101 protein-coding genes, 1 tRNA gene and 1 riboswitch (2 of these 103 running past the window's edge) are annotated in these 114,141 nt (G+C 67.8%); of the genes, 55 read left to right on the top strand and 47 right to left on the bottom strand.

The features are described from left to right. Positions 1–115, bottom strand: partial view of a S1/P1 nuclease gene (locus tag FG323_RS07820; protein WP_141453965.1) — the start only. Its footprint begins 698 nt before the window's first position; 115 of the gene's 813 nt are visible here — the first part of the coding sequence; it begins with the start codon at positions 113–115; its stop codon lies beyond the left edge, outside the window. 43 nt (positions 116–158) lie between these two features. Next, positions 159–782 (bottom strand): OmpW family outer membrane protein, encoded by a 624-nt coding sequence (locus FG323_RS07815; RefSeq protein ID WP_141453964.1) that lies wholly within the window; start codon positions 780–782, stop codon positions 159–161. A gap of 245 nt (positions 783–1,027) precedes the next feature. Between FG323_RS07815 and gap the strand changes: the two genes are divergently transcribed. The 13 genes from gap to FG323_RS07755 all read left to right on the top strand — a co-directional run bounded on the left by gap (position 1,028) and on the right by FG323_RS07755 (position 15,685). After that, on the top strand, positions 1,028–2,032 hold the full coding sequence (gene gap / locus FG323_RS07810; RefSeq protein ID WP_141453963.1) for a type I glyceraldehyde-3-phosphate dehydrogenase: 1,005 nt from the start codon (positions 1,028–1,030) through the stop codon (positions 2,030–2,032). A gap of 220 nt (positions 2,033–2,252) precedes the next feature. After that, a complete protein-coding gene (locus FG323_RS07805; RefSeq protein ID WP_141453962.1) occupies positions 2,253–4,982 on the top strand; it encodes a DUF2339 domain-containing protein in 2,730 nt (909 codons plus the stop codon). Then, a complete protein-coding gene (locus tag FG323_RS07800; RefSeq protein ID WP_141453961.1) occupies positions 4,979–6,358 on the top strand; it encodes a DUF3999 domain-containing protein in 1,380 nt (459 codons plus the stop codon). Before FG323_RS07805 ends, FG323_RS07800 begins: the two co-directional genes overlap by 4 nt. A 70-nt stretch (positions 6,359–6,428) precedes the next feature. Beyond that, positions 6,429–7,604, top strand: coding sequence for a phosphoglycerate kinase (locus tag FG323_RS07795; RefSeq protein WP_141453960.1), 1,176 nt, complete (start codon positions 6,429–6,431; stop codon positions 7,602–7,604). Continuing rightward, positions 7,601–8,242 (top strand): HAD family hydrolase, encoded by a 642-nt coding sequence (locus FG323_RS07790; RefSeq protein ID WP_141453959.1) that lies wholly within the window; start codon positions 7,601–7,603, stop codon positions 8,240–8,242. The genes FG323_RS07795 and FG323_RS07790 overlap by 4 nt, the downstream gene beginning before the upstream one ends. A gap of 255 nt (positions 8,243–8,497) precedes the next feature. Continuing rightward, entirely contained in the window at positions 8,498–9,964 is a 1,467-nt protein-coding gene (gene pyk, locus FG323_RS07785) for a pyruvate kinase (RefSeq protein WP_141453958.1), read from the top strand. A 57-nt stretch (positions 9,965–10,021) separates the two neighbouring features. Then, a complete protein-coding gene (locus tag FG323_RS19635; protein WP_181444124.1) occupies positions 10,022–10,177 on the top strand; it encodes a hypothetical protein in 156 nt (51 codons plus the stop codon). Further along, positions 10,177–10,554, top strand: coding sequence for a hypothetical protein (locus tag FG323_RS07780; protein WP_141453957.1), 378 nt, complete (start codon positions 10,177–10,179; stop codon positions 10,552–10,554). The genes FG323_RS19635 and FG323_RS07780 overlap by 1 nt, the downstream gene beginning before the upstream one ends. Before the next feature lie 116 nt (positions 10,555–10,670). Beyond that, the gene (locus FG323_RS07775; protein ID WP_141453956.1) at positions 10,671–11,675 is read left to right on the top strand and encodes a class I fructose-bisphosphate aldolase; all 1,005 of its coding nucleotides are present in this window, start codon (positions 10,671–10,673) and stop codon (positions 11,673–11,675) included. Positions 11,676–11,863: 188 nt separating this feature from the next. After that, positions 11,864–12,337: a MarR family transcriptional regulator gene (locus FG323_RS07770; RefSeq protein WP_141453955.1), complete on the top strand. Its 474-nt coding sequence runs from the start codon at positions 11,864–11,866 to the stop codon at positions 12,335–12,337. A 10-nt stretch (positions 12,338–12,347) separates the two neighbouring features. Continuing rightward, entirely contained in the window at positions 12,348–13,448 is a 1,101-nt protein-coding gene (locus tag FG323_RS07765) for an HlyD family secretion protein (protein ID WP_181444123.1), read from the top strand. 155 nt (positions 13,449–13,603) lie between these two features. Continuing rightward, positions 13,604–15,148: an MDR family MFS transporter gene (locus FG323_RS07760; protein ID WP_141453953.1), complete on the top strand. Its 1,545-nt coding sequence runs from the start codon at positions 13,604–13,606 to the stop codon at positions 15,146–15,148. Positions 15,149–15,298: 150 nt separating this feature from the next. Further along, the gene (locus FG323_RS07755) at positions 15,299–15,685 is read left to right on the top strand and encodes a VOC family protein (protein WP_181444122.1); all 387 of its coding nucleotides are present in this window, start codon (positions 15,299–15,301) and stop codon (positions 15,683–15,685) included. Between the two features lie 96 nt (positions 15,686–15,781). Here FG323_RS07755 and FG323_RS07750 read toward each other — a convergent pair whose 3' ends face one another. The 3 genes from FG323_RS07750 to cysG all read right to left on the bottom strand — a co-directional run bounded on the left by FG323_RS07750 (position 15,782) and on the right by cysG (position 19,484). Beyond that, on the bottom strand, positions 15,782–16,816 hold the full coding sequence (locus tag FG323_RS07750) for a proline iminopeptidase-family hydrolase (protein ID WP_141453952.1): 1,035 nt from the start codon (positions 16,814–16,816) through the stop codon (positions 15,782–15,784). A 237-nt stretch (positions 16,817–17,053) separates the two neighbouring features. After that, positions 17,054–18,013, bottom strand: coding sequence for a cysteine synthase A (cysK, locus tag FG323_RS07745; RefSeq protein WP_141453951.1), 960 nt, complete (start codon positions 18,011–18,013; stop codon positions 17,054–17,056). 25 nt (positions 18,014–18,038) lie between these two features. Continuing rightward, entirely contained in the window at positions 18,039–19,484 is a 1,446-nt protein-coding gene (gene cysG, locus FG323_RS07740) for a siroheme synthase CysG (protein ID WP_141453950.1), read from the bottom strand. 181 nt (positions 19,485–19,665) lie between these two features. On the opposite strand from cysG, the gene FG323_RS07735 reads away from it, so the two are divergent. From FG323_RS07735 to FG323_RS07725, 3 genes are all read left to right on the top strand, one after another. Further along, on the top strand, positions 19,666–20,649 hold the full coding sequence (locus FG323_RS07735) for a LysR family transcriptional regulator (RefSeq protein ID WP_141453949.1): 984 nt from the start codon (positions 19,666–19,668) through the stop codon (positions 20,647–20,649). A gap of 69 nt (positions 20,650–20,718) precedes the next feature. After that, the gene (locus tag FG323_RS07730; protein WP_141453948.1) at positions 20,719–21,252 is read left to right on the top strand and encodes a nuclear transport factor 2 family protein; all 534 of its coding nucleotides are present in this window, start codon (positions 20,719–20,721) and stop codon (positions 21,250–21,252) included. Positions 21,253–21,262: 10 nt separating this feature from the next. Further along, positions 21,263–21,601, top strand: a complete 339-nt coding sequence (locus tag FG323_RS07725; RefSeq protein WP_141453947.1) for a hypothetical protein — start codon at positions 21,263–21,265, stop codon at positions 21,599–21,601. Positions 21,602–21,614: 13 nt separating this feature from the next. Here FG323_RS07725 and FG323_RS07720 read toward each other — a convergent pair whose 3' ends face one another. The 6 genes from FG323_RS07720 to FG323_RS07695 all read right to left on the bottom strand — a co-directional run bounded on the left by FG323_RS07720 (position 21,615) and on the right by FG323_RS07695 (position 28,634). Beyond that, positions 21,615–21,971, bottom strand: coding sequence for a hypothetical protein (locus FG323_RS07720; RefSeq protein ID WP_141453946.1), 357 nt, complete (start codon positions 21,969–21,971; stop codon positions 21,615–21,617). Between the two features lie 32 nt (positions 21,972–22,003). Beyond that, positions 22,004–22,768, bottom strand: coding sequence for a LytTR family DNA-binding domain-containing protein (locus tag FG323_RS07715; protein ID WP_141453945.1), 765 nt, complete (start codon positions 22,766–22,768; stop codon positions 22,004–22,006). Next, entirely contained in the window at positions 22,761–24,029 is a 1,269-nt protein-coding gene (locus FG323_RS07710) for a histidine kinase (protein WP_141453944.1), read from the bottom strand. The genes FG323_RS07715 and FG323_RS07710 overlap by 8 nt, the downstream gene beginning before the upstream one ends. Before the next feature lie 224 nt (positions 24,030–24,253). Then, positions 24,254–24,976 (bottom strand): phosphoadenylyl-sulfate reductase, encoded by a 723-nt coding sequence (locus FG323_RS07705; protein ID WP_141453943.1) that lies wholly within the window; start codon positions 24,974–24,976, stop codon positions 24,254–24,256. Next, the gene (cysI, locus tag FG323_RS07700) at positions 24,973–26,673 is read right to left on the bottom strand and encodes an assimilatory sulfite reductase (NADPH) hemoprotein subunit (protein WP_141453942.1); all 1,701 of its coding nucleotides are present in this window, start codon (positions 26,671–26,673) and stop codon (positions 24,973–24,975) included. The genes FG323_RS07705 and cysI overlap by 4 nt, the downstream gene beginning before the upstream one ends. Positions 26,674–26,792: 119 nt before the next feature. Beyond that, entirely contained in the window at positions 26,793–28,634 is a 1,842-nt protein-coding gene (locus FG323_RS07695) for an assimilatory sulfite reductase (NADPH) flavoprotein subunit (protein WP_141453941.1), read from the bottom strand. 210 nt (positions 28,635–28,844) lie between these two features. On the opposite strand from FG323_RS07695, the gene cysD reads away from it, so the two are divergent. The 7 genes from cysD (at position 28,845) to FG323_RS07660 (ending at position 39,164) form a co-directional block, all read left to right on the top strand. Further along, a complete protein-coding gene (cysD, locus tag FG323_RS07690) occupies positions 28,845–29,756 on the top strand; it encodes a sulfate adenylyltransferase subunit CysD (protein ID WP_141453940.1) in 912 nt (303 codons plus the stop codon). A gap of 17 nt (positions 29,757–29,773) precedes the next feature. Continuing rightward, on the top strand, positions 29,774–31,756 hold the full coding sequence (cysN, locus tag FG323_RS07685; protein WP_141453939.1) for a sulfate adenylyltransferase subunit CysN: 1,983 nt from the start codon (positions 29,774–29,776) through the stop codon (positions 31,754–31,756). Positions 31,757–31,917: 161 nt separating this feature from the next. After that, complete coding sequence (locus FG323_RS07680; protein WP_255470142.1) at positions 31,918–32,964, top strand: efflux RND transporter periplasmic adaptor subunit; 1,047 nt, start codon at positions 31,918–31,920, stop codon at positions 32,962–32,964. Between the two features lie 3 nt (positions 32,965–32,967). Continuing rightward, on the top strand, positions 32,968–36,102 hold the full coding sequence (locus FG323_RS07675) for an efflux RND transporter permease subunit (protein ID WP_141453937.1): 3,135 nt from the start codon (positions 32,968–32,970) through the stop codon (positions 36,100–36,102). Between the two features lie 10 nt (positions 36,103–36,112). Continuing rightward, entirely contained in the window at positions 36,113–36,649 is a 537-nt protein-coding gene (locus FG323_RS07670; RefSeq protein ID WP_141454582.1) for a GNAT family N-acetyltransferase, read from the top strand. Positions 36,650–36,775: 126 nt separating this feature from the next. After that, a complete protein-coding gene (locus FG323_RS07665) occupies positions 36,776–38,275 on the top strand; it encodes an alanine/glycine:cation symporter family protein (RefSeq protein WP_141453936.1) in 1,500 nt (499 codons plus the stop codon). 1 nt (position 38,276) lies between these two features. Continuing rightward, a complete protein-coding gene (locus FG323_RS07660) occupies positions 38,277–39,164 on the top strand; it encodes a TrmH family RNA methyltransferase (RefSeq protein WP_141453935.1) in 888 nt (295 codons plus the stop codon). Positions 39,165–39,266: 102 nt separating this feature from the next. Here the strand turns inward: FG323_RS07660 and FG323_RS07655 are convergent, their stop codons facing one another. From FG323_RS07655 to FG323_RS07640, 4 genes are all read right to left on the bottom strand, one after another. Further along, a complete protein-coding gene (locus tag FG323_RS07655; protein ID WP_141453934.1) occupies positions 39,267–40,682 on the bottom strand; it encodes a M20/M25/M40 family metallo-hydrolase in 1,416 nt (471 codons plus the stop codon). Positions 40,683–40,780: 98 nt separating this feature from the next. Further along, on the bottom strand, positions 40,781–41,185 hold the full coding sequence (gene mscL, locus FG323_RS07650; protein ID WP_141454581.1) for a large-conductance mechanosensitive channel protein MscL: 405 nt from the start codon (positions 41,183–41,185) through the stop codon (positions 40,781–40,783). Between the two features lie 276 nt (positions 41,186–41,461). Then, the gene (locus tag FG323_RS07645) at positions 41,462–42,169 is read right to left on the bottom strand and encodes a fumarylacetoacetate hydrolase family protein (protein ID WP_141453933.1); all 708 of its coding nucleotides are present in this window, start codon (positions 42,167–42,169) and stop codon (positions 41,462–41,464) included. Between the two features lie 57 nt (positions 42,170–42,226). Beyond that, positions 42,227–42,508: a hypothetical protein gene (locus FG323_RS07640; protein WP_141453932.1), complete on the bottom strand. Its 282-nt coding sequence runs from the start codon at positions 42,506–42,508 to the stop codon at positions 42,227–42,229. 94 nt (positions 42,509–42,602) lie between these two features. Here FG323_RS07640 and FG323_RS07635 point away from each other — a divergent pair, with 94 nt between their 5' ends. After that, entirely contained in the window at positions 42,603–42,926 is a 324-nt protein-coding gene (locus tag FG323_RS07635) for a Rieske 2Fe-2S domain-containing protein (protein ID WP_141453931.1), read from the top strand. A gap of 81 nt (positions 42,927–43,007) precedes the next feature. On the opposite strand, the gene FG323_RS07630 is transcribed toward FG323_RS07635, so the two are convergent. The 3 genes from FG323_RS07630 to FG323_RS07620 all read right to left on the bottom strand — a co-directional run bounded on the left by FG323_RS07630 (position 43,008) and on the right by FG323_RS07620 (position 46,555). Beyond that, complete coding sequence (locus FG323_RS07630) at positions 43,008–44,867, bottom strand: SLC13 family permease (protein ID WP_141453930.1); 1,860 nt, start codon at positions 44,865–44,867, stop codon at positions 43,008–43,010. Between the two features lie 154 nt (positions 44,868–45,021). Beyond that, positions 45,022–45,756 carry a tRNA (guanosine(46)-N7)-methyltransferase TrmB gene (gene trmB, locus FG323_RS07625; RefSeq protein WP_141453929.1) on the bottom strand — a complete coding sequence of 245 codons (735 nt, stop codon included), beginning with the start codon at positions 45,754–45,756 and terminating at the stop codon, positions 45,022–45,024. Positions 45,757–45,760: 4 nt separating this feature from the next. Beyond that, complete coding sequence (locus FG323_RS07620; protein WP_141453928.1) at positions 45,761–46,555, bottom strand: thiazole synthase; 795 nt, start codon at positions 46,553–46,555, stop codon at positions 45,761–45,763. Between the two features lie 200 nt (positions 46,556–46,755). Here FG323_RS07620 and FG323_RS07615 point away from each other — a divergent pair, with 200 nt between their 5' ends. Together FG323_RS07615 and FG323_RS07610 are read left to right on the top strand one after the other, a co-directional pair. Further along, positions 46,756–49,281: a TonB-dependent receptor gene (locus FG323_RS07615; protein ID WP_141453927.1), complete on the top strand. Its 2,526-nt coding sequence runs from the start codon at positions 46,756–46,758 to the stop codon at positions 49,279–49,281. Positions 49,282–49,394: 113 nt separating this feature from the next. Next, on the top strand, positions 49,395–50,876 hold the full coding sequence (locus FG323_RS07610; RefSeq protein ID WP_181444121.1) for a CehA/McbA family metallohydrolase: 1,482 nt from the start codon (positions 49,395–49,397) through the stop codon (positions 50,874–50,876). Between the two features lie 18 nt (positions 50,877–50,894). On the opposite strand, the gene thiS is transcribed toward FG323_RS07610, so the two are convergent. Continuing rightward, entirely contained in the window at positions 50,895–51,095 is a 201-nt protein-coding gene (gene thiS, locus FG323_RS07605; protein ID WP_141453926.1) for a sulfur carrier protein ThiS, read from the bottom strand. 173 nt (positions 51,096–51,268) lie between these two features. Here thiS and FG323_RS07600 point away from each other — a divergent pair, with 173 nt between their 5' ends. The 5 genes from FG323_RS07600 (at position 51,269) to FG323_RS07580 (ending at position 56,551) form a co-directional block, all read left to right on the top strand. Then, on the top strand, positions 51,269–53,086 hold the full coding sequence (locus tag FG323_RS07600) for an autotransporter domain-containing protein (RefSeq protein WP_141453925.1): 1,818 nt from the start codon (positions 51,269–51,271) through the stop codon (positions 53,084–53,086). Between the two features lie 91 nt (positions 53,087–53,177). Then, positions 53,178–53,251, top strand: a tRNA-Gly gene (locus FG323_RS07595). A 91-nt stretch (positions 53,252–53,342) separates the two neighbouring features. Next, positions 53,343–54,227: a 30S ribosomal protein S6--L-glutamate ligase gene (gene rimK / locus FG323_RS07590; protein WP_141453924.1), complete on the top strand. Its 885-nt coding sequence runs from the start codon at positions 53,343–53,345 to the stop codon at positions 54,225–54,227. 328 nt (positions 54,228–54,555) lie between these two features. Then, positions 54,556–55,239 (top strand): response regulator transcription factor, encoded by a 684-nt coding sequence (locus FG323_RS07585; RefSeq protein WP_141453923.1) that lies wholly within the window; start codon positions 54,556–54,558, stop codon positions 55,237–55,239. Beyond that, positions 55,226–56,551, top strand: a complete 1,326-nt coding sequence (locus FG323_RS07580; RefSeq protein WP_141453922.1) for a HAMP domain-containing sensor histidine kinase — start codon at positions 55,226–55,228, stop codon at positions 56,549–56,551. The genes FG323_RS07585 and FG323_RS07580 overlap by 14 nt, the downstream gene beginning before the upstream one ends. 23 nt (positions 56,552–56,574) lie before the next feature. Here the strand turns inward: FG323_RS07580 and FG323_RS07575 are convergent, their stop codons facing one another. Both FG323_RS07575 and metF read right to left on the bottom strand, forming a co-directional pair. Beyond that, the gene (locus tag FG323_RS07575) at positions 56,575–57,159 is read right to left on the bottom strand and encodes a hypothetical protein (RefSeq protein ID WP_141453921.1); all 585 of its coding nucleotides are present in this window, start codon (positions 57,157–57,159) and stop codon (positions 56,575–56,577) included. An 87-nt stretch (positions 57,160–57,246) separates the two neighbouring features. After that, positions 57,247–58,074, bottom strand: coding sequence for a methylenetetrahydrofolate reductase [NAD(P)H] (gene metF, locus FG323_RS07570; RefSeq protein ID WP_141453920.1), 828 nt, complete (start codon positions 58,072–58,074; stop codon positions 57,247–57,249). 123 nt (positions 58,075–58,197) lie between these two features. Here metF and FG323_RS07565 point away from each other — a divergent pair, with 123 nt between their 5' ends. Further along, positions 58,198–58,755 (top strand): DUF3228 family protein, encoded by a 558-nt coding sequence (locus tag FG323_RS07565; protein WP_141453919.1) that lies wholly within the window; start codon positions 58,198–58,200, stop codon positions 58,753–58,755. A gap of 36 nt (positions 58,756–58,791) precedes the next feature. On the opposite strand, the gene ybaK is transcribed toward FG323_RS07565, so the two are convergent. Beyond that, positions 58,792–59,265 (bottom strand): Cys-tRNA(Pro) deacylase, encoded by a 474-nt coding sequence (gene ybaK / locus FG323_RS07560; RefSeq protein ID WP_141453918.1) that lies wholly within the window; start codon positions 59,263–59,265, stop codon positions 58,792–58,794. Between the two features lie 152 nt (positions 59,266–59,417). Further along, on the bottom strand, positions 59,418–60,851 hold the full coding sequence (ahcY, locus tag FG323_RS07555; protein WP_141453917.1) for an adenosylhomocysteinase: 1,434 nt from the start codon (positions 60,849–60,851) through the stop codon (positions 59,418–59,420). Between the two features lie 38 nt (positions 60,852–60,889). Further along, a riboswitch (S-adenosyl-L-homocysteine riboswitch) is annotated at positions 60,890–60,981 on the bottom strand. Between the two features lie 132 nt (positions 60,982–61,113). Between ahcY and FG323_RS07550 the strand changes: the two genes are divergently transcribed. Both FG323_RS07550 and ppc read left to right on the top strand, forming a co-directional pair. Further along, positions 61,114–63,588, top strand: coding sequence for a prolyl oligopeptidase family serine peptidase (locus tag FG323_RS07550; protein WP_255470093.1), 2,475 nt, complete (start codon positions 61,114–61,116; stop codon positions 63,586–63,588). Positions 63,589–63,735: 147 nt separating this feature from the next. Next, complete coding sequence (ppc, locus tag FG323_RS07545) at positions 63,736–66,459, top strand: phosphoenolpyruvate carboxylase (RefSeq protein WP_141453915.1); 2,724 nt, start codon at positions 63,736–63,738, stop codon at positions 66,457–66,459. 44 nt (positions 66,460–66,503) lie between these two features. On the opposite strand, the gene FG323_RS07540 is transcribed toward ppc, so the two are convergent. From FG323_RS07540 to metK, 6 genes are all read right to left on the bottom strand, one after another. Continuing rightward, on the bottom strand, positions 66,504–67,364 hold the full coding sequence (locus FG323_RS07540; protein WP_141453914.1) for an alpha/beta hydrolase: 861 nt from the start codon (positions 67,362–67,364) through the stop codon (positions 66,504–66,506). A gap of 66 nt (positions 67,365–67,430) precedes the next feature. After that, positions 67,431–69,305 (bottom strand): ATP-binding cassette domain-containing protein, encoded by a 1,875-nt coding sequence (locus FG323_RS07535; RefSeq protein ID WP_141453913.1) that lies wholly within the window; start codon positions 69,303–69,305, stop codon positions 67,431–67,433. A gap of 48 nt (positions 69,306–69,353) precedes the next feature. Beyond that, the gene (locus FG323_RS07530; protein ID WP_255470141.1) at positions 69,354–70,253 is read right to left on the bottom strand and encodes a phosphatidate cytidylyltransferase; all 900 of its coding nucleotides are present in this window, start codon (positions 70,251–70,253) and stop codon (positions 69,354–69,356) included. An 80-nt stretch (positions 70,254–70,333) separates the two neighbouring features. Then, positions 70,334–70,927 (bottom strand): lysophospholipid acyltransferase family protein, encoded by a 594-nt coding sequence (locus FG323_RS07525; RefSeq protein WP_141453911.1) that lies wholly within the window; start codon positions 70,925–70,927, stop codon positions 70,334–70,336. 1 nt (position 70,928) lies between these two features. Further along, positions 70,929–71,555, bottom strand: coding sequence for a CDP-alcohol phosphatidyltransferase family protein (locus FG323_RS07520; RefSeq protein ID WP_141453910.1), 627 nt, complete (start codon positions 71,553–71,555; stop codon positions 70,929–70,931). A 131-nt stretch (positions 71,556–71,686) separates the two neighbouring features. Next, positions 71,687–72,898, bottom strand: coding sequence for a methionine adenosyltransferase (gene metK, locus FG323_RS07515; protein WP_141453909.1), 1,212 nt, complete (start codon positions 72,896–72,898; stop codon positions 71,687–71,689). A gap of 215 nt (positions 72,899–73,113) precedes the next feature. Here metK and FG323_RS07510 point away from each other — a divergent pair, with 215 nt between their 5' ends. From FG323_RS07510 to FG323_RS07500, 3 genes are all read left to right on the top strand, one after another. Beyond that, positions 73,114–74,829, top strand: a complete 1,716-nt coding sequence (locus tag FG323_RS07510; protein ID WP_141453908.1) for a GNAT family N-acyltransferase — start codon at positions 73,114–73,116, stop codon at positions 74,827–74,829. Beyond that, positions 74,826–75,650 (top strand): UDP-2,3-diacylglucosamine diphosphatase, encoded by an 825-nt coding sequence (locus FG323_RS07505; protein ID WP_141453907.1) that lies wholly within the window; start codon positions 74,826–74,828, stop codon positions 75,648–75,650. The genes FG323_RS07510 and FG323_RS07505 overlap by 4 nt, the downstream gene beginning before the upstream one ends. 193 nt (positions 75,651–75,843) lie before the next feature. Further along, positions 75,844–76,935 (top strand): metal-dependent hydrolase, encoded by a 1,092-nt coding sequence (locus FG323_RS07500; RefSeq protein WP_141453906.1) that lies wholly within the window; start codon positions 75,844–75,846, stop codon positions 76,933–76,935. Positions 76,936–76,962: 27 nt separating this feature from the next. Here FG323_RS07500 and FG323_RS07495 read toward each other — a convergent pair whose 3' ends face one another. The 5 genes from FG323_RS07495 to FG323_RS07475 form a co-directional block, all read right to left on the bottom strand. Then, positions 76,963–77,787, bottom strand: coding sequence for a class I SAM-dependent methyltransferase (locus tag FG323_RS07495; RefSeq protein ID WP_141453905.1), 825 nt, complete (start codon positions 77,785–77,787; stop codon positions 76,963–76,965). A gap of 13 nt (positions 77,788–77,800) precedes the next feature. Further along, positions 77,801–78,799 carry a tRNA dihydrouridine synthase DusB gene (gene dusB / locus FG323_RS07490; RefSeq protein WP_141453904.1) on the bottom strand — a complete coding sequence of 333 codons (999 nt, stop codon included), beginning with the start codon at positions 78,797–78,799 and terminating at the stop codon, positions 77,801–77,803. Between the two features lie 69 nt (positions 78,800–78,868). Further along, positions 78,869–79,204: a YegP family protein gene (locus FG323_RS07485; RefSeq protein ID WP_141453903.1), complete on the bottom strand. Its 336-nt coding sequence runs from the start codon at positions 79,202–79,204 to the stop codon at positions 78,869–78,871. Between the two features lie 48 nt (positions 79,205–79,252). Continuing rightward, positions 79,253–80,368 (bottom strand): PepSY-associated TM helix domain-containing protein, encoded by a 1,116-nt coding sequence (locus FG323_RS07480; protein WP_141453902.1) that lies wholly within the window; start codon positions 80,366–80,368, stop codon positions 79,253–79,255. 24 nt (positions 80,369–80,392) lie between these two features. Next, complete coding sequence (locus FG323_RS07475; RefSeq protein ID WP_181444120.1) at positions 80,393–82,558, bottom strand: TonB-dependent receptor; 2,166 nt, start codon at positions 82,556–82,558, stop codon at positions 80,393–80,395. A 200-nt stretch (positions 82,559–82,758) separates the two neighbouring features. Between FG323_RS07475 and FG323_RS07470 the strand changes: the two genes are divergently transcribed. Together FG323_RS07470 and FG323_RS07465 are read left to right on the top strand one after the other, a co-directional pair. Further along, positions 82,759–83,583 (top strand): hypothetical protein, encoded by an 825-nt coding sequence (locus FG323_RS07470; RefSeq protein WP_141453900.1) that lies wholly within the window; start codon positions 82,759–82,761, stop codon positions 83,581–83,583. Beyond that, the gene (locus tag FG323_RS07465) at positions 83,580–84,248 is read left to right on the top strand and encodes a hypothetical protein (protein ID WP_141453899.1); all 669 of its coding nucleotides are present in this window, start codon (positions 83,580–83,582) and stop codon (positions 84,246–84,248) included. Before FG323_RS07470 ends, FG323_RS07465 begins: the two co-directional genes overlap by 4 nt. A 30-nt stretch (positions 84,249–84,278) precedes the next feature. Here the strand turns inward: FG323_RS07465 and FG323_RS07460 are convergent, their stop codons facing one another. The 3 genes from FG323_RS07460 to FG323_RS07450 all read right to left on the bottom strand — a co-directional run bounded on the left by FG323_RS07460 (position 84,279) and on the right by FG323_RS07450 (position 87,295). Next, positions 84,279–85,244: a ribokinase gene (locus FG323_RS07460; protein ID WP_141453898.1), complete on the bottom strand. Its 966-nt coding sequence runs from the start codon at positions 85,242–85,244 to the stop codon at positions 84,279–84,281. An 84-nt stretch (positions 85,245–85,328) separates the two neighbouring features. Next, entirely contained in the window at positions 85,329–86,627 is a 1,299-nt protein-coding gene (locus FG323_RS07455; protein WP_141453897.1) for a nucleoside transporter C-terminal domain-containing protein, read from the bottom strand. A gap of 92 nt (positions 86,628–86,719) precedes the next feature. Continuing rightward, positions 86,720–87,295, bottom strand: a complete 576-nt coding sequence (locus FG323_RS07450; protein ID WP_141453896.1) for a TMEM165/GDT1 family protein — start codon at positions 87,293–87,295, stop codon at positions 86,720–86,722. A 267-nt stretch (positions 87,296–87,562) separates the two neighbouring features. On the opposite strand from FG323_RS07450, the gene FG323_RS07445 reads away from it, so the two are divergent. The 8 genes from FG323_RS07445 to FG323_RS07410 all read left to right on the top strand — a co-directional run bounded on the left by FG323_RS07445 (position 87,563) and on the right by FG323_RS07410 (position 95,985). Next, positions 87,563–88,534, top strand: coding sequence for an aldo/keto reductase (locus tag FG323_RS07445; protein WP_141453895.1), 972 nt, complete (start codon positions 87,563–87,565; stop codon positions 88,532–88,534). 208 nt (positions 88,535–88,742) lie between these two features. Next, positions 88,743–89,660, top strand: a complete 918-nt coding sequence (locus FG323_RS07440) for an ATP-binding cassette domain-containing protein (protein WP_141453894.1) — start codon at positions 88,743–88,745, stop codon at positions 89,658–89,660. After that, a complete protein-coding gene (locus FG323_RS07435) occupies positions 89,657–90,427 on the top strand; it encodes an ABC transporter permease (RefSeq protein WP_141453893.1) in 771 nt (256 codons plus the stop codon). Before FG323_RS07440 ends, FG323_RS07435 begins: the two co-directional genes overlap by 4 nt. 111 nt (positions 90,428–90,538) lie before the next feature. Beyond that, complete coding sequence (locus FG323_RS07430) at positions 90,539–90,742, top strand: hemin uptake protein HemP (RefSeq protein ID WP_141453892.1); 204 nt, start codon at positions 90,539–90,541, stop codon at positions 90,740–90,742. A 240-nt stretch (positions 90,743–90,982) separates the two neighbouring features. Then, positions 90,983–93,166, top strand: coding sequence for a TonB-dependent hemoglobin/transferrin/lactoferrin family receptor (locus FG323_RS07425; RefSeq protein ID WP_255470140.1), 2,184 nt, complete (start codon positions 90,983–90,985; stop codon positions 93,164–93,166). Positions 93,167–93,201: 35 nt separating this feature from the next. Then, a complete protein-coding gene (locus tag FG323_RS07420) occupies positions 93,202–93,816 on the top strand; it encodes a Hemin transport protein (RefSeq protein ID WP_255470091.1) in 615 nt (204 codons plus the stop codon). A 26-nt stretch (positions 93,817–93,842) separates the two neighbouring features. Next, on the top strand, positions 93,843–94,763 hold the full coding sequence (locus tag FG323_RS07415) for a DUF6607 family protein (protein ID WP_141454579.1): 921 nt from the start codon (positions 93,843–93,845) through the stop codon (positions 94,761–94,763). Positions 94,764–94,770: 7 nt separating this feature from the next. Beyond that, positions 94,771–95,985, top strand: a complete 1,215-nt coding sequence (locus tag FG323_RS07410; RefSeq protein WP_220094133.1) for an MFS transporter — start codon at positions 94,771–94,773, stop codon at positions 95,983–95,985. A 77-nt stretch (positions 95,986–96,062) separates the two neighbouring features. Here FG323_RS07410 and FG323_RS07405 read toward each other — a convergent pair whose 3' ends face one another. The 3 genes from FG323_RS07405 to FG323_RS07395 are packed head-to-tail and all read right to left on the bottom strand — an operon-like array spanning position 96,063 to position 98,875. Continuing rightward, entirely contained in the window at positions 96,063–97,430 is a 1,368-nt protein-coding gene (locus FG323_RS07405; protein WP_181444119.1) for a PDZ domain-containing protein, read from the bottom strand. A 28-nt stretch (positions 97,431–97,458) separates the two neighbouring features. Further along, the gene (locus tag FG323_RS07400) at positions 97,459–98,316 is read right to left on the bottom strand and encodes a hypothetical protein (protein WP_141453888.1); all 858 of its coding nucleotides are present in this window, start codon (positions 98,314–98,316) and stop codon (positions 97,459–97,461) included. After that, a complete protein-coding gene (locus tag FG323_RS07395; protein WP_141453887.1) occupies positions 98,309–98,875 on the bottom strand; it encodes a sigma-70 family RNA polymerase sigma factor in 567 nt (188 codons plus the stop codon). The genes FG323_RS07400 and FG323_RS07395 overlap by 8 nt, the downstream gene beginning before the upstream one ends. Before the next feature lie 124 nt (positions 98,876–98,999). Here FG323_RS07395 and FG323_RS07390 point away from each other — a divergent pair, with 124 nt between their 5' ends. The 4 genes from FG323_RS07390 to gcvH all read left to right on the top strand — a co-directional run bounded on the left by FG323_RS07390 (position 99,000) and on the right by gcvH (position 102,224). Next, complete coding sequence (locus tag FG323_RS07390; protein ID WP_141454578.1) at positions 99,000–99,965, top strand: SPFH domain-containing protein; 966 nt, start codon at positions 99,000–99,002, stop codon at positions 99,963–99,965. Position 99,966: 1 nt separating this feature from the next. Next, the gene (locus FG323_RS07385; RefSeq protein WP_141453886.1) at positions 99,967–100,398 is read left to right on the top strand and encodes an NfeD family protein; all 432 of its coding nucleotides are present in this window, start codon (positions 99,967–99,969) and stop codon (positions 100,396–100,398) included. Positions 100,399–100,613: 215 nt separating this feature from the next. Continuing rightward, positions 100,614–101,723: a glycine cleavage system aminomethyltransferase GcvT gene (gene gcvT / locus FG323_RS07380; protein WP_141453885.1), complete on the top strand. Its 1,110-nt coding sequence runs from the start codon at positions 100,614–100,616 to the stop codon at positions 101,721–101,723. Positions 101,724–101,828: 105 nt separating this feature from the next. Then, entirely contained in the window at positions 101,829–102,224 is a 396-nt protein-coding gene (gene gcvH / locus FG323_RS07375; RefSeq protein ID WP_141453884.1) for a glycine cleavage system protein GcvH, read from the top strand. 11 nt (positions 102,225–102,235) lie between these two features. On the opposite strand, the gene FG323_RS07370 is transcribed toward gcvH, so the two are convergent. After that, positions 102,236–102,481 carry a hypothetical protein gene (locus tag FG323_RS07370; protein WP_141453883.1) on the bottom strand — a complete coding sequence of 82 codons (246 nt, stop codon included), beginning with the start codon at positions 102,479–102,481 and terminating at the stop codon, positions 102,236–102,238. 769 nt (positions 102,482–103,250) lie between these two features. On the opposite strand from FG323_RS07370, the gene FG323_RS19840 reads away from it, so the two are divergent. Continuing rightward, positions 103,251–103,700, top strand: coding sequence for a histone (locus FG323_RS19840; RefSeq protein WP_141453882.1), 450 nt, complete (start codon positions 103,251–103,253; stop codon positions 103,698–103,700). A 109-nt stretch (positions 103,701–103,809) separates the two neighbouring features. Continuing rightward, on the top strand, positions 103,810–104,349 hold the full coding sequence (locus tag FG323_RS07360) for an SRPBCC family protein (RefSeq protein ID WP_141453881.1): 540 nt from the start codon (positions 103,810–103,812) through the stop codon (positions 104,347–104,349). A 73-nt stretch (positions 104,350–104,422) separates the two neighbouring features. Here FG323_RS07360 and FG323_RS07355 read toward each other — a convergent pair whose 3' ends face one another. Together FG323_RS07355 and FG323_RS07350 are read right to left on the bottom strand one after the other, a co-directional pair. Beyond that, positions 104,423–105,805: a serine hydrolase domain-containing protein gene (locus tag FG323_RS07355; protein ID WP_141453880.1), complete on the bottom strand. Its 1,383-nt coding sequence runs from the start codon at positions 105,803–105,805 to the stop codon at positions 104,423–104,425. Between the two features lie 177 nt (positions 105,806–105,982). Continuing rightward, positions 105,983–107,584, bottom strand: a complete 1,602-nt coding sequence (locus FG323_RS07350) for a choline dehydrogenase (RefSeq protein ID WP_141453879.1) — start codon at positions 107,582–107,584, stop codon at positions 105,983–105,985. A 225-nt stretch (positions 107,585–107,809) separates the two neighbouring features. Here FG323_RS07350 and FG323_RS07345 point away from each other — a divergent pair, with 225 nt between their 5' ends. Both FG323_RS07345 and FG323_RS07340 read left to right on the top strand, forming a co-directional pair. Beyond that, entirely contained in the window at positions 107,810–109,177 is a 1,368-nt protein-coding gene (locus FG323_RS07345) for an MFS transporter (RefSeq protein ID WP_141453878.1), read from the top strand. 180 nt (positions 109,178–109,357) lie between these two features. Beyond that, complete coding sequence (locus FG323_RS07340) at positions 109,358–109,705, top strand: DUF1304 domain-containing protein (RefSeq protein WP_141453877.1); 348 nt, start codon at positions 109,358–109,360, stop codon at positions 109,703–109,705. A gap of 83 nt (positions 109,706–109,788) precedes the next feature. Here FG323_RS07340 and FG323_RS07335 read toward each other — a convergent pair whose 3' ends face one another. The 4 genes in view from FG323_RS07335 to FG323_RS07320 are tightly spaced (at most 54 nt apart) and all read right to left on the bottom strand, a layout consistent with a single transcriptional unit that may run on beyond the window. Beyond that, positions 109,789–110,181 (bottom strand): hypothetical protein, encoded by a 393-nt coding sequence (locus tag FG323_RS07335; RefSeq protein ID WP_141453876.1) that lies wholly within the window; start codon positions 110,179–110,181, stop codon positions 109,789–109,791. 4 nt (positions 110,182–110,185) lie between these two features. After that, positions 110,186–110,668 carry a hotdog fold domain-containing protein gene (locus FG323_RS07330; RefSeq protein WP_141453875.1) on the bottom strand — a complete coding sequence of 161 codons (483 nt, stop codon included), beginning with the start codon at positions 110,666–110,668 and terminating at the stop codon, positions 110,186–110,188. A gap of 54 nt (positions 110,669–110,722) precedes the next feature. Further along, on the bottom strand, positions 110,723–113,200 hold the full coding sequence (locus FG323_RS07325; RefSeq protein WP_141453874.1) for an acyl-CoA dehydrogenase: 2,478 nt from the start codon (positions 113,198–113,200) through the stop codon (positions 110,723–110,725). Then, positions 113,197–114,141, bottom strand: the 3' portion of a protein-coding gene (locus FG323_RS07320; RefSeq protein ID WP_141453873.1) for an alpha/beta fold hydrolase. Its footprint extends 27 nt past the window's final position; the window shows 945 of its 972 coding nt (coding positions 28–972); its start codon lies off the right edge, out of view; it ends in the stop codon at positions 113,197–113,199. Before FG323_RS07320 ends, FG323_RS07325 begins: the two co-directional genes overlap by 4 nt.

Below are 114,141 nucleotides of genomic sequence, written 5' to 3'. Positions count from 1 at the left end.
CATCGGCCAGTCGCGCGACCAGCCGATGTCCCAGCGGCCCCCACGCATGCGCGGGAGGCGACAGCGGCAGGGCCAGGACGAAAGCGAGGAGTGCGAACAGAAAGGGGCGGGTCATGCCGGCACTTTAACCGACATGACCCGCCCCGGAGGTTACGACCTTAGAACTTCAGCACATATGCCGCGCCATAGACCAGCGGATCGATCTTGGCCTGGCCCAGCTTCACGCCACCGACCTTGACGTCGCTGTCGATGTCCATCCAGCGCACGTCCACGCGCACCGCACCGCGTTCACTGACCTTGAAATCCAGGCCGGCATGCGCGGCCAGGCCCCAGGAATCCTTCAGTTTCAACTTGCTGCCGGCAAGCGCGCCACGGGTATCTTCACTGAAGAAGGTGGTGTAGTTGACGCCGGCGCCCAGGAACGGCGACACCTTGCCCTGGCCATTGAAGTGGTACTGCAGGGTGAAGGTCGGCGGCAGGTGCTTGGTGCTGCCCACCCGGCCCAGGCCCTTGATCTCGATGTCGTGCTTGAACGGCAGCGCGGCCAGCACTTCCAGGCCCAGGTTGTCGCGCAGGAAGTATTCGAAGGTCACGGTCGGCTTGACGTCGCTGTCGATGTCCAGCGCCAGCGCGCCATTGGCCAGCTTGCCGTTGTCGGATTTCGGGTTGACCTGGTGGACGCCGAAACCGAGCGTCCAGTCGCCCTTGGACTGCGCGAAGGCGGGCAGCGCGGCGCCGGCGAGGGCGACGGCGAGAACGGCGGATACGAGGGGCTTGTTCATGGGACTTCTTCTTCTCGAGGGGACGTGTGGGTGAATCGATGTAGCCAGTGTCCGCGCCCGCGCGGCGCGTCGCCTTGATCCGGATCAATGGCGCGTGAAGAGGCGCGAAATCGCGTGCGGAGCGGGCATGGACCCGGCATCGGCGCCTGGCCGACCGGCCCGCATGGCCGGATGCGCCGGCCCTGATAGAATGGGTATCCCCGTCAACCCCGCCGCGCCGGGCGCGGCCGCAGGAGTCCCGAGCAATGTCGATCAAGGTTGGTATCAACGGCTTCGGCCGTATCGGTCGCAACGTGTTGCGTTCCGCCGTGCAGAACTTCGCCGACGACATCGAAATCGTCGCCATCAACGATCTGCTGGAACCGGACTACCTGGCTTACATGCTGCAGTACGACTCCGTGCACGGCCGCTTCAAGGGCGAGGTGAAGGTCGAAGGCAACACCCTGATCGTCAACGGCAGGAAGATCCGCCTGACCCAGGAACGCGATCCGGCCAACCTCAAGTGGGATGAAGTCGGCGCCGACGTGGTGATCGAATCGACCGGCCTGTTCCTCGACAAGACCACCGCGCAGAAGCACCTGGATGCCGGCGCGAAGAAGGTCATCCTGTCGGCACCGTCCAAGGACGACACGCCGATGTTCGTCTACGGCGTCAACGACAAGACCTACAAGGGCGAGGCGATCATCTCCAACGCGTCGTGCACCACCAACTGCCTGGCGCCGCTGGCCAAGGTGCTGCACGACAAGTGGGGCATCAAGCGTGGCCTGATGACCACCGTGCATGCCGCCACCGCCACCCAGAAGACCGTCGACGGCCCGTCCAACAAGGACTGGCGCGGTGGCCGCGGCATCCTGGAAAACATCATTCCCTCCAGCACCGGCGCGGCCAAGGCGGTCGGCGTGGTGATTCCGGAACTCAACAAGAAACTGACCGGCATGAGCTTCCGCGTGCCGACCAGCGACGTGTCGGTGGTGGACCTGACCTGCGAACTCGAGAAGCCGGCCACCTATGCCGAGATCTGCGCCGAGATGAAGTCGCAGAGCGAAGGCGCGCTGAAGGGCATCCTGGGCTACACCGAGGACAAGGTGGTCGCCACCGATTTCCGCGGCGACACCCGCACCTCGATCTTCGACGCCGACGCCGGCATCGCCCTGGACGGCACTTTCGTCAAGCTGGTGAGCTGGTACGACAACGAGTGGGGCTATTCCAACAAGTGCCTGGAAATGGTCCGCGTGGTCGCCGGCAAATAACCGAGCTGACCGGAACTTTCCGGAAGCAACACGCGAAGGCGCCTGCGGGCGCCTTCCGCGTTCATGGGTATCGTCGTGTTATACCGGCTGGCCAGCGGGAGGCGACCCGAGGCCAGCTTCTTGCAATACCCCGGGCTTTGCCGGAGGCTGCGGACGCGAATCCGGCCGCGGCGCGACTTTCGGCGCGCCGGATCCCTGACGAGGACAGGAAATGGATGACTTGGCGGGAGTGTTGGTCCTGATCGGCGTGGCGGTGCTGGCGGTGCCGGTGCTGCTGATTCTGGCGCTGGTGTCGGTGGCCGGATTGAAACGGCGGGTCGCCGTGCTGGAACAGCAGCTGGACGCGCTGCGGAGAAGCGCGGCAGCGGGAGCCGCCACGGGCGTGCCCGCGACGGAACCAGCGCCGCGCGCCACCGCACCGGTTCCCGAGCGGGTCCGGCCGGAGCTGCAAAGCGACGTGTCGGCGCCCACGCTCGCCGAGCTGACGCGTCCAACCACGCCTGCGCACGGCCCGGAGCCGCCCGCGCCACGCGCGACCGCACCGGTGCCGCCGCCGCTGCCTCCGGCCGAGGTGGCCGTGCCCGCCGCCGCGTCCGCGCGTGCGCCACAGGCGCCTTCCGCGCCCGCCGAACCGCCGCGCCCGGATTTCATCAGCCTGGGGCTGCGGGCGGTCAAGCGCTGGTTCACCGTCGGCAACGTGCCGGTGAAGATCGGCGTGCTGGTGCTGTTCGCCGGCGTGGCGGCGTTGCTGAAGTACGCCAGCGATCAGGGCTGGCTGCGCCTGCCGATCGAACTGCGCCTGGCCGGCATCGCCGCCGCATCGCTGGCGGCGCTGGTGTTCGCCTGGCGCAAGCGCGAAAGCAATCGCAGCTTCGCGCTTTCGTTGCAGGGCGGCGCCATCGGCATCCTGTTGCTGACGGTGTTCGCCGCGTTCAAGCGCTATGAGTTGCTGGAAGCCACGCCCGCTTTTGCCTTGAGCGTCATCCTGATCGCGGGCGCCGGCGCGCTGGCGGTATTGCAGAACGCCAAGGCGCTCGCCGTGTTCGCGATCCTCGCCGGGTTCCTGGCGCCGATCTGGCTGTCCACCGGCAGCGGCAACCATGTCGCGCTGTTCTCGTACTACGCGGTACTGAACGCCGCGATTCTCGGCGTCGCCTGGTGGAAACCCTGGCGCATCCTCAACCTGCTGGGCTTCGTCTTCACTTTCGGCATCGGTACAGCCTGGGGCGTGCTCGACTACCAGCCGGCCAAGTTCGCAACCACCGAACCGTTCCTGCTGCTGTTCTTCGCGTTCTACCTGATCATCCCGCTGCTGTACGCGCGCCGGCAGCCGGAAGGGCGGCGCGGGCTGGTCGAGGGTTGTCTGGTGTTCGGTACGCCGCTGGTCGCGTTCTCGCTGCAGGCGGGATTGCTGCAGGGCGAACGATTGCCGCTGGCGTTCAACGCGCTGGGACTGGCGGCGCTGTACGCACTGCTGGCAGCGGCGCTGCGCCGACGCGGCGGTTTCGAACGGATGGCGCCGTCGTATGCGGTGCTGGCGGTCGGTTTCGCCACTCTTGCCGTGCCGCTGGCGCTGTCGGCGCATGCCACCGCCAGCGTGTTCGCGCTGGAAGGCGCGGCGCTGGTGTGGCTCGGCCTGCACCAGCAACGCCGTTTGCCGCTGATCACCGGTACCGGGCTGCAACTGCTGGCGGCGTTCGCGTTCCTGCTTGGCCTGAGCCCGGTGCTCCCCGATACCGCCGTCGCCAATCCGGCCTTCATGGGCGCGCTGCTGATCGCGCTGGCCGGACTGGCGAGCGCGTGGGTGCTGCGGGCGCACGACAGGCCGATGCCGGCGCTGGCGTTCTATCTGTGGGGCATGGCGTGGTGGCTGGGCACGGCGATCAACGAGATTGGCCGGTTCGTGGCCTGGGACGTGCGCGCCGATGCGCTGCTCGTGCTGGTCGCGTTCACTGGCTGGATCGCGGCCGAGGTGCATCGCCGTCGTCCCGCGACCGCACTCGCGATGACCACCCTGCTGGCACTCGCGGCGGCGCTGCCGCTGGCGCTGGCGCAGACCCAGGCCCACGGACAACCGTTTGCCGGTTACGGCGCGCTGGCCTGGCTGGCGTACGCGGCCATGGGCGTGCGCAGCCTGCTGTGCCTGCGTTCCAGCGAGCACGCGCTGGCCGGCTGGGCGCAATTCGCGTGGCTGCTGGTATGGCCCTCGGTGCTGTCGATGCTGCTGGAATGGGTTGGCGGACGCTTCGAACTGGCGGAGGGCTGGCGCGCGCTGGGCATCGGACTGCCGTGGCTGGTGGCCGCGGCGCTCGGCCTGTTCCGCTGGCCGTGGCTGGCCGCGCCGCTTGGCGCGCGCTTCGACGGTTATCGCGGCACGTTGCTGGTGGTGCTGTTCGCAATGCTGGGCATCGGTGGACTCGGATCGCTGTGGCTGGCCGGCGCGGCATCGCCGCTGCCGTGGGTGCCGCTGCTCAATCCGCTGGAACTGGCACAGCTGGCGGTCTTCGTCCTGTTCGCATGCTGGGCCTGGTCGCCGCAGGCGCCGGAGCTGCTGCGGCAGTGGCGGCCGATGGCGCTCGCGCTGCTCGGTTTCGCGCTGATCACCTCGGTCGTGCTGCATGCCGTGCACCATTGGGGTGGCGTGGCCTGGAACGATCGGTTGATTTCCACGGGCCTGGCCCAGACCAGCCTGACCGTGGTGTGGAGCGTGCTGGGCGTGATCGGCTGGATCGCCGGCTCGCGTCGCGGCCAGCGCGGCCTGTGGCTGGCCGGCGCCGTGTTGATGGGTGTGGTGCTGGTGAAACTGATCCTGGTGGATCGCGGCAATCTGGGCGATGTGCTCGGCATCGCTTCCTTCATCGCCTATGGCCTGCTGTGCACGGTGGTCGGCTATCTCGCGCCCGCGCCGCCGCGCGTGGCCGGCCCGGAGAATGACGGAGAACACGCATGACCCCGATCACATCGCGCGCGGCAAAGGCCGCGCTCGCCCTGCTGGCCTTGCTGGTGGCCGCGCAGGCGCTGGCCGGATCCCGCGATGACTATGCACGCGAGTGGCCGTTGAACGCCGCGCAATCCGACGCGGGCGCCTACCGGGTGACGCTGGATGCGGCCGTCTACCGGCAGGTGCAGTCGCCGGATCTGAAGGATCTGGAAGTGTTCGATGCGCGCGGCCAGGCGGTGCCGACGGCGCTGCTCGAAACCGAGCGTCCGCAGGCCGCCACCGCCCACTGGCAAGCGCTGCCCTGGTTTCCCCTGCCGGTGATGAGTGGCGCTGCGTCGCGCGACATCGCCGCGATCAGCGAGATCGCCACCGATGGCAGCCTGCGCCGGGTCGAGCTGCGCGGCACCGATGCGCAGGACGGCGGCGTCCTGATCGATGCCAGTCGCCTGGAGGCCGTGCCGGTCGCGCTGCGGGTACATTGGGGCGCGGGACAGGCGCCGTTCGATCGCGCCTACCGGGTGATGGCATCCGACAACCTGCGTGACTGGCAGACCGTGCAGGAAGAAGGGCATCTGGTCGAACTGGAGAACCAGGGCCAGCGGGTCATGCGCGATCGCATCGAGCTGGCGCCGGCGAAAGCGCGTTACCTGCGGCTGGCACCATTGGTGGCAGGCTCGCCGCTGCGCCTGGAGCGGATCGAGGTCGAACTGGCGACGGCGGCCCGCGAGCCCGACTGGGCCTGGCAGGAACTGGCGGGAACGCGCACGGAGGATCCCGATGGTGCCGTGCGCTACGAATTCGTCCTGCCCGGACGCTTTCCGGTGGAGCGCGCCGACGTGCTGCTGCCCGGCAACAGCACCCGCGCGTGGACCCTGGAATCGCGCGACGATCCCGCGTCGCCCTGGCGTCCCGCGGCGTCGCCGTGGGTGGCGTACCGGCTGCAGTCGGGCGACCGCACCGATGCCTCGCCGCCGCAGCCGCTGGACGGTATGCGGCGGGATCGCCACTGGCGCCTGACCGGCGCGCGCGGCGCGCAGACGGAGCCGCCCCGCCTGCGCCTGGGCTATCGGCCCGAGACGCTGGTGTTCGTGGGCCAGGGCGAACCGCCGTTCGCGCTCGCGGCCGGCAGTGCGCGCACCCGCCGCGTGGATGCGCCGCTGGCGGAACTAGTCGCCGCGCTACGGAGCCAGCGCGGCCCGGCCTGGCAACCGGCGGTGGCGACGCTGGGCCAGGCGCGCGCGCTGGCCGGCGACGCCGCGCTGACGCCCGCGCCGGCTCAGCGCGACTGGAAGGCCTGGCTGCTGTGGGGGCTGCTGGTGGCCGGCGCCCTGTTGGTGGCGGGATTCGCCTTCAGCCTGTTGCGCAAGCCTCCGCCTGCGGACTGAGGCCCACGGTTTGCCGCGCCCGCGCGCAGCCGGGACAATAGGCGTCTTTCCCCGCCCCGAAGGAATGCCCATGTCCATCGTCCGCATGACCGACCTCGACCTCGCCGGCAAGCGCGTGCTGATCCGACAGGATCTCAACGTGCCGATCGAGGATGGCCGGATCACTTCCGAACAGCGCATCACCGCGTCGCTGCCGACGCTGAAGCGGGCGCTGGAGCAGGGCGCGGCGGTGATGGTCACCTCGCACCTGGGGCGGCCGAAGGAAGGCGTGTGGAGTGAAGCCGATTCGCTCGCGCCGGTGGCCGCGCGGCTGTCGGAACTGCTGGGCGTGGACGTGCCGCTGGTGCGCGACTGGGTGGACGGCGTGGACGTCAAGCCGGGCCGGATCGTGCTGCTGGAAAACTGCCGCATGAACCCGGGCGAAGGCAAGGACGACGAGGCCCTGTCGAAGAAGTACGCCGCGCTGTGCGACGTGTTCGTGATGGATGCGTTCGGGACCGCGCACCGCGCGCAGGCCTCGACCCATGGCGTCATCCGTTTCGCCGGCGTGGCGGCCGGCGGTCCGCTGTTGATGGCCGAGCTGGACGCGCTGGCCAAGGCGCTGGACAAGCCGGCCCGGCCGCTGCTGGCGATCGTGGCTGGCAGCAAGGTCTCGACCAAGCTGGAATTGCTGTCCAACCTGGTCGGCAAGGTGGATCAGCTGATCGTCGGTGGCGGCATCGCCAACACGTTCATCGCCGCCGCCGGTCATGCGGTCGGCAAGTCGCTGTACGAGCCGGATCTGCTCGACACCGCGCGCAAAATCGACGCCGACGCCAAGGCGCGCGGCGCCGACATCCCGCTGCCGTCCGACGTGGTGGTGGCGAAGGAATTCAAGGCCGATTCGCCGGCCGGGGTGAAGGCGGTCGATGCGGTGTCCGCCGATGACCTGATCCTCGATATCGGCCCGCAGACCGCGCAGCGCTACGCCGAGCTGATCCGTTCGGCCGGGACGGTGGTGTGGAACGGCCCGGTCGGTGTGTTCGAATTCGATGCGTTCGGCAAGGGCACCGAGGCGCTGGCGCGCGCGATCGCGCAGTCGCCGGCGTTCTCGATTGCCGGCGGTGGCGATACCCTGGCCGCGGTCGACAAGTACGGCATCGCTGGCGAGGTGAGCTACATCTCCACCGGTGGCGGCGCGTTCCTGGAATTCCTCGAGGGCAAGACCCTGCCGGCGGTGGCCGCGCTGGAGGCCCGCGGACAGTGACGCGCGAGACCCTGTTCTTCGATCTCGACGGTACTTTGATTGATTCCGCCGTCGGGATCACCCGCTGTGTCGCCTATGCACTGGAGCAACTGCGGCATCCGGTGCCGGCCGACGCCGAACTGCGGCGCTGGATCGGCCCGCCGCTGCGCACCAGTTTCGGTCCGTTGCTGAAGGAGCCGCGGCAGGTGGAACGGGCGGTCGAACACTATCGCACCCGCTTCGAGTCGCACGGCTGGGCCGAGCACGAAGTCTACGAGGGCATCGGCGAAACGGTGGAGGCGCTGCACGCGCAGGGACATCGCCTGGCAATCGTCACCGCCAAGAACGAACCGCATGCGCGCAAGATCATCGCGCACCTGCCGTTCGGCCATCGCTTCGAGGATGTCATCGGCTCCACCATCGATGGCAGCCTCAGCCACAAGCCGGAGCTGATTGCCGAGGCGATGCGCCGCCTGTCGCTGGCACCGGAACAGTGCCGGATGATCGGCGATCGCCACATGGACATCGACGGCGCGCGCCATCACGGCATGCGTAATATCGGCGTGCTGTGGGGATTCGGCGGCGAGGAGGAACTTCGCCAGGCCGGCGCCGATCACCTCGCCACGCGACCACCGGATCTGCGCACGCTGCTGGCCTGAGTATCGCGGGCACGCGCGGACCGGCGCGCAAACCAGGGTGCGATCGCAGCATCCCGGTGTGTTCACGAGACCAAAAAAATACCAGTATCGGCATCGGCGTAGAGTCCATGAAACCGCTGTAAAACAGCGGTTTCCGCGAATCCCGCACAGGGCCGCGCCACGCCTGCCGACGTGCGGTATGCCATGCGTCCGCGTGGATCATTGCAGTGCCCGTGCGGTGTGGTAGCGTTTGCGCCAATTCAGGGAAACGCACCAATGATCGAACGCCAGCGCCGCACCAAGATCCTCGCCACCCTCGGACCGGCCACCGACCCGCCGGGCGTGCTTGACGAGCTGTTCCGTGCCGGCGTCAACGTGGTCCGCCTGAATTTCTCCCACGGGGATCCTTCCGGCCAGGCCAAGCGCGCCGCCGCGGTTCGCGCCGCCGCGCAACGTGCGGGTGCCGAAGTCGGCATCCTCGCCGACCTGCCGGGCCCGAAGATCCGCATCGAGCGTTTCGCCGAAGGCAAGGTCGTGCTCAAGGCCGGCGCGCGTTTCGATCTGGTCGCCAATGCCGGTGCGCCGGCCGGTGATGTCTCGCAGGTGGGCGTGAGTTACCTGGGGCTGCCCGGAGACGTGACCCACGGCGACACCCTGCTGCTCGATGACGGCCTGATGCAGCTGCGGGTGGAGCAGGTGGAAGGCGAGCGCATTATCACCACCGTGCTCAACGACGGCGTGCTGTCCGATCGCAAGGGCCTGAACAAGCTCGGCGGCGGCCTGTCGCTGGGCGCGCTGACCGAGCGCGACAAGGAACTGATTGCAATCGTCGCCGAGATTGGCGTCGACTTCATCGCGGTGTCGTTCTGCCGCAACGCCGAAGACATGAACGAAGCGCGCCGCATCGCCCGCGAGCATGGCAGCGATGCCGCGCTGGTGTCCAAGATCGAGCGCACCGAGGCGATCGAGAACCTGGCCGAGATCGTCGAGGCAAGCGATGTGGTGATGGTCGCGCGTGGCGACCTGGGCGTGGAGATCGGCGACGCCGAGCTGCCCGGCCTGCAGAAGAAGATCATCCGCGAGTCGCTGGCCCGCAATCGCGTGGTGATCACCGCCACCCAGATGTTGCAGTCGATGGTGGACAACCCGATTCCCACCCGGGCCGAAGTACTGGACGTGGCCAACGCGGTCATCGACGGCACCGACGCGGTGATGCTGTCGGCGGAAACCGCGGCCGGCAGCTATCCGGTCAAGGCGGTCGAGGCGATGGCGCGCATCTGCCTGGGTGCGGAAAAGCAGTTCGAGACCGATACCGATTTCGAGAAGGCGCCACGCGATCTGGCGCGCGCCGACCAGGCCATCGCGATGGCGGCGATGTTCCTGACCGAGCACATCGGCGTGCGCGCGATCGTCGCGATGACCGAATCCGGCGGCACCGCCCGTTACCTGTCGCGGTTCCGCGCGCGCGCGCCGGTCTATGCCTTCTCGCGCCACGATGGCGCGCGCCGGCGGATGGCGATGATGCGCGACGTGTTCCCGATCGCGTTCGACAGCCGCGGCCTGGCGCCACGCGAGGCCGCGCGCGAGGCGATGCGCTGCCTGTACGACCGCACGCTGCTGTCCGAAGGCGACCGCATCATCTTCACCAGCGGCGACCACATGGAAAAGCACGGCGCCACCAACACCCTGCGCCTGCTGCAGATCGGCATGCAGGGTCAGGCCGAGGGCCTGGGCGAGTTGTAATTGCCTTCCCTTCGGGCGAGGCTGCACGTTCCCGCCCGGAGAATGGAAGCGGAGTTCATGACCAGGACCAATGCCTATACGCTGCTGTGCGTCGCGATTCGTGCCGTCGTGGTGTGGTTCTCCGCGTCCCTGCTGCTGATGATTCCCGGCCTGATGATTGCCATGCGCGATGGCACATACGAGGCCTGGCGGCGATTCTGCTGCCGGCACTGATGCTGGGCCTGGCCTGGCTGTTTGCCGACAAGCTGGCGCGCCTGGCGCTGGCGCGGCCGCAGGAGCCCGTGTTCGAGAGTCGGATCGAGGCGCGCACCTGGCTGGGACTGGCGTTCTCGATCATCGGCGCCTATTTCCTGTTCCAGGTGCTGCGCAATGTGGCGCCGCTGTTGATCCAATGGGTCATGCTGTCGCGTTCGACCGTTGGCTATTTGCAACTGGACGGCGCGACCGAACCCTTGGCGATACGGATCCTGACGCTGTTGATCGAAGCGATGCTGGCCGGCGTTTTCCTGCTTCAGGGCCCGGGTCTGGCCCGACTCGTGCACCGCTGGCGTTATGGCCGACTGGAAGCCGAGGAGTCCGCTCCGGACTGAATCGTCACTCCGTTGTTACGCCATGCTTGTAACCGTTTGCAAATTCCGGTGGCCCAAAGCTGTTCCCGTGATTGGGCTATAATTGGTATCTTTCCCGCCGCTCCTCCAGGACCCACATGAGCATCGAACAGCTTGCCGAAACCGCCCAGGCCATGGTGGCCGCGGGCAAGGGCATCATCGCGATCGACGAATCCACCAGCACCATCGCCAAGCGCTTCGCCGGGGTGGGCATCGAGAACACCGAGGAAAACCGCCGCGCCTATCGCGAACTGCTGCTCACCACGCCCAAGCTGAGCGACTACATTTCCGGCGCCATCCTGTACGACGAGACCATTCGCCAGTCCACCAAGGACGGCGTGCCGTTCGCCAAGTACATGGCCCAGCACGGCATCATCCCGGGCATCAAGGTCGACAAGGGCACCCACCCGCTGGCCGGTTGCCCCGGCGAAGTGGTGACCGAGGGCCTGGACGGCCTGCGTGATCGCCTGAAGGAGTACTACGCGCTGGGCGCCCGCTTCGCCAAGTGGCGCGCGGTGATCAACATCGGCGAGGACATCCCGACCGGCACCTGCATCGAAGCGAACGCGCACGCGCTGGCCCGCTATGCCGCGCTGTGCCAGGAAGCCGGACTGGTGCCGATGGTGGAGCCGGAAGTGCTGATGGATGGCGAGCACGACATCCAGACCTGTTACGAAGTGACCGAAGCGGTGCTGCGTTCGCTGTTCGCCGCCCTGTATGAGCACAACGTGCTGCTGGAAGGCACCATCCTGAAGGCCTCGATGGTCGTGCCCGGCAAGGACTGCCCGGACCAGGCCGACGTCGAGGAAGTGGCCGAATCCACCGTGATGTGCCTGAAGAGCACCGTGCCGGCGATCCTGCCGGGCATCGTGTTCCTGTCCGGTGGCCAGAGCGACGAGGACGCCACCGCGCACCTGGACGCGATGAACCGCCTCGGTTCGCTGCCGTGGCCGCTGTCGTTCTCCTATGGCCGCGCCATGCAGCAGGCCGCGCTGAAACTGTGGTCCGAGGACCTGAAGGGCAATTTCGCCAAGGCCCAGTCCACGGTCTATGCCCGCGCCAAGGACAACGGCCTGGCCGCGCTCGGCAAGTGGGAAGGCTGAGCCCGTAGCGCCGAGCTTGTTCGGCGAAACGAGAGTCCAGAAAGTCCAAAACGCCGGCCACGAGCCGGCGTTTTGCTTTTCCCTCCCCGGCTATCGCCGGACGGCGAGGGCGCTCCAAACTGAACGCCCGTTCAAGAAAACTGCCATCCCTCTATATTGTTGCCTAGGCAGCTATATCATAGGCAGCCATGAGCGAGTCCTGTAATCCCGCTTCCCTCGGCTACCTGATTGCCGACCTCAGCCGTCTGTATGGGCGGGTGTTCGATCGGCGTGCCGCGCATCTGGGCCTGACCCGGGTGCAGTGGCGCGCGCTCAAGCGCATCCACCAGAACGAAGGCCTGACCCAGGCGGCGCTGGCCGACGTGATGGACATGGAGCCGATCGCGGTCGGCCGGGTGGTCGACCGGCTGCAGAAGGCCGGCTTCGTCGAGCGCCGCAACGATCCCAACGATCGCCGTTGCTGGCGGCTGCACTTGTCGCCGCAGTCGAACGAACTGATGGATCGGATCGAGGACGTGGCCACCGGCCTGCGTGAGGACAGTCTGGCCGAAGTCGCGCCCGATGAACTGCAGACCACCCTGCAGGTGTTGTCCCAGATCCGCGAAACCCTTTCCCAGCTCGACCGCGCCAGCCGCGGCGAGTCCTCCCTGCGCAAGTCCTGACCCCACCACCATGACCACCAAGATCAATGCCGCCGCCGAACAGGCGGCCACTCCCGCATCTCCCAGGCGCCGGCGCGTGCCGGTCTGGCTATGGATCGCCGCCCCGGCGGCGGTCATCGGTTTCTTTGCCTGGGAATGGGTGGTGTCCAACCGCCAGGTTGGCACCGACAACGCCTACATCAAGGCCGAACGCATCCTCATCGCGCCGCAGGTCGGCGGCCGGGTGGTGGAAGTGGCGGTCAGCCAGAACCAGGCGGTGAAGAAGGGCGACCTGCTGTTCCGCATCGACCCCGAACCGCTGCAGATCGCGCTGGCGCAGAACGAGGCGACCCTGGCCTATGTCGCCAACACCACCAGCGCGAGCCGCGCCAAGGTGACTGGTGCCGGCACCTCGGTGGTGGCCAAGCGTGAAACCCTGGCCTGGGCGCAGCGCGACCTCGCGCGCATGCAGCAACTCGCCGGCCAGCAGCTGGTTTCGCGCAAGATGCTCGACGATGCGCGCCACGCGGTGGCGGAAGCGAAGACCGATCTGGCCGACGCCATCGCATCCGAATCCGAAGCCAACGCGGCGCTGAGCGGCGATTCGCATACCCCGCTGCAGGACCTGCCGGGCTACCGCGGTGCGATGGCGATGCTGGCCAAGGCCAAACTGGATCTGGCACACGCCGAGGTGCGCGCACCGGTCGACGGCATCATCGGCCTGCACGACCTGCAGGTGGGTGAATACATCAATGTCGGCCAGACCGCGATGCCGCTGGTCGCCACCAACCCGATCTGGGTGGAAGCCAACTTCAAGGAAACCGAATTGACCCGGATGCACGTGGGCCAGCCGGCGACCGTCGAGGTGGATACCTATCCGGGCGTGAAGTGGAAGGCACATGTTGCCTCGATCGCGCCGGCGTCCGGCGCCGAGTTCAGCGTGCTGCCGCCGCAGAACGCCACCGGCAACTGGGTCAAGATCGTGCAGCGCATTCCGGTGCGCCTCGAAATCGACGGCGCCGATCGCAAGGACGCCCCGCAACTGCGCGCCGGCATGAGCGCCGACGTGGAGGTCGACCTGCGCGATCCCGACGGCGGCGGCCATGCCGGCAAGGCCACGGCGGCGCGCTGAAACGATTTGTCTTGTTACCGTCATTCCGGGCGTCTGCGGACCGCATAGCGGCGCTGTGGTGGAGTCGCGAAGGGTTCCGCGGCGCTCCGGGATGACCTCTGATTCTCCGTGGCGCGGCGCGTGCGCGCGCTGCCCCGTGCCAGGCCGATGACGCCATGATCAGCCGATTGAAGAACGACAACGCGAACGGCAACCGCACCCTGCTGGTGGTGTCGGTGATGCTGGCGACGCTGATGCAGGCGCTGGACACCACCATCGCCAATGTCGCGCTGCCGGACATGCAGGGTTCGCTCTCGGCCACCCAGGACCAGGTCTCATGGGTGCTGACCAGCTACATCGTGGCTGCCGCGATCCTGACTCCCGTCACCGGCTGGTTGGCCGGGCGGTTGGGACGCCGGCGCCTGCTGATCATCGCGGTGGGCGGATTCACCGTCGCCTCGCTGTTGTGCGGCATCGCCACCGGCATCGGTGAAATGGTGTTCTACCGGGTGCTGCAAGGCGTGTTCGGCGCCTCGCTGGTACCGATTTCGCAGTCGCTGCTGCTGGATGCCTTCCCCAAGGAAAAGCATGGGGCGGCGATGGCGATGTGGGGCATGGGCATCATGGTCGGCCCCATCCTCGGTCCGCCGCTGGGTGGCTTCCTGACCCAGAACTACAGCTGGCACTGGGTATTCCTGATCAACCTGCCGATCGGCATCCTCGCGCTCATCGGCATCCTGGCCAGCGTGAAGAAGGATCAGCCGCACGAGCGCCCGCTGGATGGCATCGGCCTGGGGCTGCTGGCACTGGGCATCGGTGCGCTGCAGCTGTTCCTGGATCGCGGGCAGGGCGAGGACTGGTTCGGCAGCCTGGAAATCCAGATCGAGGCGGCGCTTGCGTTCCTCGCGTTGTATACCTATGCCTTGTGGTGGTGGCGCCATCGCGAACATTCGCTGCTGGATCTCGGCCTGCTGAAGAATGCCAACTTCGCGGTCGGCTGCGCGCTGATCTTCATCGTCGGCATCGTGCTGTTCGCCACGCTTGCGCTGTTGCCGCCGTACCTGAGCACGCTGATGAACTACCCGGTGCTGACCATCGGCCTGGTGCTGGCGCCACGGGGCGTCGGCACCATGCTGAGCATGATGGTGGTCGGACGCCTGCTGGGGCGGGTGGACGCGCGCGGTCCGATCCTGGTCGGCATGGGCCTGATGGTGATGTCGTTGTACGGGATGACCCAGTTCGGTCCGACCGCGTCGATGTCGTCGATCGTCTGGCTCGGCGTGATCCAGGGTCTGGGTCTGGGACTGGTGTTCGTGCCGATTTCCACGGTCGCCTACGCGACGCTGGAACCGCACCAGCGCACCGAGGCGGCCGGCTTGTTCAGCCTGGTCCGCAACATCGGTTCGTCGGTGGGCATCTCGGTGGTGATGACGCTGCTCTCGCGCGCCGGACAGATCAACCACGCCGAGATCGGCGCACGGATTCCGGCGTTCGGCGCCGAGACCACCCTGTTGCCGCCGATGTGGAATCCGGACACCGTCACCGGCGCGGCGCTGCTCAACGCCGAGGTGATGCGGCAATCCGCGGCGATCGGCTATCTCAATGACTTCAAGCTGATGATGCTGCTGACCCTGGTGTCCATGCCGCTGGTGCTGCTGATGCAGAGCGGCAAGCATCCGACAGGCGGATCCGCGGGCGCGGATGCGGCGGCGGCACATTAGCGGGCATCACCTCATTGTAGGAGCGACGTGAGTCGCGACCGCATGCTGCCATTGGACGAGGTCGCGACTTGCATCGCTCCCACATCGCGATTGCGGCGAGCGGTCGCGACTCATGCCGCTCCTACAGGATGCAGGGATAGAATGATATCCATGAAACTGCTCGGCATCCACCATGTCGCCATCATCGCCTCGGACTATGCGCGTTCGCGGCGTTTCTATGTCGAGGTGCTGGGACTGGACGTGATCGCGGAACACTACCGCGAGGCGCGCGACTCCTGGAAGCTGGACCTGCGGGTGGACGAACGCACCCAGATCGAATTGTTTTCGTTTCCCTCGCCGCCAGCGCGGGCCTCGCGCCCCGAGGCCTGCGGCCTGCGCCACCTGGCGCTGCGGGTATCGGACCTGGATGCCGCCGTCGCCCATCTGCAAGCGCATGGCGTGGCGGTGGAACCGATCCGGGTGGACGAGTTCACCGAACGGCGGTTCACCTTCTTCGCGGATCCGGACGATTTGCCGCTGGAGTTGTACGAGGATTGACTGCCCCGCTTTTGTAGGAGCGACGTGAGTCGCGACCGCACGCCTGCATTGGACGAGGTCGCGACTCACGTCGCTCCTACAAAAAGACGTTTCGGATCAACGGCCCGCGTCGGTATCGCGCAGGAAATCGATCAGCCCGTTCACATAGGTGCCCTGGTCGTCGTACATCGCCATGTGGCTGCCTTCCGGGCAGAACAGGTAGCGGCCTTTCGGCAGGCGTTTGCTCATCATCTCCATGTAGGCCGGGTCCATGGTGTCGTGGCGGGCGCCGATGACGAGGGTGGGTACGGGGATCTTCCCCAGGTCGGCGGTCCGGTCCCAGTCGGCGAGGATGCCGCTGGCACCCAGTTCGCTCGGACCCTGCATCGGTACGTAGACCTTCTTGTTGATGTGGGCGAATGAGCGGTTGACCGGTTCCGGCCACTGCGCGGCCGGCATGCGCAGGACGTGCGCTTCGTAGTGCGGCAGCAGCAGTTCCATGTAGCGTGGATCGTCGAAGCGCTTGTCCTTCTCCAGTTGCTTGATCTCGGCCAGTGCGGCGGGATCCATCTTCGGTTCCAGCACCTTGTGCGCGTAGTCGTTGTACGCGGGAATGCTGGACATCATGTTGGAGATGATCAGGCCCTTGAGATGCTGCGGATACTTGAGGGCGTATTCCATCGCCAGGATGCCACCCCAGGAATGCCCGAGCAGATAGAAGTTGCTCCCGTCCAGCTTGAGCGCCTGGCGGACCTGCTCCACTTCCTCGACGAAACGCGCGGTGTCCAGCAGGCGCGGGTCATCGGGTTGATCGCTATAGGCCGAACCGAGCTGGTCGTAGTAGTAGTACTCGATGCCGGCGGCCGGCAGGAAGCTGTCGAAGGCCTCGAAGTACTCGTGGGTGGCGCCTGGACCGCCATGCAGCAGGAGCAGCTTGATGCCCGGATTGTTGCCGACCCGCTTGGTCCAGACCTTGAAGTCGCCGGCGGGTGTATGGATCGGAATCATGCGCGCACCGCCGGACAGCACGTCGTCGCGGCCGGTGTTGTCGAAGTAGCTTGCCGGTGGCGTTGGCGGCGAGGACTGCGCGGCAGCCGCGATGCCGGAGAAGAGGAGCAGCGACGACAGCAGCAGCGAACCGGCCAGCTTCATGGCGGACTCCAGGGCGATGGACCATGCCGAGCCTAGCAACGCGCCCGAATCCGCCGCAACCGGCGGCGTCGTAACGGTATCGGCCGGGACGGGAGCCTGGCATGTGCCGTCGTTCGCGACGGATGCCTGCATGGGACGCCGTTCGGCGTCGACGACGTCACGGACGTGGATACGAGACGTACCGGGACACGCACCGGCGACGATCCGTGCCCGGATCGCCGCCGCCTCAACGCCGGCTCAGCCCAGCGAAGCCAGCCACTCGTCGTCGGAGCCTTCGTTGACGCCCTCGAACAGCGGGGTGGAGAAGTAGCGTTCGCCGGTATCCGGCAGCACCGCCAGGATGACCGAACCTTCGCTGGCCTTTTCCGCCACCTGCAAGGCGGCGGCGACGGTGGCGCCGGCGGAGATGCCAACGAAGATGCCTTCCTCGGCGGCCAGCCGCCGCGAGGTGGCGATGGCGCTGGCATCGTCCACCGTCAGCAGTTCGTCGAACACTTCGCGGTTGAGCACTTCAGGCACGAAATCCGGGGTCCAGCCCTGGATCTTGTGCGGTGCCCATTCCTTGCCCTGCAGCAGCGACGCGCCGGCCGGCTCGGAGGCGGTGATGCGCACTTCCGGACGGGCCACCCGCAACACTTCGCCCACGCCGGTGAGGGTGCCGCCGGTGCCCCAGCCGGTGACGAAATGATCCAGCCGGCGGCCAGCGAAATCGCGCAGGATTTCCGCCGCGGTGGTCTGGCGGTGGTAGGCGGGATTGGCCGGATTGGCGAACTGGCGGGCGAGGAACCAGCCGTGCTTCTTCGCCAGTTCCTCGGCCCGGCGCACCATGCCGCTGCCGCGTTCGGCGGCGGGGGTCAGGATGACCTTGGCGCCATAGGCGCGCATCAGCTTGCGGCGCTCGATGGAGAAGGTCTCGGCCATCGTGGCGACGAACTTGTAGCCGCGTGCGGCGGCGACCATCGCCAATGCCACGCCGGTGTTGCCGGAGGTGGCTTCGACGATCGTGTCGCCCGGTTTGAGCAGGCCCTTGGCCTCGGCATCCAGGACGATCGCCAGCGCCAGGCGATCCTTGACCGAACCGCCGGGATTGAACGACTCCACCTTGGCGTACAGCTCGACGTGCGAAGGCGCGACGCGGTGGAGTTTGACCACCGGCGTGCGGCCGATGGTGTCGAGGATGCTGTCATGGATGGGCATGAGGGAATCTCCTGGAGAAGGGAAGTCAGGCGGCGTGCGGGAGTGTGGCCGTCGCCAGGTCATCGGGATGTGGTGGCGCGGCCAACGGCGCGGGTCCGAACCAGTGCAGGGCATCGGCCAGGCCGGCGACCTCGCCGAGGACGAGCAGGGCGGGTGACCGCACCTGGTGATGGCGTGCGGTCCGCGCCAGCCCGTCCAGGCGGCCGGTGATCACGCGCTGTTCGGCACGCGACCCACTTTCAATCAACGCGAATGGCGTCCGGTCCGGACACCCTTCGGCGGAAAGTCGCGCCTGCACGGTTTCCAGCCCGGCCACGCCCATGTAGAACGCCAGGGTCTGCCGGCCCCGCGCCAGCGCGGCCCAGTCGAGGGTATCCAGCGAGTCCCGGCAGTGGGCGGTCACCAGCCGCACCGACTGGGCGTGGTCCCGGTGGGTGAGCGGGACGCCGGCGTAGGCCGCGCAGGCCACCGCCGCGGTGATGCCCGGGACGACCTCGTAGGGAATCCGGTGCCCGCGCAGGAACTCCAGTTCCTCGCCGCCGCGGCCGAACACGAACGGGTCGCCACCCTTCAGCCGCACCACCCGGCGGCCGGCCAGTGCATGTTCGAGCATCAACGCATGGATGCTTTCCTGGCGCACGCTGTGGCCCTGCGCCGATTTGCCGACCTCCACCCGCAGGGCGTCGCGGCGTGCCAGCTGCAGCACTTCATCGCTGACCAGGCGGTCGTGCAGGATCACGTCGGCCTCGTTGAGCGCGCGCAGGCCGTTGAGGGTCAGCAGGCCGGGATCGCCCGGACCCGCGCCGACCAGGACCACCGAACCCCGCGGCGGCGAAACAGGCGCCGCCAGGGCGTCGGCTAGCGCGCGTTCGGCCTGCTCCGTCCGCCGCTGCCGCAGCAGCCGCGGCAACGGGCCTGCCAACAGGCGTTCGAAGAAACGGCGACGCGCGCCGGTTTCCGGGAAGCGCGCGCGGATGCGGCCGCGTTCGCGCGCCAGCAGCGCGGTCAGCGCGCCCCAGGAATCATCCAGCCAGGTTTCCAACTGGCGGCGCAGGTGGCGGGCCACCATCGGCGCGCCGCCCCCGCTGGACACCGCGACCTGCAGATCGCCGCGGCGGACCACGGCCGGCACGTGGAAGCTGGACAGCACCGCGTCGTCGACCACGTTGGCGAACACCCGGCGGCGGCTGGCGGCATCGGCGACGGCGCGGTTGACCGTCGCGTCGTCGGTGGCGGCGATGACCAGCCAGACGCCGTCGAGTGCCCCGGCGCGGAACGTGCCGGGATCCCAGCCGATCAGGCCGGTGTCGGCCAGCAACTGCAGGGCCGGGGTCAGCGCGGGTGCCTGCACGTGGATGCGGGCGCCGGCTTCGCGCAACGCCTGCACCTTGCGCTCGGCGACCTCGCCGCCCCCCACCACCAGCACCAGACGGTCATGCAGATCGACGAAAAGAGGGAACAGGGTGGCCACGGCGGAGCATCTGGTTCGAGGCTCATGACCGTAGCTTTGGCACAGCGGCACAAGGAAATAACTTGCGCCGGATCGGACATGCCTTGCGGTTATAAGCCACCGGCGTTACGGTCCGGGAAAATCCTCTACAGTCCTCGCTCCCCCTGCGCCGCCCGCCGCGGCGCTTCCGAGACGGATTCCGATGACGCTGACCCAACTTCGCTACCTGGTGGCGATCGCCGATGCCGACCTCAACATCACGCTGGCGGCGGCCCGCGTGCATGCCACCCAGCCGGGCCTGTCCAAGCAGCTCAAGCAACTGGAGGACGAACTGGGCTTCCTGCTGTTCGTGCGCAAGGGACGCAGCCTGGAATCGGTGACCCCGGCGGGCGAGGAAGTCATCGAGCGCGCGCGCGCGGTGTTGGCCGAAGCCAACAACATCCGCACCTACGCGGCCAACCAGCGTCGCGAGAGCCAGGGCCAGCTGATCCTGGCCACCACCCATACCCAGGCGCGCTTCGTACTGCCGCCGGCCGTCGCCCGGATCAAGCGGGCCTACCCGCAGGTCAGCGTGCACCTGCAGCACGCCGCCGAGAGCACCGCGCTGGATCTGCTGAGCCAGGGCGACGCCGACATCGCGGTGATCAGCACCGCCGGCGACGAGCCGCAGGGCGGCATCGCGGTGCCGCTGTACCGCTGGCGCCGGCTGGTGCTGGTGCCGCGCGGCCACGCGCTGGATCGCGATGGTGCCGCGCCGAGCATCCGCGAGCTGGTCGACCTGCCGCTGGTCAGCTATGACTCCTCGACCCGGCCGGGTTCCTCGCTGCAGCGCGCGTTCGCCAGCGTGGGGCTGGAGCCGACCATCGCCGTGACCGCGCTGGATGCGGATCTCATCAAGACCTACGTGCGCGCCGGCCTCGGTGTCGGCCTGCTGGCGGAAATGGCGATCGGCAGTGGCGACACCGACCTGCGCGCCTGGCCGGCGCCGCCGGAGATCAAGGAATGCGTGGCCTGGGCGGTGCTGCCGCGCGAGCGCGTGCTGCGCGACTACGCGCTGGAGCTGGTGCATGCCCTCGCGCCCCAGGTGGACCGGCGCGATCTGCGGCGGGTTCTGGACGGCAACCAGGTCGCCGACTGGCCGACGCCGCCCACCTGGGAATCCCTGACCCAGACCATCACCACCTGACGACGGCGGGACTACCGGCGCCGGTGGCGGGATCGCATACTCCCGCACTGATTCGAAAAGGACATCGACATGCGCATCGCGATCCTTCCGGCCATCCTTCCGGCAATCCTCCTGGCGTTCGGCCTGCCCGCCCTTTCCGCCGAACCGGCCGCCGGCCCGGTGACCTTGCCCGCACCGGAGGAACTGAAGCGGATCATCCGCGAACAGGATCTCGCCCTGTTCGCGATCACCTTCGAAACCTGCGACATCGAGGCGCTGAAGCCGATGCTGGCCGACGACCTGGAGTTCTATCACGACAAGGGCGGCGTGGTGTCGCGCTCGGCTGCCGACTTCATCGCCGTCATCGAGAAGAATTGCGCGGCCTGGAAGGCGCCGGATGCGTGGCGTTCGCGCCGGGAACTGATCGAATCCTCGTTGCAGGTGGATCCGATTCCCGGCTACGGCGCGATGGAAATCGGCGAGCACCGGTTTCACGAACGCAAGGGCGATGGCCCCGAGAAGGCCGTCGGGATGGCAGGTTTCAGCCAGGTCTGGAAACTCGAAGGCGGGCAGTGGAAGCTTTCCCGCGTGCTCAGCTACGGCCACCGGCCACTGGTTCCCTGAGGGACGCGCGATGAAGATGATCTCCCGGATGGTGCTGCGCATGTACGCGCCGGCGGTGGTGATCGCCGCGGGTGGTTTCGTCGTGGCCGAAACGGTGGCCCGCACCCAGGCCACATTCAGCGGTTTCAGCAGCGGGCGCACCGCTTCGCTGTCGTTCCTGGCGGCGATCGTGCTGGGCACCGCCTGGGCATTGCATTCCAGCTGGCGGCTGTACCGCTGGGCGCTGGGCCGGGAACGCCGCTGCGGTTGCGGCGGCCTGATGTCGCGGCCACGCCTGAACCGGCGCGGCGAGGTCTATCGCAAGTGCATCGGCTGCGGCGGCAAGACGGTAATCCGCCACGTGCATTGAGCGGCGCGCGCCGCTAGTCCAGGCAGGTCGCCGCATCGGGTTCGCGTTCGCGATCCACGCAGGTCCGTGCCCCGCGCGGCAGGTCGTCGATGCGGCTTTCGCCGCCGACGTCCAGGACGAATGCCTGCAACTTGCGCGGCGGACAGCTTTCGCCGGCGCGGCATGGGTCGGTGGCGACGATGACGTAGTGGCATTTGCCGGTGGCGCTGGCCATGCAGCGGAACAGACCCTCGCCTGCGCGAATGACGCTGCGGCTGTGGATCAGATCCACGCCGTCGGCCTCGCTGCGCACCACGGAGGTCACGGACGGTTTGTCCTGGCAACCGACCAGGCTCAGCAGGAAGGACATGGCGGTGACGATGATGCGCATGGCGGACCTCGACGAACGATGGGGCGCGGCGTTCACATGCCGCGGAACAGGGACATGAAGGGCTGGCTGACCAGCAGCGTTTCGGGGCGGTTGCGCAGGCGGAGCACGCCGCGTCCGACATCGTCGCGGGTGATCGAGGCGACTGCCTTCAGGTTGACGATGGTGGAGCGATGGATCTGCTTGAAGGTCCGCGGATCCAGCGCTTCAAGCAGTTCGCGCAGCGGCGTGCGCAGCAGCGCCTCGCCTTCGGCGGTCATCACCACCGTGTACTTGTTGTCGGCTCGGAAGTAGGCGACATCGTCGATCAGGATCAGCCGGGTTTCCTTGCCGGTGCTGGCGGTGATCCAGACCAGCGGCGGTTTGCCGGCGGCGGGCAACTGGTCGCCGAGCTGCTTGAGCAGGGCCGCCAGGGTGGCCGCGTCGGGATGGTGCCCGCTTCGCTGTTGCAGGCGCTGCACGGTGGTGGCCAGGCGCTCGCGGGTGATCGGCTTGAGCAGGTAGTCCACCGCGCCCTGTTCGAACGCGCCGATGGCGTATTGGTCATAGGCGGTGACGAACACGATCTGGGTCGCGGGACTGGCCTCGGTCATCGCGGTGGCGACTTCCAGCCCGGTCAGGCCCGGCATGCGGATGTCCAGGAACGCCACGTCGGGCTGGTGCTCGGCGATGGCTTCCAGCGCGGAGGCGCCATCCTCGCATTCGGCGACCAGTTCCAGTTGCGGCCAGGTGTCGCGCAGCAGCGACGCCAGCGCGGTGCGCAGCAGTTCCTCGTCTTCGGCGATCACGGCCTTAGGCATGACGGGCGGCTCCGGCCGGCTTGGACGGCAGGTTGAGGGTGGCGGCGACACCCTGCGGGAAGTTGGAGATGATGGCGAAAGAGGCATTGCCGCCGTAGGTCAGCCGCAGGCGTTCGCGCAGGTTCTTCAGGCCGATGCCGGTGCCGCCGGTCTGGTTGCCGAAGCCCTGGCCGTCGTCGGCGACGGTGATCGCCACCTGGCCTTCCTGTTCGCGCGCGATGATCCAGATGGTGCCGCCGCCGGGCTTGGGCTCCAGGCCGTGCTTGATGGCGTTCTCCACCAGCGTCTGCAGCATCATCGAGGGCATCGCGACGTCGCGCAGCGCCTCCGGAATCTCGACCTGGGTGTTGAGGCGGTTGCCCATGCGGATTTTCAGGATCTCCAGATAGGCTTCGGCGCGTTCGGCCTCCTCGCCCAGGGTGGAGATGGCGTTCTCGGCGCGGGGCAGGGAGCGGCGCAGGTACTGGATGAGGTGGCCGAGCATGAGATCGGCGCGGGCGGGGTCGGTGCGGGTCAGTACCTGCGCGCTGGCCAGGGTGTTGTAGAGGAAATGCGGTTCCACCTGCGCCTGCAGCAGGTTGAGTTTGGCGACCGTCAGTTCCTTCTCGGTGACGGTCTGCACGGTGTCGGCCTTTTCCTCGCGTCGGCGCTCGCCAATCCGGCGCGCGATCGCGCGGATGATGGCCTCGGCGTTTTCCAGATTGGTGCCGTTGTCCACCTTCAGCAGATCGCTCCAGGTGCTGGCTTCCGGCTCGCACAGCAGCGATACGCTGCAACTGCCGGCGCCGGGCGTGACGGTGGCGAGAATCTGGTTGCGCTTGGTGCTGAACCAGTTGAACACGTTGTAGCGCGACGGCCGATCATTGCCGTAGGGATCGATGCGCTTGAGCTTGGCCTTGACCTGCAGGCTGTCGCGGGCGCTTTCCAGTTCCTCCACGCGCGGTAGTTCACGCACCGCCGACTCGACCAGCAGGAAGGCCTCGTCAGCCTCCAGCGGGATCTCGATGCGCCGGTGCTGGCGGTTGGACAGGGTGTCGTGATCCAGCCGGCCGGCGACCAGGCTGACCCGGCGCAGGTGCGAGAAGGTGCTGATGACCACCGACAGCGCAACCAGCAGCGCCAGCAGGGCGAACACCGGTCCCGGTGCGTTGTCGCTGCCGGTGATGACGTTGAAGGTGCCGGCCCAGATCAGGCCGGCGAGCATCAGCACGCCGGTCCAGGCGGCAAAGATGCGGATGATGAAGAAGAGGCTGGCGAACACGGCGGATCCGTCGGTGTTGGATTGCCGCGGAGCATAGCCGGCCCGCGCCGGTGGGGAAGGGGGTGGGCGACGGAAGCCGGATTCGGGCGATGGAGACCGCCCAGAGTCGGATGGGCCCGGTCATGCGGGGACGCCGACGGCGGCCCTCGCGCCGATCCCTGCCATCGGCACGACGGTGCGTGGCCGGCGTCGCCGGTCAGCAACCGATGGCCCGCCCCCCCCGGTCAGATGTCCAGGTGCAGTCCGCACTCGCGCTTGAGGCCGAAAAAGCGGGTGTCCTCCTCGCGCATGCCGGGTTCCCAGCGGGTGGTGGTGTGGAAATCGCCGATGGAGACGTAGCCCTGTTCCCAGAGCGGGTGGTAGGGCAGATCGTGCTGCTTGAGATACTGCCAGACCTCGCGATCGGTCCAGTCGGCGATCGGATTGATCTTCAGGCGGGTGCCGCGCCATTCGACGACGGGCGCGTTGGCGCGGCTGCTGGCCTGGCTGCGGCGCAGGCCGGTGAACCAGGTGCCGACATCCAGTTCCGACAGCGCGCGCCGCATCGGTTCGACCTTGCGCAGGTTGTTGTACTGCTCGATGCCGACCAGCCCCTGTTCCCACAGGCGCCCGTGGCGCGCTTCCATCCAGGCGCGGCTGACCAGCGGACGGAACACCTTGAGATTGAGCTTGAGCCGTTCGGTCAGTTCGTCGGCGAAGCGGTAGGTTTCCGGGAACAGGTAGCCGGTATCGATCAGGATTACCGGGATGTCCGGCTGCTGGCGGGTCAGCATGTGCAGCAGCACGGCGGCCTGAGCGCCGAAACTGGAGGACATCGCTGCCTGCGCCGGGCCATTGGCCAGGGCCCAGCGCACCCGCGCTTCGGCCGGCTGCGCCTCCAGGCGCGCGTTGATGGCGGAGATGTCTTCGGTGGATTCGGGCAGCGGTGCGGGTTGCGGCGCGCTCATGCGTGCAGTTCCAGGGCGATCTGTCGATGGGTGGGATAGGGCGGCAGGGCGACGATGCCGCTGCGGTGCAGGAAATCGCCGAAGCCTTCGTCGGCCTCGCGCTCCTGCGCGTAGCGGGCCAGCAGCGGCTCCAGCGCTTCCAGGATTTCCGCTTCGGTGATGTTCTCGCGGTACAGCGTGTTGAGGCGCTGGCCGCGGTGATCCGCGCCCAGCATCAGGTTGTAGCGGCCCGGCGCCTTGCCGACCAGCGCGATTTCGCCCAGATAGGGGCGCGAGCAACCGTTGGGGCAGCCGGAGATGCGCAGCAGGATGGGCGCGTCGCGCAGGCCGTGCCGGTCCAGCAAGGGTTCCAGGCGGGCGGTGAAATCGGGCAGGTAGCGCTCGGCCTCGGCCATGGCCAGGCCGCAGGTGGGCAGGGCGACGCAGGCGACCGCCGCGCGCGCCAGCGCGGTGCCGGCGCGGCGGCCATCGTCCAGGCCGTGCGCGCGCACCAGCGCGTCGATGCGTTCGCGTTCGCCGGCCGGAACGCCGGCGATGACCAGGTTCTGGTTGGGGGTGAGCCGGAACTCGCCGCGATGGATGCCGGCGATCTCGCGCACGCCGGTCAGGTGCGTGGCCTGCGCGGTGTCGGCGATGCGCCCGGCGAAGAAGTGCAGGGTCAGGTGCCAGCGGCCATCCTCGCCCTCGACCCAGCCGTAGCGATCGCCGTTGTGGTCGAAGTGCCATGCGCGCGCGGGCTGGAGCGTGTAGCCGGAGCGGGCCTCGATCTGGCCGACGATGACGTCCAGGCCGTGATCATCGATGGTGTACTTGAAGCGGGCGCGCTTGCGCAGTTCGCGGTTGCCGAAATCGCGCTGGGTGGTGACCACGGCCGTTGCCACGTCCAGCAGTTTCTCCAGTGGCAGGAAGCCGACCACGTTGCCGATGCGCGGATACGTCGCGGCGTCGCCGTGGGTCGCGCCCATGCCGCCGCCGATCACCAGGTTGAAGCCGGCCAGTTCGCCGTCCTCCAGGATGGCGATGAAGCCCAGGTCGTTGGCGAAGACATCGACATCGTTGAGTGGCGGCACCGCGAACCCGATCTTGAACTTGCGCGGCAGGTAGGTGGCGCCATAGACCGGCTCCTCCTCCTCGCCGCTGCCGGCCACGCGTTCCTCGTCCAGCCAGATTTCGTAGTACGCGCGGGTATTGGGCAGCAGGTGTTCGGACAGCTTCGCCGCCCATGCCTGCACCTGCGCGTGCGCCCTGGACAGCAGCGGATTGGCCGCGACCAGCACGTTGCGGTTGACGTCGCCGCAGGCGGCCAGGGTGTCGATCAGCGCCGCGTTGATCGCCTGCATGGTCGCCTTCAGCTCGCGCTTGATCACGCCATGGAACTGGAACGCCTGGCGGGTGGTGACCCGCAGCGAGTGGTTGGCGTAGCGGGTCGCGATCGCATCCAGCTTCAGCCATTGCTCCGGCGTGACCACGCCGCCGGGCGTGCGGGTGCGGATCATGAACTGGTAGGCCGGTTCCAGCTTCTGCCGCCGGCGCTCGTCGCGCAGATCGCGATCATCCTGCTGGTAACTGCCGTGGTACTTGATCAGGGTCTGGTCCGACTCGCGCAGCGCCCCGGTCACCGGGTCGGCCAGGCTCTCCAGCAGGCTGCCGCGCAGGCGCCGGCTTTGGGATTTGATGTCTTCTACGGAGTGGGACATTGGACGGGAATCGGGAATGGAGAATCGGGAATCGATGTGAAGCGGCATACGAGCGTGGGGGACCCGGTTTGGTGGAACCGCTTTTGACGATTCCCCATTCCCGATTCCCTACTCCCGTTTCAATACACATCACGACAGTAGCGGCCTTCCGATTGCAGTCGGGTCAGGTATTCGGCGGCGGTGTCTTCGTCGTGGCCGCCCTGGGTGCGGAGGATGTCCAGCAGGGTGGCGTGCACGTCCTTGCCCATGCCGATGGCGCCGCAGACGTACAGGTGTGCGCCGCCTTCCAGCCAGGCATGGACCTCGCGGGCGTGTTCGCGCAGGCGGTCCTGCACGTAGATCTTGTCGGCCTGGTCGCGTGAGAACGCCAGGTCCAGCCGGTGCAGCGAGCCGTCACGGAGCGCGTCCTGCCATTCGGACTGGTAGAGGAAGTCCTGGTTGAAATGACGGGCGCCGAAGAACAGCCAGTTGCGGCCCTGCGCGCCGGTTTCGGCGCGCTCCTGCACGAAGCCGCGGAACGGCGCGATGCCGGTGCCGGGACCAATCATCAGGATGTCGCGGGCGCCGTCGGCGGGCACCCGGAAGCGTTCGTTGGCCTCGACATAGACCGGCACCGCGTCGCCTTCCGCACGCGCGGCGAGGTAACCGCTGGCCGCGCCGCCATGGGTTTCACCGAACGCTTCGTAGGCCAGCACGTCCACGGTCAAGTGGACTTCTTCGCCCACCCGCTTGCGGCTGGAGGCGATCGAGTACAGCCGTGGCGCGAGCGGACGCAGCGCGGCGACCAGTTCATGCGCTTCCCAGCGTGCCGGCCAGCGTCGCAGCACGTCGACGACCTGATGGGTGTTGAGCAGGCCGGCGAGCGCGGGCTGCTGCGCCGGCGCCAGCAGCGCGTTCAGATCCTCGGCCCGCGCCTGCGCGGCGTGCTCGGCCAGGAACGGGCGCGAGAGCCGGGTCAGTTCGCGACGGCTGGCCAGCCACTCGCGCAGCGGCAGCGTATCGCCCTGGAGCTCGATCCCGGCATCGCCGGACAGCGCGGTGGCCTCGAGGATCGATTCCACCAGCGAATCCGGATTGCGATGGCGGATGCCAAGCGCGTCGCCCGGTTCGTAGTGCAGTCCGCTGCCGGCCAGCGACAGTTCGAGGTGGCGCACGTCCTTGTCGCGTTCGCCATGCCGCCCGAATGCCTTGCCCTTGAAGTCGCGGCCGCCGACGTTCTGGTTGAGCAGCACTTCGGCGACGAAGGGTTTTTCGTGCGACCACGGCGAGGCCGCGTGCGCCGGCCGCAGCGGGGTGACCGTGGCCAGCGGGGCGCTGGGGTGGGATTTCAGGTGTTCGCGCGCCGACGACAGCGCCTGGGTGCGCCAGGGATCGGCCACCGTGTCGATGTCCAGGTCGGCCAGGCCGGGTTCGAACAGGCGCTGGGCCCCCAGTTCGGCCAGGCGGGCATCCAGGCGGCGGGCGATGCCGCAGAAATCGGCGTAGCTGGAATCGCCAAGGCCGAGCACCGCGTAGCGCAGTTCCGGCAGCTTGGGCGCGCGCCGGCCGGACAGGAACTCGACCAGGCCGATGGCATCGTCTGGCGGGTCGCCTTCGCCCTGGGTGCTGATGACCACGTACAGCAGGCGTTCGCCGGCCAGTTCGCGGGTCGGATAGGCGTCCGCCCGCAACAGGCGCACCGGCAGCCCGGCCGCCTCGACGGCCTGGGCGATTTTCTCGGCCGCGCGCCGCGCATTGCCGGTCTGGCTGCCGTAGACCACGGTCAGGCGCTGGCCCGCCTGCGCCTGGCCGCCCGGCAGCACCGCCAGTTGGGGCGCATGCTGGCCCTGGGCGAGCCCGGCGGCATAGCCGGACAGCCACCACAGGGTGGGTGCGTCCAGCCCTTCGACCACCCGTGCCAGCAGCACGCGGCGCTCCTCGGCCAGGGGGCTGGGCGCCAGTGCGGAGGTGGAAGCGGTCATCGCGGGCAATCGCTTTGCGCAGGAGGGAGTCCGATGTTAGGAACCCGTTGCGCCACGCAGAAAGGACGGCTGGTTATGGGCTTATCCCGCTGGCTTATTTCCCGGTGCGGGGGGAGGCATGGAATGCTCGTCGGCCTCCTGGGGCAGAAGCAACGGCGGTAGCTGGTACGCTTTGCGCCGGCATCCCGTCACGCACCGCAGCCCGTTTTGATGAGCGCCGAACACCGCCTGTCCCACCTCGACCGCCTGGAAGCCGAGAGCATCCACATCCTCCGGGAGGTGGCCGCGGAGTTCCGCAATCCGGTGTTGCTGTATTCGGTGGGCAAGGACAGCTCGGTGCTGCTGCACCTGCTGCTCAAGGCGTTCGCGCCGGCCCGCCCGCCCATCCCGCTGCTGCACGTGGACACGCGCTGGAAGTTCCGCGAGATGATCGCGTTCCGGGATCGCCGCGCGGCCGAGACCGGCGTGGATCTGCGGGTCCACATCAACCCCGAGGGCATCGCCCAGGGCGTCGGCCCGATCAGCCACGGCGCGACGGTGCATACCGACGTGATGAAGACCCAGGGCCTGAAGCAGGCGCTGGACCAATACGGCTTCGACGCCGCCATCGGCGGTGCGCGTCGCGACGAGGAGAAGTCGCGTGCCAAGGAGCGCGTGTTCTCCTTCCGCAACGAACGGCACCGCTGGGATCCCAAGAACCAGCGTCCGGAGCTCTGGAACCTCTACAACGCGCGCATCCACAAGGGCGAGAGCGTGCGCGCGTTCCCGCTCTCCAACTGGACCGAACTGGATATCTGGCTTTACATCTACCGCGAGGGCATTCCGGTGGTGCCGCTGTACTTCGCCGCCGAGCGGCCGGTGGTGGAGCGCGACGGCGCGCTGATCCTGGTGGACGACGAACGCCTGCCGCTGCACGAGGGCGAACAGCCGCAACTGCGCAAGGTGCGCTTCCGCACCCTGGGCTGCTATCCGCTCACCGGCGCCATCGAGTCCGAGGCCGACACCCTGGAAAAGATCATCGCCGAGATGCTGGTGGCCACGTCCTCCGAACGCCAGGGCCGGGTGATCGATCACGATCCCGGCGCGTCGATGGAAAAGAAAAAGCTGGAGGGGTACTTCTGATGAAGCCGGGATTCGGGATGACCGGCCATCCGGCCGTTGAAAACCGGGATTCGGGATTAGGGAAAGCGGGAAGCGATCCGCTGGCGGAAGCGCCGGCCGTTGCGAATCCCGAATCCCGAATCCCCAATCCCGAAAACACCAGCATCGCCGACTACCTGCGCCAGCACGAAACCAAGCCGCTGCTGCGTTTCATCACCTGTGGCAGCGTCGACGATGGCAAGAGCACGCTGATCGGTCGCCTGCTGCACGACAGCAAGCGGCTGTTCGATGATCAACTGGCGGCGCTGCAGAAGGACAGCCGCCGGCATGGCACCCGCGGCGGCGACATCGATTACGCGCTGCTGCTGGACGGCCTGGCCGCCGAGCGCGAGCAGGGCATCACCATCGACGTGGCCTACCGCTACTTCGACACCGAGCGGCGCAAGTTCATCGTCGCCGACTGCCCGGGGCACGAGCAGTACACCCGCAACATGGCCACCGGCGCGTCCACCGCGGATCTGGCCGTGGTGCTGGTCGACGCGCGCAAGGGCCTGCTCACCCAGACCCGCCGGCACAGCTACATCGTCTCGCTGCTGGGCATCCGCCACGTGGTGCTGGCGGTCAACAAGATGGATCTGGTCGGCTTCGACCCGGTGGTGTTCGACGGCATCGCCACCGCCTACCGCGCCCTGGCCGCGCAACTGGGCATCACCGACGTGCTGTGCGTGCCGCTGTCGGCGCTGGAAGGCGACAACCTGATCGAGCGTTCGGCGCGCACGCCGTGGTACGACGGTCCCAGCCTGTTGCAGCACCTGGAGAACGTGCCGGTGAACGACACGGGTGCCGAAGGCGGGTTTCGCTTGCCGGTGCAGTGGATCAACCGGCCGGACCAGAATTTCCGTGGCTTCGCCGGCACCGTGGCGGCGGGGCGGGTACGTCCGGGCGACGCGATCGTGGCGCTGCCCTCGGGCCGGCGCTCCAAGATCGCGCGGGTGCTCGGGCCGGATGGCGACCGCGAACTGGCCTGTGCCGGCGAAGCGATCACCCTGACCCTGGACGACGAGATCGACATCAGCCGCGGCGACGTCATCGCCGCCGCCGGCGATCCGCCACAGGTCGCCGATCAGTTCGCCGCGCACGTGCTGTGGATGGACGACGCCGCGCTGCTGCCGGGGCGTCCGTATTGGCTGAAGATAGGCACGCGCACGGTCGCCGCCTCGATCAGCGAGATCAAGCACCGGATCGACATCAACAGCCAGGAGCACCTGGCGGCCAAGCGCCTGGAACTCAACGAGGTCGGCTACTGCAATCTCAGCCTGGATGAACCGATCGCATTCGCGCCCTACGCCGAAAACCGCGCGCTGGGTGGCTTCATCCTCATCGATCGGCAGAGCAATCACACGGTCGCGATGGGAACGCTGGATTTCGCCCTGCGCCGCGCGGGCAACGTGCACTGGCAGCACCTGGACGTGGACAAGGCGGCGCGCGCGCGCATCAAGGGCCAGCAGCCGCGGGTGCTGTGGTTCACCGGCCTGTCCGGTGCGGGCAAGTCGACCGTGGCCAACCTGGTCGACAAGCGCCTGCATGCGCTGGGCTACCACAGCTTCATTCTCGACGGCGACAACGTTCGCCATGGCCTGAACCGGGATCTGGGCTTCACCGCCGAGGACCGGGTGGAGAACATCCGTCGCGTGGCCGAGGTCGCCAGGCTGATGACCGACGCCGGATTGATCGTGCTGGTCAGTTTCATTTCCCCGTTCCGGGCCGAGCGGCAGATGGCGCGTGAGCGGTTCGGTGAAGACGAGTTCCTCGAGATCTTCGTGGACGTGCCGCTGGCGCTCGCGGAGGAGCGCGACGTGAAGGGGTTGTACCGCAAGGCGCGTGCCGGCCTGATTCCCAACTTCACCGGCATTGACTCGCCGTACGAAGCGCCGGAACATCCCGACCTGCGGCTGGATGCCGGCGCAGAGAGCCCGGAACAACTGGCGCTGCGGGTCCTGGAAAAACTGGGACTGAGCTAGCGATCCACGCCGCACAAGGGTCGTTAGTCATGGCCCTGTCAACGCTTCCGTACGCATATTCGTTCATGGCGTGAAGGTAAACTTCACGTGATAACGATCATTACGGTACTTTCATGCTGAGCCGAACCGGAATCCGGGCGATGCTGGTCGTCGCCGCGTCGATGTTTCTGTTGACCGCCTGCGGAGAAAAATCCGCCGGCGCGGGCGGAGGCGGGCAGGGCGCGGATCGGCCGGTGCCGGTGAACACCCAGGTAATCCGGACATCGGCGTGGAGTGACACCCTGGAGGCGCTGGGCACGGCCAAGGCGCGCGAGTCGGTGACCCTGACCGCCAAAGTCAGCGAAATCGTCCAGGACGTGCACTTCGAAAGCGGGCAGGACGCCAGGGCCGGGCAGGTGCTGGTGACCCTGCGCGGCGACGCCGCCAAGGCGTCGCTGGAGCAGGCCGAGGCCACCTACGCCGAAGCCGACCGCCTGTACCGTCGGCAGAAGGAACTGGCCGAACAGCAACTGGTCGCCCGTTCGACCCTGGACACCCAATTGGCCCTGCGCGATGCCGCCGCCGCGCGCGTGCAGCAGATGAAGGCCGACATCGGCGATCGCACGGTGCGCGCACCGTTCGCCGGCGTACTGGGCATCCGCCAGGTCAGCCCGGGTTCGCTGATCACCGCCAGCACCGTCATCGCCACCCTCGACGATGTTTCGCGGATGTACGTGGACTTCCAGGTGCCGGAAGCGGCGCTGGCCACGGTCGGCAATGGCGACGCGGTCAGCGCGACCACCGCCGCCTGGCCGGGCCGCACCTTCGAAGGCATCGTGGAAACGGTCGATGCGCGCGTGGACCCCGCCACCCGCGCGGTCACCGTGCGCGCGGTGTTCGCCAATCCGGATCGCGCGCTGCGCCCGGGCATGCTGCTCAACGTCAACCTGTTCCGGCCGGAGCGGCAGGCGCTGGTGATTCCCGAAATCGCGGTGGTGCAGGTGGGTCGCGATACCTTCGTCTACCGGGTCAAGGCCGACAGCAGCGTGGAGCAGGTGACCGTGAGCACCGGCGTCCGTCGCGAGGGTCGGGTGGAGATCACCGAGGGCCTGAAGACCGGCGATCGCATCGTGGTGGACGGCACCGGCAAGCTGCGTCCCGGCGCGAAGATCACCGAGGCCGGCGCGGCCACGCCGCCGGCCGCCGCGCCCGCCACCAAACAGGGCTGAACCATGAAGCTGTCCGACCTGTCGATCAAGCGGCCGGTGCTGGCCGTGGTGATGAGCCTGCTGCTGATCGTGCTGGGCGTGATGTCGTTCATGCGCCTGACCCTGCGGGAGTTGCCGAACATCGATCCGCCGGTGGTGTCGGTGGAGGTGACCTACCCGGGCGCGTCGGCGGCGGTGGTGGAAACCCGCGTCACCCAGATCCTGGAGGACGCGCTGGCCGGCATCGAGGGCATCGAGACCATCGAGTCTCGCAGTTCCAATGGCCGCTCGCAGGTCACCATCGAGTTCACCCTCACCCGCGACATCGAGGCCGCCGCCAACGACGTGCGCGACAAGGTCAGCCGGGTGATGGATCGCATGCCCGACGAGGCGGATCCGCCGGAAGTGCAGAAGGTGGAAGCCGATGCCGACGTGATCCTGTGGTTGAACATGAGTTCGACCAAGATGGACACCCTGCAGCTGACCGACTACGCCGATCGCTACATCGTCGATCAGCTCTCGGCGCTGGACGGCGTGGCCCAGGTGCGCATCAGCGGCGCCCAGCGCTACGCCATGCGGATCTGGCTGGACCGCGCGGCGATGGCCGCGCGCGGCGTCACCGCCAGCGACGTGGAGGCGGCGCTGCGGCGCGAGAACATCGAACTGCCGGCCGGCCGCATCGAATCGGAAACCCGCGACTTCACCCTGCGGGTCGAGCGCGGCTACATGACCGCCGAGCAGTTCGCGCGGATGCCGCTGACCAAGGGCACCGACGGCTACGTGGTGCGTGTGGGCGACGTCGCCCGGGTGGAGCTGACCACCGCCGAGCGCCGCGCCTACTTCCGCAGCAATGGCCAGCCCAACGTCGGCCTGGGCATCGTCAAGACCTCCACCGCCAACGCGCTGGACGTGGCCCGTGCCGCGCGGGCCGCGGCCGAGCGGATCCGTCCGACCCTGCCGGAGGGCACCCAGATCTTCGTCGCCTACGACAGCACCGTGTTCATCGAAGCGTCGGTCGAACGCGTCTACGCCACCCTGGTGGAGGCGATGATCCTGGTGTTCGCGGTGATCTGGCTGTTCCTGGGCAGCCTGCGCGCGGCGTTGATCCCGGCGGTGACGGTACCGGTCTGCCTGATCACCTCGTTCATCGCCCTGTACGCGTTCGGCTTCTCGATCAACCTGCTGACCCTGCTCGCCCTGGTGCTGTGCATCGGCCTGGTGGTGGATGACGCCATCGTGGTGCTGGAGAACATCCAGCGCCGTGCCGATCTGGGCGAGCCACCGCTGGTGGCCGCACGCCGCGGCACCGCGCAGGTGGCCTTCGCGGTCATCGCCACCACCGCGGTGCTGGTGGCGGTGTTCCTGCCGGTCGGCTTCATGGAGGGCAACACCGGGCGCCTGTTCCGCGAACTGTCGGTGGCGCTTGCCGCGGCGGTGGCGATCTCGGCCTTCGTGGCCCTGACCCTGACCCCGATGATGTCGTCCAAGCTGGTCCGGCCGCACAGCAAGCCCAAGGGTTTCAACGCCTGGATGAATCGCCAGCTGGCCCGGCTCAGCGACGGCTACGGGCACCAGGTCCAGCGGATGGTGGCGATGCCCGGCCGGCGCATCCTGGTAATCCTGCTGGTGGCGATGGGCGCGTGCCTGGCGGTGGCGGCGCTGCTGGGCCTACGCGTGCCCAAGGAACTGGCGCCGATGGAGGATCGCGGCTCGTTCTTCGTCTCCATCCAGGGACCGGAAGGCGCGGGCTTCGATTACACCGTGAAACAGATCCAGCAGGTCGAGCATCTGTTCGCCGACAACATCGGCGAAGGCAAGCCGATCCAGCGCGCCAACGCCCGCGTGCCGGGCGGCTTTGGCGCGAGCGAGGAGATGCACACCGGGCAGGTGATCGTGTTCCTGCAGGACTGGAGCAAGCGCCACGAGAGCACCACCGAGGTGCTGGAATCGGTGCGCGGCCAGCTGGAGAAGATGCCGGGCATCCGCGCCCAGCCTTCCCAGCGCACCGGCCTGGTCCGCGGCGGCGGCCAGCCGTTCCGGATGGTGCTGGGCGGTCCGGACTACAACGAGCTCTCGCAGTGGCGCGATCGGATGATGGCGCGGATGGAGCAGAACCCCGGCCTGTACGGCGTGGACTCGGACTACAAGGAAACCCGGCCGCAGATGCGGGTCAACATCGACCGCAGCCGCGCCGCCGATCTGGGCGTGTCGGTGCAGGAAATCGGCCGCACCCTGGAAACCATGATGGGTTCCCGCCAGGTCACCACCTTCGTCGACAACGGCGAGGAGTACGACGTGCTGATGCAGGCCGACCGCGAGCGCCGTTCCTCGCCGGCCGACCTTGCCAACACCTATGTGCGCGGCAGCTCGGGCGACCTGATTCCGCTGTCCAACCTGGTGACGCTGTCGGAAATCGCCGAGCCGGGCAGCTTCAACCGCTTCAACCGCCTGCGCGCGATCACCCTGACCGCCTCGCTGGCGCCCGGCTACACGCTGGGCGAAGCGATGGAGTGGGCCCAGCAGACCGCGCAGGCGGAACTGCCCGACTACGCGCAGATCGACTGGAAGGGCGAATCCCGCGAGTACCTGAAGGCCGGCGGCGCGGTGCTGCTGACCTTCGCCTTGGCGCTGCTGATCGTCTACCTGGTGCTGGCGGCGCAGTTCGAGAGCTTCATCCACCCGCTGGTGATCATGCTGACCGTGCCGCTGGCGGTGCTGGGCGCGTTGATTGGCCTGTGGGTCACCGGCGGCACGCTCAACCTGTTCAGCCAGATCGGCATCGTGATGCTGATCGGCCTGGCCGCGAAGAACGGCATCCTCATCGTCGAATTCGCCAACCAGCTGCGCGATGAAGGCATGAGCGTGGCCCGGGCGATCGCCGAGTCCTCGAAGGTGCGCCTGCGTCCGATCCTGATGACCTCCGTGGCCACGGTGATGGGCGCGGTGCCGCTGGTGGTGGCCGGTGGGCCGGGTTCGGCCAGCCGCGCGACGATCGGCATCGTGGTCATCTTCGGTGTCTCCTTCTCCACCTTGCTGTCGCTGTACGTGGTGCCGGCGTTCTACGCGCTGCTGGCACCGTTCACGCGGTCTCCCGAGGCCGTGGCCCACGAACTGAAGCGGCTGGAAGACGAAACTCCCCCGGTAGGCGGTCATGGTTGATCTGGAAAGCATGGAAGACAGCGTGGTTCAGGGCGATGGGTTCACATTGCGGCGCTGGCGGGCGGAAGACGCGCGCTGGCTGCTCCGCCACGCCAACGATGCGCAGGTGGTGCGCGGCCTGAGCGAACGCTTCCCGCACCCCTACCGGCGCGAGGACGCCTGGCGGTTCCTGGCCGGCGAGGTGGTGGATCTGAACGATCCGGTGTTCGCCATCGACATCGACGGCCGCGCCTGCGGCGGCATCGGCGCGCACCCGCGCCAGGGCGAGCGTGGCGGCAGCGCCGAGATGGGATACTGGCTCGGCCGCCGCTACTGGGGCCGGGGACTGATGAGCCGGGTGGTGGCGGCCTACGTGCCGTGGGTGATGGATCACCTGCAACTGCATCGCGTGCAGGCCAACGTGCTGGACATCAATCCGGCTTCGGCGCGGGTACTGCTCAAGAACGGCTTCCAGGAAGAAGGCCTGCTCCGCCATGCCATCCGCAAGGGTGGGCAGTTGCACGATCTGCGGGTCTTCTCCCGCCTGCGGGTACCGACCACGCACTGAAACACCCTGGATTTCCCTGTTCAGCGGGGTGGCCCCCTGGCCGGGCTTCGCAGACCGGGCCGATTCGTGGAGAATCGACCGGCCCCCGGTGACGGGGACTTTTCCTTTTTGGGCAGGGGAGACTGCGTGGAAGCCATCATCAATGCCGTCAACGGCATCATCTGGAGCAAGGCACTGATCGTCATGTGCCTGGGCGCCGGCCTGTATTTCACCATCCGCACCCGCTTCATGCAGGTGCGCGGTTTCGCGGAGATGCTGCGGCTGACCGTGAGCGGACAGAAATCCGAGGCTGGCGTGTCCTCGTTCCAGGCGCTGGCCATGTCGATGGCCGGCCGCATCGGCATCGGCAACATCGCCGGCGTCGCCACCGCGATTGCCTTCGGCGGTCCCGGCGCGGTGTTCTGGATGTGGGTGATGGGTTTCCTGGGCGCATCGACCTCGTATGTCGAATCGACGCTGGCGCAGATCTACAAGGTCAAGGATGCGGAAGGCCGGTATCGCGGCGGTCCGGCCTACTACATCGAAAAGGCGATGGGTCTGAAGTGGTATGCGCTGCTGTTCGCCATCGCCACCATCGCCGCCACCGGCTTCCTGATGCCGGGCGTGCAGGCCAATGCGATTGCCGACAGCGCCGCCAACGTCTGCCAGGGCACGTCGCTGTGCGGCGCCATGGACGGCCAGTGGCTGGGGATGCCGGCACGCGATGCATTCAAGCTGGGCATCGGCATCGCGGTGTCGATCCTGCTGGCGGTGATCATCTTCGGCGGCGTCAAGCGCATCGCCAACTTCGCCGAGATCGTGGTGCCGTTCATGGCCGCCGGCTTCATCCTGATGGCGGTCACGGTGATGGTGCTCAACGCCGAGCTGGTGCCGGAAATGTTCCGCGTCATCTTCAGCAGCGCCTTCGGCACCCATGCCGCGTTCGGCGCGATCCTGGGCCTGGCGGTGGAGTGGGGCGTCAAGCGCGGCATCTACGCCAACGAGGCCGGCCAGGGCACCGGCCCGCACGCCGCCGCCGCCGCCGAGGTCTCGCACCCGGCCAAGCAGGGCTACGTGCAGGCCTTCGCGATCTACTTCGACACCATGATGGTGTGCACCTCGACCGCGTTCCTGGTGCTGACCACCGGCAAGTACAACGTGTATTCGCCCACGGGCGGGGCGCATCTGTACAGCGGCATGCCGCCGGGCGTCGAGGAAGGTCCGGGCTACGCGCAGGCGGCGGTGGAATCGGTGCTGCCGGGCTGGGGCGCGGGCTTCGTCGCGGTGGCGCTGTTCTTCTTCGCCTTCACCACCATCATGGCCTACTACTACATGGCCGAGACCAACCTGAGCTACGTCAACGGCAACCGGCGTCGTCCGCTGACGGTGCTGCTGCTGCGACTGGGCATCATGGGCATGGTCATCTTCGGTGCCTTCCACAACGCCAAGACCGCCTGGGCGCTGGGCGACATCGGCGTGGGCCTGATGGCGTGGCTGAACATCATCGCGATCCTGATCCTGCACAAGCCGGCGATGGCGGCACTGCGCGACTACGAGCGGCAGAAGAAGCTGGGCCTGGATCCGGTGTTCGATCCGGACGTGGCGGGCGTGAAGAACGCCGACTTCTGGAAGAACCGGCAAGGCTGACATGAGCGGTCCCTGGGACAAGCGGCCCCCGCCGCGATCGCATGGCACAGGCCGTCCGGCGAGCCCGCGCCAGCCACGTGCGCCGCGTCCCGCCGAGCCCCGCGATGACGCGCGCGGGTTGGCGGGGCCGCAGATGGGGGCGCCGATGGGCGCGCGCGACGAATTGCGCCTGTACGGCATCAACGCCGTGCGCGCGGTGTTCGAACGGCGTCCGGAGGCAATCCGCAAGCTCTACCTGATCGAGGCGCGGATTCCCGCGTTCAAGGCGCTGCTGGCGTGGTGCGTGAAGCAGCGCGTCGGTTACCGGGTGGTGGCCGAGGATGATCTGGATCGGCTCGCCGCCAGCCAGCACCACGAGGGCATCGTCGCCGAGGTGCTGAAGGTGGAGCCGACGTCGGCCGGCGACTGGCTGCGCGCGCTGCCGGCCGGTCCGGCACTGGCGATCTGGCTGGACGGGGTCGGCAATCCGCACAACTTCGGCGCGATCCTGCGTTCGGCCGCGCACTTCGGCGTATCGGCGATCCTGCTGCCGCCGCAGGGTGGACTGGCGCTGTCCGGTGCTGCGGCGCGGGTCGCCGAGGGCGGTGCGGAACAGGTGCCGCTGGTGCGCCTGGGCAACACCGCCAACGCCATCGCGCAATTGCGCGGCGCCGGTTTCTCGCTGGCCGCCACGGTAGTGCGCGGCGGCGGCGATCTGTTCTCAGCGCGCTTGCCGGAACGGCTGATCTACGTGATGGGCGCCGAGGGCGAGGGCATGGATCCGCAACTGGCCGCCGCCTGCGATGCACGCCTGTCGATTCCCGGCACCGGCGCGGTGGAGAGCCTCAACGTGGCTTCGGCGACCGCCGTGTTCCTCGCCCAGTGGCGGCAGCGCCTGGCGAAAGGCTGAGCGACGCGCTGGCCGCCGCGGCATCCGGCGCAAACATCACTTGCAGAACGAAAGAGCGGGCCGAATGGCCCGCTCTTTTTTCATCCACGGAAGACGAAAGCATCATTCCTGCGGCGGCTTGACCTGCTTGGGCTCGCTGCCGAAACCGCCCTCGGCCTCCGCCGCCAGATAGGCGAACACGGTATAGGCGGCCACGTTCTGCGCCAGCGCCTTGGGATCGATCTTGTCCAGCGTGTCGTCGGCGGTATGGTGCAGGTTGAAGTAGTCGGTGCCATCCTGCGCCAGCCAGCCCCAGGCCAGGCCCTGCGCGGCGAACGGGCTGATGTCCGGACCCGGGCCGCCCTTGTCGGCCTGGTACTCGATGCCCAGCGGGGCCAGCGCCTCGGCGATCTGGCGGGTCGCATCGCGGGCGTAATCGGGTGCGCTGGTGTTGAACGCGTAGATGCGACCGGCGCCGAAATCGCTCTCCGCGCCGATCTGGTGCAGGCGCACATCGGCGGCGTGCTTCTCCGCATAGGCGCGGCCGCCGTAAAGACCCTGTTCCTCGTTGGCGAAGGCGACCACGCGGATGGTGCGCTTCGGCGCCTGCTTCAACTGGCCGATCAAATGCCCGGCGGCCATGGTCAGTGCCACGCCGGCCCCGTCGTCGATGGCGCCGGTGCCCAGATCCCAGGAATCGAGGTGTCCGCCGATCACCACGACTTCCCTGGGCAGGCTGCGCCCGGTGATTTCGCCGATCACATTGTAGGAGGTGGCTTCGCCATCCCAGCCGCAATCCAGCGCCATCCGCACCTTGACCGGGCCGCGCGCCAGCAGGCGGGCGAGCTGATCGGCATCGGGGATGGTCAGCGACGCCGACGGTACCGGGGTCAGGCCGTCGTCGAAGCGGGTGATGCCGGTGTGGGCGACGCGATGGTTGTCGGTGCCGGCCGAGCGCATCAGGTAGCCGATGGCGCCCTTGCGGATCGCCGCCGAGGGGCCGCGCGAGCGGATCGCGCCGCCGTTGCGGTAGTCGCTGCCGGAACGATCCGCCTTCATCTGGTAGTCGACGAAGGCGATCTTGCCCTTCAGCGAATCCGCGGGTGCGGCTTCCAGCGCGGCCAGATCGGCGAAGCGCACGATCTCCGCTTCCACCGTGCCGCCGGGACTGCCGCCCAGCGCGGTAACGGTGAGCGGCTGCGGATGCGTGCCCAGCACCGAGGCATGCTCGCTGCGCCGCTCCCATTTGGGGAAGGTCACCGGCTCGGTCCACACCTTGTCGAAACCCAGTGCCTTGAACTTGGCAGTGGCCCACGCCACCGCGCGTGCATCGGCCTCGCTGCCGGCCAGGCGCGGGCCGACTTCGGTGGTCAGCGATTCCACCACCTTCCAGCCGGTGTCGTCGGCCAGGGCCTGCTCGCGCAGCTGCGCGGCGGTGGCCAGGGCGGCGTCTGGGATGCGGGTCGGTTTCTGCGCGGCGTCCGCGACGGAAGCGGACAGGGACAGGCTGAGGGCGATCAACAACGGCGTCAGACGCATGGAGTACCCCTGGGAGCAGGCTGGAAATTGGGCTGTAAACAGGAAAGCCGCGAGCTTAGCAGCCCGCGGCTTTCCCCGATTGTGAAACAAGTCGTGGCTTACTTCTTCAGCGAATCCCGGATCTCGCGCAGCAGCAGCACGTCTTCGGGCGGAGCTGCCGGCGCATCCGGCGCCTTCTTGTAGAGGCGGTTGACCGCCTTGACCAGCAGGAAGATGGCGAAAGCGACGATGACGAACTGGATCAGCGTGTTGATGAACTCGCCGAAGCCGATCACCACCGCGGGAACTTCCTTGCCGGCGGCATCGACGGTGGCTTCCTTCAGCGTCCACACCCATTTGGAGAAATCCACGCCGCCCACCAGCAGGCCGATCGGCGGCATGATGATCTTGTCGACCAGCACGGTGACGATCTTGCCGAATGCCGCGCCGATCACCACGCCGACCGCCAGGTCGACCACGTTGCCGCGCGCGATGAATTCCTTGAACTCGCTGATCATGCCCATGCTGGAGGTCCTCATGTCCGGGCCACAGCGCCCGTAGGCGCAAAACTATACCGTGGCCGGTGAAGATCGCATCCCTCCGGTGACCATTTCATCGTCATTCCAGTGAAAGCCGGAATCCATCGCGATGTCGGCGGTGTTGACGTGGCATGGAGGAAACAGGAATGGGTCCCGGCTTTTCGCCGGGATGACGGGGGGCTGGAGGCTCGAGCGGTACGTGCCCGGGCCGCCATCCGCCCGGGGCACCGGGCTCCGACACCGGCCGCGAAGGATGGCGCCTCAGCCGACGATCGCGCCCTGCAGTTCGACCACCCCGTCCAGCGAGGCGGTGAAGCGATCGCCCGGTTGCAGCGCGGCGACACCGGCCGGTGTGCCCATGAAGATCAGGTCACCCGCCTTGAGGGCATAGAGTTTGGACAGTTCCTGGATGATCTCGGGCACGTCCCAGATCAGATCCGTCAGCGCACCGTGCTGGCGCACCTCGTCGTTGATGGCCAAGGTCAGGGTCCGCGATGCCAGTTCGCCCACGTCCGCCACGGGGACCAGGTCGCTGAGCGGCGCCGAATAGTCAAAGCCCTTGCCGGTATCCCAGGGCAGGCCCTTGGCCTTGGCGGCACCCTGCAGATCGCGCCGGGTCAGATCCAGGCCGACACCGTAGGCGATCACCAGCGCCTGCGCACCGGGGCCATCCAGTTCGCCCGTCGGCGCATCGTGGCCCAGCGCGGCGACCAGTTCGACTTCATGGTGCAGATCCCGCGTGCCGGGCGGATAGGGGACGTCCGCGCCGCCGGTGACGATGGCGTCGGCAGGCTTGTGGAAGAACACCGGCTGCCCGCGCTCCGCCTTCGAGGCCGGGGCAGCGGCGCCCATTTCGCGCGCGTGGTCGGCAAAGTTGCGGCCGACGCAGAAAATGCGGCGCACGGGAAAGGCGCCGCCACCGCGCACGGGCACGCGCGGAACGGGAGGAGCGGGGAACAGATCGGTCATGTCGGCGGCCGGCCGTGCCGGGCAGGGAAACAGCCGCTGAGTGTAGGACGCGCGCCGTCAGTGCGACAGCGGCAGGACCGGCTTGCGCACCACCTGGTACTCGCCTTCCACCACGTTGGCGGCATTGCCGCGGACCATCGGCTTGCCACGCTGCTTGAACAGCTTGTACAGCAGGCCGGCGGCGATCATCGCCGCACCGATGAACACGCTGAAGAACACCAGCACGCACAGCACGCCCAGGCCCAGCAGACCGATGGCCAGCCGCAGCAGCGGATGGCGCGGCTTGCGCGGCGCGAAGGCGGAACGGAAGGCGTTGAACTGGAAGCTGCGTGCGAACATGGCGATGGGTCGTGACACAATGCGGCCGGAGCCGGGTGGCGTGCAGTATCCGGTGACAAGAATATGACGGTGTGAGAAGTTCGTTAAGGCGGCCATGATCCTTATAGCGCTGGACAGCATAGAAGACGGCGGTTTCGCCGAAGTGGAGGCCGATATCGACGGAGATAGCGAGTCTCTGCTGCTCTATCGGCAGGGCGGGGAAGTTCGCGCCTGGCTGAACGTCTGCCCGCACGCCGGCCGTCGGCTGGACTGGGCGCCGGGCAAGTTCCTGAAAAGCAAGGACGGCCTGCTGGTTTGCGCCGCCCACGGCGCCTCGTTCGAACTGCAGCGCGGCGACTGCGTCGCCGGCCCCTGCCGCGGCGATTCGCTGCGGGCGGTGCCGGTGCAGGTGGTCGAGGGCATGGTGCGGCTGGTGTAGGAGCGACGTAAGTCGCGACCGTGATGTCCGGCATGGCCGACGGTCGCGACTTACGTCGCTCCTACAGGGAGGCAATCGACCTCAACCCGCCCGCCCGTTCCACCAGAACAGCGCATTGACCGCCAGCACGACCACCATGGTGTAGATCAGCGACAGAGGTCCGCCGACGCGCCACATCTGCCGCGAGGTGTAGTTGGCCGGGCCGGTGACCATCGAGATCACCGGGTTCGACGCGGTCATTAGGTTGTTGGAGGCCGACAGCGCGACGATCAGCGCGAATGCGGTCGGGTTGCCGCCGGCGGCCAGTGCCAGGTTGATCGCCATCGGCACCATCACGATGGTCGCGCCGACGTGGCTGATCACCAGCGAGAAGCCGGTGGTGAGCAGCGCCACCGCGATCTCGATCAGCCAGACCGGCATGCCTTCGGGCAGGCGTTCGACGGTGTGCCCGGCGACCCACGCCGCCGCGCCGCTGCTGTCCATCGCCCAGCCCAGCGGAATCAGCCCCGCCATCAGGAACACCGTCTTCCAGTTGATCGCCGCGTAGGCCTCGTCCATGCGCAGCACGCCGGTCAGCAGCATGCCGGCCACGCCGGTCATCAGGGTCAGCGAGACCGGCAGCTTCGAGGTCAACGCGATGATGATGGTGACCGCGAAGATGGTCATCGCGATCTTGAACTTGTGCGGCCGCTGCTCGCCCTTGGGATAGTCGGTCACCACCACGAAGTCGCGGCTCTCGGCGGCCTGGTGCAGGTCGGTCCAGATGCTGTGGAAGACCAGCATGTCGCCGGCGCGCAGCGGAATCTTGCGCACGTCCTCGCGCAGCACCTTCTTGTCGCGGTTGATCGCCAGCAGGCTGATGCCGGCCTGCTTGCGCAGGCGCAGGTCGGCGGCGGTCTTGCCGATCAGCTTGGAGGTCGGCGGAATCACCGCCTCGGAAATGCCCGCGCGGCTGGGATTGAACAGATCGCCGAAGTGGCGCAGGCGCGAGGACATCCGCAGGAAATGGTTCTGCGCGAAGTCGGCCACCTGCTGGCGCGAACCCATCACGCCCAGCACGCTGCCCACCCAGATGCGCATGTCCGCCGGCGGTGCCAGGCGGGTGTCGTTGCCGGTCTGCAGCGCCAGCATCAGCGGCGCGTCGTGCATCGCCTCGGCCTCGCCCAGCGACATGCCCACCAGCGGGCTTTCCGCGGTGACCAGCAGCTCGAACACGTCGCCTTCGATGCCGTAGGTATTGGCGAAGTAGCTCTCGGTGCGCGCCGGGGTGACGCTGGTTTCGGTCTCGTCCTTGAGCTTCTTGTCGCCGTAGTAGCGGAAGTACAGCAGCGACGCCAGCAGCAGCGCGACGCCGATCGGCAGCGGCGCGAACATGCGCAGCGGCTCCAGCGTGGCCATGCCGGAGGGCAGGTTGTTGTTGGCCGAGACCAGCAGGTCGTTCAACAGGATCAGTGGCGAATTGCCGACCATGGTCAGCGCGCCACCCATCACGATGGCGGCGGCGATGGGCAGCAGCAGGCGCTGCAGCGACAGCGAGGTGCGCGAGGACAGCCGCGACGCGACCGGCATGAACAGCGCCATCACCGACGGGTTCTGCATGAACGAGGAATTGAGGCCGGCGATGGCGGTGGTCATCAGCAGCAGGCGCTGTTCGACCCCGTGCCCGCGCCGCAGCAGCCAGGAGGCCAGCCGGTTCAGCGCGCCGGTGCGATCCAGGCCGGCGCCCAGGATCATGGTGGCGATGATGCTCATCACCGCGTTGCCGGAGAAGCCGCCGAAGATTTCCTCCGGCGCGATCAGGCCGGTGATGCCCAGGATCACCAGCACCACCAGCGCGACCAGATCGGCGCGGATGCGCTCGAACAGGAACATCGCCATCGTGAAGCCGACCAGCCCGAGCACGAGCTTCATGTCGTTGGTCAGCGTCAGCGCGGTGGTCATCACGGCTGGCAGTCGATATTCGGGATGACCGTCCATTCGGACGTTGAAAACCGGGATTCGGTAGGGCGGGCGCGCCGGCGGAGTTGGCCAGGTGCGGCGTCGGTGCAGTTGTCAGGCAATTTGGCGAAGACGTCCAATCCCGAATCCCTATTCCCTAGTCCCGGTCATACACCAGATCCCAGACGCCATGGCCCAGCTTCTGGCCACGGGTCTCGAAGTGGGTCTGCGGCCGCCAGGGCGGGCGCGGCACGTGTCCGCGCGGGCCGGCCCGGTTGCGCAGGCCGGGCGTGGCGTCGAGCACGTCCCACATCTGCTCGGCATAGTCCTGCCAGTCGGTGGCTGCATGCAAGCGCCCGCCGCTACGCAGTTTGGTCGCCAGCAGGGCGGCGAAGCCGGGCTGGATCAGGCGGCGCTTGTTGTGGCGCTTCTTGTGCCAGGGATCCGGGAAATAGATGCGGATCTCGTCCAGCGAGCCGTCGGCGACCTCGTGCCGCAGCACTTCCACCGCGTCGTGGTGGTAGAGCCGCACGTGATCGCTGGCGTCCTCGGCCAGCGCGTTCAGTAGCCGGCCGACCCCCGGCGCGTGCACTTCCAGGCCGATGTAGTCGCGATCCGGATCCTGGGTGGCGGCGAAGCGCAGCGCCTCGCCGTTGCCGAAACCAATCTCCAGCACCCGCAACGCCTGCCGGCCGAACACCGCGTCGTAATCGCGCGGCTGGCCGGTGTAATCCAGTCCGAATCGCGGCCACAGGGTGTCGAAGGCGCGCTGTTGGGCCTCGGTGAAGCGGCCCTGGCGCAGCACGAAGCTGCGAATCTGGCGCCGTCCTTCCTCCACCGTGAACGGCTTGGGCGGGGTCTTGGCGCCGGGGCTGGAAAACGGATCGGTCATCGGGTCAGCCGATCAGGCCGTCGATGGGGCTGGAAGCCGACGCGTTGCGCTTGCGCGGGATGCGCCCGGCCAGGAACGCCTCGCGGCCGGCCTCGACCGCCTTGCGCATCGCGCTGGCCATCAGCACCGGGTTGCGGGCGCCGGCGATGGCGGTGTTCATCAGCACGCCGTCGCAGCCCAGTTCCATCGCGATGGCCGCGTCCGAGGCGGTGCCCACGCCGGCATCGACCAGCACCGGGACCTTGGCGTTCTCGATGATTTCCAGCAGGTTGTACTTGTTCTGGATGCCCAGGCCCGAACCGATCGGAGCGGCCAGCGGCATCACCGCCACGCAGCCGATGTCCTCCAGCCGGCGGGCCAGGATCGGGTCGTCGCTGGTGTAGACCATCACCTGGAAACCGTCGGCGACCAGTTTCTCCGCTGCGGCCAGGGTCTGCACCACATCCGGATACAGGGTCTTCTGGTCGCCCAGCACTTCCAGCTTGACCAGGGTGTGGCCGTCCAGCAGCTCGCGGGCCAGCCGGCAGGTGCGCACCGCATCGTCGGCGGTGTAGCAGCCGGCGGTGTTGGGCAGGATGGTGTAGCGATCCGGCGGCAGCACGTCGAGCAGGTTGGGCTCGTTGGGCGACTGGCCCAGATTGGTGCGGCGGATCGCGACGGTGACGATTTCGGCGCCCGCGGCCTCGGTGGCCACGCGGGTTTCCTCGAAATCCTTGAACTTGCCGGTGCCGGTCAGGAGGCGGGAACGGTAGCTTTTTCCCGCAATGACCAGCGGGTCGGTATGGATATCGTGAGACATCGGCGGATTATCGCCGATCCCGGCCGGCCGTGCGTGAGCGGGCCGGTCGCCGGGCGCCGGCAAAGCGCGAACGGCGTCGCGGCGGTCACGCGATTGACCCGCCACGGTCACCCCGGCGACACATCCGCTGGCCAACATCCCGTCGATCACGGCGCGGCACTGCTGCCGCGCGATCGCTCTTCCTCCCCCAGGAAACAACCATGCCCCTACGCCTCCACCGCCTCGGCGGTTCGATTCGCTGCGTCCTCGCGTCCGGCGCCTGCCTCACCGCCGGCCTGCTTCCCGCCCATGCCCAGGAGGCCACCGCGGCTGCCACGACGGGCACCACCGCCAGCGCCAAGCAACTGGATACGGTGATCGTCACCGGCCGCGCCGGCGTGAAGGAACGCAGCAAGGCCGAGACCAGCTATTCGATCACCGGCATCGACGAGGAACGCCTGCGCCTGCAGGCACCCACCAGCGTCACCGAATCGCTCAAGAGCGTGCCTGGCTTCTGGGTCGAGGCCTCCGGCGGCGAGGCCAGTGGCAACGTGCGCGCGCGCGGCGTTCCGGTTGACGGCTTCGGTTCGATCACCCTGCTCGATGACGGCATGCCGGTGCAGCACGACCCCGCGCTGGGCTACCTCAATGGCGACCAGGCGTTCCGCCTGGACGAGACCACCGAGCGCATCGAAGTGGTGCGCGGCGGCCCGTCCTCGATCTTCTATTCCAACGCGCCCGCCGGCGCGGTCAACTACATCCCGCGCCAGCCGGGCGATCGCACCGAGGGCGTGTTCAAGTACACCGTCGGCGACTACGGCCTGCATCGCGGCGACTTCTGGGTCGGCACCCCGATTGGCCAGGATTGGAAAATGTCGCTGGGCGGCTATTACCGCCAGGACGACGGCGTGCGCGATCCCGGCTTCAAGGCCAACGATGGCGGCCAGGTGCGGCTGAACCTGGTGCGCGCGCTGGACGGCGGCAGTCTGTCCTTCGACGTCAAGCACATGGACGACAAGGTGATGCTGTACCTCGGCATCCCGATGCGCACGAGCGGCGGCAAGATCCGCGCGGTGCCGGGCTTCGACGGCAACCATGGCACCCTGGCCGGACCGGAAACCGAACACGTGCGCATGCGCATGGCCGATGGCGGCATCTATGACTTCGACAACGGCGAGGGCACCCACGTCAAACGCAACCAGTTCACGGTCAAGTTCGACAAGACCCTGGGCGACTGGCGCTTCGTCGACAGCCTGCGCTACAACGACACCGAGACCCAGCGCAACGGCATGTTCCCGAACGCGTTGCAGAGCGCCAGTTCGTTCCTGGCCAACGGCGACAACCTGGCCCTGCTGGCCCGCTACCCGGGCGCGGCCGCGCTGCAGTTCCGCTATACCCACGGCGGCCAGATCTACGACACGGCCAACCAGAACGGCAACGGCCTGATCGTCATCGGCGGCCTGCGCGGCATCACCGCGCCGGTGAAGGAACTGATGAACGACGCGCGGGTGTCGCGCCGGTTCGAGTTCGGCAGCCAGTCCCACGACCTGACCTTTGGTTACTACTACGCCAAGGTGGACCAGGACTTCGATCGCTATTCCTCCACCGTCCTGCTGGACGCGCGCGACAACGCCCGCCTGCTGGATCTGGTGGCGGTGGATGCCAGCGGCAATCCGGTGGGCACCATCAGCGACAACGGCATCTGGCGCCATGGCTACGAATGGGAAAACGCCAGCGGCCGCTCGCAGACGCACGCGTTCTACCTGGCCGACGAATGGCAGGTCAACGACAAGCTGCGCATCGACGGCGGCGTGCGCTGGGAAAAGGTCAACGTGGAAGGCTGGGTGGAAGGGCGCGTGCAGCCCAACCTGACCGCCGGCGGCCCGATCACCGACAGCCAGATGTGGATCGGCAACGGCCGCTTCTCGACTTACGACCGCGATTTCGACAAGGTCGGCTGGACCCTGGGTGGCAACTGGCAGTTCGACGCGTATTCCGGCATGTTCGCGCGCTGGACCTCGACCTTCCGCCTGCCGAACCTGGGTTCGTTCATCACCAACGCGACCGCCAAGCCGGTGATCCAGACCATGGATCTGGGCGAACTGGGCTACAAGTTCACCCACCAGAAGTTCGATCTGTTCGCCACCGCGTTCTTCACCAGGTACGACAACGTCGGCTACAGCAACTACGTGTTCGATGCGAACACGGGGGCCTCGACCCGGCAGGAACTGTTCGCCGACACCCGCACCTTCGGCCTGGAACTGGAAGCCGCCTACTATCCGGTGGACTGGTTCGACGTTTCGATGACGGCGACGGTGCAGGAACCGGAATATCGTGGATTGCGCTATACCGAAGTGGTCAACGGCCAGCCGGTGCTGCGCGATTTCGTCGGCAACCAGTTGATCCGGGTGCCGAAGAACAGCCTGCGGGTGGTGCCCGGGTTCAACCTGGCCGGTGGCAAGCTGCGCCTGCAGGCGTCCTACGAACGCCAGGGCGAGCGCTACGTGGATACCGCCAACAGCGTGCGCCTGCCGTCCTACGACGTGATCAACCTCAGCGGCAGCTACGCCTTCGATGATCGCTGGTCGCTGTATGCCTACGTCGACAACCTGGACAACTCGCTGGGACTGACCGAGGGCAACCCGCGCGCGGGCGAGGTATCCAGCGGCGACGCCGGCGCCAACACCTTCATCGCGCGCCCGCTGCTGGGCCGTTCCTACCGCCTGGCGCTGATGTATCGCTTCTGACCCCGACACCGCGGGCCTGGACGCTGCCAGGCCCGCGGATGTCCCCGAACGCGTCTTCCCCGGCGACGTCCGGGGCAGCGGGATTCCGGCGCACCGCGCCATCGGAGAAACCCATGAGAGTCGTATTGCCGGCGGTGCTGGCCGGCCTATTCATTGCCGCGTTCGCCGCCCGCGCGGGCGAGACACCGGACCAGGTACTGGAAGGTGCCATCCGGGGCGGCGATCACCAGACCTACCGGTTGCTGCCGTTCGATGTGCCGGCGGGTACCGGTCGCATCACCGTCGAGTTCGAGTACAGCGGACGCGAGCGGCGGACCACGGTCGATCTCGGCCTGCTGGGGCCGGATGGCTTCCGTGGACGCGATGGATTCCGTGGCTGGAGCGGCGGCAACAAGCAGCGCTTCACGGTGTCGGCGACGGATGCCACGCCCTCCTACCTGCCCGGTCCGATCACGCCGGGAACCTGGTCGCTGTTGCTGGGCTTTCCCAATGTCCGCGCCGATGCGGACGATCGCTTCACCGCGCGGGTGTGGTTCGACGACACCCGCGCCGAGGCGCCCCTGCGCGGGGAAGCGGGCTGGTATCGCGGCGACCTGCACATGCACGACGCGCACAGCGATGGCGGTTGCGCCAGCCAGGCCGGCACGCGCGTGCCCTGTCCGTTGTTCCTGACCGCACAGGCCGCCGCGCAACGCGGACTGGATTTCATCGCCGTCACCGATCACAACACTATGTCGCAGGCCAACGGCCTGCGCGAACTGCAGCCGTACTTCGATCGCCTGCTGCTGATGCCGGGCCGCGAGATCACGACCTTCAGCGGCCACGCCAACTGGATCGGCAGCATCGCGCCGCTGGATTTCCGGGTGGGCTCGACCGAGGTGCCCGACTGGAACGCGGTGCTGGCGCAGACCCGGGGGCAGGGCATCGTTTCCATCAATCATCCGATCCGTCCTTCCGGCGAGGCCTGCATGGGTTGCGGCTGGAGCGCGCCGGACACGACGGATCTGTCGCGGATCCAGGCGGTGGAAGTGGTGAACGGCGCCGACGCCGACAGCGAGTGGTCGGGCATTCCGTTCTGGGAGCGGCAACTGTCGGCCGGACACCGACTCACCGCGATTGGCGGCAGCGACAACCACGATGCGCTGCGGGAAGTCACCGATGCCGGCGGCGCGGCGCTGGGGACGCCGGTCACGGTGGTGCGGGCGGCGGAACTGTCGATGCCGGCAATCCTGGATGGCATCCGCCAGGGCCAGGTGTTCGTCGATGTCCAGGGCAGCCGCGACCGCGCGATGACCTGGGAAGCCGAGGCCGGGCGGGTGCGCGCGGCGATGGGGCAGGCGCTGCCGGTGGCCGCGGATGGCGAAGCCGCGTTCGTCCTGCGCGCCAGCGCGGTGGGCGGCGCCACCGCCGAACTGATCGTGGATGGCCGGATCGTGGAACGCCGTCCCATCCCGACCGGCGCGCATGAGCAGGTCCTGTGGTTCACCTGGCGCGGCGACGGCGCCAGGCACCGGGTTCGCGCCAACGTGCGTGGCGCAGACGGCCGGTTGTGGCTGCTCGGCAATCCGATCTACGTCGAACCGCCCGCGGGCTGAGCGGGCGGCCGGCGGCGCTCAGCCGCCGCCGAGCGCGTGGACGATCTCGATGCGGTCGCCGTCGTGCAGCGCGTGGGAGGGATGCAGGCCACGCGGCACGATTTCGCCGTTGACCTCGACGGCCACGCGGCGTTCGGCCAGTCCTTCGGATTGCAGCAGGCCGGCGATGGTGAGCGCGGCCTGGATGTGGCGGGTTTCGCCGTTCAATACGATGTTCATGCGCCTATTGTCGCCGCCCCGCCGGGCCGGTGCACGCCGGTTTGCCGCGTTGCAGCGTGAACGCCCCCGGCCTTGGTGGAACGATAGTCTCCCATGCGCCGCCGTACGGCCAACGCAGCCCACGGCGCATCGCATTCATAACGACAACATCGACATTGCCCCGGGAGAACACCATGAAACCGACCCAACGGCCGTTGCGCCGCCTGCTGGCCTTGGCCCTGGCCGCCGCCGCGACGCCTGCCTTCGCGCAGAGCAGCCCCTTCTCGCAGACCATTTTCTTCGGCGACAGCCTGACCGACAGCGGCCATTTCCGGCCAACCCTGGTCCAGCTCAATCCAGGCGCCGCGGTGGCCGGCCGCTTCACCACCAACCCGGGCTTCGTCTGGTCCGAGTTCCTGGCCCAGTACTACGGCACCGGCGCGGTCAGCGCCAACCAGGGCGGCACCAACTACGCGGTGGGCGGTGCCCGCACCGGTACGGATGGTTCGCAGGCCTTCGGCCCGATCACGGTGCCGGTGCCGGCGCTGACCACGCAGTTGGGCGCGTACCTGGGCGCGACCGGCGGCAAGGCCGATGCACGCGCGCTGTATACCGTCTGGGGCGGCCCCAACGATCTGTTCGCGGCCGTCGCCAACCCGTCGCAGACGCCGGCCATCATCGGCGCGGCGGTGACGTCGCAGATCACCGTGGTCGCCGGTCTCAAGCAGGCCGGGGCCGAATACATCCTGGTGCCGAACATTCCGGATCTCGGCCGCACGCCGGCCTTCCTCAACAACGCCGACGCCACCCAACTGGCCGCGACCTACAACGCGGCGCTCTACAACGGCCTGACCGCGCAGGGCCTGCGGGTCATCCCGCTGGACACCTTCAATTTCCTGCGCGAGATCACCTCCGCGCCGGCCCAGTACGGTTTCGCCAACGTGACCACGCCGGCCTGCGGCGCGGTCTCGTCGCTGTTGTGCGTGCCGCAGAACTACGTGGATCCGAACGCCGCGGCGACCTATGCGTTCGCCGATGGCGTGCATCCGTCGATGACCGCGCACCAGATGCTGGGCCAGTACGCCATCTCGGTGCTGGAAGGCCCGCGCCAGTTGGCCGTGCTGCCTTACACCGCCTCGGTGATCGGGCGCTCGCGCGCCGACCGCGTCGCCAGCCACATCGACGCCAAGCCGGAATCCGACGGCGTGCGCTGGTGGGGCGACCTGCGTGGCGACTCGCTGCGCTATGACGAAGGCGATTTCGACGGCATCACCCCGACCGGCACCTTCGGCCTGGACTGGACGCGTGGTGATTTCGTGTTCGGCGGCTTTGCCGGCTTCGGTCGCGGCAAGATGGACTTCGGCGATCGCCGTGGCAGCTTCAAGCAGTCCGACAGCACCCTGGGCGGCTTCGTGGGCTGGTACCAGGACAATCTGTGGGTCAATGGCCAGATCAGCTACACGTGGCTTTCCTACGACGTGGATCGCGAGATCCAGTTCGGTCCCGCCACCCGCCGCCACAGCGGTTCGCCGGACGGCAGCAACCTGACCGCAGCGATCAGCGCCGGCTACGATTTCGAGCACGGCAAGCTGCGTCACGGTCCGGTCGCCAGCGTGGTCGCCCAGCGGGTCAAGCTGGATGGCTACTCGGAAAGCAACATCAGTTCCACCGCGCTGACCTACGGCGACCAGGATCTGGATTCGCTGATCGGCAGCGTGGGCTGGAAGGCCAGCATCCAGGCCACCGAGCACACCCGGCCGTACGCGCAACTGACCTACGATCACGAGTTCGAGGAAGCCGACCGCCAGGTGTTCGCCAGCCTGCAGTCGATGCCGGGCGTGATGCCGTACGCGGTGCCCGGCCTCAACTTCGATCGCAACTACGGCACCCTGACCGTCGGTGCCCGCACGCAGGTCCTCGGCCTCGACGCCGACGTCGGCGCGCGGGTCTCGGCCGGCAAGAAGGACGGTCACGATGCGACCGTGTTCGTCAGCCTGGGCGGTGGCTTCTGATTTCGCCGAACACCTGATGCTTTGCCTTGCGGCGCCCCTCGCGGGCGCCGCATTGCATCGGCGCCCCGACACCGCATAGACTCGTTCCCGTGCGGGTGTAGTTCAATGGTAGAACTGCAGCTTCCCAAGCTGCTAACGTGGGTTCGATTCCCATCACCCGCTCCACTTTTCCCTTCCCCCCTTCCATGTCACCGGGCCGTCATCCGCGGTTGCCGGTCACGTGCGATCCTGTGGGCCTCAGCCGCGGCGACCCGCCATGAAACTGGCCATCCTTTCGCGCAACAGCAAGCTCTATTCCACCCGCCGGCTGGTCGATGCGGCCCGCGAGCGCGGCCACTCGGTACGCGTGCTGGATCCGCTGCGCTGTTACATGCGCATCGCTTCGCACGGATTCGCCATGCACTACATGGGCAAGCCGATCGCCGGGTATGCGGCGGTGATTCCGCGCATCGGCGCGTCGGTGACCCGCTACGGGACGGCGGTACTGCGCCAGTTCGAACTGATGGGCAGTTTCAGCCCCAACCCGTCCGACGCCATCCTGCGCGCGCGCGACAAGCTGCGCGCGCACCAGTTGCTGGCGGCGCAGGGCATCGGCCTGCCGATCACCGTGTTCGGGGACAACCCCGATGACACCACCGATCTGCTGTCGATGCTCGGTCCGCCGCCGCATGTCATCAAGCTCAACGAAGGTGCGCAGGGCGCCGGGGTGATGCTGACCGAGAAGCCGTCCGCTTCGCGCAGCGTGGTCGAGGCCCTGCGCGGGCTGTATGCGAACTTCGTCGTGCAGGAATTCATCGGCGAGGCCGAGGGCGCCGACCTGCGCTGTTTCGTGGTCGGCGGCCGGGTCATCGCCTCCATGCGCCGACAGGCGCCCGAGGGCGACTTCCGCTCCAACCTGCATCGCGGCGGCACCGCCGAGGCCGCTCCGGCGACCGACGAGGAGCGGGCGGTCGCGGTCCGCGCCGCCCAGGTGCTCGGATTGGGCGTGGCCGGGGTGGACCTGATCCGGTCCAGGCGCGGTCCGCTGGTCCTGGAAGTGAACTCCACCCCCGGCCTGGAGGGCATCGAAGCCGTCTGCGGCGTGGACGTGGCGGGGGCCATCGTCGACCACCTGGCGGATGGGGCCGCCTGTTCAGGCTGAACCTTTGCCTGAACAGGGCGTTTTCACGTGGAATTAACGCGGGCTTTAACGGTTTTTTAGTCGAAATCCGCGTAGCCTTGCCCGACCGCAGCTCTGCGTCTTCCCTGGATTGGGTTACTTCCGGAAAGCACAGGATTACGGTAATCGGGGCACATCTTGGCCCAGGTCGGCGCCCGCCGGCCTGGGCTTTTTCTTTGCAATGAAGGCGTTGCGGGGGCGATTGATCCATGCACGGAGCCGTGCAGGGAGAATTTGTTAAATTCAGGGCCTCACTTTTGGAACCGCGGCCCGCAAGACGGGTCGAACGGATCCCAACACAGGAACCGCCATGCGAATTCTGGTCATTGAAGACAACAGCGACATCGCCGCCAACCTCGGGGACTACCTGGAGGAGCGCGGCCATACCGTGGACTTCGCCGCCGACGGCGTCACCGGCCTGCACCTGGCCGTGGTCCACGAGTTCGACGCCATCGTGCTGGATCTGAACCTGCCGGGCATGGACGGGCTGGAGGTCTGCCGCAAGCTGCGCAACGAGGCGCGCAAGCAGACTCCGGTGCTGATGCTGACCGCCCGCGACTCGCTGGACAACAAGCTGGCCGGCTTCGACTCCGGCGCCGACGACTACCTGATCAAGCCGTTCGCCCTGCAGGAGGTGGAGGTGCGCCTCAACGCGCTGTCGCGCCGCGGCAAGGGCGTGCAGACCCGGGTGCTGGAAGTCGGCGATCTGGAATACAACCTGGACACCCTGGAAGTGCGCCGGCAGGGCAAGCTGCTGCAACTCAACCCGACCGCGCTGAAGATCCTGCAGGCGCTGATGGAAGCCTCGCCGGCGGTGGTGACCCGCCAGGAACTGGAGACCCGGGTCTGGGGCGAGGAACTGCCCGATTCGGATTCCCTGCGCGTGCACATCCACGGGCTGCGCGCGGTGGTCGACAAGCCGTTCGACATTCCCCTGATCCAGACCCGCCACGGCATCGGCTACCGGATCGCCGCGCCCGATGGCAACGGCTGAGCCCGGACGCCCGGCGGCGGCGCGCGCCCGCAAGTTCCGCCACCGCCTTCGCACCCGCATCATCCTGTCGTTCTTCCTGCTGGGCACCGGCCTGACCGGCCTGTTCGCCTATCTGACCGACGTCGCCCGCCAGCGCGTGGAAACACAGCTGGTGGAAGACGTGATGAACCAGAACATCGACGAGTACATGCGTCGTTTCTACCTGGATCCCAGCCGGAACCCGGACATCAAGGTCCAGCAGATACGCGCCTACGTGTTCGCACCCGACAGCGAGCGGCTGCGGACTGAGTTCCCCGACTGGATTCGCCTGCGCGACGGAAACCACAACATCACCGGCGTCGATGAAACCGGCGTCGAGTACGCCTACAAGCTGGCGGTGAGGAAAGCCCCTGAGCAGTGGTTTTTCCTGGCCTATGACATGACCCAGTCGCGCAAGGGCGAAGTGCAGCTCAAGCGCTGGCTGTACCTGGCCGTGCTGTTGTTCGGCGCGCTGTCACTGATCATCGGCTGGTGGTCCGCTTCGCGGGTGATGAGTCCGGTTTCGAGCCTTGCGCGCCGGTTGCGCGCCTACAAGGGCAGCAGTGATCCCAAACCGCTCGCGCCCCATTTTCCCGAGGACGAAGTGGGCGAGCTGGCCAAGGCGCTGGATGACTATTCCGACCGCCTGACCGAGGTGGTCCAGCGCGATCGCGAGTTCAACGCCGACGTCAGCCACGAACTGCGCACGCCGCTGGCCATCATCCGGGGCTCGGTCGAATTGATGCTGTCGCGCCAGGATCTGGACGAGAAGACCCGGACGCGGATCCTGCGCATCCAGCGCGCGGAACAGCAATGCACGGATCTCATCAGCGCCCTGTTGCTGCTGTCGCGGAGCGAACGCGGGCACGGCAACACCGACGTTGGCCGGGTGGCGGAACAGCTGCTGGATGCACACCGCGCCCAGTTGGGAGGAAAGACGCTCGACCTCCGGGTCGAGGGGGATTGCGGGTTGACGATCGATGCGCCGGAAGCCGCGCTATCGGTGGCCCTCGGCAATCTGATCGGCAACGCGGTCAAGTACACCCAGGAAGGCGAGGTCGTCGTGAGGTTGCTGCCGACGGCGGTGGAAGTCATCGATTCCGGCCCGGGGCTGAGCAAGGAAGATGCGGCTCGCCTGTTCGAACGCGGATACCGTGGCACCCATGCCGGTCATTCACAGGGCGGCGGCATTGGCCTTTCGATCGTCAGTCGCCTTTGCGATCTGTATGGCTGGCGGGTCGGGGTGAAGCCGGGAGAGCAGCGCGGCGTGATAGCCACGCTTCGCTTCTCCTGACGGTGAGCGCATCTTGATCATGCCTACAGCGTGATCCAGAAGCAGTTGTAGGCGCGCCGCAGGCCGAACACCGTTCGCGACGGCGTCGCGCTGTTCTTCAGTGTCTGCTCCAGCCGCAGGCCGACAGGACGTTGCGGAGTGGTCTGCGGGTAGTAGCCGTCGGTGTTGGCATCGAGCACGCTGCCATCCTCGGCCAGCACCGGCATGGCGGGGCGGATCGGGACGATGTCGATCAGCGGACGCTGCACCACCGCTTCCAGCTGATCCAGGATGCGGTGGGCGGACGCATCGGAGATGCCGTTCCACTGGTAGATGCCGGCCAGCCGGTTGACGTCGCGCGCGTCGACGGCGGCGGTGATCTGGGCCACCAGGTCGCTGAGCGTGCGCGAACAGGTGCCGCGGTACAAGCCGGAGCCGCCACGGGTGGAGGCGGCCCCCGGATCCGGCAGGCGGTCCATCGCGCCGATGTCCTCGCAGCGCTTGTCGGTGTAGACCGTTTCCCCCGTCATGGTGGTGCAGCGCTGCACCGGATCCTGGGCGCTGGCGGCGGGAATTCCGGTGGGCCCGGCCAGGCAGGCGGTCAGCAGCGGCAGGAGGATGAATCGCATCGCATCAGCCTACCGGCCGACGCGTGGTCCGCCAATGAGCTTCACGCCCGCGCGCGCAACCGGAACGTCGCGCAGGCCGTCCGGGGTTCAGCGTCCCAGCCGGCTCAGTACGGCCTGCGTCGGCTTGGCCAGGTTCAGGGTGTAGAAGTGCAGCGACGGCGCGCCGCCGGCGATCAGCCGTTCGCACAGGTTGGCGACCACGTCCGCGCCGAATTCGCGGATGCTGTCCACGTCATCGCCGTAGGCCTGCATTCGCTTGGCGATCCAGCGCGGGATCTCGGCGCCGCAGGCCTCGGAAAAGCGCTTGAGCTGGGAATAGTTCGAGATGGGCATGATGCCCGGCACGATCGGGATGCCCACGCCCAGCTTGCGGGCGGCGTCGACGAAGTGGAAATAGGCGTCGGGGTTGTAGAAGTACTGGGTGATCGCGCCGTCCGCGCCGGCATCGACCTTGGCCTTGAAGTACTTCAGATCGCTGAGCGCGTCGTCGGACTGCGGATGCGTCTCGGGATAGGCGCCGACCTCGATGTGGAAGGTGTCGCCGTGCTCGGCGCGGATGAACGCGATCAGTTCCGAGGCGTAGCGCAGGTCGCCGGGGTGGCCCATGCCGGAAGGCAGGTCGCCGCGCAGGGCGACGATGCGTTTGCAGCCGATGGCCCGGTACAGCTTGAGCAGTTCGCGGATTTCCTCGCGGCTGCCGCCCACGCAGGACAGGTGCGGCGCGGCGGAGAAGCCATGCTGCTGGTTGAGGTGGCGGACCGTCTCGGAGGTATAGCTCAGGGTGGAGCCGCCGGCGCCGAAGGTGCAGGAGACATATTCGGGACCATATCCCTTCAGCTTCTCCGCGGTGCGGTCGAGCTGGGCGCGCTGCTCGTCGGTCTTGGGGGGGTAGAACTCGAAGCTGAGGGCGGTCATGGGCGGGCAGGGCGGCGGAAACGCGTCCATTATATCTCTCCATCAAGATGGATATGCAAACGATGTTGCCGTCGGCTTGCGGCCACGCGGTACCCTTGGCGGGATTTCTCACCACGCTCATCCATGTCCATCGTCCTCACGCCGTTCGCCCGCACCCGCCTGTTTCCCCGCGAGACCCGCCGCAACACCATCCAGGACTGCACGCCGGAGCAGTTCGAGCAGCATCTGAACCGGCATGCGCCACTGAAGGACCTGCCGGGCTACGCGCCGTTCTGTCGCCTGCACGTGCACGAGAACTGGACCTCCACCCGCTGCCTGACGGTGCCGGTCACCGAGCGCAACCGCCATCTGCTGCGGTCGGCGTACGAGGCCCGCACCCGCGAGGAGCTGCCGGTGCTGGTGCGCTGGTTCGAGGGCGTGGAGCCACCGGTGGCGCGCTATCTGGTGGTGATCCTGTACAGCCGCGGGCAACTGGCACGCGAGGGCAGTCCCATCGACGCCGACTGGGGCGTGGTCGGCTGCCTGTACACCGCCGAGCCGGAGGAGATTCCGATGGCGCCCATCACCATGATGCGCAACGCGCTGGGCGTGGAGGAGGGCGGCTCCGGCACGCCGCTGGATCGCGACGCCTATCGCCGCGCGGTGGAATTCTGGGAGAACAACGCCAACTGGCGGCCGTAATCCCGCACCGGGGAGGAAGGCCGTGGGCGGCGCGCTTCAGCGGGCGCGGCCGATCGGCGCGAAGCGGGCTTCGGTCAGGCGCAAGAGATCGGCCGGGGCCAGCTCCACCTCCAGTCCGCGCCGGCCCGCGCTGACATGGATTGCCGGCAGCGATTGCGCGCTGGCGTCCAGGAAGGTCCGCAGCCGCTTCTTCTGCCCCAGCGGGCTGATGCCACCGACCAGGTAGCCGGTCGCGCGCTGCGCGGCGTCGGCGGCGGCCATGTCGCAGCGACGGCAGCCGGCGGCCTCGGCGAGCGCCTTGAGGTCGAGCTGGCCGGCGACCGGAACGATGGCCACCAGCAGTTCGCGGGAATCGGCGGCGGCCAGCAGGGTCTTGAACACCCGGGCCGGATCCAGGCCCAGCTTCTCGACCGCTTCGGCGCCGTAGGAGCCGGCGTCGCGGTCATGTGCATAGCTGTGCACGGCATGGGCGATGCGCTGTCGCTTGAGCAGTTCGATGGCGGGAGTCATGGGCGATGTCCGTGTCGTCGTCGACGAGCATGCTGGCCGCGCCGCGCACCGGCGTCTTGAACAGGCTTGCTGTCCATGAACGACAACGGGCGCCCGAAGGCGCCCGTCGTGTTGGAGCGGATCGATCGGGCAAGCCGATCGAGGCGGTCCGATCAGTAGCGGTAGTGGTCCGGCTTGTACGGACCTTCCACCGGCACGCCGAGGTAATCGGCCTGGTCCTGGGTCAGCTTCGTCAGCTTGACGCCGATCTTCTCCAGATGCAGGCGCGCCACTTCCTCGTCCAGGTGCTTGGGCAGGCGGTAGACGGTCTTCTCGTAGACGTCCTTGTTCGCCCACAGGTCGATCTGGGCCAGGGTCTGGTTGGCGAACGAGTTGGACATCACGAAGCTGGGATGGCCGGTGGCGCAGCCCAGGTTGACCAGGCGGCCTTCGGCCAGCAGGAAGATCGCGTTGCCGTTCGGGAACACGTACTTGTCCACCTGCGGCTTGATGTTGACCTTCTGCACGCCCGGGAAATTCACCAGCGCGTCGACCTGGATCTCGTTGTCGAAGTGGCCGATGTTGCACACGATGGCCTGGTCCTTCATCGCCTTCATGTGATCGATGGTGATGATGTCCTTGTTGCCGGTCGTGGTGACGTAGATGTCGGCCGTGCCCAGGGTGTCCTCGAGGGTGTTGACCTCGAAGCCTTCCATCGCCGCCTGCAGCGCGCAGATCGGGTCGATTTCAGTGACGACGACGCGGGCGCCGTAGGCGCGCAGCGAATGCGCCGAACCCTTGCCGACGTCGCCGTAGCCGCAGACCACGGCGACCTTGCCGGCCAGCATCACGTCCATCGCGCGCTTCAGGCCGTCGGCCAGCGATTCGCGGCAACCGTACAGGTTGTCGAACTTGGACTTGGTGACCGAGTCGTTGACGTTGATCGCCGGGACCAGCAGGGTGCCGGCTTCGGCCAGCTGGTACAGGCGATGCACGCCCGTGGTGGTTTCCTCGGACACGCCCTTCCAGGCCTTGACCACTTCGGTCCAGTAACCCGGACGCTCCTTGTGCACGCGCTTGAGCAGGTTCTTGATCACCTGCTCCTCGTGGCTGGAGGAGGCGGTGTTGACCCAGTCCGAACCGTTTTCCAGTTCGTAGCCCTTGTGGATCAGCAGGGTCACGTCGCCGCCGTCGTCGACGACCAGCTCCGGACCCAGCTTGCCGCCGCCAAAGTTCAGCGCGTCGAGCGTGCAGTCCCAGTACTCTTCCAGGCTCTCGCCCTTCCAGGCGAACACCGGGGTGCCGCTGGCGGCGATCGCGGCGGCGGCGTGATCCTGGGTGGAGAAGATGTTGCACGAGGCCCAGCGCACGTCGGCGCCCAGGTCCACCAGCGTCTCGATCAGCACGGCGGTCTGGATGGTCATGTGCAGCGAACCGGTCACCCGCACGCCCTTGAGCGGCTTGGCGGCGGCGTGCTTGCGGCGGATGGACATCAGGCCCGGCATTTCGTGCTCGGCGATGTCGATTTCCTTGCGGCCCCAGTCGGCCAGGGAAATGTCGGCGACCTTGTAGTCACCCTCGGTGGAGAACTGGCGTACGGCGTTCATGGTTCGGCTCCGGTTAATGGGCGAGCGGCGCTCGCATTCTTGACCGGGCGCCGTTACAGAAAAGTCCTGCCGAGCCTGGCCACCGATGCTTCTCCTGAAGCCCGTCATGGTCGCAGCGCCCCTCGGCGAGGGCGGCCATTATATCGGCTGTTCCGGATGAAGCGATGGATAGGCCGGGCATGACCGACGGCCGTGGCCCGGCCCGGATCGGGCTTGTTAAGCTCGAATGAAACCCTGTCGCGAGAGAGTCCCAATGCCCTCCATGCCCCGTATCGCCACGCTGGCCCTGGCGGTGACCCTGCTGGCGCCGGCCGCCATCGCCCGTACGCCGGCCGCCGCACCCAAGGCCGCGGCGGTCGCCGACAGCGGCTACCAGTTGCCGCCGGCACCGCTGCAGGCCATCGTCGATGCGCCGCGCCGTCCCGACATTTCGGTCAGCCCCCGCCGCGACCTGCTGGCCCTGATGCAGGTCCCCGCGCTGCCGGGCATCGACGTGGTCGCCCAGCCCGAGCTGAAGCTGGCCGGCCTGCGCATCCATCCGCGCAGCCATTCCGCCAGCCGGTTCTCGTTCGGCACCGACTTCTGGCTGCAGGAGATCGCCACCGGCGAGGAACTGCGCATCCAGGGGCTGCCGCAGCCGCTATCGATGGTCGGTTCCCGCTGGTCGCCGGACCAGCGCTACATCGCGTTCAATCGCATCGATCCGCAATCGGCCGCCAACGAGCTGTGGCTGATCGATGTGGGAACCCGCAGCGCGCGACGGCTGACCGATCGTCCGCTGAATACCGTCGTCGGCCGCGGCTATGCCTGGCTGGGCGACAGCAGCCGGTTGCTCGTCCAGTTGCAGCCGCAGGGACAGGGCGAGGCACCGGAGCGTGGCGGGGTGCCGACCGGCCCCAATGTGCAGCAGACCCAGGCGGGCGGCGGCGTGGTGCAGATCCGCACCTACCAGGACATGCTCCGCAACGAAGGCGACGCGCGCCTGCTGGAGTACCAACTGCGCTCGCAGCCCGCGCTGGTCGATCTGGCCGGCGCGGTGAAGCCGCTGGGCAATCCTGATCTGAACCTGTCGCTGTCGGCTTCGCCGGATGGCCGCTACATCCTGCGTCGCCGCGTCGAGCGGCCGTTCTCGTACCTGGTGCCGGTGAGTTCTTTCCCGACCCGCATCGAAGTCCTGGACATGCAGGGACGGCTGGTCCACGAGGTGGCGAAGCTGCCGCTGATCGAAGGCCTGCCGCCCGGCAATGACGCGGTGCCCGCCGGTGTCCGTGACATCCAGTGGCGCGCCGACGCCGACGCCACGCTGGTCTGGGCCGAAGCCCAGGATGGCGGTGATCCCTCGCGTGAAGCCACCATTCGCGATGCGGTGATGATGCAGGCCGCGCCGTTCGACAGGCCGCCGGTGACGCTGGCGCGCCTCGGCATGCGCCTGGCCGACATCCAGTGGGGCGACGGCCGGTTGGCCCTGATCAGCGAGGCGTGGTGGAAGAACCGCCAGATCCGCGAATGGCGGATCGCGCCGGACGATGCGGCCCAGGCGCCGAAGCTGATCCGCGAGGGCTCCTACGAAGATCGCTACAACGATCCCGGGCAGCCGGTGCTGGCGCAGGACGAACGCGGCGAAATGCGCCTGATGATGGCGGCCGACGGTCGCAGCATCTACCGGATTGGCGACGGCGCGTCGCCGGAAGGGGATCGTCCCTTTCTCGACAAGGTGGATCTCGAGCAGGGCGGCAAGACCCGCTTGTTCCATTCGCAGGCGCCGTACTACGCCGTGCCGGTGGCACCGCTGGACGCCGACGGCCAGCGCCTGCTGATCACCCGCGAATCGCCGGATGAGCCGACCAACCTGTTCATCGCCGAAGGCGCGGCCGAGCCGCGCGCGCTGACCCGCTTCCCGCATCCGACCCCGCAGCTGAAGGGCGTGAAGAAGCAGCAGGTCCGCTACAAGCGCAAGGACGGCGTGGATCTGACCGCGACGCTCTACCTGCCGCCGAACTACGACCCCAAGCGCGATGGCCGCCTGCCGATGCTGATGTGGGCCTATCCGGCGGAGTTCAAATCCGCCGAGGCCGCCGGCCAGGTGACCGATTCGCCGTACCGCTTCAACACGATCAGCTATTGGGGGCCGCAGGCGTTCCTGGCGATGGGCTATGCGGTGTGGGACGACTTCTCGGTGCCGATCGTGGGCGAGGGCGACAAGGAACCCAACGACACCTACGTGCCGCAGCTGGTCGCCAGCGCCGAGGCGGCGGTGGACGAGGCGGTGCGCCTGGGCGTGGCCGATCGTGATCGCATCGCGGTGGGCGGCCATTCCTATGGCGCGTTCATGACCGGCAACCTGCTCGCGCACACGCGCCTGTTCAAGGGCGGCATCGCCCGCAGCGGCGCGTACAACCGCACCCTCACGCCGTTCGGCTTCCAGGCCGAGGAGCGCAATTTCTGGCAGGCGCCGGACGTGTACGAAACCATGTCGCCGTTCAACCACGCGGATCGAATCAAGGACGCGCTGCTGCTGATCCATGGCGAGCAGGACAACAACTCCGGCACCTTCCCGATCCAGAGCGAGCGCATGTACGCGGCGATCAAGGGACTGGGCGGCACCGCCCGGCTGGTGATGTTGCCGAACGAATCGCATGGCTATCGCGCGCGCGAATCGATCCTGCAGATGCTGGCCGAATCCAACGCCTGGCTGGATCGCTACGTGAAGCAGGCCCCGCCGGCCGCCAAGCGCTGACCGGAACCAGACCGGAACCGGACCAATTGCGGTCCGGTTCGACTCTCCCGGCGGACATCCCGGGACAGGCGTGCGGCGGTGCAGCAAACGGCGGCCGAATTGGGGTAGTGTTGGGAACTCACCCCCGACGTCCGGTTTGCCACCTCGATGAATTCGCCCCGCAGTCTCGAGTTCGCTCCACCCGATGTACCGCTTCGTGAAGACGTGCGCCGACTCGGCGCGCTGGTTGGCGACATGCTGGCCGAACAGGTATCGCCCGCGTTCCTGGATGAAGTGGAACGCGTGCGCACCACCGCGATCGCGCGCCGCCAGAGCGACGCGCCGCCGCAGTCGCTGGCGGGATTGCTGGCCGGGCTGAAACCTTCGCAGGCGGAAGGTTTGATTCGCGCGTTCAGCGCGTACTTCCAGGTGGTCAACATCGCCGAGCGCGTGCACCGCATCCGCCGCCGCCGCGACTACCAGCGCACCGACAGCAGCAAGCCGCAGCCGGAAGGCCTGCAGGACGTGCTGCTGCGACTGAAGGCGCAGGGCGTGGGCATCGAAGAACTCGCGCAATGGCTGCCGCGCATCGACATCGAGCCGGTGTTCACCGCGCATCCCACCGAGGCGGTCCGGCGCGCGCTGCTGGAGAAGGAACAACTGATGGTCGCCAGCCTGGTCAACGGGCTGGACGGCACCCGCACGCCCGGCGAACAGGCCACCGACACCGCGCGTTTCCGGATGGCGCTGACCTCGGCCTGGCAGACCGCCGATTCGTCGCCGGTGCGTCCCGGCGTCGAGGACGAGCGCGAACACGTCGGCTTCTACCTGATCGAAGTGCTGTACCGGGTGATGCCGGTGCTGTACGAAACGCTGGAAAGCGCGATCACCCAGGTCTACGGCGAACATCCGGCGATCACCCGCCATCTGCCGCGGCTATTGAGGTTCGGCACCTGGGTCGGCGGCGACATGGACGGCAATCCGAATGTCGATGCCGGCACCGTCACCGCGACGCTCAACGCGCAGCGCGCGGTAATTCTGCGCCGCTACATCAAGGAACTGCGCCAGCTCACCACGTTGTTGAGCCAGTCGAATTCGCTGGTCGGCGTTTCAGCCGAGGTTCTGGCGCGCGTGGACGAATACCGCGAACTGCTGCCGAAAGCTGCCGCGCAATCGCGCCCGCGCCATGGCGACATGCCGTATCGCCTGCTCAACGATCTGATGCGGGCGCGGTTGCAGGCCACGCTGGAAGATCTGCCGCAGGGTTATGCGGGACCCGACGAACTCGCCGCCGACGTGGATCTGATCCTGCGCAGTCTGGAAGACAACCGCGGCATCCACGCCGGCTGGTTCGCGGTGCGCCGGCTGGCCTGGCGCATCCGCAGTTTCGGTTTCCACCTGGCGCGGCTGGACGTGCGCCAGGAATCCAGCGTGCACGCGCGCGCGGTCGCGGCGGCGCTGGCGGATTCGGAATGGGAATCGCGCGACGCGGTCGAGCGCGGTGCGCTGCTGGCGCCGTATGCCAGTGGCGAGCAGGTGCTGCCGGCTTCGGAGGACGAGGGCAATCCACGCCTGGACGCGGTGTTCGCCGCATTGGGCGACGCGCGCCGCCGGCATGGCACCGACGCGCTGGGCGCCTACATCATCAGCATGGCGCACAACCGCGCCGACGTGCTCACCGTGCTGGCGCTGGCGCGTCGTGGTGGGCTGGTCGACGACGCTGGCAACGTGCCGCTGGACATCGCGCCGCTGTTCGAGACCGTGGACGATCTGCGCCATGGCCCGGAGACCCTGCGCGACCTGATGGCCGATCCGGTGTACCGCGCGCACCTGACCGCGCGCGGCAACGTACAGATGGTGATGCTTGGCTATTCCGACAGCGGCAAGGACGGCGGCATCGCCGCCTCGCGCTGGGGATTGCAGCGCGGGCAGGTCGAATTGCTGCAGACCGCCAATGAACTCGGCATCAAGCTGACCTTCTTCCACGGCCGCGGCGGTTCGATCAGCCGCGGCGGCGGCAAGACCACCCGCGCGGTCGATGCCTCGCCGCGCGGCAGCGTCGATGGCCGCCTGCGGGTGACCGAGCAGGGCGAGGTCATCCATCGCAAGTACGGCATCCGCGCGCTGGCGCTGCGCTCGCTGGAACAATCGGTCGGCGCGGTGCTGGCCTCGTCGCTGCGCCCGCGTCCGCTGGAGCCGCGCGAGCCGGGCTGGCGGGACATCATGGACACCGTCGCCGGCCACAGCAGCGAGGTCTACCGCGGGTTCGTCGGCGCGCCGCGTTTCATGGACTACTTCCGCAGCGCCACGCCGATCGACGTGATCGAACGGATGACGCTGGGTTCGCGGCCCTCGCGCCGGCTCGGCCAGGACGCGGCGCTGGGCAACCTGCGCGCGATTCCGTGGGTATTCGCCTGGAGCCAGGCGCGCGCGGTGATTCCGGGCTGGTTCGGCGTCGGCAGCGGCCTGCAGGCGGCGGTGGATGCGCATGGCGAGGACGCGGTGCTGGAGATGGCGCGGGACTGGCCGTTCTTCCGCACCTTCCTCGACGACATCTCGATGGTGCTGGCCAAGGGCGATCTGAGCATCGCCGGGATGTTCTCGCGGATGGCCGGCGATCTGCATGAAGAATTCTTTCCGCGCATCCAGCGCGAGCATGCGCTGACCTTGCGCTGGGTCCTGCGCCTGACCGGCGACGAGTGGCTGCTGCAACACGATCAGCGCCTGGCGCTGTCGATCCGCCTGCGCAATCCCTACATCGATCCGATCAGCGTGTTGCAGGCGGATCTGCTGCGGCGTTGGCGCGAGACCGGACGCGAGGATGACACCCTGCTGCGCGTCTTGGTGGCGAGCATCAATGGCGTGTCGCAGGGCGTGCAGAACACCGGTTGAGGCCTGCGGCGCCGGGATGGCGAATCCTCCCGGCGGATTCACCGTCAGGGCTGGCTGCCGCGCTTGGGCTTGTCCAGTTGCAGATCCAGCCAGCGCAGCAGATCCGCGACCACGCGGCTGCGATCGGGATCGGCCTCGTTGTAGATCTCGTGGTACAGCCGCAGGTACTCGTGCGCCTGCAGCTTGCGCTGGGGCGCGGCGGCGGCGAAGGCGCGGGCGCCGGCCGGATCGACCAGATGGTCGTCGGCCGCGAACTGCAGGAGCATGGGCGTTTTCAGGCTGGCGGCCCGCGCGACCACGCGGGGGCCGCCGGTGAAGATGAAATGCGCCAGCCGCGCGCTGATGCGCGAATGGTTGAGCGGATCGTCCAGGTACTCGCGCTCGACATGGGGATCGTGCGAAAGCCGGCTCGCGGCCAACCCGGTTCGCAGCGTCAGTCCCGGCCACCAGCTGGACAGCGCGCGCGCCAGCGTCCGCTGCGCGCCGCCGGCATGCGTCGCCAGCGCAGGCGAAGAGGCGATCAGCCCGCGTGGTTCCAGTTCCATCAGCAGCACCGCGTACATGGCCACCAGCCCGCCCAGGCTGTGGCCGAACAGGAACGGCGGGTCGTCGGCCTCGGCGGCATAGGCATGGAATGCCGCGACCGTATCGCGCGGCAGTCGCGCCGGTTCGTCCAGGCAACCCTGCGGACCCTCCGAGCGGCCGTGGCCGCGATGGTCGTAGGCGCGCACCGCGATGCCGGCCGCGTTCAATTCCTCCGCCAGCCGCGCGTAACGCCCCGAGTGTTCGCCTAGGCCGTGCACCAGCAGCAACCGCGCGCGCGGGCGCGGCAGCGGCCAGTCGCGCGGATGCAGGCGCAGGCCGTCGTCGGTGAGCAAGGGGGAGACAGGGTGAGTGGTCGGCATGGCGCAACATCGCGCGCGCCCGCGCGGCGGTCAAGGGCCGTGGCGCGGGGGAGCGAGGCGCGGGGATCAGGCGTCCAGTTCGGCCCAGCGCTGGTAGGCCAGTTCCAGTTCCTGCTGGAGCGCGGCCAGTTGTTCGTTGGCGCGCTGGAGGCTGGCGGGATCCTGCTGGTAGTAGGCCGGCTCGTTCATCGCCGCGGTGCGACCGGCGATGTCCGACTCCAGTGCCTCGATCCGTCCGGGCAATTGTTCCAGTTCACGCGCGTCCTTGTAGCTGAGCTTGCGCTTGGCCGCCGCCGCGGGAGCCACGGCCGGTGCCGGTGGGGCCGTCGCCGGTCGGTCGGGCGGGGCAGGCGTCGCCACGACGGACTCCGGACGCTGGCGCAGCCAGTCCGTGTAGCCGCCCACATAGTCTCCGAGGCGACCTTCGCCTTCCAGCACCAGGGTGCTGGTGACCACGTTGTCGAGGAAGTCGCGATCATGGCTGACCAGCAGGAGCGTGCCCTTGTAGTCGAGCAGCAGCTCTTCCAGCAGTTCCAGGGTTTCCACGTCCAGATCGTTGGTCGGTTCGTCCATCACCAGCAGGTTCGACGGCTGCGCGAACAGCTTGGCCAGCAGCAGGCGGTTGCGTTCGCCGCCGGACAGCCGGGTGATCGGCGCACGCGCGCGTTCGGGCGAGAACAGGAAGTCCTGCAGGTAGCCGATGATGTGCTTGCGGCTGCCGTTGATCTCGACGAAGTCGCGGCCCTCGGCGACGTTCTCCAGCGCGTTGAGCGATTCGTCCAGCTGGCTGCGGTGCTGATCGAAGTAGGCGATCTGCAGGCCGGTACCCAGCTTGACCTCGCCCTGTTGCGGGGCCAGTTCGCCCAGCAGGATCTTCAGCAGGGTCGACTTGCCGGCGCCGTTGGGACCGATGATGCCGACCCGGTCGCCGCGCATGATCGTGGCCGATACCTGGTCCAGCAGGACGCGGCCATCGTAGGCCTGGGTCACGTCGGTGGCCTCGATGACCTTGCGTCCGGATGCCTGCGCGGCGGCGGCTTCCATCTTCACGTTGCCGGACAGATCGCGGCGCTGCGCACGCTCGCGGCGCATCGCCTTGAGCGCGGTGACGCGGCCTTCGTTGCGGGTGCGGCGGGCCTTGATGCCCTGGCGGATCCAGACTTCCTCCTGCGCCAGCAGCTTGTCGAAGCGCGCGTTCTCCTGCGCCTCGGCGTGCAGGCGCTCCTCGCGCCGGCGCAGGTAGTTGTCATAGTCGCCCGGCCAGCTGGTCAGCTGGCCGCGATCGATCTCGACGATGCGGGTGGCCAGCGCGCGCAGGAAACTGCGATCGTGGGTGACGAACACCAGGCTGCCCTCGAACTGCCTGAGGAAGCCTTCCAGCCAGGCGATCGCTTCGATGTCCAGATGGTTGGTGGGTTCGTCCAGCAGCAGGATGTCCGGCTTGCGCACCAGCGCCTGGGCCAGCAGCACGCGCCGCTTCATGCCGCCGGACAGGGCGGCGAAATCGGCGTCCTCCGGCAGTTCCAGCCGGGCCAGCACCTGCTGTACGCGGCGATCCAGATCCCAGCCGTGGCGGGCCTCGATCTGTGCCTGCGCCTCGCCCAGCGCGGCCATGTCGCCCTCGGCCACGGCATGGTGGTAGCGCGCCAGCAGCGCGCCCAGGTCGCCCAGGCCCTGGGCGACCACGTCGAACACGCTGCCGGCGGTGTCCTGCGGGACTTCCTGGGCCATGCGCGCGACCACCACGCCGCCCTGCACGCGGATTTCGCCGTCGTCGGGCCGGATTTCGCCGGCCATCAACCGCATCAGGGTGGACTTGCCGGCGCCGTTGCGGCCGACGATGCAGACGCGCTCGCCGGCTTCGATGGACAGATCGACGTGTTCGAGAAGGAGCGGACCGCCGACGCTGAAGTCAACCCGCTGGAATTGCAGAAGGGACATGGGCGCCATTGTACCCGGCCGCAAGGCGGGTCCGCGGCGATGGTTGTCCTACTGGAACCCGTAACGGACCACGTGGAAGAAGATCGGTGCGGCGAACACCACCGAGTCCAGTCGGTCCAGCATGCCGCCGTGGCCCTCGATCATCTCGCCCCAGTCCTTGGCCCCCAGGCTGCGCTTGACCGCCGACAGCGCCAGCCCGCCGAGGAAACCACACAGCACGATCAGCAGCGACAGCAGGCCGGACTGCAGCGGGGTAAACGGGGTGATCCACCACAGCGCCGCGCCCACTCCCGCGGCGGCCAGGCCCCCGCCAACCAGTCCTTCCACGGTCTTGGACGGACTGACCTGCGGCGCCAGCAGGTGCCGGCCGAACAGCTTGCCGAACACGTACTGCAGCACGTCGCTCAACTGCACCACCAGCAGCAGGTACAGCAGCAGCATCAGGTTCTGCCCCTCGTAGCCGGGGATGCGCAACAGCAGCAGCGCCGGCGCGTGGCTGAGGCAGTACACCGCCAGCATCAGGCCCCACTGCACCTTGGCGCTGCGGGCGAGGAAATCCTCGGTATCGCCGGACAGCGCCGACACCGCCGGCAGCAACAGGAAGCCGTACACCGGGATACACACCACGAACAGCCCGTACCAGTCGATTCCGATCAGCCAGTACTGCAACGGGATGGCGACGTAGAAGCACAGGCATAGTGCCAGGTGATCGCCGCGCCGGGTCGGGGTCAGGCTGATGAACTCGCGCAGGGCCAGGAATGACAGCAGGCCGAACAGGATCAGCGTCGCCACCTTGCCCAGCAGGAAGCAGGTGGCCAGCACCGCCGCCATCACCCACCACGCGCGGATGCGCGCGTTGAGGTTGTCGATCACCGGGCCGGGCTTGCGCCGGTACAGCATCCAGCCGATCAGGCTGGCCAGCAGCAACAACGCGCCGATCCCGCCCATCACCCCCCAGAACGTCTGCGGCGCGCGGGCGATGGCGGCCTGCAGGAAGCCGCCCACCGGCAGATCGGAGGGAATCAGGTTCATGCCAGCGCCACCACCGCCGCGCGGGCACGTTCGAGGAAGGCGTCCTTGTCCTCGTCCGGCCGCAGCGCGACCGGCGCGCCGAAGCGCACCGTGCACACCAGCGGCACCGGCACCAGGCTGCCCTTGGGCAGGCAGCGGCGCGCGTTGTCCAGGTAGACCGCGATGAATTCCACCTGCGGATAGCGGCGCGCCAGGTGGAACAGTCCGGACTTGAACGCCTGCGGGTGGATGTCGTGGTTGCGGGTGCCTTCCGGGAACAGGATCAGCGAATCGCCGGCGTCCAGCGCCTCGTACAGCGGCTCCAGCAGATCCTGATCGGGTGTGCTGCGCTGGCGATCGATCAGCACCGCGTTGAAGCCGTGCCGGGCCAGCCAGCGCCTTGGTCCGTGGCCCCAGTAGTCACGCGCGGCCACCGGTCGCGTATGCGCACGCAGTGGCGGCGGCAACGCGGCCCACAGCGCCACCGTGTCGATATGGCTGGCGTGGTTGGCGAAATAGATCCGTTGGCGCGGCTCCGGCCGCGAGCCCTGCCAGCGCGGGTACGCGCCGAAGAACAGATGGGCCAGGCCAGCCAGCAGGCGTGAGGCCATCTCAGGTTTTTCCCTGCAGCTGCGCGGCGATCGCGCGGGTGCGGGTGACGCAGGTCAGCAGCGAGCCTATGGCGATGATCCACGCGGCCGCGGGCAGCACCCATGCCGTGCCGGTCGAATGGCGTTCGGCGATGGCGAGCAGGCAGGCCACGGTGAGCACCGCCATGCGGTGCTGCTTGGCCATCGGTCCGCGGAAATCCTGGGCCAGGCCCAGGCTGCCGCCGGACAGGCGCACGTAGGCGGTAAGGGCGGCCAGCAGCGCGCCCAGCCAGCCCAGCCAGGGCAGGCCGGCGGCGTAGCCCAGGCCGACGATCAGCAGCGAATCGGCGATGCGATCCGGGAATTCGTTGTACAGCGCGCCGGTGGGCGTCTGCTTGCCGCCTTCCATCGCGACCATGCCGTCCAGCAGGTTGCACAGCAGGCGCAACTGCACGCAGGCCGCGCACAGCAACAGGCCGGCCGTGGAGGGCACCCACGCCAGCATCGCCGCGCCGACCGCCGCGAAGAAGATGCTGAGCACCGAGATCTGGTTGGGCGTGACCCGTGAGCGCGCCAGCGCCGCGCTCGATGCGCGCGCCCAGCCGCTGCCGCGCGCGGCAATCGGTCGTCGTTCGGATGATTTCCCCATAGCAGGGAGAATAGACGAAATGCGGGGTCCGGACCGGTCAGCGTCATCCTTCCACCCGCGCGAGGGGCGGGACCGAAAAAGAAAAACCCCGCCGAAGCGGGGTCTTTCCGGAGGCGTTCGCGCGTGCCGGCTTACTTCAGGCCGGCGTCCTTGCGCAGGGCTTCGGCGCGATCGGTCTTTTCCCACGAGAACGCGGTGCCGGTGTGCTTCTTGCCGGCGCCGTCGAGGTAGCTGATCTCGTGCGGCTTGCGGCCGAAGTGGCCGTAGGACGCGGTGGCCTGGTACATCGGGTGGATCAGGTCCAGCATCTGGATGATGCCGTACGGACGCAGATCGAAGTGCTTGCGGATCAGCTTCTCGATCTTGTCGTCGCTGATCTTGCCGGTGCCGAAGGTGGTCACCGAGATCGAGGTCGGCTCGGCCACGCCGATGGCGTAGGAGACCTGCACCTCGCAGCGATCGGCCAGGCCGGCGGCGACCACGTTCTTGGCGACGTAGCGCGCGGCGTAGGCGGCGGAGCGATCCACCTTGGACGGATCCTTGCCCGAGAACGCGCCGCCACCGTGGCGGGCCCAGCCGCCGTAGGTGTCGACGATGATCTTGCGGCCGGTCAGGCCGCAGTCGCCCACCGGGCCGCCGATGACGAACTTGCCGGTCGGGTTGATGTGGAACTTGGTGCCCTTGTGCAGCCACTTGGCCGGCAGCACCGGCTTGAGGATGTGCTCGCGCACGGCCTCGACCAGATCCTTCTGCTTGACGTCCGGATCATGCTGGGTGGACAGCACCACCGCGTCGATCGCCACGGCCTTGCCGTTTTCGTAGCGCAGGGTGACCTGGCTCTTGGCGTCCGGGCGCAGCCACGGCAGCGGCGAGTTCTTCTTCTTGCGGACCTTGGCCTGCTGCTCGACCAGGCGGTGCGACAGGTGGATCGCCGCCGGCATGTAGCTGTCGGTCTCGTTGGTGGCGTAGCCGAACATCAGGCCCTGGTCGCCCGCGCCCTGTTCTTCCGGCTTCTTGCGGTCGACGCCCTGGTTGATGTCCGGGGACTGCTTGCCGATCAGGTTGAGCACGCCGCAGGTGGCGCCGTCGAAGCCGACGTCGCTGCTGTCGTAGCCGATGTCCAGGATCACCTTGCGGGTCAGCGCTTCCAGATCGATCCACGCCGAGGTGGTGATCTCGCCGGCCACGATGGCCACGCCGGTCTTGACCAGCGTTTCGCAAGCCACGCGAGCGCGCTTGTCCTGGGCCAGGATGGCGTCCAGCACGGCGTCGGAAATCTGGTCGGCGATCTTGTCCGGATGGCCTTCGGAGACCGATTCGGACGTGAACAGGTAGTTGGACATCGGGCTTATATCCCTGTATTCGGATGAAAAGATGGGCGCGAATGATACACGCGCCGGGCGGTGCGTGCATTCTGCGCCGTTCAGGATGGTCCTTGCGTTAAGCCGGGGCCGTCCCGGGCTGTCATGCAACCGCCACGCCGCTGCCATCGGGCTGTCGCGCGGCGGGCGCAGGCTGCGCGGCGAAACCCGCCGACCCCGGCCGGATCCGAGCGACCATGCGCCCGCTGGAACAGCAGATTGCCGAACGCTACCCCCACTGGTTCCGTGGCCGTCGCGCCGGCCTGACCCGGCCGCTGCTGCGTACCCTGGGCCGCTGGTCGCGGCTGGACCAGGCCTACGCCTTTCTGGCCGGGCACGCCCATCTGCGCGACTTCGCCTTCCTGCAGGCGGCCATCGACTTCCTCAACCTGCGCTACTCGGTCGATGCGGCCGAGCGCGCGCGGGTGCCGGCGACCGGGCGCCTGCTGATCGTCGCCAACCATCCCTCCGGCGCGCTGGACGCGATGGCCTTGCTGGATTTCGTCGGCGGCATCCGCCGCGACGTGAGGATCGTCGCCAACGACCTGCTGACCAGCATCGACAACCTGTCCGGCCTGCTGCTGCCGGTGCGGATCCTGGGGGGCAATCCCCGCCCGGAGAGCATCCGCGCGGTCGAGCAGGCGCTGGAAGCGGAACAGTGCGTCATCGTGTTCCCGGCCGGCGAGGTCTCGCGGCTGGGACCGCGCGGCATCACCGACACCCGCTGGCGGCGCGGCTTCCTGCGCTTCGCCCGCAGCACCGGCACGCCGGTCCTGCCGATCCGGGTGCAGGCGCGCAATTCCGCGTTCTTCTATGGCGCCTCCGCGCTGTTCAAGCCGGCCGGCACCGCCCTGCTGGCGCGCGAGATGTTCAAGCGCAGCCAGCGCCGCATCGCCTTGCGGGTCGGCACGCCGATGACCATCGCCGCCGACGAGGACAGCCAGACCGCGCTGCAACGGGTACGCCGCGCGCTGTACGCGCTGGGTCGCCGCGAGGCGCAGCGCAACGAAGCGGCAGCGCCCGAGCCGCTGGTGCCACCGGTGGATCCGGCCCGCCTGGCCGTCGCGGTCGACGCGCTGGAAAGACTGGGCCGCACCACCGACGGCAAGCGCATCTGCGTGGGCCGGCTGGCCCCGGATTCACCGGTGCTGCGTGAAATCGGCCGCCTGCGCGAGCTGACCTTCCGCGAAGTGGGCGAGGGCACCGGCAAGCGCCTGGACGTGGATCCCTACGACGCCTGGTACGAGCACATCGTGCTATGGGATGAACAGGCGCGGAAGATCGCCGGCGCCTACCGCATCGCGCGCGGCGCGCCGGTGCTGGCCGGGCACGGCCTGAAGGGCCTGTATACCGCCTCGCTGTTCCGCTATGCCGACGATGCGTTGCCGCGCATCGCCGAGGGCATGGAACTGGGGCGCAGCTTCGTCGTCCCGGAGTACTGGGGCAGCCGCAGCATCGACTACCTTTGGCAGGGCATCGGCGCCTACCTGTGCCGGCACCCGCGGGTGCGCTACCTGTTCGGTGCGGTGTCGATGAGCGCGGCGCTGCCGCGTGATGCGCGCGAGCAGATCGTTTCCTACTACGCCCGCTACTACGGCGTGGACAGCCGCGACGCGGTGTCGCGGCATCCGTTCCGCTATTCGGCCGCGCCGCCGAGCTACGGCGGGATGGACGCCGATACCGCGTTCCGCGTGCTCAAGGCCAACCTGGACGCGCTCGGCGCCAGCGTGCCGATGCTGTACAAGCAATACACGGACCTGTGCGAACCCGGCGGCGCGCGCTTCCTCGCCTTCGGCGTGGATCCGGCCTTCTGCGATTCCATCGACGGTTTGATCGAAGTGGATCTGCATCGTATCCGGCCAAAGAAGCGGGCGCGCTACCTGCAGCCGTCCGCCGAGGCGGTGCCGGCATGAGCCCGCAGGCCGTCGACGCGGGCATCCGGCGGGCGGTCTTCGTTTCCGATGTCCATCTGGGTTCCAAGCATTGCCACGCCGCCGAGTTCGCCGATTTCCTGGCGACCCTGCGCTGCCGCCGCCTGTATCTGGTGGGCGACATCGTCGATTTGTGGTGGATGGCGCAACGCCGCGCCAACTGGGATGCCGCCCACAATCGGGTGATCGAACAATTGCATGCGCTGGCACGCAACGGCACCGAGCTGATCTACGTGCCCGGCAACCACGACCGTCCGATCCGCCGTTTCTGCGGGCTGATGCTGCCGGCGATGCAGGTGCGCCGCCGCGCCATCCACGTGACCGCCGATGGCCGCCGGCTGCTGGTCACGCACGGCGACGATTACGACGGCATCACCCACTTCGGCGGGCTGCAGGAAAAGTTCGGCGACTGGCTGTACTACCGCATCCTCACCGGCAACCGCCTGACCAACCGCATCCGCCGTCGGCTGGGCCTGCGCTACTGGTCGCTGGCCGAGTACCTCAAGCGCCAGAGCGACGCGGCCGAGCGCTACATCGGCCGCTTCGTGCAGGCGGGCCTGGACGATGCGCGCCGTCGCGGCCTGGACGGCATCCTCTGCGGTCACATCCATCGCGCGGCGTTGTTGCAGCGCGACGGCCTGGTGTACGCCAACGACGGCGACTGGGTGGAAAGCCTGACCGCGCTCAGCGAGGAAGCCGACGGCACGCTGCGCCTGCTGTCGCATACTGGACAGGTGCTGGGCGAGATTCCACCGCGCCTGCGGCTGGTGGCGCTGGAGCGGCCGGAAGCGAAGGCGGCCTGATAGCCGGGTTGGTTTCAGCGCGAAAAGCAAATCCCCCGTCGCCCGCTGTGCGGCCGCCCGCCCCCTTTTCCAAAGGGGGCATGAAAAGCAGCCCCCTTTTTGATTAAGGAACCACCTCCCCCTTTGAAAAAGGGGGACCGAGGGGGATTGGCCTTTGCCAGATCACCCGCCAACCAACTGCTAGCATCCCGCCATGGATTCCCTCTCCCAGATCGTCCTCGGCGGCGCCATCGCCGCCGCCATCGCACCCGCCGGCCATCGACGCGCGGCCCTGCTGGCCGGTGCGGCGCTCGGCACGTTGCCCGACCTCGACAGCCTGCCGATCCTGTTGCTCACCGATGATCCGGTGGCCTTGATGACGATGCACCGCAGCTTCAGCCATTCGCTGTTCGTGCTGCCGTGGGTGGGCTGGCTGATCTGGTGGCTGTGCAAGCGACGCAACGGCCGCGTCGCGCAGGCGCCAGCGCGCTGGTTCTGGGCGATCCAGCTGGCCCTGATTACCCATCCGCTGCTGGACGCGTTCACCGTCTACGGCACCCAGCTGTGGTGGCCGCTGCAACCGCATCCGACGATGTGGTCGAGCGTCTTCATCATCGATCCGCTGTACACGATCTGGCTGCTGATCGCCTGCGTGCTGGCGTGGTGGTGGTGCGACCGGGTCGCCGCTCGGCGCGCATTGCTGGCCGGACTGGTGCTGAGCAGCGCCTACCTGGGCTGGTCGCTGCTGGCCAAGGCCCAGGTCGACCGGGTCGCCGAACGCTCGCTGGCGGCGATGGGGTTGGGCGATGCGCCGTACTTCAGCGTGCCCATGCCATTCAACACGCTGCTGTGGCGGGTGGTGGCGATGACGCCGTCCGGCTACGTGGAGGCGGAGTATTCGATTGCCTCGGATCGCGGTCCGATGAACTTCCGCGGCTATCCCTCCAACGTCCAGGCCCTGGCCGAAGCCCGCGGGATTCCCGCGGTGCAACGCCTGCAATGGTTCAACCGCGGCTTCATGCGCGCGCGGGTACGGGACGACGGCGTGCTGGTGCTGTCGGATCTGCGGATGGGGCTGGAGCCGGACTACAACTTCAGTTTCGAGGTCGCGCGACGGCAGGGGGGCGGTTGGCAGCCGATGCCGCCGGTGCAGCAGCCCTGGCAGGCGCCGATATCCGGCTGGCGCGGGCTGCGGACGCTGCTGGCGGCGATGTGGCATCGCATCTGGCATGCCGATGCGCGCACCCTGCGCAGCGTCATCGTGGAGGAACCGCCGGCGGAGGCCGCGGTTCCGGGAGCACCGTGAGTGAAACGATACCGATAGTACGGGCAATCAGTAGACGGTCGCGCTGGCCTGCACGAACGCGTAGAAGAACACCGCGTTCGGATCGTTCTGCACGTCGTTCATTTCGCGACGCATGCCCTCGACCACGTCCGGGGTGACCCGGCCCGCCTCCAGCAACTGCTCGGACGCCGACAGCAGCAGTTCCTCCCAGAACGCGATCATGGTCTTGCGCCGCGCCGGTTCGCGGTTGTCGAAATGGAAGGTCTTGATCTCCGTCTGCACGTCGCGGAAACCGCCAGCCAGCAGCAGGTTGCCGAGCTTGGCGCCGACGAACGGATCCCCGCCGTTGTCGTACTGGAAATCGTTGAACGCCATCCAATAGCGCCACACGTTGGGCGAGTACGGATGCAGCAGGAACGAGGAGTTCATCACCTCGGTGACGTAGACCGGCGAGCCGGGCGCGAGCACGCGGCGCACCTCGTTGAGCACCCGCTGCGGCGAGGGCACGTGTTCCAGCACCCAGCACAGGAACGCGGCATCGAAGGTGCGCGGTTCGAACGGCAGGTTGGTGGCATCGGCCTGGTGCAGCTCGTAGCGTTCGCGGCACCAGGGCATCTGGGCCAGATTGCGGCGCGCGGCTTCCAGTTGCAGCGAATTCAGGTCCACGCAGGTCACGTGGATGTCGGGGAACCGCCGCAGCAGGATTTCGGTCTGCGCGCCGACTCCGCTGCCGACTTCCAGCACACGCCGCACGCCGGTGTAGTCGATGCGGCTGAAGATGGTGGATTCGGCCAGCCGTGCCTGCTTCATCAGGCGGGCCTGCTCCACCGGCGAGAAACCGTGCAGGTACGCGGGAGACGGGGATTCGCTCATGGCACGGCTCCGGTCAGGCGGCGGCGGGCAGCTCCGGGACGACGCCCGCGATCAGGGCGTCGAAGTAATCGGTGGTCAGCGCGATCTGCGCTTCGGCGGTTTCGGCGCGGTTGACCACCGCGCGGAAGGCGGCGTTCTCGGGACGATCCTTTGCATACCAGCCCAGGTGCTTGCGGGCGATGCGCACGCCCTGCGCCTCGCCGTAGAACCCATGCAGCGCATGCAGATGGCCGAGCAGGACATCACGGACTTCCGACAGCGCGGGTGCGGGCAGGAGATCGCCGGTGGCGAGGAAATGCGCCACCTCGCGGAAGATCCAGGGCCGGCCCTGGGCGGCGCGGCCGATCATCACCGCGTCCGCGCCGGTGGCCTTCAGTACCGCCGCGGCCTTGTGCGGCGAATCGACGTCGCCGTTGGCGAACACCGGAATGCGCAGTTCGGCCTTGATCGCGGCGATGGTCGCGTACTCGGCCTGGCCGGTGTAGTGCTGGTCGCGGGTGCGACCATGCACCGCCAGCGCGGCGATGCCGCTGGCCTCGGCGATGCGCGCGATCACCGGACCGTTGCGGTGATCGCAATCCCAGCCGGTGCGGATCTTCAGGGTGACCGGTACTTCGACCGCGCCGACCACCGCTTCCAGTATTCGCGCCACCAGCGATTCGTCGCGCATCAGCGCCGAGCCGGCCCAGGCGTTGCAGACCTTCTTGGCCGGGCAACCCATGTTGATATCGATGATCTGGGCGCCGTGATCGACGTTGTAGCGTGCGGCCTCGGCCAGCTGGCGCGGCTCGGTGCCGGCGATCTGGACGCTGATCGGCGCCGGTTCGCCGTCATGATCCATGCGCCGGCGCGATTTGTCGGTGTTCCAGAAGCGCGGGTCGCTGATGGTCATTTCCGACACCGCCAGCCCGGCGCCCAGCCGCTTGCACAGCTGCCGGAACGGCTTGTCGGTGACCCCGGCCATGGGAGCCAGGATCACCGGGGTATCGATGCGGTGCGGGCCGATCTGCATGCCGGCCATTTTACCCGTCGCGGGGGCAGCGGGCGCGGCCCGGTCCGGACCGCATCGCGCGGAGCGGGGTCAGGCCGTCTCGTCGACGACCTGGGCGTCCCCGGCATGGTTCTTCACCGAACCGATGCCGTTGTCGCGGCTGGATTCGGATTCGTACATTTCGCTGGTGCCGATGACCTGGCCGTTGCCCGCCAGCAGGTTGAAGTAGAACTTGTTGTTGGTGGACAGCTTGCGCTCGTAGCGGCCGTCATCGGTGCTGTTCTTCTTCACCGAATCGATGCCGTTCCTGCAGCCGGACTTGTCGGCGTAGCCCTGGCTGCTCAGGATGACCTGGCCGTTGCCGGCCTTCAGGTTGAACTGGAAATCGCCATTGCTGCGCTTGCCGATCACGAACTTGCCTGCCATGGAGTCCTCCTTGGAAACGGGTGGCCTGGCGAGCTTAGCCGTGGCGTCTTAAGGATCCGTGACGGTACGGCGACGGCGCGCGCGCCAGAACAGGAAGCCGGTGACCAGGAAGAACGGCGGCAGCAGGCCGGACGCCGCCACCGCCCATTGCCACGGCCAGCCGCCGATGAAGCCGCCGTGCAGCGGATACATGGCCTCGTCGATGCGCGCGCCCACGCCCTGGCGGGTGGCGGTATGGACCTGGACCACGCGGGCGGCGTAGGGATCCAGCCAGACCTGGCTGCGGCCATTCGGGTGCCATTCGCCGACGGCGCGGTAGCGGATCGTGACCAGCGCGTCCTTTTCGTCCGGTGGCGAAATGCGCCGCAGCTCGCCGCCCTCCACCGCCGCTTGCGCGGCACGCAGGATCGCCGCCCAGTCGACATCGGCTTCGCGCGGGGCCATCGGCAGCGGCGGCACCACCTCGGGGCCGTCGTCGAAACTCCAGCGCAGCGCGGGGCGGGCCACGTCGTGATAGACAATCGCCACCCCGGTCACCGTCGCCAGCAGCAGCAACGGCAACAGCAGCGCGCCGGTGCTGCGGTGCCAGCTCAGCCAGCGCCGGGTCGGCGGACCGGCGTGCCAGCGCAGGCTGGCCGCCAGCGCCCCCTTGCGTGGCCACCACAGGTACAGCCCGGACAGCAGCAGGAAGATCGCGATCAGCCCGCAGATGCCGAGCAGGTCCTCACCGGTCTCACCGTACAGCAGATGGGTGTGCAGTTCGCGCAGCCACAGCACCGGATCGTTGTCGGCGTTGCGGACCAGCATCAGTTCGCCGCTGGCCGGATCGAAGTAGCGACGTTCGCCGTCCGGAAAATACGCCTGCCAGACCGGCAGGCGCGCACCGGGAATGTCCGCCGAGCGAAGTCCACGCGGCTGCCATTCGGCCAGCAGGCGCGTGAACGCCTTCGCCTGCGCATCCGCGTCCGGTAGCGGTTTTCGTGTCCATTCCGGGTGCTGGGCGAGCAGGATTTCCCGCTGGAAGGTCAGCACCGTGCCGCTCAGCGCGACCAGCGCGAACACCGTGCCGACGATCAGCCCCAGCCACAGGTGCAGCCACTTCAGCGCGCCGCGAACGCGATGGCGTGGCGGCGTGGAAGGAGACCTGGCCTGGCGGTGCGGCATGCGGGGCGTTGTGATCGTTGCGGCTTAGAAGCGATGCGCCCAGCTCAGCGACAGCACCCGTCCGCGCCCGGCGACATAGGTGTCCTCGCGCGGCGTGCTCTGCGAGTAGTAGGTCACGTACTGCTCGTTGAACAGGTTCTCGATGCCGACGCTGAGCGTGCCGACCGGCAGGCGGAAGCGGCTGAGCAGATCCACGGTGGTGTAGCCGTCGAAGCGGGTATTGGGGTTGGTGACGCCGCGCAAAGCGAAGCTGCGATCCTGCGAGCGGCTGGCCTGCAGGCGCAGATCGGCCGACGGCGTCACCGGCACTTCCCAGAACGCGGTCCAGCGGTCGGGGCTGACGTTCACGCCCGGCAGATCGCTGTCCACGCGGTTGTCGCGATCGCTGTCATAGCGGCCTTCGCTGCGTGCGTATGCCACGCCGGCGCGCATGCCGTTCTGCGCCTGGTAGGCGACGCTGCCGTCGATGCCCTTGATCTCGGTACGCTCGCGCGCGACCTTGTAGGTGCGGGTGGCGGTATCGTAGTTCAGGCGCGCGCCGAGATCCGAGTCGGACCAGTACGCTGCCAGATGCACCAGCCAGCGGCCGTCGTCGTAATCCAGGCCGATTTCCTGGTTGTCGGCGATCACCGGCTGCAGATCGACGAGGTTGGCGACGCGCTGGTCGGGCGCGGTGATGCCGCGCAGGACGCGGCCGATGTCGGCGACGGTGTAGCCCTCCGAATACGAGGCGTACAGCTTCAACGAATCGGTGACTTCCCAGACGATGCCGGCGTTGGGCATGGTCTCGCGGGTTTCCGGTTCGCCGCCGGCGACGAAATAACGGGTGCCGCGGACGCCCGGCGGGTTGGTGCGCTGATCCGGAACCGTCAGGTAGTCGTCCACCTTCAGCTTGCCGCGCTCGTGGCGCAGGCCGGCGGTGAACATCAGCGATTCGGTCATCCACCACTCGGCCTGCACGAACGGCGACCAGGATTCGTAGATGGTTTCCGGCACCCAGGCCATGCGCGCGCGCACCAGTTCCTGCTGGGTCTTGTCGCGGGCAATGTCCAGGCCCAGGGTCACCCGCAGGTTCTGGTCGAACAGGTTGCCGCGCGACCAGCTGAACTTGCCGCCCAGCTTCTCGGACAGGTTCTGCGACTGATCGAACCAGTGCAGGTCGCGGCCGTCGCCCCAGAAGTCCTCCCAGTCGGTGCCGCCGTAGCGGCCCTTGAAGTCCACCCAGTACAACTGCGCCTGCAGGTAGCCGCCGGCCAGGTCCTTGTCGGTGTAGTCCACGCTCAGCGAGGTGGACAGGTTGCGGGTGCCCTCGCCGGGCTTGCTGCCGCGCACCGAGGTCGCCAGCTGGCCGGTGGCCGGATTGCCGTTCACCGTCACGTAGTCGTTGTTGCCCACCAGCTCGTAGCGGTTGGCGCTGAGCTGCAGGCGACGGTTCTCGTCGATGTTCCAGCCGGCCTTGGCGAACAGGTTGTGGCTGCGCGCGTCCATCAGGTCGCCCTGCACGTCGTTGACCGCGATCGCGCGGCCGTCGCCGTCGTAGTACAGCCCTTCGCTGGCGTAGGAGGTGCCGCCGACGAAATCGAACGCGCCTTCGCGCATGCCGAACACGTAGGAGGCGCGGTAGCCGGTGCTGTCGCTCTCGTGCGGCAGCGCGGTGCTGGCGCCCACGGAAACATCGTGGAAGCGATCGCCATCCTTGCGCGGCGCGCGCTTGGTGATGATGTTGATGATGCCGCCGGAAGCCCCCAGGCCCTGCATCGCGTTGGCGCCGTGGATGACTTCGATGCGTTCGATCATCGCCGGGTCGATGGTATGGCCGTCACGGCCGCCTTCGCGCAGCGGGGTGGACTGCGGCACGCCGTCCACCAGGTACAGCGGCTTGCGGCCGCGCAGGTTCTCGCCGGCATTGGTCAGCTTCTGCCGGGAGGGCGTGAACGAGGGAATCAGGTTGGCCAGCACCTGCGACAGGTCCTGGGTCAGCGCCAGCTGCTGGTCGAGCTGGACCTTGTCGATCACGGTGATGGTGTTGGGCAGCGCGGCGGCGGAGTCGGGAATGCGACTGGTGCTGGCCGAAACGCTGACGCGGTCGAGTTCGACCGGTGCGTCGATGGCGCCAGCCTGGGCGTACGCGAGGGTGGGGAGAGCGGCCAGCAGGGCGGCTGCCAGCAGATGGGGGCGATGGGAATGCATGGGGGTGGGGTGGAATGAAATCCGTGGCATTGTAAATGAGAAACGTTATCGGTACGAGCGCGTGCCCCGGTTCCGGAATGACGTGGCGTCCCGGCTTTTAGGACCTTTCCGATGGTCCCTGATGCGACCGGCGTGGTCTTGTCCAGAGGCGCGCCGGGAGGGGGATTCCACGGCGCATCGCCTGGAGTCCTCGCCATCCCATGAACCGCTGGAACATAGACATAGAACCGAACACGACGTCCGACGGCGCCGGATCGCTTCCGCCGGGCGCCCCCAGGGCGTCCCACAACCCTGCCTCGCCCTTCGCCACCGCGCAGGAACCGAGGCTCAACGAAGCCGCGCTGACCGCGATGGCGGGAGCGCGCCAGACCTTCTTCGCCGGCCTGGGCAACGTCAGGCCGTATCCGCTGCCGCCGCCCCGGCATCCGGTGTTCACCCGCGGTCCGGTCTGGCCGGCACTGCGCCAGTCCTGGCGGGTGATCCAGCGTCCCGACACGACATTGATCTTCAGCGATGGGCTTTCCGATCCCTTTGATCCCTTCGATCCGGGCAATCCCCTGGACGCCGCCGGTGCCGGCACGACCACGGCCGGTCTGGGTATCGAGGTCTACGCCGAAGCGCGCGGCGCGCTGGCCGATCCGGGAACCTCCTGGTTGTTCGAGCTCGTCCACCAGGTCAGCCAGAACGCGGTGGCCCATGGCGGCTTCCTTTCGCTGCTGCGCGCGCAGGGCGCCTTCAGCCTGCAGATGAAGGCGACGGGATTGCCGGATGGCTGGCTTTCCGCCGCCGGGCTGGTGACGGTCCTGGTCGGCGTACGCGCCGCCACGATTCCCGCCGCATTCCCGACGCCGCGTGGACGGGTCAGCACGATCGCGTTGACGATGGTCCCGGCTTCACTGCGGCTGGCCCTGGATCATGAGGAAGGCGGCTTCGCCGCCCAGGTGCACGGACTGGCAGAACAACTGGGCAATACCCGGGACGGGCATCTCAACGACCCTGCCACCGCCGGCGGGAGGTCCGCATGAAACGCGGGACCGGTTTCGCCGCGCGCGTGGCCGCGGCCTTTCCGGCGGTCAATCCGCTGCCGCCGCTGCTTTGGCATGCGCTGGACTGGCTGGATTTGAACGGCTTCGTCGGCGGCGGAAAAAGCGGAAACGTCGCGCGTCTTTACCCCGGCGCGGAACCCGGATCGTCCGTGATCACCCTGAAAGTGCCCAGGATCGAGGACACCCGGGCCTGGACGCGCAGCGATCAGGCCGCCGTCAACGATCGCCTGGTGCTGTTCGTCGACACCGGACTGGATGGTTCCCGGGCCGGCCTGTGGCTGGACGACCATGGCCACCAGCGGCTGGTTCATGTCGGTGCCCCCGAGGGACCCGCGCTGCTGTGCGAACTGGCCGACGACCCGATGCATCTGCTGCGCCTGCTGGCCCTGGGTTATCCGGAGCTGTCGGCACCGGACTATTTCGCGATGGCGCCGGCCGAGGCGTATGCCATGGGCTATGGCCCGGCGGAAGACTATCGGCCTCCGCTGAGATTCCGCGCCCTTGTCGAACGCGATCTGGATCTGGACGTCCCGGCGACCGCGTCGATCATCGTCAGGCGGATTGCCAGCCTGCACGATCATCAATCCGATGATCGCTTCTGGCGCTGGCTGGCCGGAGCCCGAGCACGGATCGGACAGGCGTGACGGCCACGGTCGCAGCCGACGCCGTATGAATCAGTCGCCGAAGCGCGCCTGCACATCCGCCCGCGTGGGCATGGCCAATGCCGCGCCCGCGCGTTCGGTGGACAGCGCGGCATAACGGTTGGCGAAGCGCACATGCTCGGCGAACGCGGCGTCCGGCGCATGCACCAGCGACGCGGCCAGCGCACCGTTGAAGGCATCGCCCGCGCCGGTGGTGTCGATCGCGGTCACCGACTCGGCCGGATGCCGATAGAACATCCTGGCATCGCCGCGTTGCTGCTCCTCGGCGTGCGAGACGAACACGCCGGTGGCGCCGAGGGTGATGACCACCGTGCCGCGCGGAAGCACTTCACGGCACAGCGCGTGCAGGCGCTGGCCGTCCAGCGCGGCCACATCCTCCGGCGCCACCCGTTCGCCGACGTGGCGGGCGAGCAGGGCGGCGAACTCGGTTTCGTTGGGCGTCAGCACGTCGGCCAGCGACAGCAGTTCGACCGTGGTCGCGGAGTTGGCCGGGGCAGGGTTGAGCAGCGTGGGCACCCCGTGCCCGCGCGCGGCGCGCAGGGCGGCCAGCACGCTGTCCAGCGGCGATTCCAGTTGCACCAGCAACGCGCCGGCGCCGGTGATCGCATCGCGCTGCGTCTCGACGAAATCGACCGACAGATCGGCATTGGCGCCCGCGCCGATCACGATGGTGTTGCGCCCCATCGCATCGACGTAGATGCCGGCGGTGCCGGTCGGCTCGGCCGATGCCTGCGCGATCAATGCCAGGCCGTTGTCCGTGGCCAGGCCGCGGGCCAGTTGTCCGCCGGCGTCATCGCCCAGCGCACAGACGAAGCGCGTGTCCGCGCCCGCGCGCACCGAGGCGATGGCCTGGTTGAAGCCCTTGCCGCCGGGGCCGGTGTCGTAGCGGCCGGCGATGGTGGCGCCGGGTGCCGGCAACTGATCGCAGCGCCAGACGTGATCGACATTGAAGGAACCGACGAGGGTGACGCTGGACATGGAGGTGATCAGGTTTTTTCGGGCGGGGCGGTTGCCCGCCGGAGCGCATCGTCTCCGGCGGTGTGTGATAACGGAAAGCGGCGATCAGCCGAAGTGGGTCAGCACGCCGGCAATCGTCGCGGTCATGAAGGTGGCGATGGATCCACCCAGCACCGCGCGCAGGCCGAAGCGGGCCAGGTCGGCGCGCCGCTCCGGCGCGAGGCCGCCAATGCCGCCGATCTGGATCGCGATCGAGCTGAAGTTGGCGAAGCCGCACAGCGCGTAGGTCGCGATCAGGCGGCCTTCGTCGCTCAGCATCATGCCCGGCACCTGGCCATTCACGACCTTGGCCAGTTCGGTATAGGCGACGAATTCGTTGATCACGACCTTCTGGCCAATCAGCGAACCCACGGTGGTGGCGTCCGCCCATGGCGTGCCGATCACCCAGGCGATCGGGGCCAGCAGGTAACCCAGCAGGGTGGACAGGCTGGTCGGCTTGCCCAACATCGCCTGCAGGCCGCTGATTTCGCCCAGCCAGGTCAGCGGTGCGTTGAGCAGCGCGATCAGGGCGATGAAGGCCAGCAGCATCGCGCCGATGTTCAGCGCCAGGCGCAGGCCGTCGCCGGCACCGGCCGCGGCCGCATCGATGACGTTGCTGGTGGTCTTCTCCACTTCCATCTTCACCGTGCCGCGGGTCAGCGGCGTGCCGGTTTCCGGGATCAGCAGCTTGGCCACGACGAGGGTGGCGGGCGCGGCCATGATCGAGGCCGCCAGCAGGTGCTTGGCATAGAACGCCTGTTGCACCGGATCGCTGCCGCCCAGCATGCCCACGTAGGCCGCCAGCACGCCGCCGGCGATGTGGGCCATGCCGCCGATCATCATGGTGATCAGTTCGGACTCGGTCATCCGCGGGATGTACGGGCGCACGGTCAGCGGCGCCTCGGTCTGGCCGATGAACACGCTGGCGCAGACGCTGGTGGTTTCGGCGCCGGAAACGTTCATCACCTTGGTGATGGCCCAGGCCATCGCCCGCACCACCGCCTGCATCACGCCCAGGTGGTAGAGCACGCCCATCAGTGCGGAGAAGAAGATGATGGTGGGCAGCACCTGGAAGGCGAAGATGAAGCCGACCTTGGAGGTGTCCATCAGGCCGCCGAAGATGAAGTTGGAGCCCTCGTTGACGAAGCTCAGCACGTTCACGAAGCCCTGGCCCAGCCAGTCGAACACGTCGCGCCCGCCCGGCACCAGCAACACGATGGCGGCGAAGCCGATCTGGAGCAGGATGCCGGTGAGCACCAGCCGCCAGTCGACGGAGCGGCGATTGTTCGAGAACAGCCAGGCGATACCGATCAGTACCGCCAGGCCGAACAGGCCGAAGCCGATCCGCCCCAGAGCTTCCACCATGCAATCCCCCAGACCACTAAGCGTCGTTCAAAGGCGGCAGTCTAGCAGGCCGGCCCGCCCGGCCTGCCTGAACCGGGCTGGCGCGCGCGCGTTCAGCCGATCCCGAAGCAGGCCACCCACGCGGCCAGGCCCAGGAACACCAGTGCCGCGACCGTGCGCGCCAGCTTGAGCGGCAACCGGTCGGCGAACCGGTGGCCCAGCCACACCACCGGCAGGTTGGCCACCAGCATGCCCAGGGTGGTGCCGGCAATCACCTGCCACAGGGGGTCGTAGCGGGTGCCCAGCAGCACGGTCGCGACCTGGGTCTTGTCGCCGATTTCGGCCAGGAAGAACGCGACCGTGGTCGCCACGAAGGCGCCGTAGGCCGGCAGTTTCTCTTCGTCCTCGTCCAGCTTGTCCGGCTTGAGCGTCCACAGCGCGACCGCCAGGAAGCTCGCGGCCACGCCCCAGCGCAGCACCTCCGGCGACAGCCAGCGGGTCAGTTCGGCGCCCAGCCAGGCGGAGATGGCGTGGTTGACCAGGGTGGCGGCGAGAATGCCCCAGGCGATCGGCCAGGGCTTGCGGTAGCGCGCGGCCAGCAAAAGGGCGAGGAGTTGGGTCTTGTCGCCGATCTCGGCGAGCGCGACCGTGCCGGTTGAGACCAGCAGGGCCTGGAACGACAGCAACATCAGGAACTCCGGGGCCGGGCTTCGCATGGACGCGAAGGCAAACGCACGCAGCCCGGCCCGGGTCGCGTCGCGCTTGCCTTCGGTCTTGCCCGACGAAGCCTTCGCTTCGCCTCCCGCACCATGGCGTGCCGCCAAGTGTGTTGATGCAGGGTATCCGCGCGCGGCGGACGGGCTACTCCCCGGAGGTAAGTGCGCGCATTCTAGCGGAGGCCCGCGGGCCCGGGCGTAAACTGTTCTCATTTACCCGTCCATGCGAGGCCGCCGTCCATGCAGTACCGCCGCCTGGGAAACTCCGGATTGCAGTTGTCCGCACTGTCTTTCGGCAGTTGGGTGACCTTCGGCGACCGCGTCGGTCGCGAAGGCGCGCGTGATCTGCTGGCCTGCGCGTGGGACCACGGCGTCAATTTCTTCGACAACGCCGAAAGCTATGCCCAGGGCGCATCGGAAACGGTGATGGGCCAGGCGCTGCGCGATCTGGGCCTGCCGCGCGATGGCTACTGCGTCTCCAGCAAGGTGTTCTTCGGTTCGGCCGAAACGCCTCGTCCCACCCAGCGCGGACTCTCGCGCAAGCATGTCACCGACGCCTGCCACGCGGCGCTGGCGCGTCTGCAGGTCGACTATCTGGATCTGTTCTTCTGCCATCGTCCCGATCCGGAAACGCCGATCGAGGAAACGGTCTGGGCGATGGACGCGCTGATCCGGCAGGGCAAGGTGCTGTATTGGGGCACCTCGGAGTGGCCGGCGACCCAGATCCGCGAGGCCGCCCGCGTCGCGCGCCAGCATCACCTGCACGGCCCGACCATGGAGCAGCCGCAGTACAACCTGCTGCGACGCCAGCGGGTCGAGCTCGAATACGCGCCGCTGTACGCCGAACTCGGCCTCGGCACCACCACCTGGTCGCCGTTGGGCTCCGGCCTGCTGACCGGCAAATACAACGACGGCATTCCGGACGATACCCGCCTGGGCCACGCCGGCAACGAGGAGTTGCAGCGGATGGTGATCGGCACCGCCGGTGACCGCAAGCTGGAGCGCGCGCGCCGTTTCACCGCGCTGGCGGCCGAACTCGGCGAAGCCGCGGCGCCATTGGCGATCGCGTGGTGCCTGCGCAATCCGCATGTGTCCACCGTCATCACCGGCGCCAGCCGGGTTGGGCAACTGCAACAGAATCTGACCGCCAGCGATCTGGCGCAACGCTACGACGAAACCGTCTGGGAACGACTCGGCGCCGCCGCCAGCTGACGAAATCCGGATCTCGCCCCCTCCCCCGTTCACGGGGGAGGGCCGGGGTGGGGGCAAACCGGAGCCACTGATCCCGACGCTCCAATCAGCCATCAAACGCCCCACACAAAACCACCACAACACATGACCAACGACACGGCGTGACTCCCGGCAGGGGAGTCCGTGAGGCGCAGATGCCGATACTGCGGCCCTAACCGCAGGAGCGGCCATGACCTACGCAATCCGGACCTTCGATCTGCAACGCCGCTTTCCCGGCGGCTTCGGCGTGCAGTCGCTCAACCTGCATGTGCCGGCGGGCACCGTTTACGGCTTCCTGGGGCCGAACGGCGCCGGCAAGACGACCACGGTGCGCTTGTTGCTGGGCCTGCTGCATCCGGATCGCGGACGGGTGGAACTGTTCGGCCAGCCGCTCGCGCGCGATGACCGGCGGGTACTGTCGCGGGGGGGCGCGCTGGTGGAATCCCCCTCGCTGTATCCTCACCTCAGCGGTCGGCAGAACCTGGAAGTCACCCGCCGCCTGCTCGATCTGCCGCGCAAGCGCATCGACGAAGTACTGGATCTGACCGGATTGCGCGACGCCGGCGATCGGCGCGTGCGCGAGTATTCGCTGGGCATGCGCCAGCGCCTGGCGCTGGCCCTCAGCCTGCTGCCTTCTCCCGGCCTGCTGATCCTCGACGAGCCCAGCAACGGCCTGGATCCCGCCGGCATCCTCGACATGCGCCGGCTGCTGCGGGAGCTTGCGCAGCAGGGCATTACCGTGTTCGTCTCCAGCCACCTGCTTGGCGAGATCGAGTTGATTGCCAGCCATGTCGGCGTGCTGCAGGCCGGGCAACTCCGCTTCGAAGGGCGACTGGAGGAACTGCGGTCACGCGCGCGCCCACGCCTGCAGATCCGCTGCGACGATCCCGCGATGGCCGCCGAGGCTCTGTGCCAGGCCGGCGAGCGGATCAGCGATCTCGATGCGGAGGGATTGAAGGTCCATCTGCATCTGCGCAGCGAACAGGACATCAACCGCCTGCTGGTCGGCCGCCACATCGGCGTTTCCCATCTGGCGCGCGAGGCGGTGTCGCTGGAGTCGCTGTTCTTCACCCTCACCGGTGACCTTGCGCAGGGGCGGGCGGCATGAGCGCGATCATTCCCGCCAGCCTGCGCGCGCTGTCCGCCGAGTCGCTGAAACTGAAGGGCACGCTGGCCCTGCGCCTGTGCTTCATCGCGCCGGGGCTGGTGGTGGCGCTGTCGGTGCTGCAATTGCTGCTGAGCAAGGGCGGGCAACCGCTGGCGACACCGCTGCTGGCGTGGGAGCGCTTCATCCAGGGCGTGATGCTGCTGTGGGCATTCCTGATGCTGCCGCTGTACGTGACCCTGCAATCGGCACTCCTTGCCGGCCTGGAACACGGCGAACGCCAGTGGAAGCACCTGCTCGCGTTGCCGGTTCCGCGCAGCGCCCATTACCTGGGCAAGCTGATCATCCTGATCGGAATGGTGGCGCTGGCCACGCTGGTGCTGGCCGCACTGATTCCGCTGGGAGGATGGCTGCTGGTGCAACTGCACAATCCGCTCGGCATCGGCGGCCCGGTGCCCTGGGTCTTCCTCGGTCTGCGCGCGGCGGTCGTCCTGGCCGCGTCCGCCTGCATCATCGGCTTGCACCTGTGGATCGCGCTGCGCTGGAGCAGTTTCACCGTCGCGGTCGCGACTGGCATGACCGCCACCGTGGCCGGTTTCCTGATCGGCCAGTCGGCCCGCTTCGGACCTTGGTATCCGTGGACGCTGCCGATGCAGGTGTTCGCGGGGCAGGGCGAACTGATGGGACAGGTCGCCGTGACCGGCCTGCTGGGCGGCGTGGTCGCGGTGGCGCTGGGCCTGTGGGATTTCCTGCGGCGCGAATACCCCTGAATTCCGGCCATTGACGGATGAGGCGGAAACCCCAGTCAGGCATTGAAAAAAAGATTTGACTAGCCAATGAGAATCATTATCATTTGAGTGGCCCGACCCGGAGTCCACCACATGATCTCGAACGTCACTTCATTGCCGAACGTCGAACCCCTGTCGCTGCGCGACCGCCTGCCGCCGCGGCCAGCGGCCATCGCCGAGGACGTACTGGACAGCCACGTCCTGCTCAAGGGCCAGCGCGAAGTACTGATCCGCCATGGCGACAAGATCTATCGCCTGCGCCACACCAGCAACGACAAGCTGATCCTGACCAAGTAACACCGCCGCCGCGGCCGCGCCCCAACGCGCTCTCTCCCCGACGGGGCGCGCCGCCGCGGTGGTGACCTTCTCTCTCCGCCTGGGCGCCAGCCATCGGTTCGACCGGCCCGCCAGCCTTCCAGGTTTCCCGCCACCCACGGTGCGCACGCGTTGCGCGCCGGGAAACCGAACAAGGACTGCCGTACCCCGATGATTCGCCCAACCCTGCTTACCTCCGCATTGTGGCTGGCCTGCGCAAGCATGGCCCAGGCTGAAACGCCTGCCGACGCCGCATCCGCCGGCACAGCGCCCACCCGCGAGTTCGAACGCATCCAGGTCACCGCGACCCGCAGCGAACGCGAGATCGCCGACGTGCCCAACACCGTCAGCGTGATCGACCGCGAACAGATGGACGATCACCTGGTACGCGACATCAAGGATCTGGTGCGTTACGAGCCGGGTGTCAGCGTCACCTCGAGTTTCGGCCGTTTCGGCATGGGCGGATTCCGCATCCGTGGCCTGGACGGCAACCGCGTGCGCATCCAGACCGACGGCATCGCCGTCGCCGATGCGTTCTCGATCGGCAGCTTCTCCAACGCCGGCCGCAACCTGGTCGACCTGGACACGATCAAGCAGGTTGAAATCGTGCGCGGGCCTTCGAGCTCCCTGTACGGATCCGACGCGCTCGGTGGCGTGGTGTCGTTCATCACCAAGGATCCCTCCGACTATCTGGGGGACGGGAAGGATGCCTACTTCGGCTTGAAGCTCGGCTACGAGGGCGACTGGAAGGGACTGTTCGGCAGCGCCACCGCCGCTTTCGGCGGCGAGCGCTGGAGCGGCCTGGCCGTGGTCGGCCATCGCCAGGGCAAGGAAACCGAGAACATGGGACGCGTCGGTGGCGAAGGCAGCCGCCGCACGCAACCCAACCCGCAGGAACGCGATGGCCGCAGCCTGTTGACCCGGCTGGTGTTCGCGCCGAACGAGCAGCAGCGCTTCCGCCTGACGGTGGAAGGCGCCGAGGACAAAACAGACACGAACCTGCTCAATGCGCTGGGCAGCCAAGGGCTGACCGGAGCATTCAACACCGCGGTCACGGCCCGCGACCGTCAGACCCGCGCGCGCCTGTCGCTGGCGCATGAATGGGATGGACTCGATGCCGGTTTTGCCGACAGCCTGGACTGGCAGATCTACCGGCAGGACAGCGAAACCACGCAGTACACCCACGAGGAGCGCACGCTGTCAACGCCGATCCTGCAGGACATCCGCGATCGCGTGTTCAATTTCGACCAGCGCACCTACGGTCTGCAGGCGAATTTCCGCAAGCATTTCGAAACCGGTGCCGCGCAGCACGATCTGAGCTACGGCGTGGACCTGGCCTGGACCCGCACCCGCCAGAAGCGCGACGGCGTGCGCACCTTCCCGCTCACCGGCGTGACCACGCCGGTGATGGCGCCCGACAGCTTCCCCGTGCGCGACTTCCCCAACAGCGAAAGCACGGTCGGTGCTTTGTACGTGCAGGACGAAATCGCGATGGCCGATGGCCGCCTGCGACTGATTCCGGGCCTGCGCGTGGATCACTACCGGCTCAAGCCGAAAGTGGACAACATCTTCGCCGAGGACAATCCCGGCGTTCGCGCGGTCAGCCTCAACGAGACCAGCGTCTCGCCCAAGTTCGGCCTGGTCTGGCACTTCAACGACGAATGGTCGCTGTTCGGCGGCTATGCGCGCGGCTTCCGTTCGCCGCCATACAACGACGTCAACATCGGCTTCACCAACGTCCAGTTCGGCTATACCGCCATCGCCAACCCCGATCTCAAGCCGGAAACCAGCGACGGCGTGGAACTGGGCCTGCGGTTCTCCGGCGATGCCGTCTACGCCAGCCTGACCGGCTACTACAACCAGTACGACGATTTCATCGAGTCCAATCGCAACATTGGCTTCAATACCGAGGGGCTGATGGTGTTCCAGTCGCAGAACATCGCCGAGGCCGAGATCTACGGCGTCGAAGTGAAGGCGGGCATCGACTTCGGCGCGTTGTCTCCGAGCTGGGACGGCTGGTCGCTGAGTGGCGCCGCGGCCTGGTCGCGCGGCAAGGACAAGACCGACGACACCTGGCTCGACAGCGTGGATCCGCTGACCGCCGCGCTGGGCCTGGCCTATGACCAGGCCCAGTGGGGCGTGGAACTGGCGGGCCGTTTCGTTGGACGCAAGACCCATGCGTCCGCCAGCAACCTCTATCGTCCGGGAGGCTACGGCGTGCTGGACCTCTACGCGCATTGGGAATTCGCGCCTGGTGCGAAGTTCAACCTGGGCGTCTTCAACCTGGCCGACCGCCGCTACTTCGATGCCGGTGACCTCGCCCTGGTGGTCGCTACCAGCAACACCCTGGAACGCTACACCGCGCCGGGCCGCACGCTGTCGGCCAGCGTGGCGGTGAGCTGGTAGCCATGGCGGCGCGCGCGCTTCCGCCGGAAGTCCGGATGCCGGGCGATTGGCGGGAGGCCGCGCGCCTGCCGCATCCGCATCAACTCGCCGCATTGGGCGCGGTGCTGTGCCTGTACCGCGCCGAACATGGCGGCGAACTGATCGGCTGGCAACAGGCCAACAGCGTGCGGGTCCGCGCGGGCCTGGACAGCGATGGCCTGCGCGAATCGCTGCAGTTCCTCGACGCCGGCGGCCGTTGCTGCTGGCGCCTGTTCCTGCTGCCCGACAGCGACTTCCTGGCCTGGGATCGCCTGCTGTCGCGTTGGCCGGAAGAGGCCGGCGCGGAATCCCCGGCCGGTGTCGGCGAGCGCTTGTGGCGCCGCCTCGCCGGTCGCCTGCGCGGTGAGCAGTGGCGAGCGGCGATCCTGCGCCTGCATGAACTGCCGGGCGAGGGCGGACGTCCGGTGCTGGCCGCCAGCCTGGCGCGGCTGTCCCCGCTCGGTGCCGCCACCGCGCGCGCGATTGCCCGCAACGAGGGCATCGACGATGAAACCCTGTCGGACGAGTGTTGCTGTCTTTCGTCCGCACCGTCGCGAATCCGCGACATGCCACACGGTAGCTACCCGGATGCCGTGATTTCCTGGAAGCCAAACGAGAGAACCCACGCATGAAATTCCTGCCTCTTATCCTCCTGCCGATGCTGCTCGCCGGTGCCGGCGATGTCGCCGCGCAGAATGCCGATCCCGCCCGTGACCGCCAGTCGATCCTGGCCATGCAGGGCGAGTACACGGTCGATTTCGCCTTCGACGAAACCGTACTGCTGCAGCCCGGCTACGAGCGCCAGGCGGCCATGCGCAGCGGTGGCGACGAGACCGTCATCGTGGTCGAGGACACCCCGCACCGGATCGTCCTGCAGCACATCCTGGTGGATGCCAAGAGCGGCCACGTCACCAAGCACTGGCGGCAGGACTGGATCTATGAGGCCCCGCAGCGCTTCGAATTCAGCGCCGATCAGACCTGGACCCGCCAGGCCATTCCTGCCGAGGTCACCCGTGGCGCCTGGACCCAGTGCGTCTACGAGGTCAGTGATGCGCCGCGTTATTGCGGCACCGGTCGCTGGGACTACCGCGACGGCCATGCGACCTGGACCAGCGATTTGTCCTGGCGTCCGCTGCCGCGTCGCGAATACACCCGTCGCAGCGACTACAACGCGATGTCGGTGGTCAATCGCCACACCCTGACCCCCGGCGGCTGGACCCACGAGCAGTTCAACACCAAGGTGCTGCGCAAGCCCGATGGCAGCGAAGTGCAGCTGGCGCGCGAGTTCGGCTTCAACGATTACATTAAGACCAGGGACATCGACTTCAAGCCGGCTTACGACTACTGGAAGGGCACCTCGGATTACTGGGCCCGCGTGCGCACGCGTTGGGAGCGCTTCCTGGAACGTGACACCGGCGTCCATCTCAAGACCAAGATCGACGGCATGGCGATGATCATCCCACTGTTCACCCAGGCCGGCGAAGCACAGGAAGGCAAGGCGATCAGCGATGAGGAAATCGACAAGGTGTTCGCGGCGTGGGTGGAACCGGCGCCGGCAGGCCGCACCGTCGCCAGGTAAACCGCCGGTGTCCGCGCCGTCGGTTCCGCCGTTGAAGCTGCTGCCGCTGATCCTGGCCAACGCGGCGTGCATGATGGCGATGAACGCGTTCATCGCCCTGTTGGCGCCACTGGCGCGGACGCTGGCGCTGAACGAATGGCAGGCCGGGGCGTCGGTGACCGTGGCCGGCGTGTTGTGGTTCCTGCTGGCACGGCCATGGGGAAGGCTGAGCGATCGCTGGGGACGCAAGCGGGTGATTGCCACCGGCATCGCCGGTTTCGCGGCGGCCTATCTGGCGCTGGCGGCCGGGATCCATTGGGCCCTGCTGACGCTGCCGGGAACACTGGCGGGTTTCCTGCTGCTGCTGGCGGGGCGCGGTGCGATCGGCGCGTTCTACGCGGCGGTACCCGCGGCGGCCAACGCGATGATCGCCGACCGCACGCCGATCGAGCGGCGTGCGGCCGCGATGGCGACGCTGGGCGCCTCCAGTGCCATCGGACTGGTGCTCGGCCCCTCGCTGGCCGGCTGGCTGGTGGGCGGGGGACTGGTGTTGCCGCTGTATGCGATGGCAGGGCTCGCGGTGGTCGCCCTCATCGTCGCGATGTACGGACTACCCGGCGGCGACGCGCCGCTGGCGCCGCGTGACGCGACGCCGGTGCGGATGGGGGACCCGCGCCTGCGGATGCCGGTGGTCGTCGCGCTGGTGGCGATGGGCAGTGTCGCCATCGCCCAGATCTGCGTGGGGTTCTATGCGATGGATCGCTGGGGGCTGTCGCGCGAGCACGCCGGACGCGTGGCCGGCTATGCGCTGACGGCGGTCGGAGTGGCGCTGATTGCCGCGCAGGTCGGCGTGCGCCGCCTGCAATGGCCGCCGCAGGTGTTGATCCGGCGTGGCGCGGTCGTGGCGATGCTGGGGTTCCTGGTCGCGGGCTTCACCGCGGCGCCCTGGCAACTGATCGCCAGCTACTTCGTGATGGCGCTGGGAATGGGGCTGGTGTTCCCGGCGTTCTCGGCGATGGCCGCCAACGCGGTGGCCGCGCACGAACAGGGAACCGTCGCCGGCACCGTATCCGCCGCGCAGGGCATCGGGATGGTGCTGGGACCGCTGGCGGGGACGCTGCTGTACGGCATCGCGCCGGCGGTGCCGTTCGTGGTCGGCGCTTTGATGTTGGCGTCGATCGCCTTTTGGGTCGGCACGGCCCGCGAGCCCGTCGTTGCCCTGCCTGCCGACGAGGCGGTGTGAGTCGGCCGCGGCGCTGAAAAAAATGCCCCGGAGAGCTCCGGGGCAGGGGATTCACACGAACGTTCTTGTCGGAATACTCAGACCGGCACGCCCGGTGACGGGGGCGGCGGCGGCGCAGGCGGTGCCTTGGGCATCGCAGGCGCCCGCGGCGCCGTCGGTGGCGCGGGAGGCCGCGGGAAGGGCGCTCTGGCGTCGCCGCTGTACTCGTGGATCCGGCCGTCGCGATCGACCATGACCACGTGCTGGCGGCGGTTCGAGATCACGACCGGAGGCGTGGGGGGCGCCGGTGGGGCAGGCACCGCGGCCGCGGCGGGCGGCGCGGGAGGCGCCGGCGGTACGGGTGAGGCGGGGGTTGGCGGCGCTGCCGGCGGAGCGGGCGGCGACGGGGGAGCGGGAATCCGCAGCGGCATGGCGCGTGGAATCCGGATCGAACTGGTCGCGGTCCGGCGATCGCGCAGATATTCCACCTTGACGGCGCTGTCGACCGGTTTTCCACGCAGGGCTTCCATCACCTCGCGCGGCGTCGCCACGTCCCGGCCTTCGATGCGGCGGATCACGTCGCCCGCCTGCAGGCCTTCCAGTTCCGGTCCCGTCGACAGCACCAGTACACCGCTATCGGTGCCGAAGTAGCGCCCCAGTTGCGGATCCACCGACGACAGGTTCAGTCCATTCCAGCGATAGGCTTCGGCCAGGCGCGGCATCAGGCAGTCCTTGCCGTCGGTGCAGTCGGTGAGTTCCCGCACCCGCATCAGTTCGCGCTGGATGTCCGGCGTGATCGCCAGCTCGGCGGGATTGAAGTCGAAGGTGCCGAAGTCGAAGTTGTCGACGGTGGCGAAACCCTCGCCCTCCGGCGACAGGACGATGCGTGTCCCGCGTTCGCCGGTGGAACCGTCGTCGGTGAAGACCAGCACCGGTCGGCCGGCCTGGGGCGTGACCTGCACGTCATGGGCGCCGCCGTCACGCTGGAACGAGATCTTCACCGGCACGTCCACCTTCAGGGTCGACAGCGCAGCGCGTGCGTTTTCCAGGCGCTGTTCCGGCGTACCACCCGCGATCGCCTTGCCGTTGATCTTCAGCAGCTGATCGCCGGAGCGCAGGCCGACCCGCGCCGCGCCGCTGTCCGGAGTGACGCCGGTGACGCGGACGCCGGTCCGAGAATCCGGTGCCAGCAGTACGCCCAGCATCGGGCGGCGCTCGATGCGCTGTCGCATCGCCGCCATTTCGTCGGCGCGCGAAAGTTCGGCCATGCGCCGGGCGGCACGCTGCAACTCCGCGCGCGCCGCATCCAGCTCCTTGCGTTGTGCTTCCTGCGCGGCGGCGCGCTGTGCCGCGACCCTCGCATCCTCCCGCGAAGCGGCGGCGTTGTCCTGGGCCTGGCTGGCGGAGGCCAGGCCTATGGCGATGGCGAGCGCTGCGATGCTCAGGTTTCGGGTATGGGATTTCATGATCACCTCGGATTGTTCCTCGTATTCCTCAATAGACCTGGGCAACCGCGCCATCGGCCGGGTAGCCGTTGGCCGCCATCCAGCGTTGTGTGCTTTCCACGCCGGTCAGGCGTTGCAGGACCGCGACCCGTTCGCGCCACAGGTCGACGCGGGTGGTGGGGGTCAGGTCCGGTTGTGACAGCGCGACATCGATACCGGCGACGCGTTCGTTCAGTGCCGCGCTCAGCGCCATCGCCGGACCGCTGGCCACGCGGTCATCACGGATCTGGGACAACAGCGCTTCCAGGCGCGCGGATTCGGCGTACAGCGTTTCCAGCGCGGCGGGTGCCCCCCCCGCCGCCGCGTCACCGCCTTCCATGGGCGCGGGTGCCCGTCCGCCCGCGTTGGCCAGCGCGCCGTCGGCGGGTTTGCTGTCGCGTGTGCCCGCGTTGGCAGCGCGTCGGCGCTCGGTCGCTTCGGGCGGTCCGGAAACACGCCGCGAACCGGTCGTCGCCAGTGGCGCGTCGCGCGGCGGCGTGTCCGCGAGCGGCGCGGGGGCCGGTGCATCCTCCCCGTTCGATGCGATGGCCGTTGCCGGATCGGGTGAGGGCGTGGGAGAAACGACCGGCGTCGCGGGAGGCTCCGCCGGAGTCGTGGCAGCGGGCGCGCGGGCCACCATCGTCGCCGACGGGTCGGGCGATGTGTCGCGCCACGGCACCGCCACCGCAAGCGCCAGGCAGGCGGCGGCCGCGGCCGGAATCCAGACACGCGCACGCGAACGCCGCGCCGGCAGGGCCGCGACGACCCGGTTCCAGCCGCCGGCGGGCGGAGCGTCCAGTGGCAAGGCGGCGAAGGCCTGGCCCCAGTCCTCGGGGGCAGGATTCCCCGGTTGGCGTGCATCAGGCATGGGCGGGTTCCTCGATTTGCAGCAGCGTCCGCAGGCGGCGGGTGCCGCGCGAGAGCTGCGATTTGGAAAAGCTGGGGGTACGTTGCATCAGCCGGGCGATTTCCTCGTGCGTATAGCCTTCGGCGTGGTAGAGCCACAGCACGCTGCGGGTCGCGGCCGGCAGCGCGCCAAGCGCCCGCTGCAGCAGGCCGGCATCGGCGGCGGCGGGTGGCAGGCGGCCGCCGTCTTCCGGCAGATCGTCCTCGTCCATGGCGATTTCCATGTCGAAGCGGCGGTTACGGCGCAGTTTCATCAGCGCCTCGTTGACCGCGATCTGCCGCAACCACCCCCAGAACGGACTGCCGCCGCGGAAATCGTCGAGGCGGTTGAAGAGTTTCAGCATGGTGTCCTGCAACACGTCGGAGGCTTCCTCGCGGTCGCCGCAGATGCGCAGCGCCAGGGTGAACACGGGCCGCTCGAACCAGCGGTACAACTGCTCGAAGGCGTCCTGCCGCCCCGCGCGGGCGCGGGCCAGGAGGGTGTCGGGCACGTCGATGGCAAAGCTGGATACGGGTGGCATGCATTCATCCAGATGCCGGGGGCGGCAAAAGGGTCGCAGCCGGCTCACATTTGCCAGATCCCGGACCGGCGGTACCCCGGGGCCGTCTATACTCCCCTATAACTAAGGACAGAAGGGGGTAATGATGTTTTCTTCGGGTCTGACCACGTTCGTGGTCATCGCAATCGCCATCTTCATCGTCGTCACCTTCCTCAAGGGCGTACGGGTGGTGCCGCAGGGGTACGAGTTCACCGTCGAGCATTTCGGCAAGTACACCCACACCATGTCCCCGGGGCTGCACTTCCTGATTCCGTACATGCAGGGGGTGGGACGCAAGGTCAACATGATGGAACAGGTGTTCGAGGTGCCGTCCCAGGACGTGATCACCAAGGACAACGCCGTGGTGAAGGTGGATGGCGTGGTGTTCTTCCAGGTGCTGGATGCGGCCAAGGCGGCCTATGAGGTGGCCAACCTGGACCAGGCGATGATCGCGCTGGTGCAGACCAACATCCGTACCGTCATCGGTTCCATGGACCTGGACGAGTCGCTCAGCCAGCGCGAAACCATCAACGCCAAGCTGCTGGGCGTGGTCGATCACGCCACCAGCCCGTGGGGCGTTAAGGTCAACCGCATCGAGATCAAGGACATCCAGCCACCGCGCGATCTGGTCGATTCGATGGCGCGGCAGATGAAGGCCGAACGCGACAAGCGTGCCTCGATCCTGGAAGCGGAAGGTTCGCGCCAGTCGGAAATCCTGCGCGCCGAGGGCGAGAAGCAGTCGGCGATCCTGGAGGCCGAGGGCAAGCGCGAGGCCGCCTACCGCGAGGCCGAGGCGCGCGAGCGCCTGGCCGAAGCGGAAGCCAAGGCGACCTCGCTGGTGTCCGAAGCCATCGCCAAGGGCGACGTGCAGGCGATCAACTACTTCATCGCGCAAAAGTACGTGGAGGCGTTCAAGGAGCTGGCGACCGCGCCCAACCAGAAGTTCGTGCTGATGCCGATGGAGGCCAGCGGCGTGATCGGTTCCATCGCCGGCATCGCCGAACTGGCCAAGGACGCGTTGAGCCAGCAGCAGGCGTCGATCGGGTCGCGACCGCCGCGCATCGGGGGCTGAGATGAGTCTCAAGTTCGCGATCTGGGCTGGCGCCGCGCTGCTGCTGTTCGCGGCCGAGACGATGGCGCCTGGCGCCTTCATGCTCTGGTTCGGTTTCGCCGCCTCGGCAATGGCGCTGGCCGTGCTGCTGCTGCCGGAACTGGGCTGGCTGTGGCAGGCGATCCTGTTCTCGGTGTTCGCGGTCATCTCGGTCGGCGTCTACCTGAAATGGTTCCGGGGGCGTGGCCGCCGCAGCGACCAGCCGTTGCTGAACCGCCGCGCCGAACAGTTGATCGGCCGCGTGCTGGAACTGGATCAGGCCATCGCCGGTGGCCTGGGGCGGGTCAAGGTGGACGATGCGTTCTGGTCGGTCAGCGGTCCGGACTTGCCGGTCGGCGCACGCGTCCGCGTGGTCGCCGTGGACGGCATGGTCCTGAAGGTGCAGGCACACTGATCCGTGCGCCACCGGCCAGGCCGAGCGCCTGGCCGGTGCGATGCCCGGCCATTCCGTGGCCGCGAGCCGGGGAACCGTCGCCACTTCCTTGCGCCGGGGCGCATTCCCGCAAACCCTCCGTCAAGTCACATCGGGCATTCGCCGCCCATGCGGTGGCGTCGGGGGCGTGGCCGCTCTCCATCTGGGATAATGGCGTTCTTTGCCCGGGAGCGGCCATGACCAAGAAGACCATCCTCAACGACACCCATCGCGCGCTCGGCGCCAAGATGGTCGATTTCGGCGGCTGGGACATGCCGATCCACTACGGCTCCCAGATCGAGGAGCACCACCAGGTGCGTCGCGACGCCGGCATGTTCGACGTCAGCCACATGACCGTGGTGGACCTGCATGGTCAGCGCACCCGCGAATTCCTGCGCCATCTGGTCGCCAACTCGGTCGACAAGCTGAAGGTGCCGGGCAAGGCGCTCTATACCTGCATGCTGGATGCCAGCGGCGGGGTGATCGATGATCTCATCATCTATTTCATGGATGACGCGTTCTTCCGCCTGGTCGTCAACGCCGCCACCCGCGACAAGGACCTGGCGTGGATCCAGTCCCAGGCCGCCGCGTTCGAGGTCGAAGTGAGGGAGCGTCCCGAGTTCGCGATGATCGCCGTGCAGGGCCCGACCGCCCGCGCGAAGGTCATCGGCCTGCTGCGCGAATCCGATCGCGCCGCCGCCGACAAGCTGTCGCGGTTCGCCGCGGTGCAGGCGCAGAGCACGGCCGGCGTGCCGCTGTTCGTCGCCCGCACCGGCTACACCGGCGAGGACGGTTACGAGATCGTCCTGCCGGAACAGGACGCGGTCGGGTTCTGGAACGCGCTGCTGGAAGCAGGGGTGAAGTCTGCCGGCCTCGGCGCCCGCGACACCCTGCGCCTGGAAGCGGGCATGAACCTGTATGGCCAGGACATGGATGAATCAGTCTCTCCCTACGAGGCCGCGCTGGCCTGGACCGTTGCCCTGGACGCGGGCCGCGACTTCATCGGCCGTCCGGTGCTGGAGCAGCAGAAGGCGGATGGCGCGCCGCGCCAGATGATTGGCCTGGTGATGGATGAGAAGGGCGTGCTGCGGCACGGCCAGAAGGTCCTGACCGCCAACGGCGATGGCGAGATCCTGTCGGGCACGTTCTCGCCCACCCTGGGCAAGGCCATCGCCTTCGCGCGCGTGCCGGCCGGCGAGCCCGGTGTGGTCCGCGTGGACATCCGCGGCAAGGAAGTGCCGGTGCGGGTGGTGAAGTTCCCGTTCGTCCGCGACGGCCAGGCCCAGCCCGGCGTGCTGGGCGAATGACACGAGGGTGGCCCGGCTTCGGCCGGGCCACTTTCATGCCCGGCATAAGCAGCTAAACTAGCGTCCTCTTTCCCGCCCACCCGTTACAAATCCGGAGTAGCCAACATGAGCGAGATTCCCGGCGATCTCAAATTCCTGAAGTCCCACGAGTGGGCCCGCGCTGAAGGCGATCGCCGCGTCACCGTCGGCATTTCCGATCACGCGCAGGGCCTGCTCGGCGACCTCGTCTATGTCGAACTGCCGAACGTCGGCGACCGCGTCGAGGCCGGCAACGCCAGCGCCGTGGTCGAGTCGGTGAAGGCGGCGTCCGACGTGTACAGCCCGGTCACCGGCAAGGTGATCGAGGTCAACGCGGCGCTGGCCGACAAGCCCGAAACCATCAACGAGGATGCCTATGGCGAAGGCTGGATCTTCGTGGTGGAAGCCGAGGAGCCGGAGCAGCTCAACGAGCTGCTGTCCCCCGACGACTACGCCGAGCTGCTGGAAGACGAGGACCACTGAGTCCGGCATCTTCACCCAGCCTGGACCGGCCGCCTCGCGCGGCCGGTTTTTTTTTGCCTCCCGTCCGGCAACGTCATGACGGACGGGAGGCGCGATGCAGGTGAATCGGGAGCGCGGCGTCCGGAGCCGGGTGACGGAATTCCGTCGATGGTTTTCTTCCATGCCTCGCCGCGGGCGATCCGCTCGTCGACGCGAACGGTGCCGACGACGGTGCCGGACGCGACCGGCGATGCCGCCAGACGGATGCCGGCATGCATCGTCGGCCATCCATCCGACGTCGTCGAAGCGTCGTCGGACGACCGCGAAGGCGGTCGCGAAAGCGGATTTTTTTTGCGCAGATCCGCGCAATCGGGCTTGTGCGCCGCCCCAAACCGGACCGTCCGGCGGAAAAATTTTTAGGTGCCGTTTAGCCCTCAGCCGCCACCTTCGCGATGCTGTCGCGGGGAGTGCGAATCATGATCCGGATTCCGCATCACGCGAAGGCATGTCAAAAAAACGCTCGTTTTTGCGCTTTTTTTTTCTTGCCGCTTCAGCGCCGACATTGCTGGCGGGATCCGTTACCGCGATTTCCCATCCTCGTTCGCCGCCATCCCGGCGGGCAGGCGGCGGCGGCGGCCCCAAAAAAATTTCGCCGAGGTGTTGACACGTCCAAAAACCGTGATTAGGTTTCGCGCAGCAGAGAGTGCTGCGGAAGCGAGTGAGTCGGATCAATACGACAGCGCGAGTGACAACAAGGCCAATCGTCCCAGCCCAGGCAGCGGCGGACGCAGGGCCCGCTTCCCCCGAAAAAAAGACCAGCACCATCCATTCCGCACCCGTGTCGCCCGGCGACCCGGGTGTTTTCGTATTTGTAGGGGACCACGTCAGAAGGGTCCCGACAAAAGAATCCGGTTCAACGCGCCTGGCGCGTCGACGGTTGCCTGCGGGTCCGACTCCCGCGGCCAATTCCGCAACTGGGCCTGCCTTCGGGCAGAGGTGTCGTACCCCGATGTACCCAATCCAAGTTCACTGACGAGGAGCCATCACATGGCAATGAAGAAAGCTGCTAAGAAGAAACCTGCCAAGAAGGCCGCCAAGAAGGCGACCAAGAAGGCAGCCGCCAAGAAGACCGTGAAGAAGGCCGCCAAGAAGGCTGCCAAGAAGGTCACCAAGAAGGCCGCCAAGAAGACCGTGAAGAAGGCTGCCAAGAAGGTTGCCAAGAAGCCGGCCAAGAAGGCAGCGAAGAAGACTGCGAAGAAGGCCACCAAGAAGGCTGCCAAGAAGGTCGCCCGCAAGCCCGCCAAGAAGGCTGCGAAGAAGGCTGCCAAGAAGGCCACCAAGAAGGCTGCCAAGAAGACCGTGAAGAAGGCCGCCAAGAAGGCTGCCAAGAAGCCGGCCAAGAAGGCTGCGAAGAAGGCCGCCAAGAAGCCTGCCCGCAAGTCCAAGAAGAAAGCGGCTCCGGTCGCGCTGCCGGCCACCCCGGCTCCGCTGATCTAAGCCAAACCCCGATTAGCCGTATCCATCAGACTCTCTCCCTGTGCCCAGCAGGGGGAGAGTTTTTTTTTGCGCGGGATTAAGCTGGCGGCCGTCGAAGCGGAGGAATGACATGAAGTTGCTGAAATGGGCCCTGGGCATTTTGGTCGTGCTGGGCGTGGTGCTGGTGGCCGGAAGCCTGCTGCTGCCGGCGCGCAGCCACGTCGAACGTTCCATCACCATCCAGCGACCGCCGGCGGAAGTGTTCGCCACCCTCAATTCGTTCCGCCGCTTCAACGAGTGGTCGCCCTGGTTCGCCGCCGATCCGCAGGCCAAGTACACCTACGAAGGCCCTGCCGAAGGCGTGGGCGCCGGCATGCGCTGGTCCGGCAACCAGGCGGTCGGAACCGGCAGCCAGCGGATCACCGGCAGTCGCGCGCCGGAGCAGGTGGTCGTCGCCCTGGATTTCGGTGGCCATCCTTCCATCGCCACCTACACGCTGGTGGCCGAGGGCGGCAACGCGACCCGGCTGACCTGGGCCTTTGACACCGAGCACGGCTACAACCCGATATCGCGCTGGTTCGGCCTGCTGTTCGACCGCATGATCGGCGCCGACTACGAGCGCGGTCTGGCCCGGCTCAAGACGCTGTTGGAGCGGACGCCCGCCCGCTGACGGAATCCGCCCCGGAACGAACACGCCCCGCGGTTGCGGGGCGTGGACGGAACACAACGCGGGCTGGAAAATCTCAGCGCGGCGACGCAGTGGCCTGGCTGGCGGCGGCGCCGCTCTTGTTGTCCGGCTGCGGCGAATCGGCCATCAGCAGATCGCTGGTATCCATCGGCGTGTCCAGCCACTGCTGCGGCGGCAGGCCCATCGCGCGGTCCAGGATCGTCGGCAGCAGGCCGGACGGCACCGAGCTGTCGCTGTTCCAGAGGATGGCGATGCCCAGGTCGCGCTCGGGCACCAGCGCGACCATGCCGCGATAACCCTGCACGGCGCCGGCGTGGAAGACCACCGGGTGGCTGGCGTAGTCGAACACGCGCCAGCCCAGCGCATAGCCGGCGGAATAGATGCGATCGCGGCGCCAGCCGGCGCGCATTTCGCCCGGCGTGGACACCAGCGAGGCATGCAGCGTGGCCAGCAGCGGCGCGGGCAGCACGTCCTGGCGATGTCCGGTCTGCGCGACCAGCCACTGCGCCATATCGCTGATGCTGGCGTTGACGCCGGCCGCCGGGGCCAGACGGTAGTAGGTGGGCTTGGGCGTCAGTGCGACCCAGCCATTGCGGCTGCGCACGTGCGGACGCGCCCAGCGCGCGCTGTTCTCGATGCCTTCCAGGCCCAGGCTGGCATCGTTCATGCCCAGCGGCTTGAAGATGCGCTTGTCGACGGCCTGCTCGTAGAAGCCGCCGGTGGCGGCGAACACGACGTCGCCGAACACGCTGAAGGCGACGTTCTGGTAGGCGTAGCACTGGCCGGGCACGCAACTCATCGGTGCGTAGGCCAGCTTCTGGGTCACCGCGTAATAGTCGGCATTGCCCTCGATGTCGCGGTCGAAGGCGTTGTGGGCCTGTAGACCAACCCGGTGGCTCAGCAGATCCGCCACGGTCACCTGGCGCGTGGCCATGGGATCACTGAGGCGGAAGTTCGGTACGTAGTCGGCCACCCGGCTGTCCCAGCGCAACGAGCCGTCGTTGACCAGCAGGCCGGCCAGGGTCCCGGCGAACGCCTTGGAGAGCGATGCCAGCCGGAACACGGTGTGCCCGTCGATCGTCTGCGGCGCGCTGACGTCGGTGACGCCATAGCCCTTCGCCGTCAGTACGCGGCCGTTGTGAACGATTGCCAGGGCCAGACCGGGAACGCGTTCGCCCAGGGTCAGCTGTTGCGCCATCGCCTCGAAGCGCGCGACGTCGAAACCCGGCGCAAGCGCGGGTGCCGATGCGGTCGCGGCGGCAACCGTGGTGGCCTGAGCGGCGGGAACCGGAGTCGCGGCGGCCGGGGCCGGCGAGACTGCGCCGGCGGTGCCGGCAGGTGGCGTCTGGGCCGTGGAAGCCAGCGTCAGAGGTATCAGCAGTCCGAGCAGCCCAATGCGGAACGGGCGCAACGGCCGCCGAGTTACCTTCTTCTTCATGTACTGATCGCCTGCGCAACGGTTGCTGGACGCGATAATAACGTTGCTGTTTCAGATTGCACAAATGGCGGCAACTTCCGCACGCATGTCGTTCATCTAGTTGAAGATCCGAGTGTTGTCCGTCGCATTTTTGACGCGCCCTGTTCAGCTCCCTGAGCAGGCATTTCAGCCGCGGATTCAGCGCGAAGCGCGGAGGAGATCGTGCCCACGGATGAGGTCGGCGGCACGTTCGGCAATCATCATTGTCGGTGCGTTGGTATTGCCGCCGATGAGGGTGGGCATCACCGAGGCATCGATCACCCGCAGTCCGCCGATGCCGTTCACGCGCAGCTGCGGATCCACCACTGCGTTGCCGTCGTTGCCCATCCGGCAGGTGCCGACCGGGTGATAGACCGTCTCGGCCTTTGCGCGCACGAACGCCGCCAGCCCGGCGTCGTCCAGATCGTCGCGGACCGGGAAGATCGGCGCGCCGCGGTAGTCGTCGAACGCGCGCTGGGCGAACAACTCACGCGACAGCCGTGCGCATTCGATCATCATCTTCAGATCGAAGCCTTCCGGATCGCTCAGGTAGTTGGCCTCGATGCGCGCCGGGGTGCGCGCATCCGCGTCCTCCAGGCGGATGCGGCCACGGCTGCGCGGGCGGAGGAAGCAGGCATGCAGCGTGTAGCCATCGCCGTCCAGGCGATGCCGGCCGTGGTCGTCGAGCATGGCCGGCACGAAATGCAACTGGATATCGGCTTGCGGATCGCGCGCCAGCGACGAGCGCACGAATGCGCCGGCTTCGGCGATGTTGCTGGTGCCGGGGCCGCGATGCCCGCGCAGGAAATAGTCGAAGGCCGTCTTCAACTCGCTGGTACGGTCGTAGGTGACCGGCCGGATCGAATGCCGCAGCGTGCAGATGTCCAGGTGATCCTGCAGGTTCAGGCCGACCTGCGGTGCATCCATCTGTACCGTGATGCCGCGCTCGCGCAGGTGATCGGCCGGTCCGACGCCGGACAGCATCAGCAACTGCGGCGAGTTGATCGCGCCTCCGGACAGCAGTACTTCCTGCTCGGCGCGTACCCGTATCTCGCGGCCCCGATGGGCATAGGCCACGCCGACCGCGCGACCGTTCTCGATCAGGATGCGGCGGGCCAGGGTGCCGGTGAAGACTTCCAGATTCGAGCGGTGCCGCACCGGATGCAGGTAGGCCACGGCCGAGGAACAACGCGCGCCGTCCTTCTGGGTGACCTGGTAGAAACCGAAGCCCGGCTGCCGCGGCCCGTTGAAATCGTCGTTGCGGGAGTAGCCAGCCTGCTGTCCCGCCTCGATGAAGGCTGACGACAGCGGATTGGTGTAGCGCAGGTCGGACACGTACAGCGGCCCCTCGGCGCCGTGCAGCGCGTCGGCACCGCGGCTGTTGCGCTCGGAGCGCTTGAAGTAGGGAAGCACGCCCTGCCAGTCCCAGCCATCGGCGCCCGCCGCATCCCAGCCGTCGTAATCCGCCGGCACGCCGCGCACGTAGCACATCGCGTTGATCGAGCTGGAGCCGCCGAGTACCTTGCCGCGCGGCCACCACAGGCGCCGGCCATCGAGTTGCGTCTCCGGCACGGTGTCGTAGTTCCAGTTCACGCCCTTCTGGCCGACCAGTTTGGCCAGTCCGGCCGGCATGTGGATGAAGGGATGCCAGTCGCGGGGACCGGCTTCCAGCAGCAGCACGCGGCAGGCGGGATCTTCGGAGAGGCGGTTGGCGAGCACGCAGCCGGCCGAGCCGGCGCCGATGATGATGTAGTCGTACACGCGAGGGCCTGCAACGGGAATGAGTCGACGCTATCGGGCGGGGATAGAGCAAATGCTCGGCGGGAGCTGCGCGGGCGGGGCGATGGCGACCTTGCTTCGCACCGATGGAACGTTGTGGCGCCGGAAAACGCTGGCGATGTTGCAGTGCATCGGATACCTTGCGCGCGTGACGCCGGCCGCAGTGCCCGTCCTTCCCATCCCGGCGGCCAGGCGACGGCAATCCGCATGAATTCTCCCGCTCACGAAGCCTCCCGTCCCGCCGGCTTTCGCCAGGTGATTTCGCAACTGGGCGTGGATTCCCCGGCCCTGTGGTGGTCGCTGCTTTATTTCTTCTGCCTGCTCAGCGGCTACTACGTCCTGCGCCCGGTACGCGACGCGATGGGCGCCTCGGGCGATGTCGCGGCGGTGTTTCCCGCCCGGTTGATCGGCTGGGCCGGGCAGCACGGCATCGACCTCAAGGACTTCACCCTGCAGGTGCTGTTCACCGGCACCTTCGTCTGCATGGTGCTGCTGCAGCCCATCTATGGCGCGCTGGTGTCGCGATACCCGCGGCGGGTGTTCCTGCCGGTGGTGTACCTGGCCTTCATCGCCTGCCTGGGGTTCTTCTATTGGGCCTTCAACCGGGAACTGCCGGGACGCGGCGCGGCGTTCTTCATCTGGGTGGCGGTGTTCAACCTGTTCGCGGTCTCGGTGTTCTGGAGCTACATGGCCGACGTCTTCGACAACGAGGACGCGAAGAAGGTCTATGGCTACATCGGCGCCGGCGGCACCACCGGCGCGCTGGTCGGCCCGACGATCACCAGCCTGCTGGTGGAACGCATCGGGGTGGGCAACCTGCTGCTGGTCTCGGCGCTGTTCCTGGCGCTCTGCCTGCTGTGCATCCTGCGCCTGCGGCCGTGGGCGGTGCGCCGCGAACAGCGCAACCGCGAGGCCAGCGGCGAGGACGCGATGGGCGGTTCGGTGCTGGCCGGCCTGCGGCTGGTCTGGCGGGAACCGCTGCTGCGCTCGCTGGCGATGCTGATGTTCTTCGGGGTCGGCGTCGGTACCCTGCTGTACAACGAGCAGGCGGCGATCGCGCGGCAACTGGCGCAGGACGCTTCCCGGACCGCGTATTACGCCAACCTGGACCTGGGCGTGAACCTGCTGACCATCCTCGTGCAGGTGTTCCTGACCCGTTGGCTGCTGCGCCGGTTCGGCATCGCACCGCTGCTGCTGATACCGGCCACCGCCATCCTGCTGGGCTACGCGCTGCTGGCGGCCGCACCGCTGCCGGCGCTGATCTGGGTGGTCCAGGTGGCGACCCGCGCGGGTGAGTTCTCGCTGGCCAAGCCAGCCCGCGAAACCCTCTACACCCGGGTCGATCGCGAATCGCGCTACAAGGCCAAGGCGGTCATCGATACCGTGGTCTACCGCGGTGGCGATCTCAGCTTCGTCTGGTTGCACAAGGCGCTGTCCGCGCTGGGATCCAGCGTGGTGTTCCTGGTCGGCATCGGCGTGGCCGCCGGCATGACCCTGGGTGCCTGGCGCGTGATCCAGGCGCAGCGCCGCTTGCCGGAGTCGGCGCCGGCCGCCAGCGATGGCCGGCCGGCCTGAGGTGGGGACAATGGCGGTCGGACAGGCAAGGCCGTCCAACCAACGCCTGGAAACCGGACGCGACGCCATCCTCGCGTCCATGCCATGCCACCCGCTCCAACAGGAACCAGCTGAACGTGCGCGCGACGCGAACGGGCTCATTTGGCTATCCTGTCGAGGCCGCCGCGCTGGATTAGAGACATGCTGATTGCCGTATCGCTGAGCTTCCTGGTCGCCTTGTTGCATCTGTACTTCATGGTGCTGGAGATGTTCCTGTGGACGCGCCCGATCGGCCTGAAGACCTTCCGCAACACGCCGGAGAAAGCCGCGAACACACGGGTGCTGGCAGCCAACCAGGGTCTCTACAACGGCTTCCTCGCCGCCGGCCTGCTGTGGGGCCTGCTCAGCCAGCAGTGGAACGTGGTGGTGTTCTTCCTCGTCTGCGTGGTCGTGGCGGCGCTGTACGGCGCCTACAGCGTGAGCCGGCGGATATTCTTCGTGCAGGGCATGCCCGCCGTCGCCGCGCTTGCCGCCATCTTCTTCGGCTGACTGGCTTTTCCTTGTAGGAGCGACGTCAGTCGCGACCGAGTGCCGTCCGGGATGACGATTTCCGGTCGCGACTGACGTCGCTCCTACAGGGAAGAAAGGCCCAGCGGCAGCGCGAACAACAGCGCTCCCAGCACGAACAGCGCGGTCAGCAGGTGCAGCAGCCAATGATGGCGCCGCAGGAACACGAACTGTTCGATCGTCCGCCCGACCCAGAACAAAGCCATGAACGCCAACACCGCGCGCCCCAGTGCGCTGTGTTGCAACTCGCCGGTGAACGCGAAGCAGGCCGCGCCGATGCCGAGGAACAGGTAGATCAGCCGGAGATTGAGGATCTGGGTAATCGCGCGGGTGGCGAATCCGACCCGGGCCAGTTCGTCCTTCCAGCGGAATAATGTCCAGAACGCCAGGTGGAACAGGGCAAAACCCAGGCTATGGATGCCCGCGAGCCGGACCAGCCAGTCGCCGGTGGCATCCATGGGGTCAGCCGCCCGCGCGCGACGGCCGCGGCGACACCCACATCGCGATGCGCGCGCGAAACACCATTTCGCCCTGCGGATTGTTCACCACCACGTCCATTGGCAGCTCGTAGCCTTCCTCCGCGGCGTGTGGCGGGAAGGCGGGAGTGGCGACCGCATGCATCGTGCCGACCGCCTTCTTCAGGTATTCCACGGTCATGCCGCGTGGAATCCAGCGCATCGAAGTCGGGATGCTCACGTCGGTGGTCAGGCCGCCGACGAATTCGGCCAGGTTGCACAGCGCGATGGCGTGCACGGTGCCCAGGTGGTTGGTGACGCTGCGGCGGTGGGAAATCGTCGCCTCGCCGCGATTCGGCTCCAGACGGGTGATGCGCGGGCGGATGCTGGCGAAGTAGGGCGCCTTGAAACAGATCAGGCGCGAGAACAGCCAGTGGCCGAACGGCCGCGTGGAAAGTCTGCGGTACATCGACAGGACGGATACGGTCATGGCGGCTCCATGCAAGGACGGCGAGCCGAAGCTCGCCGTCGCGGGTGTTGCGGGTCAGGCCGCGGCGCGTGACTTGTCGCCGGGCTGGTGCCGGTCGTAGTAGCTGGCCGCGCGCAGCTCGTGCGCATCGAAATCGTCGACGGTGATGGTGTCCAGCGTCATCGTGCGCAGCTCTTCCAACTGCTTGCGTTCTTCCGCGGTGATCCAGCCTTCGCGCACGCCCTCGTCCAACTGGCTGGCGAAGTCCAGCGCCTCGATGCCCTTGGTCTTCAGCGCCTTCAGGAACTTGCGCTCCACCGGCTCGGCCAGCACGGCCTTGGCCAGGTAGCTGTTGATGCGGCCGGCCGGGTTGTTCTCGCAGGGCGTGGTGAACACGCCCTTGGCCAGGCGGTCACGCGCTTCGTTGGGCGTCATCAGCAGGGCGGCGGCACGGTGGCCCAGGCGGTCGCCCGGTGCGTGCGCGCGGCGGCCCCACGGGAAGATCAGCGCCCACATCAACCAGCCGATCGGACGGATGGGGAAGTTGCGCAGCGCCGCCGACAGCGCCAGTTCGATCTGGTGCACGCTGTCGTGGAAGGCCCAGGCCAGCAGGGTGCGGTCGGCGGCCGGCGCGCCTTCGTCGTGGTAGCGCTTGAGCATCGCGCTGGTCATGTACAGATGACTGAGCACGTCGCCCAGTCGACCGGACAGCGATTCCTTGAACTTCAGTTTGCCACCCAGGGTCAGCATCGAGATGTCGGCCATCAACGCCAGGTTGGCGGAGTAGCGATCCATCTTGCGGAAGAACCGGCGGGTGTAGTCGTCGCCCGGGGCCGCGCCGATCCGCGAGGCGGTCAGGCCGAACCAGAACGAACGCACCGCATTGGAAATCGCATAGCCGATGTGGCCGAACAGGTTGCGGTCGAACTCGTTGGTGCCGACGACCGTGTCCAGGTTCTGCGCCGCCTTCATTTCCTTCAGCACCCACGGGTGGCACAGGATCGCGCCCTGGCCGAAGATCAGCAGGCTGCGGGTCATGATGTTGGCGCCTTCCACCGTGATCGCGATCGGCGAGGCCTGCCAGGCACGACCGACGAAGTTGCGCGGTCCGAGGATGATGCCCTTGCCGCCGACCACGTCCATCACGTCCTTGACCACGTCGCGGCTCATGTTGGTGCAGTGGTACTTGGCGATCGCCGACGGCACCGCCGGCTTCTCGCCACGGTCCACGGCCGCCGCGGTCGCTTGCGACAGCGCGCTGATCGCGTAGGCCTTGCCGGCGATGCGGGCCAACGCCTCCTCGACACCTTCGAAACGGCCGACCGACAGGCCGAACTGCTTGCGGATGCGCGCGTAGGCACCGGTGACGACCGCGCCCATCTTGGCGCCGCCGCTGGCGGTGGAGGGCAGGGTGATCGAGCGGCCGATCGACAGGCACTCGCTGAGCATGCGCCAGCCTTCGCCGATGCCCTTCTCCTCGCCGATGATCTGCGACAGCGGCAGGAACACTTCATGTCCGCGCACCGGACCGTTCTGGAACGGCGAGTTCAGCGGGAAGTGGCGGCGGCCGACTTCCACGCCCGGGGTATCGCGCGGCATCAGCGCCAGGGTGATGCCCAGGTCGCGCTTGTCGCCCAGCAGGCCGTCCGGGTCGTACATCCGGAAGGCCAGGCCGATGATGCTGGCGACCGGCGCCAGGGTGATGTAGCGCTTGTCGAAGGTCAGTTTGATGCCGACCACCTTGGCGCCGTCCCAGTCGCCCTCGCAGACGATGCCGTAGTCGGGAATGGAGGTCGCGTCGGAACCGGCGAACGGTCCGGTCAGGCCGAAGCACGGCACTTCGCGGCCATCGGCCAGGCGCGGCAGGTAGTAGTCTTTCTGCTGCTCGGTGCCGTAATGCATCAGCAGCTCGCCCGGACCCAGCGAGTTGGGCACGCCGACGGTGGAACTGACCACGCTGGAGACCGAGGCCAGCTTCTGGATCACCTTGTGGTGGGCCAGTGCCGAAAAGCCGAGGCCACCGTAGGACTTGGGAATGATCATGCCGAAGAACTTGTTCTTCTTGATGAACTCCCACATTTCCGGCGGCAGGTCCGCGTGGACGTGGGTGATTTCCCAGTCGTTGGTCATCCGACACAGGTCCTCGACCGGACCGTCGAGAAAGGCCTGCTCTTCGGCGGTGAGTTCCGGCTTGGGCTGGGATAGCAACTGGTTCCAGTCCGGATCGCCGGAGAACAGCTCACCCTCGAAGCCCACCGAACCGGATTCCAGCGCGATGCGCTCGGTCTGCGACAGCGGCGGCAGGATCTTGCGGTAGAAGGTCAGCAGCGGCGCGGTGATCAGCGGTTTGCGGATGCCGGGAATCAGCAGCGGCACCGCGATCAGCGCGACGATCGCACCGGCGACGAGGGTGGCCGTGGGATTGGCGCCCAGCAGCCAGCAGGCCACCAGCAAGGTGGCGGTGATCGCTGCCCAATAGGCCAGCCGCAGGCGGTGATAGGCCGCGAACGCGCCCGCCAACAGGAAGGCGAGGAAGGGGGCTAGGATGCTCATGGACTTGCTCCGGTTGCGGATCCGCTTTCGGCGGACGATTCGGTGGGGGCTGGCGCGAAGGACGCCTGCGGCGACCGCAGTTCGGCCAGGTACTCGAGTACGGCGGCGGTGAAGGCGTCGTTGTCATCGCCGGCCACCATGTGGGTGGCGTCCGGCAAATGGACATGCTGCGCATGGGGAACCAGCGCGCAAAACTCCTCGACGGTCCTTGCGGAGACCAGGTCGCTGCGTCCGCCGCTGATCAGCAGGACCGGACAGCGGATGCGGCTGGCGGCTTCTGCAAGCGCATCCTGGTGCTGCTCGCTGTCACGGGCCAGTTCGTCGATCAGGCGCGGGTCCCAATGCCAGTGCCAACGGCCGTTCGCGTCCGGGCGCAGCAGCGTGCGCAGTTCGGCCGGCGACTTGCGGTTGCGACGATGCGGCAGGTACGCGGCGATGATGTCGCTGGCCTGTTCCGGCGACTCGAAACCGTCGGGAAAGGCGGTCATGAAACCGAGGATGCGCTCCAGGCCCGCCGATTCCCAGCGCGGGGTGATGTCGACCAACACCATCGCCCGCAGCAGGCCGGGCCAGCGCGATTCGGCGATCAGGCCGAACAGCCCGCCCATCGAAGCGCCCACCAGGACCGGTGCCTGCGCCTGCTCGCCGGCGACGATAATCAGGTCGTCGGCGAACTGCTCGCCGACGTAGGGCAGATCGACAGGATTCCGTTGCGAGTCGCCATGGCCGCGGGCGTCATAGGCGAGCCCGGCATAGCCGTTCGAGGCGAGGGCCTGTGCGGTTCGCATCCAGGCATGACGGGTCTGGCCAAAGCCATGCGAGTAAATCAGCGCGGTTTCCGCCTGCAATGGGGCGGGTGAGGCAAATCGGCTGGCGGCGAGACGCAGATCGCCAGCTCCGGTCAGCCCCAGCGCTTCGCCGACACCGGTTGCGGAGTGGGA

The sequence above is a fragment of the Pseudoxanthomonas sp. z9 genome (genome assembly GCF_006542425.1).
Lineage (GTDB): Bacteria > Pseudomonadota > Gammaproteobacteria > Xanthomonadales > Xanthomonadaceae > Pseudoxanthomonas_A.
Note: the sequence above shows the minus strand (reverse complement) of the source record. Positions and strands in the feature narration are given on the sequence as shown.

Coding starts and splice junctions, on each gene's coding strand:
- FG323_RS07815 (WP_141453964.1), bottom strand. CDS start 782: ATGAACAAGCCCCTCGTATCCGCCGTTCTCGCCGTCGCCCTCGCCGGC.
- gap (WP_141453963.1), top strand. CDS start 1,028: ATGTCGATCAAGGTTGGTATCAACGGCTTCGGCCGTATCGGTCGCAAC.
- FG323_RS07800 (WP_141453961.1), top strand. CDS start 4,979: ATGACCCCGATCACATCGCGCGCGGCAAAGGCCGCGCTCGCCCTGCTG.
- FG323_RS07795 (WP_141453960.1), top strand. CDS start 6,429: ATGTCCATCGTCCGCATGACCGACCTCGACCTCGCCGGCAAGCGCGTG.
- pyk (WP_141453958.1), top strand. CDS start 8,498: ATGATCGAACGCCAGCGCCGCACCAAGATCCTCGCCACCCTCGGACCG.
- FG323_RS19635 (WP_181444124.1), top strand. CDS start 10,022: ATGACCAGGACCAATGCCTATACGCTGCTGTGCGTCGCGATTCGTGCC.
- FG323_RS07780 (WP_141453957.1), top strand. CDS start 10,177: ATGCTGGGCCTGGCCTGGCTGTTTGCCGACAAGCTGGCGCGCCTGGCG.
- FG323_RS07775 (WP_141453956.1), top strand. CDS start 10,671: ATGAGCATCGAACAGCTTGCCGAAACCGCCCAGGCCATGGTGGCCGCG.
- FG323_RS07770 (WP_141453955.1), top strand. CDS start 11,864: ATGAGCGAGTCCTGTAATCCCGCTTCCCTCGGCTACCTGATTGCCGAC.
- FG323_RS07765 (WP_181444123.1), top strand. CDS start 12,348: ATGACCACCAAGATCAATGCCGCCGCCGAACAGGCGGCCACTCCCGCA.
- FG323_RS07760 (WP_141453953.1), top strand. CDS start 13,604: ATGATCAGCCGATTGAAGAACGACAACGCGAACGGCAACCGCACCCTG.
- FG323_RS07755 (WP_181444122.1), top strand. CDS start 15,299: ATGAAACTGCTCGGCATCCACCATGTCGCCATCATCGCCTCGGACTAT.
- FG323_RS07750 (WP_141453952.1), bottom strand. CDS start 16,816: ATGAAGCTGGCCGGTTCGCTGCTGCTGTCGTCGCTGCTCCTCTTCTCC.
- cysK (WP_141453951.1), bottom strand. CDS start 18,013: ATGCCCATCCATGACAGCATCCTCGACACCATCGGCCGCACGCCGGTG.
- FG323_RS07735 (WP_141453949.1), top strand. CDS start 19,666: ATGACGCTGACCCAACTTCGCTACCTGGTGGCGATCGCCGATGCCGAC.
- FG323_RS07730 (WP_141453948.1), top strand. CDS start 20,719: ATGCGCATCGCGATCCTTCCGGCCATCCTTCCGGCAATCCTCCTGGCG.
- FG323_RS07725 (WP_141453947.1), top strand. CDS start 21,263: ATGAAGATGATCTCCCGGATGGTGCTGCGCATGTACGCGCCGGCGGTG.
- FG323_RS07720 (WP_141453946.1), bottom strand. CDS start 21,971: ATGCGCATCATCGTCACCGCCATGTCCTTCCTGCTGAGCCTGGTCGGT.
- FG323_RS07715 (WP_141453945.1), bottom strand. CDS start 22,768: ATGCCTAAGGCCGTGATCGCCGAAGACGAGGAACTGCTGCGCACCGCG.
- FG323_RS07705 (WP_141453943.1), bottom strand. CDS start 24,976: ATGAGCGCGCCGCAACCCGCACCGCTGCCCGAATCCACCGAAGACATC.
- cysI (WP_141453942.1), bottom strand. CDS start 26,673: ATGTCCCACTCCGTAGAAGACATCAAATCCCAAAGCCGGCGCCTGCGC.
- FG323_RS07695 (WP_141453941.1), bottom strand. CDS start 28,634: ATGACCGCTTCCACCTCCGCACTGGCGCCCAGCCCCCTGGCCGAGGAG.
- cysD (WP_141453940.1), top strand. CDS start 28,845: ATGAGCGCCGAACACCGCCTGTCCCACCTCGACCGCCTGGAAGCCGAG.
- cysN (WP_141453939.1), top strand. CDS start 29,774: ATGACCGGCCATCCGGCCGTTGAAAACCGGGATTCGGGATTAGGGAAA.
- FG323_RS07680 (WP_255470142.1), top strand. CDS start 31,918: ATGTTTCTGTTGACCGCCTGCGGAGAAAAATCCGCCGGCGCGGGCGGA.
- FG323_RS07675 (WP_141453937.1), top strand. CDS start 32,968: ATGAAGCTGTCCGACCTGTCGATCAAGCGGCCGGTGCTGGCCGTGGTG.
- FG323_RS07670 (WP_141454582.1), top strand. CDS start 36,113: ATGGAAGACAGCGTGGTTCAGGGCGATGGGTTCACATTGCGGCGCTGG.
- FG323_RS07660 (WP_141453935.1), top strand. CDS start 38,277: ATGAGCGGTCCCTGGGACAAGCGGCCCCCGCCGCGATCGCATGGCACA.
- FG323_RS07655 (WP_141453934.1), bottom strand. CDS start 40,682: ATGCGTCTGACGCCGTTGTTGATCGCCCTCAGCCTGTCCCTGTCCGCT.
- mscL (WP_141454581.1), bottom strand. CDS start 41,185: ATGGGCATGATCAGCGAGTTCAAGGAATTCATCGCGCGCGGCAACGTG.
- FG323_RS07645 (WP_141453933.1), bottom strand. CDS start 42,169: ATGACCGATCTGTTCCCCGCTCCTCCCGTTCCGCGCGTGCCCGTGCGC.
- FG323_RS07640 (WP_141453932.1), bottom strand. CDS start 42,508: ATGTTCGCACGCAGCTTCCAGTTCAACGCCTTCCGTTCCGCCTTCGCG.
- FG323_RS07635 (WP_141453931.1), top strand. CDS start 42,603: ATGATCCTTATAGCGCTGGACAGCATAGAAGACGGCGGTTTCGCCGAA.
- FG323_RS07630 (WP_141453930.1), bottom strand. CDS start 44,867: ATGACCACCGCGCTGACGCTGACCAACGACATGAAGCTCGTGCTCGGG.
- trmB (WP_141453929.1), bottom strand. CDS start 45,756: ATGACCGATCCGTTTTCCAGCCCCGGCGCCAAGACCCCGCCCAAGCCG.
- FG323_RS07620 (WP_141453928.1), bottom strand. CDS start 46,555: ATGTCTCACGATATCCATACCGACCCGCTGGTCATTGCGGGAAAAAGC.
- FG323_RS07615 (WP_141453927.1), top strand. CDS start 46,756: ATGCCCCTACGCCTCCACCGCCTCGGCGGTTCGATTCGCTGCGTCCTC.
- FG323_RS07610 (WP_181444121.1), top strand. CDS start 49,395: ATGAGAGTCGTATTGCCGGCGGTGCTGGCCGGCCTATTCATTGCCGCG.
- thiS (WP_141453926.1), bottom strand. CDS start 51,095: ATGAACATCGTATTGAACGGCGAAACCCGCCACATCCAGGCCGCGCTC.
- FG323_RS07600 (WP_141453925.1), top strand. CDS start 51,269: ATGAAACCGACCCAACGGCCGTTGCGCCGCCTGCTGGCCTTGGCCCTG.
- rimK (WP_141453924.1), top strand. CDS start 53,343: ATGAAACTGGCCATCCTTTCGCGCAACAGCAAGCTCTATTCCACCCGC.
- FG323_RS07585 (WP_141453923.1), top strand. CDS start 54,556: ATGCGAATTCTGGTCATTGAAGACAACAGCGACATCGCCGCCAACCTC.
- FG323_RS07580 (WP_141453922.1), top strand. CDS start 55,226: ATGGCAACGGCTGAGCCCGGACGCCCGGCGGCGGCGCGCGCCCGCAAG.
- FG323_RS07575 (WP_141453921.1), bottom strand. CDS start 57,159: ATGCGATTCATCCTCCTGCCGCTGCTGACCGCCTGCCTGGCCGGGCCC.
- metF (WP_141453920.1), bottom strand. CDS start 58,074: ATGACCGCCCTCAGCTTCGAGTTCTACCCCCCCAAGACCGACGAGCAG.
- FG323_RS07565 (WP_141453919.1), top strand. CDS start 58,198: ATGTCCATCGTCCTCACGCCGTTCGCCCGCACCCGCCTGTTTCCCCGC.
- ybaK (WP_141453918.1), bottom strand. CDS start 59,265: ATGACTCCCGCCATCGAACTGCTCAAGCGACAGCGCATCGCCCATGCC.
- ahcY (WP_141453917.1), bottom strand. CDS start 60,851: ATGAACGCCGTACGCCAGTTCTCCACCGAGGGTGACTACAAGGTCGCC.
- FG323_RS07550 (WP_255470093.1), top strand. CDS start 61,114: ATGCCCCGTATCGCCACGCTGGCCCTGGCGGTGACCCTGCTGGCGCCG.
- ppc (WP_141453915.1), top strand. CDS start 63,736: ATGAATTCGCCCCGCAGTCTCGAGTTCGCTCCACCCGATGTACCGCTT.
- FG323_RS07540 (WP_141453914.1), bottom strand. CDS start 67,364: ATGCCGACCACTCACCCTGTCTCCCCCTTGCTCACCGACGACGGCCTG.
- FG323_RS07535 (WP_141453913.1), bottom strand. CDS start 69,305: ATGTCCCTTCTGCAATTCCAGCGGGTTGACTTCAGCGTCGGCGGTCCG.
- FG323_RS07530 (WP_255470141.1), bottom strand. CDS start 70,253: ATGGGCGGGATCGGCGCGTTGTTGCTGCTGGCCAGCCTGATCGGCTGG.
- FG323_RS07525 (WP_141453911.1), bottom strand. CDS start 70,927: ATGGCCTCACGCCTGCTGGCTGGCCTGGCCCATCTGTTCTTCGGCGCG.
- FG323_RS07520 (WP_141453910.1), bottom strand. CDS start 71,555: ATGGGGAAATCATCCGAACGACGACCGATTGCCGCGCGCGGCAGCGGC.
- metK (WP_141453909.1), bottom strand. CDS start 72,898: ATGTCCAACTACCTGTTCACGTCCGAATCGGTCTCCGAAGGCCATCCG.
- FG323_RS07510 (WP_141453908.1), top strand. CDS start 73,114: ATGCGCCCGCTGGAACAGCAGATTGCCGAACGCTACCCCCACTGGTTC.
- FG323_RS07505 (WP_141453907.1), top strand. CDS start 74,826: ATGAGCCCGCAGGCCGTCGACGCGGGCATCCGGCGGGCGGTCTTCGTT.
- FG323_RS07500 (WP_141453906.1), top strand. CDS start 75,844: ATGGATTCCCTCTCCCAGATCGTCCTCGGCGGCGCCATCGCCGCCGCC.
- FG323_RS07495 (WP_141453905.1), bottom strand. CDS start 77,787: ATGAGCGAATCCCCGTCTCCCGCGTACCTGCACGGTTTCTCGCCGGTG.
- dusB (WP_141453904.1), bottom strand. CDS start 78,799: ATGCAGATCGGCCCGCACCGCATCGATACCCCGGTGATCCTGGCTCCC.
- FG323_RS07485 (WP_141453903.1), bottom strand. CDS start 79,204: ATGGCAGGCAAGTTCGTGATCGGCAAGCGCAGCAATGGCGATTTCCAG.
- FG323_RS07480 (WP_141453902.1), bottom strand. CDS start 80,368: ATGCCGCACCGCCAGGCCAGGTCTCCTTCCACGCCGCCACGCCATCGC.
- FG323_RS07475 (WP_181444120.1), bottom strand. CDS start 82,558: ATGCATTCCCATCGCCCCCATCTGCTGGCAGCCGCCCTGCTGGCCGCT.
- FG323_RS07470 (WP_141453900.1), top strand. CDS start 82,759: ATGAACCGCTGGAACATAGACATAGAACCGAACACGACGTCCGACGGC.
- FG323_RS07465 (WP_141453899.1), top strand. CDS start 83,580: ATGAAACGCGGGACCGGTTTCGCCGCGCGCGTGGCCGCGGCCTTTCCG.
- FG323_RS07460 (WP_141453898.1), bottom strand. CDS start 85,244: ATGTCCAGCGTCACCCTCGTCGGTTCCTTCAATGTCGATCACGTCTGG.
- FG323_RS07455 (WP_141453897.1), bottom strand. CDS start 86,627: ATGGTGGAAGCTCTGGGGCGGATCGGCTTCGGCCTGTTCGGCCTGGCG.
- FG323_RS07450 (WP_141453896.1), bottom strand. CDS start 87,295: ATGTTGCTGTCGTTCCAGGCCCTGCTGGTCTCAACCGGCACGGTCGCG.
- FG323_RS07445 (WP_141453895.1), top strand. CDS start 87,563: ATGCAGTACCGCCGCCTGGGAAACTCCGGATTGCAGTTGTCCGCACTG.
- FG323_RS07440 (WP_141453894.1), top strand. CDS start 88,743: ATGACCTACGCAATCCGGACCTTCGATCTGCAACGCCGCTTTCCCGGC.
- FG323_RS07435 (WP_141453893.1), top strand. CDS start 89,657: ATGAGCGCGATCATTCCCGCCAGCCTGCGCGCGCTGTCCGCCGAGTCG.
- FG323_RS07430 (WP_141453892.1), top strand. CDS start 90,539: ATGATCTCGAACGTCACTTCATTGCCGAACGTCGAACCCCTGTCGCTG.
- FG323_RS07425 (WP_255470140.1), top strand. CDS start 90,983: ATGGCCCAGGCTGAAACGCCTGCCGACGCCGCATCCGCCGGCACAGCG.
- FG323_RS07420 (WP_255470091.1), top strand. CDS start 93,202: ATGCCGGGCGATTGGCGGGAGGCCGCGCGCCTGCCGCATCCGCATCAA.
- FG323_RS07415 (WP_141454579.1), top strand. CDS start 93,843: ATGCTGCTCGCCGGTGCCGGCGATGTCGCCGCGCAGAATGCCGATCCC.
- FG323_RS07405 (WP_181444119.1), bottom strand. CDS start 97,430: ATGAAATCCCATACCCGAAACCTGAGCATCGCAGCGCTCGCCATCGCC.
- FG323_RS07400 (WP_141453888.1), bottom strand. CDS start 98,316: ATGCCTGATGCACGCCAACCGGGGAATCCTGCCCCCGAGGACTGGGGC.
- FG323_RS07395 (WP_141453887.1), bottom strand. CDS start 98,875: ATGCCACCCGTATCCAGCTTTGCCATCGACGTGCCCGACACCCTCCTG.
- FG323_RS07390 (WP_141454578.1), top strand. CDS start 99,000: ATGTTTTCTTCGGGTCTGACCACGTTCGTGGTCATCGCAATCGCCATC.
- FG323_RS07385 (WP_141453886.1), top strand. CDS start 99,967: ATGAGTCTCAAGTTCGCGATCTGGGCTGGCGCCGCGCTGCTGCTGTTC.
- gcvT (WP_141453885.1), top strand. CDS start 100,614: ATGACCAAGAAGACCATCCTCAACGACACCCATCGCGCGCTCGGCGCC.
- gcvH (WP_141453884.1), top strand. CDS start 101,829: ATGAGCGAGATTCCCGGCGATCTCAAATTCCTGAAGTCCCACGAGTGG.
- FG323_RS07370 (WP_141453883.1), bottom strand. CDS start 102,481: ATGCATGCCGGCATCCGTCTGGCGGCATCGCCGGTCGCGTCCGGCACC.
- FG323_RS19840 (WP_141453882.1), top strand. CDS start 103,251: ATGGCAATGAAGAAAGCTGCTAAGAAGAAACCTGCCAAGAAGGCCGCC.
- FG323_RS07360 (WP_141453881.1), top strand. CDS start 103,810: ATGAAGTTGCTGAAATGGGCCCTGGGCATTTTGGTCGTGCTGGGCGTG.
- FG323_RS07355 (WP_141453880.1), bottom strand. CDS start 105,805: ATGAAGAAGAAGGTAACTCGGCGGCCGTTGCGCCCGTTCCGCATTGGG.
- FG323_RS07345 (WP_141453878.1), top strand. CDS start 107,810: ATGAATTCTCCCGCTCACGAAGCCTCCCGTCCCGCCGGCTTTCGCCAG.
- FG323_RS07340 (WP_141453877.1), top strand. CDS start 109,358: ATGCTGATTGCCGTATCGCTGAGCTTCCTGGTCGCCTTGTTGCATCTG.
- FG323_RS07335 (WP_141453876.1), bottom strand. CDS start 110,181: ATGGATGCCACCGGCGACTGGCTGGTCCGGCTCGCGGGCATCCATAGC.
- FG323_RS07330 (WP_141453875.1), bottom strand. CDS start 110,668: ATGACCGTATCCGTCCTGTCGATGTACCGCAGACTTTCCACGCGGCCG.
- FG323_RS07325 (WP_141453874.1), bottom strand. CDS start 113,200: ATGAGCATCCTAGCCCCCTTCCTCGCCTTCCTGTTGGCGGGCGCGTTC.